This is a genomic window from Lysobacter sp. Soil_N_23 (genome assembly GCF_057656135.1).
Map to the genome: position 1 here is coordinate 1 of NZ_JBDGKY010000005.1, position 113358 is coordinate 113358.

The window sequence follows — 113358 nt, forward strand, 5'->3', positions numbered from 1 at the left end:
AAGCGCCTGTACGCGCCGTTCAACCGCAACCACGAACGCATCGTGGTGATGGACGTGCGTTCGGCGGAGCTGACCAAATACGCGGCCAACGCGATGCTGGCGACCAAGATCAGCTTCATGAACGAGATCGCCAACATCGCCGAGAAGGTCGGTGCCGACGTGGAGATGGTGCGCCAGGGCATCGGTTCGGACCCGCGCATCGGCTGGCACTTCATCTATCCCGGTGCCGGCTACGGCGGCTCGTGCTTTCCCAAGGACGTGCAGGCGCTGGCGAAGACGGCGCAGCAGCACGGCTACGACGCGCAGCTGCTGGGCGCGGTCGAGTCGGTCAACGACCGTCAGAAGGAGCACCTGTTCGAGCTGATCGGTCGCCACTACGAGGGTGCGATCGCCGGCAAGACGTTCGCGGTGTGGGGCCTGGCATTCAAGCCCAACACCGACGACATGCGCGAGGCCTCGAGCCAGCGCCTGTTGCAGTTGCTGTGGGATGCCGGCGCCAGGGTGCGTGCCTACGATCCGGAGGCGACCGAGGAGGCGCAGCGGATCTTCGGTGAGCGCGATGATCTGGTGCTGTGCGACTCGGCCTTCAGCGCGCTTAACGGCGCAAACGCACTTGTCATTGTCACCGAATGGAAGCAGTTCCACAGTCCCGACGTGCAGAGACTGAGGCAGTCCCTGGCCGATCGGGTGATATTTGATGGCCGCAATCTCTTCAGTCCGAGCGAAATGGAGTCAGCTGATCTAGCGCACTACGGAATTGGCCGCGGAAGGAGCGTTACGAGGTACGCGTTCGAGGTGGCTTCTCGTGAATAGCCAATTCCTCAACAACGCCAGCCGCGAAACTCTTGTCGACAATGGTCGTTTTGACGGAGTCCAGTTTCTCCGGTTCTTAGCATCCATCCTGGTCGTAATCACGCACGTAACGTTTTACACCCACGAGAGACTGGACAGCACATTCCCTGTCTGGAGTCCTGGCGCCGTTGGTGTCGATATATTCTTCGTGATCAGCGGGTTCGTCATGACGATCTCGTCGAAAGCTCTATTCGCCCGTGCCGACGGCTGGAAGTCCTTCGCGGTGAGGCGCTTGGTCCGCATCGTGCCCATGTACTGGGTTGCTACGACGATCAAGCTGGCAACGCTTATTCTGATTCCGGCGTTCGTCCTTCATGCAGAAGTTGATCCGCTGAGGATCTTGCTTTCGTACCTCTTCATGCCGACCACGAACGTCGACGGAAGGTTTGAGCCGCTGCTCGGTGTAGGCTGGACGTTGATCTTCGAGATGTTCTTCTACGCCGCGTTCGCCATTGCCCTGTATCTGAGGCGCAGTGCTCTGCTTTTTGTCAGTGGAATTATGGTTGCATGTTCCGTCATTTCGGCGTTCCGACAGCCTTGGTGGCCAGCCGCCACAATGTACTTCAATCCGATTGTTCTCTATTTCATGGTCGGAATGTTGTTCGCGACCCTGCTTCAGGCGAAGAAGGCCGGCGCTCTGCGGGCCCTTGCGGTAGTTCTCCTTTCTGTTTCATTGTATGGATTGATCTGGCATGCAGAGAGCATTGAATTCAAGGCGAGAAGCTTCTTTGGTTTTGTTATGGTCTGTGCGGGGGTTCTGGTTGTCATCCTCTTGGAGCCTTTCCTGCAGCGTCGAATCCCAAAAGCCATTTTGTACCTCGGAGAATTATCTTACGTGCTTTATCTCTTCCATCCGCTCATTGCTCCGATCGTTCCAGAGGTGTTGACGAGGGTCGGGTGGAACAGTGGAGGTGTGTCCGTTCTGGGTGGAGTGGCAGCAGCCGTCGCAGCATCCGCCATGGTGCACAGATATGCCGATGCTCCGATCACCACTTGGTTGAAGCTCAAGCTTTCTTTGGCGGGGGATCGGCGATCCATGCCCGCTTGTCCGAAGTGCGAGAGGTCCGATGGCGCGGTTGAGTTGCAGTCCAATTGTGCCGGCGAGCCGCGGTAGGTCCGCGGGCATCTGTGAGTAAGGTTTCTTTCGGAGCGCTTCTGGTTCCCTTGGCAGTGATCGTTGCCAATGGTGCCGGCCTGGTCATTCAACTGGTGCTGCCGCACCTTCTGCCACCAGGTGAGTACTCAGAGTTCTCTCTCTACTGGGCATGGGGCCAGGTCGCGGCGATCCTGCTCTTTGAATGGCTTAGGCAATCCGTTCTGCGATTGGGAATGAATGGGCGGCCTGAGCGTCCGACTCTCTTGTGGCTCTATCGCGTCATGAGTGTTGTAACGCTGGCGCTTGTGCTAATTGCTGCACTGGCCGCCATGTGGTCGAGAGAAGCGCTTGTGATTGCAGTAGTTGGACTCTTCGCACTCTGCCAAGGATCGTTCGAAGGAAGGCAGGCATTTGCTCGCGTAGATGGGGATCATCGTGGCTTCTCCGTCGCATGGCTTTGGAGGTCAAGTGCCAGTCTATTGTTGTGCACTCTAGGTGCCCTTTTAGGCAACGGTCCACTTGTGCTTCTTGCGATCACCGTCTCGTATGTGATTCGCCTTCGCTCTCGGAGCAACTCGGTCGACAGGCTCGCTGTTGATCTCGGCGCTGCGCGGCCGGGGATGGGCGAGGTAGTTATGCTCCTGAGGTTTGGGATGTTTGCAGGGCTTGTCGCCGCAACCTCCAGCCTCTTCCCAGCGTTGGTCAAGATGTTGGCTGTCAAGCTTGCTGGGCCGATTGCTGCTGCCGGCCTCATCTACTCATTCGATCTTGCCTTGAAGATTGCGCTCATCGCCGGCATGGCCGTGAACATTGTTGTAAGTCAGCGCACATTCAATGTTGAGGAGGCCGGGTCGGAAGAGGGCAAGATCGCGCAAAGGAAGGTTCAGTTCTCTCTTCCTCTGCTGCTTATTTCTCCCTGCATGCTGGGGTTATTCTTGCTGAATCCCGCGGTGATCGCGACGTTGGTTCCGGTTGAATATCGCGAGGCGTTCGACGATTCAATAGGTCCAGCCTGCGTGGTGGCGTTCTTGATCGCATTCAGAAGCTTCGCGATCGATCCGCTTTTCATGATGGTCAGGAGACCAGCGCTGGCGCTGATAGGTCCCCTGGTTTCCTTGCTGAGTATTCCGGCACTTCTAACTCTTGGTGAGCGCTTCCTCGAAGGGGTAGATCTCGTGGTGGTCAGCCTCTGTGGAGCGGGGGCAATAGGCGCAGCTGTGTCGCTACTGGTTCTGCGTTGGATCGGGTACCTAAACATCTCCGCAAAAGACCTCATCTCGATCTGTGCGGCAACTGTCGTCATGGGGGGGGTTGTGCGCTTGATTCCGGTCAGTGACGGCCTCTGGTTTGTGGGGATGGCGATGACAATCGGAGGCTGCGCATATGGGGCGATGGTGGTTGCCTTTGATGCCTGTGGTCTTCGCGCGATGCTGGCCCTGAGGCTTGGCCGTTGAGACACTGACACTGAAGAAGAAGGATTTATCAATCCAATGAAGGTTGCAACCCAAAGCTATGATTAAGGTGCTGCACGTAACGAATGCATTCCCGTGCGACGGTACTCCGGAGTACGGCGTCTTTGTGAAAGAGCAGATTGAGTCGCTGCCGCAGGATCATGTTGACAGTCGAGTCCTATTCATAAACGGGCGAGAAAAAGGCCTTCGCGCCTACTTGCATGCGATCAGCGAAGTGCGTCGCCTCGCAAGCGACTGTGATGTGATTCATTGCCATCACTTGTACTCGGCGCTGTGCGTGGCTCTGTCAGGTGTTCTTTCTCGACCAGTACTGTTGTCGTTCCTAAACGATTGGTTGCATGAGGTGAAGGGAAAGAGGCTCCGGCCGTTTCGACGGATACTTTGCGCTTTTGGATTCTGGTTCTCGACAAGGGTCATCTTTAAGAGTCCTATCCCGTCCCATCTGCTCAACAAGGGAAAGGCTTTGAACCTGCCGAATGGCGTCGATGATGATTTCTTCTGTATCGGTGATGTCAAAGAATCAAAATTAAGGCTTGGGCTCGATCAGTCGACTAACTATCTTCTCTTCGTAAGCTCAAAGAATCAGCATCGAGCGCAAAAGCGCTATGACCTATTCAAGAAAGTCGTCACGCGGGTCGCGACACTTAGACCGGATCTCCGCGTCGCTGAGTTCGTCATGGTGGGGCAGGCCCGTGAGATGGTTCCAGTAATCTTCAACGCAATGGCAGCGCACGTTCTGACATCTGACTATGAAGGTTCGCCAAACTCGGTTAAAGAGGCTCTCGCCTGCGGCATTCCGGTGGTCGCCAGAAATGCTGGCAACGTTGCTGAAATGCTCGAAGGCGTGCCCTTCAGTCGGCTAGTTGCGGGCGACGATGTGGATGAGATCGCAAGCTCGGTGATTGGACTGCTCGAGCATAAGGTCGACAGACAAGAGATCCGACGTGCGTTCTTAGCTAAGGGGTTGACGCGCGATGCGGTTGCCGGTCGACTCATATCGCTCTACGGAGAGGTTCTACGTCGTGCGTAGCCTAAGAATTCTGGGAATCCGAGGTGTGCCCGCCGCGCACGGTGGATTCGAAACGTTTGCTGAGAAGCTCTCAGAGCACCTCGTTTCGGTTGGTTGGGATGTAACTGTCTATTGCCAACACGTTGGCAAGGGCACTACTTACGTTGACAAATGGCGCGGTGTAACCAGGGTTCACTTGTTCAGCAATCTCAGTGGTCCGCTTGGAACCGTGCTTTTCGATCTGCGGTCGGTACTTCATGCGCTCCATCAGCGCGATCTTTGCCTGACTTTGGGCTACAACACCGCCTGCTTCTCAGTACTCTTTCGGCTTTTTGGAATTCGGAACCTGATCAATATGGACGGGATCGAGTGGGCCCGTTCCAAGTGGGGGAAGGTGGCTAGGTTGTGGTTTTGGTTGAACGACTGGGCAGGATGCTGGCTAGGTCACCACTTGATCGCCGATCATCCAGAGATCATGAGGCACCTCTCCTCTCGGGTTTCCCCGAAGAAGATTACGACAATTGCCTACGGGGCTGATCTCGTATCGGCGTGCTCCGACGAGGCAGTTAGGCAACTCGGGCTTGAGCCTGGTCAGTATTTGACTCTTGTCGGCCGAGCGGAGCCGGAGAACTCCATTCTTGAAGTGGTGCAAGGGTTCTCCATGGCGCATCGGAATGTGAAGCTAGTTGTCCTTGGTGCCTACGACCGTGAGCGCCCATATCATCGAAAGGTCCTCGATGTGGCAAGCAATGAAGTCGTATTTGTCGGCGCGATCTACGATAAAGCGACGGTCCAGGCGTTGAGATTTCACTGCCTCGGATACGTCCACGGGCACCAAGTGGGTGGAACTAACCCGTCGTTAGTTGAGGCACTTGGTGCCGGTAACGCCGTGCTCGCGCATGACAATCGCTTCAATCGCTGGGTGGCGGGAGATGGTGCGCGCTATTTTGTCGACGCGGCGTCGTTCTCGCGCCTGCTAGACGAATTTCTCGCGGATCCAGTTGGGCGTGATCTCATGTGTCGCGCGGGCATGAGTCGATTCATTGATGAGTTCAGTTGGCCTCATATCCTTGAGCAGTATGAAGCGCTCCTCAGTCACTCAACCATTTTGCCGTCGGACTCAGGTTGCGAAACTGTGGCGGGTGGTACGAGGTGATCAGGCGAGGTGGGGTGTTTCGGTTAAGGATGCAATCCGTCGCCAAGCTGTATCTGTTTATCGGCCTGATGGTGGTATCGGGGTCGCTTCAACGTGTTGTTGGCGGGTACTCTATCGAGGGGCAATTTCTTGATTTCGAGGCGGTTGATAACCGCAATATGATGTGGATTGGTGCTGGGTTCTACGGAGTTACCTTGCTCCTTTTCCTGGTCAGGCTGAGGCGCTTGATTGTTCCTCCCGCGGTCCTTCTGCCTTTAGCCGTCTGCGGATTGGCTTGTCTCTCGGCGCTGTGGAGTGCTTATCCCGATATTGTGGTTAATCGGGTATCAGGGCTATTGGGTTGCACATTGTTCGCGATTCTCGCGGGAAGCACCCTGTCTGTCCGTGACATCTGCGGTGTCGTGTATTGGTTCTTCGCGTTGTTTGTGATTGTGAATATGGCGCTGGTAGTGATTGCGCCTGAGTACGTGTTTCATTCGAGCACGGAGTTTTATGCGATTCATGCTGGACTCCTAAAGGGCACGTACTTCCATAAGAACGCGATGGCGTTGATTCTCGGCGTTGCGTTGATTGTGTTCGTTACTATCGGACCGAGACTGGTCAGGCGAAGGTGGTGGGTGCTCTTGTCGCTAGCTACCCTGTTGCTTCTCGGATTGGCTGGCTCTGCGAAGTCATTTGTTTCGATTCCGTTTGCAGTTGTGTTTGCCGGCCTGATGGGAGAGCTCCGTCCTCGTGGACGATTCCTGTTGCTTCTGCTTGCTGTGGTCGGGGGATCGGTCGTCGCCGCATCGGGTGTTATAGAAGTTATCAGTGAAGTGCTATTGAATAGCCTGGGGAGGGATCCAACGCTGTCCGCTCGCACACTGATATGGTCTGCTGCAATTGACGCGGCGGCGAAGCACCATCTGGTGTTAGGTGGTGGTTACGGTGGTGCTGCGTGGGAAGGTGGAGTTGGCGCCGTGGTGACGGCGTCAATCGGAAGTAATCCAGGGCACTCGCACAGCGGCTTCATTCAGGCGTTCGTTGAGATCGGACTTCTGGGGCTGGCCCTGTTCGTCAGCTACCTAGTGGTGTTGGTGAAGAATCTGGTTACGGTACCGCTAGCAAAGAGCGAAGGGTACGCGTTCAAATTCGCGGTCGCTTATTTCATCTTCTATGTCATTAGTAACACTGTCGCCACCGCAGCGATGGAGACGAGCAGCATCTATTGGTTCCTGATTGTGCTGCTGCCTTACTGTTGGCGTGGCATGAATTTGCCGAAACAGAAGGTTCCCTCTAGGGGTGGGGCTGCATTGTTGTAACGGCTTTCGCGAGGGGTGTTTCTTTTTCGTTTTACTCACCTCGGCGCCAGCTTTCGCGCCAGTAGGGTTTCTCTAGGCCGCTTAGGGAAGCACCCAATCGTTCTAGCCATTTCTCAGGTGCCGGGGCTGCAACAAGGGCGCCGCTAGCCAGGGGCAGGATGATCATTAGCAGCGCGGCATTCATTCGAGATGGAAAAGGAATGCGTTGATTGTCAATTGAGCGCAGTGTTACTGCGAAAGACGCGCACCCCAGCAGTGCGCCGGCGATGACCTCAGACGTTGAATGGGCTCCGATGAGAACACGGGAAGCACCAACTAGACAGCCAATCAACACGCCGATGGCTACAGCTATTCGGCGATGCATCTGAAGATGAGAGGGGGTCAGGAGAAGTAGCGCAACAGGCCAAAATGTCATCGCGAGCGTGGTGTGCCCACTGAAGCACGTTAGGTTCCACTCGGGCATCCCGAGGCCCCACCCATAGAAGGCAACTTTGCTGAGTGCAACCAGCATCGAGGCCGAGGCGGTTGCGACGAGCCAAGTAGAAATAGCGCGGCCATCAGATTTCGTTTGTGCCACTGATGCAAGTAGCGCGGCAAGACAAATCGTCAATGGCCAGATCAGCGCCAGATGCCCTAAGCCCGTCAACCATGTCCAGAGCCAGTTCATCGCTAGACAGTGCGACAGTCGAGCATGAAGTTGTCAACCCAACTGGCGGCCGTCACTCAAACTCCGAAAACGGCTGCCGGATCAATGCATGCACGCGCAACCCCGGATGCATGTCGGCCAGCTTCATCGATCCGCTCAACGCCACTACGCGGTCGAAGATGTTCGTCAGTCCATGATTCGACCGCATGCCGTCCGCGCCACCAATCCCGTCGTCGCGGACGTGAATGAACAGCCACAGCGCATCGTTGCGCAGGTTGATGCGCAGGCGCACTTCGCAGCGGCTGGCGCGGGCGTGGCGCACGACGTTGGTCACCGCTTCCTGCACCACGCGGTAGGCGGCGTGGCGGTGCACCGGGGCCAGCATCGACAGCAGGCGGGCGTCGCCCTCCAGGTGGGCGTCGAACTCCAGGCCGGCTTCTTCGACGAGGCGGCGGATCTGGCCGCGCTCGATCGATGCGTACAGGCCCAGTTCGTCCAGCGCCGCCGGGCGCAGTGATTCGAGCACCGAGGCGATGTTGCGGCGCATGTTGCGGGTCAGTTCGAGCAGGTTGTCGACCACGGCGGTGCGGCCGCTCTCGATGAAGTCGCGCTGGGCCAGCTTCAGATGCGTCTGCAATGCCGTCAGGTTCTGGCCGAACTCGTCGTGCAGGTCGGCGGCCAGGCGCCGGCGTTCGCGTTCTTCTGCCTGCAGGTTGCGCAGTGCCGAGGCATGCAGCTTTGCGGTCAGGGCCGCGGCCTCGGCATTGGCCTGGCGGAGCAGGGCGACACCGCGGCGCATGTCGTCCACGGTGACGCCGAACAGCAGCGCCATGGCGCCGGTGATGGCGATGAACATCTGCAATCGGATCGGCGTGTAGACGGGCAGGCCGACGTGCTCTTCCACCGCGATCGCGATGCTGGCCACCAGCACCGAGATGGCCGCGCCGCGCCAGCCGTGGCGCATGGCGAACACGACCACGGCCACCATCAGCAGCAGCCGCAACAGTTCGCCCAGGTTGCTGCCGGGTCGGCTGAGGCTGAGCACCAGGTACAGCGCCATGGTCGGCAGCAGGTAGCGGATGGCGCTCTTGAGGATGGGCTTTGACGGCGAGTAGTGCACCGGCGCGGAGATCCACGCGCCCAGTGGCGCGATCAGGATGCAGCCGATGAAGTTGCCCAGGAAGTTCTTGAGCATGAAGGCCGCCAGCAACGCCCACACGCTGGGCCCGACCAGCGGTGCCATGTCGACGATGCGGTCCAGGCGCACATCGCCGACTTGGCCGTCCACCAGCACGTAGGCGAGGTCCTTGCTCACCACCGCCAGTGCGGAAACGGCGGTGGCCAGGTGGATCCGGGCCATGGAATCCAGGCTCATCGGGTCCTTGGGGAACACCCGCCAGTGCTGCAGCAGGAGGACGCCGGTGGCGATCAGGAACGGCTCCAGTAGATTGCCGAGGACGAACTGCAGCGGGCCGGGCCAGTACTGCAGGAAGGCGCCGGGGGCGCCGGAGGTGGCGCTGACGAATGCGCCGTTGATCATGCGCGCCAGGATCGCGCCTGCGAACAGCCAGGGCCACCAGCGTCGGGGCATGCACCACAGAGCGGTGAACAGGACGCCGCTGGCGACCATCCAGTGGAAGAAGCCGAACAACCCCAGCGGCACGTAGATCGCCGCCGTTGCGACCATCACGATCACGCCCAGGCCGATCTCGCGCATTGCGCCGCTCAGGCGGGGCGAAGCGGGCGACGATCGGGGGGGCGTGCGTGGCGGGTTGGACGTGAGCAGTTTCTGATCCATCGGCAGGCAGGGTACCCGGGGTCTCCATACGCTGGGATGGAGACTTTTTCTAACCCGCCCGAGGCAAGGGCTGTCAGACTAGTGTCATGGTCAGGGTATTGCTAGTCGACGATCACGCGATCGTCCGAGAGGGCTTCAAACGCCTCTTTGAAAACACGGAAGGGTATGAAGTCCTGGCGGAGGCGTCGACGGTCGCCGATGCAGTTGCGGCTGCGCGTGCCCATTCCCCGGACATCGCCGTTCTCGATCTGAGCCTGAGCGCTGGCAACAGTGGCCTGACCCTGCTTGGGCAACTGGCCGCCGTCGTGCCGAACGTGCGACGGGTGGTGCTGAGCATGCATGACGATCCCGGGCTGGTGCTGCGGGCGCTGGACCTGGGCGCCCATGGCTATGTGACCAAGGCTGCCGCCGTGGATGAGCTGGTCGGGGTGCTCGACCGGGTCATGCAGGGGGAAGTGGTGCTCAGCAGCGACCTCAATGCCACGGTTCACCGGCCGGTCGCCTCGCGGCTGACGCCGCGTGAAGTGGAGACGCTGCGCGGGTTGCTGTCGGACCTGCCGCCCAAGGCGATTGCCAGCGAGCTGGGCATCAGTGTGAAGACGCTGTACCGCCACCGCGCCAACCTGATGGAAAAGCTTGGTGCGCGCACCGTTGGCGAGCTGGCGCGGATCGCGCGCGAGCGCGGGTTGCTGGCGATGTGGGGGCACTAGAGCTTTTGCTTGGCTCCCTCTCCCGCTTGCGGGAGAGGGCTGGGGTGAGGGCAAAGCGCAGCAGCGCAAGAGCGCCCTCATCCGCCCTTCGGGCACCTTCTCCCGCTAGCGGGAGAAGGGATCTGCCGACTCTTCCGGTGGCGGGAGAAGGGAGCGACGGTGCTACTCCAGTTGCGACGCGGCAAACGCCGCATCCAGTGCTTCCATCGCATCGACCGGCTTGAGCTTGGCGGCCTTCTCATAGGCGGCCGCTGCGGCGTCTTCCTGCTTGTCGCCGTGCAGCAGCATCAGCACGTTGCCGTGCTCGATATGGGCGATGGGTGAATCGGGTGTCAGCTTCAGCGCGGTCTTGATGTGTTTCTCGGCCTCGGCGGACTTGGCGCCATAGGTCAGGCCGCCAATCATGCTGCCGACCTTGCCGATGATCTCGGCGTGGTACAGCGCCATCGCCGTATGCGCCTCGGCGTGCTTGGGTGACAGTTCCAGGGTCTTGTCGAGGGCGCCGCGGACCTTGCCGGCGATGCCGGCCTTGAGCGCCTTGGCGATGCTCAGCCCCTGGCTGTAGCGACCCAGTGCGAAGGCGTGGCGATAGTGGCTGTTGGCTTCGTCGGGCAGGGTCTTCACTGCGCCTTCGGCGATCTTTGCCGCCTGCTCGAAGCGCTTGAGTTTCTCGGCGTCGTCATCGACCAGGTACGTGGCATGGATGCCGATGGCCTTCACCGCGACCGACGCGCCCACCGGGCCGAGTGCTTCGCCCGCGTCGAAGGCGGCCTTGAAGTCTCCATGGTGGAATTTCCGCCAGGCATCCTGCAGCGCGTCGGCCAGTGCATCGGCGTCGAGTCCCTTCGGCGCGGCCTTGCCGGCGGCGGCGATCAGCGCGGCGGCGCGCTTGCTGTCCGGGTAGGGCTCGGTGTCGCCGGCGTGCAGCTTCGGCCAGGCCTTCTTGAGCGCGTCACCGGCGTAGGTGAAGCCCTTGGCGTCGTGCGGAAACGCTGCCCAGCTGGATTTGGCGGCCATCTGCGGTCCTTGTCGGCGGGTCGGGAAGGGGAGCATCTCGCCTGGGGCTGGAATCTGGCAAGCCCCCACGCCCCTAGTGTGTTTGCTCGATCAGTCGCCACGACAGTGAGCGCGAAAGCCGGACGCCCCGTCCGGATGTGGAGTTACCCGATGGCAGCTGCGAAGCGCAAATCCAATGCAGCGAGCAAGACCACGCTGCGTCACGTCTGGCTGGCCGGTCTGGGCCTGGTGGCGGTCTCCCGACGCGAAGCGCTGGCGGCGCCTGCGCGGGCGTCGGCGCAGTTCGATGCGCTGCAGCGTCGCGTGCAGGCGCTTGCAAGTAGCGCCGGAGCGCGCGTGCGCCAGGTCGAGCCGTGTGTGGTGCAGTTCAGCAGTGAGGTCGAGGCGCGATTGGCGCCGGTGCTCGACAAGCTGGGGTTGAAGCAGAAGGCGAAGCGCGCTGTCCGCCAGGGCGCCCGAAAATCGCCGGGGCGTGGTGGCGTGCGCAAGTCGGTGAAGCGGGCGGCACGGGCGGCCTGAAAGTCGCTGGGTCCCCGCCTTCGCGGGGATGACGGCATGAAGTCAATGTCGTCCCGAGCGCAGCGAGGGACCTGTTGTTTCGCCGTGGAAAACAGATCCCTCGCTGCGCTCGGGATGACAGGCTCTATATCGCGGGTCTCCGCCTTCGTGGGGATGACGGATTTCAGTCCAGGTAGGCCCGCGTCAGCGTGTTGAGGTGCACCCGCTCGGCGTCGCGCAGGAACGGCGCCAGCAGCATCATCACCTGCACGATGCCGTCGCGGATCGCCGCGTGTTCGTCCTTGTCGCCACGTGCGGCGGCGTAGTTCAGCCAGAACGTGGCGATCACCAGCACGTTGGTCGCGGTGGCGGCCACTTCGTCCTTCGAGGCTCGCATGATCCCGGCCTGCACCAGGCCGCGCATGACCGTGTGCGCCTGCTCGTCGGCACGGCGCAGGATGCGGGCGAAGCGCAGGCGCAGGCGGCGGTTGCGGCTGAGGATCTCGACCAGGTCGCGGTGCAGGAAGCGGTAGTCCCAGATGCACTCGAACACCAGGTGCAGCTGCAACCAGATGTCCTCCAGCCCGGGCAGCCGTCCTTCCGGCGCGGCCAGCGCGGCGTCCATGCGCTCCTCGAAGCGCGCGAACAACTGCTCGATGATGTCGTCCTTGTTGCGGAAGTGGTAGTACAGATTGCCCGGGCTGATCTCCAGCTCGTCGGCGATATGGTTGGTGGTGACATTGGGCTCGCCCAGCGCGTTGAACATGGTCAACGCGCTCTCGAGGATGCGCTGGCGGGTCTGTTTCGCCATCAGTCGACTCGGGGAGCTGGCGCGGAAGCGAAGGGCGCGCGACGGGACGCGCGTGAGTGCCGGGTGAAGATCAGGACCGCAGCCTCTTCACCAGGTCGATGTATTTCTTCTTGGCGTCATCGCCCGAGGTGCCCTTGAGCTTGGCCCAGGCTTCGTACTTGGCGGTGCCGACAAAGTCGAAGAAGCCCGGCTTGGCGCCGCTGACGTCGCCTTCCGAACCCTGCTTGTAGAGCGCGTACAGGCGCAGCAGCGTCTCGTTGTCGGGACGCTCGGACAGCGACTGGACATCCTTGGCGGCTTGCTCGAAGTCGGTCTGCAGATCGGACATGGGTCGCCCCCCGGCGGCCAAGATGGTGCCGGCATTACCTCACGCACTGCAGGGGTGGTCAATACGCCCGGGAATTGTCGCGCGCGACCGGCTCTGGCAACGTAGGCCCATTACGCCGCCGTGGCGGCATGCTCAAGGTCAGGGAGAGGGACATGAGTTATTTCGTCACCGGCGCGACGGGCTTCATCGGACGCTTCCTCGTCAGCAAGCTGCTCAAGCGCAAGGGCACCGTGTACGTGCTGGTGCGCAAGGACTCGCACAAGAAGCTCGAAGCCATCGCCAAGAAGATGGGCTGGGACAGCAAGCGCGTGGTCCTAGTCGACGGCGACATGACCCAGCCCAAGTGCGGCGTCAGCGCCGCGCAGTTGCGCACGTTGAGCGGCAAGGTCAAGCACTTCTTCCATCTGGCCGCGATCTACGACCTCACCGCCAACGCCGAATCGCAACGCGCGGCCAACATCGACGGCACGCAGAATGCGCTCGACCTGTCGGTCGCGCTCAAGACCGAGGTGTTCCACCACACCAGTTCGATCGCGGCGGCGGGCCTGTACCAGGGTGTGTTCCGCGAGGACATGTTCGACGAGGCCGAGGGGCTGGATGATCCCTACCTGCGCACCAAGCACGAGTCGGAAGGACTGGTGCGCAGGGAAACCCGGATCAAGTGGCGCATCTACCGCCCGGGCATGGTCGTGGGCCACTCGCAGACCGGCGAGATGGACAAGATCGACGGGCCTTACTACTTCTTCACCTTCCTCAAGAAGCTGCGCGAGATGCTGCCGCCATGGATGCCGATGCTCGGCCTGGAAGGCGGTCGCATCAACGTCGTGCCGGTGGATTTCGTCGTCGATGCGATGGACCACATCGCCCACAAGCCGCGCCTGGACGGCCACTGCTTCCACCTGACCGATCCGGAGCCGATGCGCGTGGGCGAGGTACTCAACACCTTCGCCCGCGCCGGCCATTCGCCGGAGATGACCATGCGCATCGACGCGCGCATGTTCGCCTTCATCCCCGGCAGTGTGCGCGGCATGGTCGGCAACCTGCCGCCGGTACGGCGCTTCGTCGGCATGCTGCTGCGCGACTTCAAGATTCCGAAGGCGACGCTGAAGTTCCTGACCTATCCGACCCGCTTCGACAACCGCGAGGCCGAGCGTGCGCTCAAGGGCAGCGGCATCCAGGTGCCCCCGCTGGAAGGTTATGCGTGGCGCCTGTGGGACTACTGGGAGCGCCACCTCGATCCGGACCTGTTCGTCGACCGCACGCTCAAGGGCAAGGTGCGAAACAAGGTCGTGGTGATCACCGGTGGTTCGTCAGGCATCGGCCTGGCGACCGCGCAGCGCGTGGCCGAGGCCGGCGCGATCACGGTGATCGTGGCGCGCGGCGAGGACGAACTGTTCAAGGCGCGCGACGCCATGCGGGCTGCGGGCGGCAAGGTCTTCGCCTACACCGCGGACCTGGCCGACATGGACGATTGCGACCGGCTGGTGAAGACCGTGCTCGAGGAGCACGGCAAGGTCGATGTGCTGGTCAACAACGCCGGGCGCTCGATCCGGCGCTCGATCGAGCTCAGCTACGACCGCTTCCATGACTTCGAGCGGACCATGCAGCTGAACTACTTCGGCAGCCTGCGCCTGATCATGGGCGTCATGCCGGGGATGGTCCAGCGCCGCAAGGGCCACATCATCAACATCAGTTCGATCGGCGTGCTGGCCAATTCACCGCGGTTCTCGGCCTATGTCGCCTCCAAGGCGGCGCTGGATGCGTGGAGCCGTTGCGCCCAGGGCGAGTTGTCGGGCAAGGGCATCAGCTTCACCACGATCAACATGCCGCTGGTGAAGACGCCGATGATCGCCCCGACCAAGATGTACGACTCGGTGCCGACGCTGACGCCGGAAGAGGCGGCTGATCTGGTGGTGAAGGGGATCATCGAACGCCCGAGCCGGATCGCGACGCGCCTGGGTATCACGGCCTCGGTGCTCAATGCGCTGGCGCCGAAGGCCTACGAGGTGATCATGAGCACCGCGTTCGAGCTGTTCCCGGATTCGGCGGCGGCACGCGGCGACAAGCAGGCGCTACGGGGTGAGGTCAAGCCGAGCAATGAGCAGATCGCGTTTGCGTCGTTGATGCGGGGGGTGCATTGGTAGCTGGTTGCGCTCGCCGCAACCTGCTTGCCCTCACCCCAACCCCTCTCCCGCAAGCGGGAGAGGGGCTTTGATTCCCTTTTGCCCTCACCCCAACCCCTCTCCCGCAAGCGGGAGAGGGGCTCCAAATCCCTTCTCCCGCCTGCGGGAGAAGGTGCCCGAAGGGCGGATGAGGGCAGCAGCCCTCAGTAACTACGACACTGCAAAAACCGCACCGTCCTCTCGCTCCCCGCCGGCGGCTGCAACTGCAGTCGCGAAGCGCGCAGCGAGTCATAGCGATTGAGCACCGCGCAGACCTCCTGCACATGCGCCTGCTCGACATCCTCGATCTGCTGGATGACCAGCGTCGACGAGGTCGACCACAGCACGCGCTCGACCCACGGCAGAGCGGAGATGGCATGGATGACTTCGCCGCGTTCGAACTGCTCGCGGTTGGGATCGGCCGGCGCGGCGGCGGTCAAGGCCGGGTCCACTGCAGGGGCGGAGGGGGCAGGCGTCGTGGTGGCGGGGCGCTGCACGGGCACGGGCGCGACGACCGCTTCGGATTCGGGCTTGTCCTTGGTCATGGCAGGGACGAAGCCGGCGAGCAGGCCGAGCAACACCGCGCCGCCCCAGGCCATGGCGATCTCGCGGACGCTGCGCTTGCGCGCGTTGGCGGTCAGGTCCTCGCGCAGGGACGACGGCAGCATCTGGCTGACCAGTGCCCACAGGGCCGGGCCGTCGTACAGATCAAGGTCGCCGGCCAGCTTGCGTGCGCCGGCATCGATGCTCGCGGGTGTGGCGAGGATGCCGCCCGCGGCGCCGGTCAGGCGCACGGCCTCGGCCAGTTCGCGCACGCTTGCCGCGGCAAGGCGCGAGCGGGCGCCGGCCTGCTTGCAGGCCAGCAGCCAGGTACGGCCTTCGCGGGTCAGTCGGATCTCGGCCTGGGGGCCGCTTTCCAGGGTCTTCTCGACCGATTCGGCGACGAAGCCACGGGCGTGCAGGGCCTCGATCACCAGGCGTGAGAACTCGCGCCAGCGCATCGCGGCCAGGGCATCGATGCCGGCATTGGTTTCGGCCTGGCGCTGCCGGACCAGCCATAGGTATGCCGTCGCCAGGGCGCCGGAAAGGACAACGACGACGGTCGCAATCAACGGGGAAAAGCCGGCCACCATGCGCAACTCTGTTGGGTCAGGGCCCGCGAATATACGCCAGCTTCACGCCAACTCGTGTGGCGGTGATCACGCCGGCAAGGGGGGAGGCAAGAGAAAGCCCGCCAGTCCGAAACCGTAAGGGGAGGGGAGCATACGGAAGCGCGGACTGGCGGGCTTAGGTTGTCCGCGCGGCGGTCGGCCGCGCGGTAATGCAATGAAGCCTGGTTTCAGAGAAGCTTGATTTCAGGAGGCGGCGACCTTGCGCGGCTTGCGCTTGGCCGGTGCCTTGGCGGCCTTCTTCGCGGCCGGTGCCTTGCGTGCCGCGGCCGGCTTGCCGCCCTGGCGGCGCAGCTCGGCGGTCAGCGCGTCGACCTTGCGGCTGAGCTCGGTGAGGTCGTCGCGGCCCGGTACTCCGAGCTTGATCAGGGCGCGGTTGACGCGCTCCTCGAACACTTTCTCGAGCCGGTCCCAGGTGTCGGCGGCACGGTCGCGGGCTTGGCCGACCCTGGATTCGACGACGTCGCGCACCGCATCGGCCTGGCCGCCGGCGAACTTGCGCGCGGTCTGCTCCAGGGTCATGCCTTCCTTGATCAGCGCGTCGAACAACTTGGTGCCTTCGGCCTGTGCGCGCGAGAACGCACCCACGCCGGCCAGCCAGATCTGCTGCGCCGATTCGCTCAGGCTGCGCGAGAGCTGCTCGGCTTCCTTCTGCGCATCGGCCTTGCTGGTCTTGCCGCGACCGGTGCTGGCCTTCTTGGCCGCCTTCTTGAACTTCGCCATGCGGGTTCCCTCGGTGGGAGTGGCTGATGTGCCCCCACCATCGCCCCGCGCTCTAGAGCTTTCACACCAGCGCCGGCAACGGCCAGCGCCGGCGGCGGAAACGACGTCAGCGCCGGCGGCGCGCGGCGACCAGGCGGCCGACATCGTCCAGGGCGCGATCGAGCCGGGCGGTGGTTTCGGTGTGCCTTGTCGGTACGTCCAGGCCGTCCAGGATCGAGCGCTCGCTGTCGGCGATCAGGTCGGTGCGCAGGCTTATGCCGTGCGCGGCCAGCTGCGGTCCGAGGGTGTCGGCGCGGCGGTGCAGGTCGGCCAGGGTGTTGCGATAGGCGATCTCGCAGATGCGCCGGCGTGCCGAGAAACTGAAGGCGTTGGTGAAGAACAGCTCACCGTCCTGCGCATTGGGTTCGAAGATGAGCTGGTCGATGTCCGGATATTGCTGGGCGTAGCGGGACAGGCCGACCTGCATGCGCGACTGCAGCAGCGTGCGGAAGGTTTGCGACAGCACGGCCGGCAATCCGCCGGCAGCCAGGCTGCGCTCGCGGCTGACGGCGACACCGGCATCGCCCTTGTTGAAGGGCACCAGCGGATTGATGCCGATGAGCAGGTCGATGCCGCGCTCGAGCAGGACGGAGGCGTTCATGGTCCGGCGCAGCGCGCCATCGACGAAGTGGCGACCGCGGACCTCGACCGGGGGGTACAGGCCGGGCAGGGCGGCACTGGCCTGGACCGCGGTGGAGATCGGCACGTCGTTCCAGCCTTCGCCGCCGAAGCGCACGACTTCGCCGCTGTCGAGGTCGACCGAAATCACGTAGAGGGTGGCGTCGAGGTCGCGGAAGTCGTTGCTGCGTCCGCGCCGGGTGAAGACATCGCGCAGGAATTCCTCGACCCGGGCATTGTCGAACAGCCCGGTCGGCACCAGCCCGCCGAAGCGCATCAGCAGGTCCGACCAGCGCGCTTCCTTGCCCGAGAACAGCATGTCCTGGCCCCACTGCGCGGCCAGGCGCGGCAGGCCGGCGGCGCGGCGCAGGTACTCGAAGATCGCCGGGCGCAGGAAAGTCTCCGGGCGGAACTGCACGTCGTCGCTGTCGCCGGTGATGAAGATCCGGCACATCTGCGCGGTGTCCATGCGGTTGGCCAGACCGGCCGCGAGGAATGCGCCGCTGCTGACCCCGACATAGCTGTCCAGACGGGTCAGGTCGAGGCCGTCGAGCGCTTCGTCGAGCGCGCGCAGCGCGCCCAGTTCGTACATGCCGCCGATCGGGCCGCCGCCGGCGACCGCCAGCCCTATCCGGCTGGGGCTGCCATCGGTATGGTTGCGCGGCCGGTGCCGGGCGGAGTGGACTGACAGCATGGAGGCACGCGTCGCGGGAATGACCCGAGTGTAGCCGGCTTCGGCGTTCCCCTGCCGTCCCCTGGGTAGGAGCGAGCTTGCTCGCGACCCGGTGGGCCAAAGGTGTAGGAGCGAGCTTGCTCGCGATCCGGGCGCACATTTCGCGAGCAAGCTCGCTCCTACGGTCCGAGGCGCCGGGTATCATCGCCCCCGATGTCCCCGCACACGCCCCAAGGCAGCCATCGTCGTCGCCCGCTGGCACAACGGCTGCAGTGGCTGCTGCGCGAGCACCACGCGTTGCACGACCCGGCACAGGAGCCCCGCAACCGCCTGCGCTGGCTGCCGGAAGTCCGGCGCTGGCAGGCGCAACGGCTGGAGGCCAGCTTCGATCGCTTCCTCAGCGATCCCAGGCGCCGACCGGCCGCCCAGTTCTTCCTGAGCGACGTCTACAACGACCACGATTTCAGCCGCCGCGATGCCGACATCGCCAAGGTCCTGCCGATGATGCAGCGCCTGCTGCCGACCGGTCTGCTGGAGACGGTGGCCGATGCGATCGAACTGGGGCTGCTCACCCATGCCTTCGACCTGCGCATGGCCGGGGTCCTGCAGGAGATCGGCGGACAGCGGCGCAAGCTCGATGCCGAACTCTACGCACAGGCTTACCGGGAATCAGGCTTGCCGCGACTGCGCTCGCACCAGATCGACCTGATCGCCCGTGTCGGCCTGGGCCTGGGCAATGCATTGCGACTGCCGGGTATTTCGATGCTGCTCAGGCTTTCGCACGGCCCGGCGAAGGCGGCCGGCGTGTCGGAGCTGCAGGGATTCCTGGAGCGCGGCTTTGAGGCTTTCTCGAAGCTGGGCGATGTGCGCAGCTTCATCGCCGAGATCGAGGAGGACGAGCGCGCGGTGTCCAGGCGCCTGTTCGAAGGCGAGCCGGACCCGTTCCGCGGCCAGATCGCCTGACCGCACTTGCACTTGTAGGAGCGAGCTTGCTCGCGAAAGGGGCGCCCGGTTCGCGAGCAAGCTCGCTCCTACACCGCAGGCCTCACCGGTTCGCGAGCAAGCTCGCTCCTGCATCTCAGGGCTCACCGGTCGCGAGCAAGCTCGCTCCTACGCACCGGGCTTCAGGCGAAGCGCTCGTCGAGCACGCGCTTGATCTCGGCCTCGATCGGGCCCTTCATCGTGCTCAGCAGGAAGCCCAGCTTCGCCGTCACGTGCAGTTGCTCCGGCTCCAGCGCGATGTGGCCGTCGACGCCGCTGCGGTTGAAGTTGAGGACGTCGCCGGCCCAGGCGTAATCCATGCCGAAACGCTCAGACAGTTTCTCGGCCACTTCCTGCACGGCCTGGCGGGCCTGGTCGGGCGAGAGCGAATGGGCGTGGTGGATATCGATGTGCGACATGTCTGGTCCTCCGAAGTGCCGGGTATTGTGCGGGCACGCCCCCCTGCTTCCAAGTGTGTGACGCATGCTAGATTGCGCGGGCGTGAATTCCCTAAGACTGCGATTCCAGAACCGAGAACATGCCGACCTGGCGCTGAGCCCGGGCGTGCATGCCATTGGCTACGACAGCCAGGGCGCGCTGCGTCCGGGTTCCATCGATGCTGCCCTGGTGCAGTTCTGCGTGGACCGCCGCGGCGTCTGGCTGCAGGTGCGCGAAGGCGCGCGCGGCCTCCACGTCAACGGGCGCCCGGTGCGGCGGATGGCGATGCTCCGGGTCGGCGACGCGATCTTTGTCGACGGTATCGAACTGTTGCTGCTGGCGGCCGACCCGCTGCCGGCGCCGGTCGACTACGGATTCTCCGGCGGCGCCGACACGCGCATGCTGCTGCGCGGCGTGGGCGGCCCGCACCACGGCCGCAGCTTCACCCTCGACCGGCCGCGCACCGTCGGCCGCGCCGGCGAGAGCGACATCCGCATCAACGAAGCCTCCTTCGTCGATCGCCATGCCCGCCTGGAGGCGCATGCCGACGGCGTGGTGCTGCGCGACCTGGGCTCGGTGGAAGGCAGCATCGTCAACGGCCGGCCGGTGCGCCATGCGCTGCTGCAGCCGGGCGACCAGGTGGTGTTCGGCAACCAGCACCGGTTTGTCGTCGAGGCCCCGGTGCAGCGCATCGCCGGCGTCGATGCGTCCGCGCCGGCACTGACGCGGCCGGCACCGGTCGAGGAGCCGCGGGCGCCGTCGACGTTGCCGCAGTCGGTGCGGCGCATGCCGTGGCTGCTGCTGGCGGCGCTGCTGATCGCGGCCGCGCTCAGCCTGCTGTTGCTGTACGGCGCGCGTTGATCGACCGCAGCTTCTTCCACGCACGCCAGCCCAGCAACACCGCCAGGATGCCGGCGTACAGCGCCGGTTCGCGGATGTCGGATTTCACCAGCCACCAGAAGTGCAGCACCGCCAGCACGGCGATGACGTAGACCAGCTGGTGCAGGCGGGCCCAGTTGCGGCCAAGCCTGCGGATCGCCGCCTGGGTCGAGGTGATCGCCAATGGCAGCAGCAACAGCCACGCGGCGAAGCCGACGGTGATGTAGGGGCGCTTGACGATCTCCTCGAAGATCTGCGTCCAGTAGCCGCGCAGGTCGAGTACCAGGTAGGCGGTCAGGTGCAGCGTCGCGTAGGCGAAGACATACAGCCCCAGCATGCGGCGGTAGCGCAGCAGCGCCGGCTGGTTGGTGAGTTGCCGCAGCGGCGTGATCGCCAGGGTGATCATGAGAAATCGCAGCGCCCACAGGCCGAGCCGGTGCTCGATCGCCGCCACCGGGTCGGCGCCCAGGCCCCCGCTGCCGGTGAGGAACTCGTCGCGGATCTGCCAGGCCAGGATCGCCGCCGGCGTCAACGCCAGCAGGTGCACCACGGTCTTGCTGGCGAACAGGGCCCGCGGGCCGGGTCGCCACACCTTCATGCCAGCCACGTCGTCAGAACCACTTCTTCAGGTCGAGGCCGGTGTACATGCCGGCCACCTGGTCGGCATAGCCGTTGAACAGGCGCGTCGGGATGCGCTCGGCGAAGAGCTTGCTGGTGGTGCCGGCGATGCGACGCTCGCTCTTCTGGCTCCAGCGCGGATGGTCGACGTTCGGATTGACGTTGGAGAAGAAGCCGTACTCGTTGGGTTGCAGCTCGTGCCAGGCGGTTTCCGGCATCTTCTCGACGAAGTCGATGGCGACGATCGACTTGATCGACTTGAAGCCGTATTTCCACGGCGTCACCAGTCGCAGCGGCGCGCCGTTCTGCTGCAACAGCGGTTTGCCGTAGATGCCGGTGGCCAACAGGGACAGCGGGTTCATGGCTTCGTCGATGCGCAGCCCTTCCCGGTACGGCCAGTCGATCGAGCGGTAGGCGACGCCCGGCATCTGCTTGGGGTCGGCCAGGGTGGTGAAGGCGACGAACTTGGCCTGTGAGGTCGGTTCGAATCGCTTGAGCACCGCCGCCAGCGGCACGCCCAGCCACGGGATCACCATCGACCAGCCCTCGACGCAGCGCAGGCGGTAGACGCGCTCTTCGGGAGTGAGGCCCTTGATCAGGTCGTCGAGCGAGACTGTGCCGGGTTTGGCGCAATGGCCGCCGACGGCGACCGACCACGGACGCGTGCGCAGCGTTCGCGCCGCCTGCGAGGGGTCCGCTTTGCCGGTGCCGAACTCGTAGAAGTTGTTGTAGGTGGTGATGTCTTCGAACCGCGTCAGCGGCTCGTCGGTGCGAAAACCCGAGCGCGCCTGCGCCGGCGTGACCGCCGTTTTCGGCGGCGGCGGAGGCTCGGCCCCGGAGCAGCCGGGCAGGGCCAGCGCCGGCGCCGCGGCGAACGCCGCGAGGAACTGCCGTCGCCCGCGATAAACCGATTCGTCGGTGATTTGCGATGAGGGGATCTTCAGTGCGTCACGCAGCGACATGTCCAGCTCCGGATGTTGCGTCGGTGCGCCAGGGGGAGCGCGCCGTCCACTGACTATAGAGGGCGCGATCGAGGGAAAAGTTGCGCGGGTAACCATGAATCCGTTGGCTGTTGCAGTGCGGCATACTTGCCTGCCCAGCCCCACCATCCCTTTCCTGACTGGAGCGTTCATGTCCCGCGCCTTCAATTTCGCCGCCGGCCCCGCAACCCTGCCCGAGCCGGTGCTGCGACAGGCCCAGGAGGAACTGATGGATTGGCACGGGGTAGGGGCTTCGATCGTCGAGCTCAGCCACCGCGGCCCCGAGTTCATGAGGGTCGCGGCCCAGGCCGAAGCCGACCTGCGCCGCCTGGTCTCGATTCCGGACGACTACGCGGTGTTGTTCCTGCAGGGCGGGGCGACGGTGCAGCAGGCGCTGATGGCGCTCAACTTCACCGCGCCGGGCCAGCGCGTCGACTACGTGGTCACCGGCCACTGGGGCAAGACCGCGCTGAAGCAGGTGCGGCCGTACTGCGACGTCAACGTGGCCGCCGACGGCGAGCCGGGCGGGTTCCGCGACATTCCTGCCCGCGAGACGTGGAACCTTTCCCCCGACGCGGCCTACGTCCACTACACCGCCAACGAAACCATCCACGGCGTCGAGTTCCACGACATTCCCGACGTCGGCGAGGTCCCGCTGTTTGCCGACTTCAGCTCCTCGATCGCGTCCGAGCCGCTGGATGTGTCCCGCTTCGGGCTGATCTACGGCGGCGCGCAGAAGAACCTGGGCCCGGTCGGAGTCGCGGTGGTGATCGTCCGTCGCGACCTGATGGAGCGTGCCGGCCAGCCGCGCGCCGAAATCCTCGACTACCGCGCCCACCTCAAGGGCGACTCGATGCTCAACACGCCGCCGACCTGGAACTGGTACCTGGCCGGGCTGGTGTTCAAGTGGATGCTGGCCGAAGGCGGCGTGGAAGAGTTCGCCCGCCGCAACGCCCGCAAGGCTGGGTGGTTGTATGACGTGATTGACCACTCCGGTGGCTTCTATCGCAATGAAGTGGCGGTGGCGGCGCGCTCGCGCATGAACGTTCCGTTCTTCCTGCACGATCCCTCGCTGGACGCTGCCTTCCTCGAGCAGGCCGCGCAGAACGGAATGATTTCGCTCAAGGGCCATCGCGTGCTCGGCGGCATGCGTGCGTCGATCTACAACGCGATGCCGGAAGCGGGCGTGCAGGCGCTGGCATCGTTCATGCGCGATTTCCAGCAGCGCAACGGCTGACGAATGAGCCCCTCTCCCGCTTGCGGGAGAGGGGTAGGGGTGAGGGCCCGTTCGCCCTCATCCGGCCCTTCGGGCCACCTTCTCCCGCAAGCGGGAGAAGGGATCAATTGGCAATTGAGGCACACATCGAAATGAGCAGCGGCAAGAAGACCCCGGCGAAGGCCGCGGCAAAGAAGGCGCCGGTCAAGGCCAAGTCCGCGACCGGCAAGACCACGAAGGCCGCGGGCACGGAGGGGCAGGCAGCGCCGATACCGCCCGATCTGCTCGCCCTGCGCGAGCGCATCGACGGCATCGACCGCCACATCCAGCAGCTGATTGCCGAGCGTGCGCAGTTCGCCAACCAGGTCGGCAAGGCCAAGGGCAAGCTGGCCGCGGCCGTCGATTACTACCGCCCCGAGCGCGAAGCGCAGGTGCTGCGCCGCGTGGTCGATCGCAACGATGGCCCGCTCAACGATGAAGTGCTGGTGCGTCTGTTCCGCGAGATCATGTCGGCCTGCCTGGCGCAGCAGGAGCCATTGAAGATCGGTTACCTCGGCCCGGAAGGCACGCATTCGCAGCAGGCGGTGTACAAGCACTTCGGCCATTCGATCCATGGCCTGCCATTGGGCAGCATCGAAGAGGTGTTCCAGGAAGTGGAGGCCGGCCATGCCGACTTTGGCGTGGTGCCGGTGGAGAATTCCACCCAGGGCACGATCCAGTCGACGCTCGACATGTTCCTGACCTCGAAGCTGAAGATCTGCGGCGAAGTCGAGCTGCGGGTGCACCAGCACCTGCTGTCGCGCAGCGGCCGCATCGAGGACATCGAGCGCGTCTACTCGCACCCGCAGTCGTTCGCCCAGTGCAAGGCCTGGCTGCGCCAGTACCTGCCCAAGGCGGAGAAGATCGCGGTGGGCAGCAACGCCGAGGCCGCGCGCCGCGCGCGAAGCGCCGACGACGCTGCCGCCATCGCCGGCATCAGTGCGGCCAACGTCTATGGCCTCAAGTCCATCGCCGGGCCGATCGAGGACCGGCCAGACAACACCACGCGCTTCCTCGTGCTCGGTCGCGAGCTGTTCCCGACCTCGGGCAACGACCGCACGTCGCTGCTGGTGTTCATCAAGGACCAGCCCGGTGCCCTGCATCACGTGCTGGCGCCGTTCGCCAGGCACGGCCTGAGCATGAACCGCATCGAGTCCCGTCCCGGTCACACCGGTCTGTGGCAGTACGCGTTCTTCATCGATGTCGGTGGTCACGTCGACGACGAGGCGATGCGCCGCGCGCTGGGCGAGCTGGATGAGTACGCGCAGGAAGTGAAGGTGCTGGGTTCCTACCCGGTGGCGATCGCATGAGCCAGGCGGTCGGCCGCGAAGAGCGCGTATTCGATGAGGCCTGGTTTGCATCGCGCGCCAGCGTGGGCGTGCAGCGGCTGCGCGCCTACGATCCAGGCCATGACCTGGTGGCGATGCGCAAGCGCTTTGGCGAAGCCAACCTGGTCGAGCTGGGCTCCAACGAGAATCCGTACGGCCCATCGCCGGCCGCGCGCGAAGCCATCGTCGACCAGCTCCAGGCGCTGCACCGTTATCCCGACCCGTTGGGCGCCGATCTCAAGCGCGCACTTGCGGCCAGGCATGGTGTCGACACCGCCCGGATCCTGTTGGGCAACGGCTCGCATGAGCTGCTGATGCAACTGGGCCAGGTGTTCGCCGGCCCTGGCGATGAAGTCGTCTGCTCGCGGTATGGCTTTGCCGTGTTCGCACTGGCCACGCAGGCGGCTGGCGCCACCTTGCGGATGGTCGATGCGCTGCCCGGCGACGACGCCACGATGCCACTGGGGCATGACCTCGACGCGATCGCCAAGTCCATTTCGGCCAGGACCAGACTGGTTTTCCTGGCCAATCCGAACAACCCGACCGGCACGTGGTTCGGCCGGCAGGCACTGGCCGCATTCCTGGCGCAGGTGCCCGATGAAGTCATCGTGGTCATGGACGAGGCGTACGCCGAGATGGCCGATGCCGAAGCCGATGCCGCCAGCGCATTGCCGCTGCTCGGCGCGCATCCGAACCTGGTTCTGACGCGCACCTTCAGCAAGGCCTATGGGCTGGCCGGCCTGCGCGTGGGTTACCTGATCGGCGCGCCGGGGCTGGTCGCGGTGATGGAACGCCTGCGCGAGAGCTTCAACGTCAACGGACCGGCGCTGGCGGCCTGCGAAGCGGCGCTGGGCGATGAAGCGCACCTGCAGTGGGCCTGCGCGCGCAATGCCGAGCAGCGCGCGGCGCTGGCGGCGCAACTGGGCCAGCGTGGCCTGCGCGTGTATCCCTCGCAGACGAATTTCCTGCTGGTCGAGTTCGGTCCGCGCACCGCGCAGATCGAGGCCGACCTGGTGGCGCGCGGCGTAGTCCTGCGGCCGATGGGCGGCTACGGATTGCCGCAGTGCCTGCGGATCACCGTCGGCACGGCCGACGAGAACCGTCGCCTGCTGGCGGCACTGGACGAGGTGCTGGCATGAGCGCCGGATCCGATGCGACGCGACAGGACTGGATCGCCCATGCCGGGCAGCCACTGCGCGGCAGCATCCGCGTTCCCGGCGACAAGTCGGTCTCGCACCGGGCGATCATGCTCGCCGCGCTGGCCGAAGGCACGACCCGCATCAGCGGCTTCCTCGAAGGCGAGGACACGCGGGCCACGGCGCGCGTGTTCGAGCAGCTCGGCGTGCGAATCGAGACCCCCAGCGCCAGCGAGCGCATCGTCCACGGCGTCGGCCTGCATGGCCTGCGCGGCAGCGATGCCGTACTCGACTGCGGCAACGCAGGCACCGGCATGCGCCTGCTGGCCGGCGTGCTGGCGGGACAGGCATTCGACAGCGTCCTGGTCGGCGATGCCTCCCTGTCGAAACGGCCGATGCGCCGCGTGATCGACCCGCTGGCGAAGATGGGCGCGGTGATCGGATCGGACGCCGGCGGTTTGCCACCGCTGCGGATCCGTGGCGCCGCGCCGCTGCACGGCATCGACTACACGCTGCCGGTCGCCAGCGCCCAGGTGAAGTCGGCGCTACTGCTGGCCGGCCTGTACGCGGACGGCGAAACGATCGTGCACGAGCCACACCCGACGCGCGACTACACCGAGCGCATGCTGGCCGCGTTCGGTTGGCCGATCGAGTTCTCGCCGGGATATGCACGCCTGCAGGGCGGTCACCGCCTGCAGGCTGCGGATGTCGCGGTGCCCGCCGATTTTTCCTCGGCGGCATTCTTCCTGGTGGCCGCCAGCATCATTCCCGGCTCGGAGCTTCGCCTGGAGGCCGTCGGCATGAACCCGCGCCGTACCGGCCTGCTGACCGCGCTGCGCCGCATGGGCGCGGACATCCGCGCGGAGAACGCCCGCCAGCAGGGCGGCGAACCGGTCGCCGACCTGGTCGTCCGGCACGCGCCGCTGCATGGCATCGAGGTGGCCGGCGACCTGGCACCGGACATGATCGACGAGTTTCCGGCGCTGTTCGTGGCGGCCGCGTGCGCGCAGGGCACTACCACGATCCGCGATGCCGCCGAACTGCGGGTCAAGGAGTCCGATCGCATCGCCACCATGGCGCAGGGCCTGCGCGCGCTGGGCATCGAGGTGGAGGAACACCCCGACGGTGCGACCATCGTGCCCGGGCCGATCGGGCCGGGCACGGTCGACAGCCACGGTGACCACCGGATCGCCATGAGCTTTGCCGTGGCCGCGCAGCGGGCCCTGGGCGAGGTCCGGATCCTCGACGTGGCCAACGTGGCGACCTCGTTTCCGGGCTTCGACACCCTCGCCGCCGATGCGGGCATCTGGCTGGCCGGGGCGCACTGAATTAGACTCGGGCATGTCTCGTCCGTGCCCCCCGAATCGACGCTAGTGTCCCACCAGACTTTTGACACGGACATGCCTGGCCGCCATGGCGGCAGGTCGCAACCCATGCCCCCGCTGACCGAGGTCGATGTGACCGCGCGCCTGTTGCGGGTCGCCTTGTGCAGCCTGGGATTCCTGGCGTTCTTCGCCATGACCGATTTCGACCTGTACATGCGGCCGGAATTCGGCGCGGGGATGGCGCTGGTGGCGATGTTCTTCGCCGGACGCACACCGTGGCGCGAGCTGGTGGCGCTGCCGGTAGTGCGCTTGCTTGGGGTGTTCATCGCCTTCCTGATCGTGCACTCGCTCTATGCGACCTGGATCGTTCCGCAGATCGATTACTCCGACCAGTTGTCCACCGCCGCCAAGCTGGTGCGCCTGGGTGTGTTCGCCTGCGTGGTCGGCTGGTGGCTTTCGGTGTGCCCGCGAGCGATCCCGGGGTTGCTGGGGTTGATGGTCCTGGGTCTGCTCGTGGCCGTGCTGTACCACATGCCGTGGCATGCGCTGCCGGCGATCTGGGAAGGCGAGGTGCGGCCCCGTTTCGGCATTCCCGAGAACCTGAGCGGACAACTTGCCGCCGTTGGCGGCTGGCTGGCGCTGTGCCTGCTGATCGGCATCTGGCGCGACCACCCCCGCGGTCGCCGCCGCAACTGGCTGCTTGCCGTGGGGTTTGCCGCCTACGCCGGAAGTTTCTGCGTGCTGCTGTTTTCGCAGTCCCGCGGGGCCTGGCTGGCCTTCCTGTCGGCCACGCCGCTGGCAATCATTGGCTACTGGCTGACCCGACGCCCGCGCGGGATCCGGACGCTGCCCTGGCAGCCGATCTTGCTGGGGGCGCTGATATCGGTTCTGCTCGCCCTGGGTGCCCGCGACATCTTCGCGATCCGTTTTGCCGGGGCCGAGCGGATGTTGCCCGCAGCCGAGGAGGCGGCGGGGGTGGTTGCGCCTGCCAATCCTGCGAAGGCCGTCGATCCGCGGCCTGTCAGCCACGCCCCGTCCAAGGTATCGAGCCATGCGTCGCCGCCAGCCGTCGCGGAGTCACGCGGGCCAACCGGCCCGGCGGCAGAGGCCGATGTCACTTCGACCATCGACACGACCATCCCCGGCAACAAGGCGATCGGCATTCGCGTACGCCTTTACGAACTGGGCATGGAAAAGTTCAAGGAGCGCCCGTTGCTTGGCTGGGGCCTGGACTCCACGCCGGCGCTGATCGAATCGGCGCACCTGGATCTCGCCGGCGAGCGCCATGTCCACCTGCACAACTCGTACCTCGATGCGCTGGTCGGCATGGGCCTGGTCGGCTCGCTGCTGCTGCTGACCCTGTTCGTGCTGGTGATGCGCGAACTGGTCCTGGCCTGGCGCAGCGGCATCATCTCCACCGCCAGCTTCTGGGCGCTGGCCGGGTGCGTGGGCATCGTGCTGGTGGCCAATTCCTTCGATTCGCTGCTGTGGCGATTCGAGTACGCACGTGCGCCGCAGGAGCTCCTGTTCGGCTGCTGCATCGCCTACGCGTTGATCCGCCGTCGCAACGCCAACGCCTGAGGCGAGCGTTGACCGGCGCTTGAGGCAAGCGTTGACCGGGTCAACGCTGGGCGTCGAACCTGATCGGAACGATGACTGATCCGCCGACCGGCTGGCCATTGCTCATGGCAGGACGGAAGCGCCAGCGGCGCACCGCATCGACGGCAGCGCGATCGAGATAGCGCGAGCCGCTGCTGCCATCGACGCTGACCTGTGCCGGCACGCCGTCGGGACCGATCTCGACCCGCACGTTGACCGTGCCGCTTTCGCCCCGGCGCAGTGCCTGTGCCGGATAGCGGGGTGATGGCGTCTGTCCGGGAACGGGTTCCGGGCGGCTGGTCGCCACTGCAGTGGGCGCCGGGACCGGTCGCGGCAGGGCCGGAGGCGGTGCCGGTGGGTGGGTCTCCACCAGTCGGGGTTGTTCGTCGCCTTCGGCAATATCTCCGCTCGACGGCTTGGCCAAGCGGCTGGCGCCGTCGGTTCCGGCAGCGGGCAAGGGAGCGGGCAGGGGAGCGTATTGCGGTGATGTGGCCGTCGGCAGTGTCGCCCCACCACGTTCGGTCCCACCGTCGCGACCCAGCCCGAGCACCAGGGCGAACAGCAGCAGACCCGCGACGAATGCCATCAGCACCCACAACAGCGAGCGCCGGGCAGGCAACCAGTCGGACAGGGAGGTCAGCAGGGAGCGTGGCGTGGAAGGGTGTGGTGTCGCAGGAGCGGATAGGGACATGGGCCGTCCGTCTGGGTTTCTCTGCCGATTCTGACGAGCCTGGCGTTAATGATTCGGCAACCGGTCGCGGTGGGAGGCGGTTACACGCGATAATCGCGACCTCGATCACCCCACGCCCCTGACAATGCTCGATCCGAACCTGTTGCGCCAAAACCCCGCCGAACTCGCGCAGCGCTTGCGCCAGAGCCGGGGCTACGACCTCGACGCCAGTGCGGTGGAAGCGCTGGAAGCCGAGCGCAAGCAGATCCAGATCCGCACCCAGGAGCTGCAGAACCTGCGCAATACCCGCTCCAAGGCGATCGGAATGGCCAAGGCCAAGGGCGAAGACGTCGCGCCGCTGATGGCCGAGGTCGCCGGATTCGGCGACGAGCTCAAGGCCAGCGAGGCGCGCCTGGAAACCATCCGCGGCGAGATCGAGGCCATCGCCCTGACGATCCCCAACCTGCCGCACGAGTCGGTGCCCGCCGGCCAGGACGAAAGCCACAACGTCGAGCAGCACCGCTGGGGCACGCCGCGCTCGTTCGATTTCGCGGTAAAGGACCACGTCGAACTGGGCGCGCGCAATGGCTGGCTCGACGGCGACACCGCCGCCAAGCTCAGCGGCGCGCGCTTCACCGTGCTGCGTGGCCAGCTTGCGCGACTGCACCGGGCCCTGGCGCAGTTCATGCTCGACCTGCACACCAACGAGCACGGTTACCAGGAAACGAGCGTGCCGTTGCTGGTCAACGCCGACAGCATGCGCGGCACCGGCCAGCTGCCGAAGTTCGAAGACGACCTGTTCGCCACGTCGGTCGGCGACGGCGAGACCGCACACAAGCGCTACCTGATCCCGACCTCGGAAGTGCCGCTGACCAACATCGTGCGCGACGAGATCGTCGAGGCCGATGCCATGCCGCTGCGCATGACCGCGCACTCGATGTGCTTCCGCGCCGAAGCCGGCAGCCACGGTCGTGACACCCGCGGCATGATCCGCCAGCACCAGTTCGAGAAGGTCGAGCTGGTCACCATCACGCAGCCGGAAGAGAGCTACGCCGAGCACGACCGCATGACGCGCTGCGCCGAGGTGGTGCTGGAGAAGCTCGGCCTGCCGTACCGCCGCGTGCTGCTGTGCACGGGCGACATGGGGTTTGCCGCGACCAAGACCTATGACCTCGAAGTCTGGCTGCCTTCGCAGGACACCTACCGCGAGATTTCTTCCTGCTCCAACTGCGAGTCCTTCCAGGCGCGGCGCATGCAGGCGCGCTGGCGCAACCCGGCGACGGGCAAACCGGAGCTGGTGCATACCCTCAACGGTTCGGGCGTGGCCGTCGGCCGCGCGCTGATCGCGGTGATGGAGAACTACCAGAACGAGGACGGTTCGATCACCGTGCCCGAAGTCCTGCGCCCGTACATGGGCGGCCAGGACCGCATCGCTTAGAAAATCACGGCCGGCAATGGCGGGCCGCAGCCAAAAAAGGTTCTTCTCCCCTTTGCGTGGTGCTTGTCGTCCCCGGCGGCCCTCACCCCAACCCCTCTCCCGCAAGCGGGAGAGGGGCTTTATGTCGTCATCCCCGCGAAGGCGGGGACCCAGCGTCGTTGCTCCAATGCCCGTCATTCCCGCGAAGGCGGGAACCCATGGACGTTGCTCCACCGAATCTCGCCAACACGCGTCAGGAACGCGGAGCTCCGCACCCAAGCGGGTTTGAAACCACCTCCTCCCCGCGGCCCGCACGCCCTCACCCCAACCCCTCTCCGCAAGCGGGAGAGGGGCTCTACAAGCCATCTCCCTCATTTGGGAGAAGAACCAAAAAAAAACGGGCCCGCAATGCGGGCCCGTCGCGTTCCCGCGGCCCAAGCGGGGAGGGATGGGCCGGGAACGCCTGGTCAGACAGCCTGAATCAGGGAAGGGGAGTCCCCGGGGTTATCAGGCGGCCTGTGCCTGAGGCGAACGGATGGACGCATGGGCAGCGGCCAGCGCGTCGGTGCGGTGCTGGTCCGAGTAGGCGACGCCTTCGGCACGGACGATCTCCAGCTCGGTCACGCCGAGGAAGCCGAACACATGGCGCAGGTACGATTCCTGGAAGTCGGCCGGGCTGACATCGCCATAGATGCCGCCGCGACCGCTGGCAATGATCACGCGCTTGCCACCCGCCAGGCCCTCGGGGCCGGCCTCGGTGTAGCGGAAGGTGCGGCCGGCGACGGCGACCCGGTCGATCCACGCCTTCAGCGTCGAGGGGATGCTGAAGTTGTAAAACGGGGTGCCAATCACCACTACATCGGCATCGAGGAACTGCTGGATCACGGCTTCGCCGGCATCGGCTTCAGCCTGGTCGACCTTGGCCAGGGCGCGGCCGGTCAGGTGCGGGATCGGGTCGGCGTCCAGATCGCGGTACTCGACCGTCAGGTCGGCGTGCGATTCCTGCCAGCGCTTGACGATCGCCGCGCTGATCTCGCGGGTGATGGAATTGGCGCCGAGGGCGCTGGAGTCGAGATGGAGCAGTTTCATGACGGGCCTCTGCAGCAGATTCGGCGGGGGTGCCGGGTTGGACGCCAATCTAGGCCGTTGCTTATTTGGGATAAAGCTGGTCAACTACCACTAACTGTTCTGGAATTGGAATTATCGCCATGCAGGACCTGAACGACCTCTACTACTTCGCCATGGTGGTCGAGCACGGCGGCTTTGCCGCCGCCGAGCGCGCGCTGGGGATTCCCAAATCGCGCCTGAGCCGACGCATCAGCCAGCTCGAGACGGACCTGGGTGTCCGCCTGCTGCAGCGTTCCACCCGCCGATTCGCCGTCACCGATGTCGGCAACAGCGTTTACCGCCATGCGCAGTCGATGCTGGCCGAAGCCCAGGCCGCACACGAAGTGGTCGATCGCCTGAGCGCCGAGCCGCGCGGCGTCATCCGCGTCAGCGTGCCCGTTGGAATGGCCCAGCAGCAGATGCCCAAGCTGCTGCCGGAATTCCTCGCACGCTTCCCGCAGGTGCGGGTGCAGTTGTTGGTCAGCAACCGCCGCGTCGACATCATCAATGAGGGCATCGACGTCGCCCTGCGCGTTCGCGCCAAGCTAGACGACGACGGCAGCCTGGTGATGCGCAGCTTCGGCCAGATCCAGGAACTGCTGGTCGCCAGCCCCGACTACCTGCGGCGCATGGGCCGGCCGAAGAATCCGGACGAACTGGGCGACCACGTCACCCTCAGCATGAGCGAGGACGACGCGCGCCAGCGCTGGGAACTGCACGGACCCGATGGCGACGTGCGCCGGGTCGAATTGAAGCCGCGCGTGATGGGCTTCGACTTCCCGATGCTGATGTCGCTGGCCCAGCAGGGCGTGGGCATCACGTTGCTGCCTGAAACCGTCTGCGCCGAAGCGGTCCGCCGCGGTGAGCTGGAAGTGGTGCTGCCGAACTGGCGTTTGCCGCAGGGCATCTTCCACGCTGTGTTCGCCTCGCGCCGCGGCCTGCTGCCGGCGGTGCGGGTGTTCATCGATTTCATCGCCGAGAAGGCCCCGGGCCTGGTGGAATCCGCACGTCTCCAGTGCAAGGAGATCAAGGGCATGTCATGCCCGGAGGACGCCAGCCACCCGGTGCCGGCGCCGGAGATCCGGGTTCCCACGCAGGCCTAGTCGCGCAGGCTCACGCATGCAGGCTTGAGAGCCTGCCCGGGTGCTATGCGACAATGCGCGGCCCGCCAGGCGGGTCGGCAGCGTCATGCAATCGGAGAGATGGCCGAGTGGTTTAAGGCAGCGGTCTTGAAAACCGCCGTGGTAGCAATACCACCGTGGGTTCGAATCCCACTCTCTCCGCCATGTTTCCTTGTAATTCAATAACTTGCGTGTATTCTCCAAGTGAACCGAACAGATTACGCATGCCCAGTGTGCAGCCGAACGTGGCATTGCCAACAGGCGCGTAGCTGACCCGGAAGTCCAGCAGCTCGCGCCGGAAAATCTTCGTCACTGGCAGGGTGTCTGGCATGTGCAGCGCGCCGGTGTGCATCGACGCCTGCAGACGGCTCACGAGGTCCAGCTTAGGGACGCTGTTGCCGCTGCCGCCTCGGAAGGTGATTGTGATCGGCAGAAGAGGCGGCCGCTGTGCTCGAGATCTTACGTACGTACGTGAAGTAGCCCTACAAACGCCTCCGGGCACCCGACTGCATGCTTGACCGGCTCTGCAAACCACTAATCGTGTTACGCACCGGCTGGTTCGTGCTGCTCGTGCTGGGCGTGATGGTTCGTCCAGTGCTCAACCTGGTCGGCGAGATGCATGCAACCGAGCACGCATTACTGGCGAGCGTTGGGGATCACGCCCACGAGCACGAAGACAAGGACGAGGCCGAGGCCGGGCACCATCACCATGACGGTGACGAAGGCGATAACCACGGCCCCGATTCCGACTCGAACCACACAAGTGGCCCACACGGCTTGATGCACCAGACCGACGCGAACACCACAGCCGCGTTTTGGGAGGCGTGGAGCGCTCCTGTGACGCTGCCGCATGATTCAATGCAGCCCGCGGCAGTTGCCCCTCCGATAGCGGCCCAGCGCCTCACATCCCCATTCCGACCTCCGATCGCCTGATGCGACCGGCCGCCTCATGGCGGCTCCAATCGCTTCGCTAGTCGATCATCCGGAGGTTCTTCCGTGAACTTGCGCTTTCTGCTGGTCCCTGGCCTTGGCCGGGACCTGTGGTGCCGTGCCGAGCGGCGCGCATTGCGGCTGCCTCGAACGAAAATATGAGGGGAACACCATGGAGAACGAGTTTACCTCGACAGCCAACAAGCTGCGTCGAATCGCGCGGGAGAGTGCAGAGCTGCCTGGGCTGCGCATACTGGCCAAGCCACTCTACAAGTGGATGTACAGCCGCCCTGACCACAACGGCAACGCCTACTACGGAGTCTTCGACTCACGCGCCCAGGCGCTGGCTGCGGCACCTGCAATGCCGACGACATACGACCAGCCTTCTGCCGGCAACATGTACCTGGACCGACACCGGCGCATCAACTGTAGTGATTACCCAATGGTGTACTGGCTGTCGAGGCTGCTCAGCGAGGACCTGCATCGCTTGTTCGACCTGGGCGGCCATATCGGAGTCAGCTACTACGGCTTCCGCAATTACATACACTATCCGCAGTCGCTGCAATGGCGCGTGCACGACGTGCCCGCGGTAGTGGATGCGGGTCGTGCCTGGGCGTCACAGCACGACCCCGATGGCATGCTGAACTTCGCCGACAACCCCGAGGCAGCAAGCGGCCACGATGTGCTGATTTCCTGCGGTGCGCTGCAGTATCTCGATTACACCTTGCCCGAACTACTGGCGCTTCTGCCCAACCCGCCGCCTCACGTGCTGGTAAACCGCACACCTATTCACCCCAAGCGCGGTTACATCACCCTGCAGAAGATCGGCATAGCCGTACTTCCCTACCGGGTCATGGCTAAGCCGGAATTCCTGGATGCGATGGAAGCACTCGGTTACGAGGTGATGGATCATTGGAGGTCGAGTGAGCGGAACCTGGAGGTTCCATTCGAGCCGGACAGCACGATCGACCATTACTCCGGGTTCTATTTCAAGCGCGCCTGAGCCGCCATCGGCCCTCGATTGCGCGACCTTATGGGAGCGGCCTGCTGACCATCATGGCCAGCAGCCGCCCCCTCGTTCGTCGCAACAGGCAAGGCATCCTCAAATGAACCGTCTAGACCGCTGAGGTTTTGACCCGACGTGGTTGGGAATCGCTTGACCGAAAGAGTACGCGACGAGCCAGGTTTTCAGAAGAGCCGGCAAATTGCGGGATTTTTTGTTTTTTCGGCAAGCAAGCCGGCACCTTCACACAAGGCAGACGCCATCTGACAACAATCCATGGACCGCTCTCCTCAGCCCGACTTGAGCGGCTGCCCCACCCGGAGATCGTCATGGCCCCCAAGAAAGCCCCCGCGAAGAGCGGACGAAGCTCGTCCAAAGCCGCATCCTCCAGCAAGCCCAACATCCTGGTCATCTTCGGCGATGACATCGGCATTCCGCAGATCAGCGCCTACACGCGCGGTCTGATGGGCTACCAGACGCCCAACATCGACCGCATCGCCAACGAAGGTGCGCTGTTCACCGACTCCTACGGGCAGCAGAGCTGCACCGCCGGACGCGCCTCCTTCATCCTCGGCCAGGAGCCGTTCCGGACCGGCCTTCTCACCATCGGCATGCCTGGCGATCCGCACGGAATCACCGACTGGATGCCCACCATTGCCGATGTGATGAAGAGCCAGGGCTATGCGACCGGCCAGTTCGGCAAGAATCATCTCGGCGATCAGGACCAGCACCTGCCGACAAACCATGGCTTCGATGAGTTCTTCGGCAACCTCTACCACCTGAATGCCGAAGAAGAGCCCGAAGGCTACTTCTATCCCAAGGATCCGGCGTTCAAGAAGAAGTTCGGGCCGCGCGGCGTGATCCACTCACACGCTGGCGGGAAGATCGAGGACACCGGCCCGCTGAACATCAAGCGGATGCCGACGGTCGACGAGGAGTTCCTCGGTGCCGCGCAGAAATTCATCAAGAGGAGCGTCAAGGACGAAAAGCCCTTCTTCGTGTGGTTCAACACCACCCGCATGCATGTCTTCACCCACCTGAAGAAGGAATCACTGGGCAAGACGGGCAAGGGCATGCACGCCGACGGTATGGTCGAACACGACGGCCACGTCGGCGAGCTGCTGAACCTGCTGGATGAGCTGGGCATCGACGACAACACCATCGTCGTCTACACGACCGATAACGGCGCAGAGATCGCGTTGTGGCCGGACGGCGCGATGACGATGTTCCGCGGCGAGAAGGGGTCAACCTGGGAAGGCGGCTTCCGCATCCCGATGGCGATCCGCTGGCCGGGCGTGATCCAGCCGGGCACTGTCATCAATGACCCGATCTCATTGCTCGACATGTTCCCCACGCTGTGCGCGGCGGCGGGTGTGCCGGACATCAAGGAGCAACTGGCCAAGGGCACGACGCTCGGCAAGAAGAAGTTCAAGGTGAAGCTGGATGGATTCAACTTCATGCCTTTCTTCCAGGGCAAGGAGAAGAAAGGACCGCGCGACGCGATCTTCTATTTCGACCAGGGCGGCAACCTCAATGCCTTGCGTTTCCAGGACTGGAAGCTGAGTTTCGCCGTGCAGGCGCATGGAAACATCGCCACCGGTTCGCGCACCGTGACCAACTGGGCGACGATCTGCAACCTGCGCATGGATCCGTACGAGCGCGGCTTGGAAGACGGCGGAGGCGCGCTGGATTTCCTGGCCAGGCAGATGTGGCTGATCGTCCCGGTAATGGGTGCGATCAAGGCGTTCTTCTCCGACTTCATGGACTACCCATACCAGGCCGGCAGCGGGCTTAACGCGGGCGCGATCAACTATGGGCTGTTGAAGCAGGAGGATGCGGTGAAGCGTTTGAAGAAGCTCGAGTCCCTGCATCCCAACTGAGGTGGGTCGACGGTCCCGGGCGCACATGGCGTCCGGGACAGGCTGAGGGCATCAACGACCCTTTGGCAGCTCGCTGCGCGAGCGCAGATCCTTGCGCCATGCCCGCGGCGCCATGCCGAACTCGGCAGAGAACCAGCGCGTGAACGAGCTGGGTGCGGAGAATCCCAATAGCCGCCCGACCACCTGCAGCGAGTAATTCCGGTTCTCCATGTAGCGAACCGCCAGGTCGGTGCGGACCGAATTGAGGATGTCGGAGAAGGTCGCGTTGGCTTCCTCCAGCCGGCGCTGCAACGTGCGCACGTTCATGCCGCGGCCGTGCGCAACCTGCTCGATGGTGGCCTGGCCCATCGGCATCAGGATGTAGAGATCCTTGCGTACGTCGGTGGTGATGGAGTTCTTGTCGGGGGTCGGCAGCGACTCCACCAGGCGTTTGACGTAGACGGCCATGGCCGGGTCGGCCGACGGGTTGCGATAGGTCAGGTCGGCGGCGTCGCAGACGATGCCGTTGAACTCGCGGTCGAACTCGGTGGCACAGCGGAAGACGCGACGGTGGACCAGCAGGTTCTCCGGCGGGCCGTGGGTGAAGTGCACGCTGTGTGGCTTCCAGTGCGGACCAAGCAGGAATCCGCACAGGCGGTATAGCGCACCGAGCGCCAGTTCGATGGCCTGGCGCGAGGTCGGGCCCGGACCGGGCACGAACTCCTCGCGGATCACCACCGTGCGGCCTCGTTCCTCGACATGGATTGCCAGCAGCTCGTTGAGCAGGTGGCGGTACTTCATGGTCGTCATGAGGGCATCGCGCAGGGTCGGCTGGTGGATCAGCAACAGGCTGACCACGCCGAAGTCCGACAGCTGCCGCGACTCGGCCATGCGCAGGCCAAACGTGTCGCAGCCGGTCTGGCGGGCGGAATCCTCCAGCAGCTTGACTGCAGCGGCGGCGGGGATGCGCCGTTCGGGGTCGGACAGCATGGTCCGGCTCAGCCCGGCCGTGCGCAGCAGCGGCTGCGGATTGAGGCCGAGTTGCTGCGCCACTTCGAAATAGTTCTTCAGCGTGGCGGCACGGATGAGGCTGCTCATGAACCGGTTCCAGGGCGCGGGCGCATTGTCATGATATGAGAAATCGGTGTCGCCGTTTGGAAAGAATTGCGCCCCTCCGCCTGCCTATAGTCGAAGCCGTCTACCCCCTTGTGGGGTGCCCCGATTCATAGTTGAGAGGTTGCAGAAAACTGCCATGGCCCATGCTGTTCGATTCCACCAGGCCGGCGGCCCCGAGGTCCTGCGCTACGAGTCCGTCGCCGTCGGCGAGCCGGGCCCTGGCCAGGTGCGGCTGCGCCACATCGCGGTCGGACTGAACTACGCCGATACCTATTTCCGTAACGGCACCTATGTAATCCCGCTTCCGGCAGGCATCGGTGTCGAGGCTGCGGGCGTGGTCGAGGCGGTGGGCCCCGATGTCGACCAGGTCGGCGTCGGCGACCGCGTCACCTATACCGGCTTCATCAACACGCTGGGTGCCTACAGTACCGAGCGCCTGGTCCCGGCGGCGCCGCTGATCAAGTTGCCCGAGGCCATCGCCTGCGAGACGGCCGCTGCCATGACCATGCGCGGCCTGACTGCGGCCTACCTGATGCGCCGCATCCATCCGTTCCAGGCCGGCGACTGGATCCTGCTGCATGCCGCTGCCGGCGGTGTCGGTCTGATCGTCGCGCAATGGGCGCGACTGCTGGGGCTGAACGTGATCGGCACGGTATCGACGGAAGCCAAGGCCGAGATCGCGCGTGCGCACGGTTGTGATCACGTCATCAACTACAGCCATGAGGACGTCGCCAGGCGCGTGCGCGAGCTGACCGGCGGCGCAGGCGTGTCGGTGGTGTTCGACAGCGTCGGCAAGACCACGTTCGAGGCCTCGATCGATTCGCTCAAGCGCCGTGGCCTGTTGGTCTGCGTCGGCACCGCGTCGGGACCGATCCCGCCGTTCAACCCGCAAATGCTGGCGATCAAGGGTTCGCTCTACATGACCCGCCCGGCGCTCGCCGACTACATCGCCGATCCTGTCGAGAAGGCTGAGCTGGCCGCCGAGCTGTTCGACCATGTCGCGGCAGGTCGAATCCGCATCGGCATCAACCAGCGCTATGCCCTGCACGACGCGGTGCAGGCCCATCGCGACCTGGAGTCGCGCAAGACCACCGGCTCGTCGATCTTCGTGATCTGAGGAAGGCCGACATGCGCGCCGAACTGCTGACCTGCGCCATCGGTGCCGAACTGGTCGGCGTCGACCTGGCCGATGCCATCCACGACGATGGCCTGTTCCAGGAACTGCACCGCTTGCTGGTCCGGCACAAGGTGTTGTTCCTGCGTGACCAGGACATCACCCGTGCCGAGCACGTCGCCTTCGCGCGGCGCTTCGGCGAGCTGGAGGATCACCCGGTCGCCGGCAGCGATCCCGAGCACCCGGGCCTGGTGCGCATCTACAAATCGCCCGAACAGCCCAACGAGCGCTACGAGAATGCCTGGCACAGTGACGCGACGTGGCGCGTGGCGCCGCCGTTCGGCTGCGTGCTGCGCTGCGTGGAATGCCCGCCGGCGGGCGGCGACACGATGTGGGCGAACATGGTGCTGGCCTACGAGAAGCTGCCCGCGCACATCAAGCAGCAGATCGACGGCCTGCGGGCCCGGCACAGCATCGAAGCGACCTTCGGCGCGGCCATGCCGATCGAAAAGCGCCTCGCCCTGAAGCAGCAGTTTCCCGACGCCGAGCATCCGGTGGTGAGGATCCATCCGGACACCGGCGAGAAGATCCTGTTCGTCAACGCCTTCACCACGCACTTCACCAACTTCCACACGCCCGACAACGTGCGCTATGGGCAGGATTACACGGCCGGCTCGCAGCAACTGCTGCAGTACCTGATCAGCCAGGCCCATGTTCCCGAGTACCAGGTGCGCTGGCGCTGGACGCCCGACAGCATCGCCATCTGGGACAACCGCAGCACCCAGCATTACGCAGTGATGGATTACCCGCCGTGCCATCGAAAGATGGAGCGCGCGGGAATCATCGGCGACGTTCCCTGCTGACCCGGCAATTCCATCCGGCACTGCCAATCCGATTGCATCACCGCCGCGCCTTTCACGGAGATACCCATGAACTTCCTCGATGGATCGTTGTTCCCCGAGAACCAGCCCAAGCTGGTGATCACCGCCGCGCCGTACGGACCGGAGTGGTTGCCGTCGGACTTCCCGGAAGACATCCCGGTGACGATGGAGGAGCACATCCAGAAGGCAGTCGATTGCTACAACGCCGGCGCGACCGTGCTGCACCTGCACGTGCGTGAGCTCGACGGCAAGGGCTCCAAGCGCCTGTCGATGTTCAACGAGTTGCTGGCCGGGATCCGATCGCGCGTGCCCGACATGATCCTGCAGGTCGGCGGTTCGATTTCGTTCGCACCGGAAGGCGAGGGCAACGTAGCCAAGTGGCTGTCCGACGATACCCGGCACATGCTCGCCGAGCTGACGCCGGCGCCGGACCAGGTGACGATCGCCATCAACACCAACCAGATGAACGTGGTCGAACAGATGTGCGAGGCCGACCTGGCCGGCACCAGCCTGGGCACGCCGGAGGGTTACCGCGCCTATCGCGAGATGACCATCCCGGCCGGTCCGGAGTGGGTCGAGGAGCATATCCGCCGACTGTCGGCCAATGGCATCCAGACCCATTTCCAGCTTGCCAACATCACCCAGCTGGAGACGGTCGAGCGCATGATGCGCAAGGGCACCTGCAACGTGCCGTTGATCCTGACCTGGGTGGCGATCGGTGGCGGTTTCGATGCGCCGAACATCTACAACCTGGCCAACTTCGTCCGCGGTTGCCCGGATGGATCGGTGTTGACGCTGGAGTCGTCGATGCTCAACGTGCTGCCGCTCAACATGATGGCGATCGCCATGGGCCTGCATGTGCGCTGCGGCAACGAGGACAACATCTGGACCCAGCGCCGCGACCGCAAGATGGGCAGCGTCGAGCAGATCGAGCAACTGGTGCGGATCTCGCGCGAGTTCGGCCGCGACATCGCCACCCCGGCGCAGGCGCGCGGAATCTACAGGATCGGGACCTTCTACAAGGATGCCGAGGAGACGCTGGCGGAAAATGGCTTCGCGCCGAACCGCCGGCCTGTCTGGAAGGGCGTGCCTCAGCCGGTCTGAGGCAGCCCGACTCCCGCCTACTGAATTGCAGGTTCGACCCATGGCTTACCACTCCCTTCCGGATCACGGCAACGACGACCCCGGCGCACGGATTCCGAGGCGGTATGCCTGGGTCGTGTTCGGCCTGAGCTTTGGCCTGCTGCTGTCGGACTACATGTCGCGACAGGTGCTCAATGCCGTGTTCCCGCTGCTCAAGCAGGAGTGGGCGCTGACCGATGCCCGCCTCGGGCTGTTGAGCGGCATCGTCGCGCTGATGGTGGGCTTGCTGACGTTCCCGCTGTCGCTGCTCGCCGACCGGTTCGGGCGCGTGAAGAGCCTGGCGCTGATGGCGGGCATCTGGAGCCTGGCCACGCTTGGCTGCGCGCTGGCGCAGCAGTACCCGCAGATGCTGGTCGCGCGCTTCTTCGTGGGCGTGGGTGAAGCGGCATACGGCAGCGTCGGCATTGCCGTGGTGCTGTCGGTGTTTCCGAAAGACATGCGGGCAACGCTGACGGGCGCCTTCATGGCCGGCGGCATGTTCGGCTCGGTGCTGGGCATGGCGCTGGGCGGGGCCGTGGCCGCACACCTTGGCTGGCGCTGGGCATTCGCCGTGATGGCCCTGTTCGGGCTGGCGCTGGCCTTGTTGTATCCGATCATCGTCAGGGAAAAGCGCATCGCGCCGCCCGCACTGGCTGCGCAGCCGCGCATCGACACGCCACCGGCCGCACGGATTCCACTGCGCAGCCTGGTCAACAGTCGTTCGGTGGTCGGAGCCTACATCGGCAGTGGGCTGCAGCTGTTCGTCGGGGGCACGGTCATCGTCTGGATTCCCAGCTACCTCAATCGTTACTACGCGATGGCGACCGACGTCGCCGGGGGCGTATCGGCCATCATCGTGCTGGTCAGCGGCATCGGCATGATCGCCTGCGGCATGCTCAGCGATCGCATGTGCCGCAATGCGCCGGAACACAAATTCAACCTTGCCATTGCCTACAGCCTCGGCAGCTGCGCGTTGTTGTCGCTAGCATTCGCGCTGCCGCACGGCACGCCGCAACTGGTCATGATCGCGCTGGGCATGGTCCTGGCGGCCGGTACCAGCGGTCCTGCCGGCGCGATGGTCGCCAATCTCACGCCGCTGCCGATCCATGGCACCGCATTCGCGACGCTGACGCTGGCCAACAACCTGCTCGGCCTCGCCGCAGGGCCGCTGGTGACCGGGCTGCTCGCCGATGCACTGGGCCTGGCGAAGGCGTTCCAGCTGGTTCCGCTGATCAGTGTGGCGGCCGCCGCGGTGTTCTATTTCGCCAAGCGCCACTACCTGACCGACGTCGAGCACGTGGGGACGCAAGCGCGCTGCGCGGCTGGCATGCAGGCGCAGACGTGAGCACCAGCAAGCTCACGATCGGCATCCACTTCGACCTGATCTGCCCCTGGTGCTTCATCGGCAAGCACCAGTTCACGATGGCGCGGGGCAAGTTCATGCAGATGTTCCCGGCGGTCGGCGTGGAGACGCTGTGGCACCCGGTGCAACTGCTGCCCGACGTGCCAGCGCCGGGGCTGCCATTCGCCGCGTTCTACGAACGGCGGCTGGGCTCGGCCGAAGCGGTTCGGCGACGGCAGAAGCAGGTCGCGCAGGCGGCCAGCAGTGTGGGTCTCGAGCTCGACTTTTCTGTCATCGAACGCATGCCCAACACCGCGCGTGCACACCATCTGCTGCGACGTGCCGCGACCCTGGGCGAGCCGGGGGTATACGAGGCGCTGCTCGATCGCCTGTTCGCTGCGTACTTCCAGCATGGCGAGGACATTGGTGATGCGGCGACGTTGCGGTCGCTGGCGGCGGCCGTCGCCGTGCCTTGCCATATCGTCGACGCGGCGCAGGCAGATGCAGGGAACGTTCCGGTCACCGCCGCCGTCGAGGGCGTGCCGCACTTCGAGTTCAACGGGCGCTTGTCCCTTTCCGGCGCCCGAGATGCCGCAATCCTGCTGATGGCCATGAGCAAGGCCGTGCAGGTACTCCCTGAAAGCGAAGGCGCGGAATCGTAAGACAAGGCGTACGAGGACACAGCCATGACCACCCAATCGACCGTGCTCATCGTTCCTGGTCTGCGTGAGCACGTGCCGGAACACTGGCAGACGCTGCTCGCCGCCGGGTTGCCCAAGGTGCATACGGTGCCGCCGCCGGAGCTGGACAAGCTCAGTTGCACAGCGCGCGTGGAGGCGCTGGATCGTGCGATGGCCGCCATCGATGGCCCGGTAATCCTGGTCGCCCACAGTGCGGGCGTGATGATGGTCGCGCACTGGGCGCTGTCGTCACGGTCACATCGCCCGATCAAGGGCGCATTGCTGACCACGCCGGCTGACGTGGAGGTCCCGTTCCCGGTCGGCTATCCGACACTGGACACGTTGCGCGAACACGCCTGGCTGCCGATTCCGCGCGGTCGACTCGGGTTCCCAAGCCTGCTTGCGGCCAGCCGCAACGATCCGCTGTGCGCGTACTCGCGTGCGCAGTCGCTGGCGCACGACTGGGGCAGCGAGCTGGTTGACCTGGGCCAGGTCGGCCATCTCAACCCCGCCGCGGGTTTCGGCAAGTGGCCGCAGGCACTGGAACTCGTCGCCCGACTGGACGGCGCGTAGCCGCCCAAGTCACTCAGGCCTCTTCCGGAAACCGGTAATCGCGGAACTGCTCGCGCAGCGCCGCCTTGTGCAGTTTCCCGGTCGCGGTATGCGGCAGCTGCGGCACGAACAGCACGTCGTCGGGGAGCCACCATTTGGCGACGCGGTCCTGGAGGTAGCGCAGCACGGTCTCGCGCTCCATCGTCTGGCCGGGCTTGACGACCACCAGCATCAGCGGTCGCTCCTGCCACTTCGGGTGGGCGATGCCGATGACGGCCGCTTCGGCGATGGTCAGGTGGCCCATCGCGGCGTTCTCCAGCGCGATGGAGGAGATCCACTCGCCGCCGGACTTGATCACGTCCTTGGCGCGGTCGGTGATCTGCATGTAGCCATCGCGGTCGATGGTCGCAACGTCACCGGTGTCGAAATACCCCTCGTCGTCCAGGATCGATCCGCTGTCGTCACGGTAGTAGGCACCAGCGACCCATGGACCGCGAATCTTCAGGTGGCCCGCTGCCTGGCCGTCGTGGGGCAGGCGACGCCCGTCCTCGTCGGTCAGCTTCAGGCTGACGCCGAACACCGGGCGACCTTGCTTGGCCTGCACTCGCAGTCGCTCTTCGAGCGGCAGCGAAGCGTGCTCGGGCAACAGGTTGCACACGGTGCCGACCGGTGAGGTTTCGGTCATGCCCCAGGCATGGACGACGAACGCACCGAAGTCGCGTTCGAACACTTCAGCCATCGCCCGCGGCGCCGCGGCGCCGCCGATCACGACACGGCGCAGCGCCAGTTCGGCGGACGGCTGCAGGCCTTCGCTTGCCACATGCTGCAGCAGCATCATCCAGACCGTGGGCACGCCCAGGGCGAGGGTTACCCGCTCATCGCGCAGCAATTGATAGACGCTTGCGCCGTCGAGGGCGGGGCCGGGCAGGACCAGCTTGGCCCCGCTCATGGCGCCGGCGTAAGGCATGCTCCAGGCATTGACATGGAACATCGGGACCACCAGCAACGCTGTTTCGCCCCTCGAAACTGCGAGGCTGTCGACGGTGCAGGCGCCGTAGGCGTGCAGCACGGTGGACCGGTGGGAGTACAGAACGCCCTTGGGCATGCCGGTCGTGCCCGAGGTGTAGCACAGTGAGGCGGCGGCACGCTCATCCAGATCCGGCCAGTCGTAGCCGGCGGTCTGCGCCGCGAGCAGTTCCTCGTAGCACAGCAGGCCGGGGATGGCGCATTCGGGCATGTGCGCGCGGTCGGTCATCACCACGAAGTGGCGAACGCTCGCCAGCTTCGGCAGCAGCTTCTCCACCAATGGCACGAAGCTCAGGTCGAAGAACAGGACCGTGTCTTCGGCGTGGTTGATGATGTACTCGAGCTGCTCAGGAAACAGGCGCGGGTTGGCGGTATGCAGCACCGCACCCATGCCGGACACACCGAAGTACAGCTCCATGTGGCGATAGCCGTTCCACGCCAGCGTGCCGACGCGGTCGCCGCGCTGCACGCCCAGGGCGGTCAGGGCGCTGGCCGCCTGGCGTGCGCGTCGATGGATGTCGCGGTAGGTGCACCGGTGCACCGGGCCTTCGACCGTGCGCGAGACCACTTCCGCATCCGGGTGGCAAGCCACCGCATGCTCGATCAGGGACGAAACCAGCAGCTTGTGGTCCTGCATCAAACCCAACATGTCATGCCTCCACTTTGCGCAGCAGGAAGTGCGAGAGCGCGGGAATGAGGACCAGTGCGCCGATCATGTTCCACAGGAACATGAAGGTCAGCAGGATACCCATGTCGGCCTGGAACTTGATCGGAGAGAACGCCCAGGTGATGACACCCGCGGCCAGGGTGATGCCCACCAGGGCGACGACCTTGCCGGTGAACATCACCGCATGCCGGTAGGCCGCGGCGAGCGGCACGCCCGCACGCTGCTGGCCCAACTGCACGCTCAGCAGGTACAACGCGTAGTCGACGCCGATGCCGGCACCCAGCGCGATCACCGGCAGCGTGGCGACCTTGACGCCGATGCCCAGTCCGACCATCAGCGCCTCGCACAGGATCGAGGTCAGGATCAACGGCAGGACCGCCACGACCACCGCGCGCCAGCTGCGGAACGCCACGAAGCACAGCAATGCGACCGCGCCATAGACGTACAGCAGCATCGAGCGGCTGGCACTGCTGACCACTTCGTTGGTGGCCGCTTCAATGCCCGCCGAACCGGCGGCCAGCTTGAAGGTCACGTCGCGATCGTTGTGGCGCGCGGCAAAGTCCTCGGCGATGGCGGCCACGCGCTTGAGCGAGTCGGCCTTGTGATCGGCCAGGTAGGCGATCACCGGCAGTACCGTGCACTGCGTGTTGAACAGATCCGGGTTGAGCACCGTGGCCTGCTGACCGGAGTAATTGATCACGTCCTGGTTGCGGTTGATGGTCAACCACTTGGGGTTGCCCTCGAACGAACCAGCGGTGATGTTGCGCACCGCATCGACCAGCGACACGGTGGTCTGCACCGACGGATCCTGTTGCAGTGCCCAGCCCAGGCGATCGGCCTGGATCAGGGTCTTGTAGTTCAGGCAGGCGTCCTTGGGCGTCTTCACGATCACCGCGAACAGATCGCTCGACAGCGCGTAGTTGGCGGTGATGAAGGCGTTGTCGAGGTTATAGCGCGAGTCCTTGCGCAGCTCTGGCGCGCCGGGGTCGAGGTCGCCGACCTGCAGGCCGCGACTGATCCACAGGCCGCCTGCCGCGAGCAATACGGCGCAGCTGATCGCTGCTACTGCCCAGCGCCGTTCGGTGAACCGGTCCAGGATGTTCCAGAAGGCGCCGAAGCCGCGCCCGCGTGCTTCTTCGTCTTCCTCGCGCAGGCTGCGCCTGGCCGCTGCCGGACTGACGCCGACATAGGACAGCAGCACCGGCAGCAGGATCAGGTTGGTGAACACCAGCACGCCGACACCGATGCTGGCGGTCAGTGCCAGCTCCTTGATCACAGGGATATCGATGGTCATGAGCACGGCGAAACCGACCACGTCGGCCAGCAGCGCGGTCAGGCCGGCAAGGAACAGGCGACGGAAGGTGTAGCGAGCGGCGATCAGCCGATGGGTGCCACGGCCGACGTCCTGCATGATGCCGTTCATCTTCTGCGCACCATGGCTGACGCCGATGGCGAAGATCAGGAAGGGCACGAGCACGGAGAACGGGTCCAGCTCGAAGCCGAGCAGGCGAACCAGGCCCAGCTGCCAGATTACCGCGACCACCGAACAGGCGACCACCAGCACGGTGCTGCGCACGCAGCGGGTATACAGGAAGATGATCAGCGCGGCGATGAGGGCGGCGCCGAGGAAGAAGCTGGCGACCTTGACCAGGCCTTCGATCAGGTCACCGGCCAGCTTGGCGAAGCCGATCACGTGGATCTTGACCTTGCCGTGCCCGACGGCCTCGTACTTGGCGCGGACGCGCTCCTCGAGCTGCTGCGAGAACGCGTGGTAGTCCAGGCGCTGGCCTGTCTGCGAATTGCGCTCGAGCAGCGGCACGAACACCATCGTCGAACGGAAATCGTTGGCGACCAGGTTGCCGACGATATTGGCGCGGCGGATGTTGAGCTTTAGCGCATCCACCGACGCCGGCGTGCCGTCATAGTTGTCCGGCATCACCGGCCCGCCGACGAACCCCTCCTCGTTGACCTCGCTCCAGCGCACGGCCGGGGTCCAGATCGACTTCATCCAGGCGCGGTCGACGTCCTGCATCAGGAACACTTCGTCGTTTACCTGCTTGAGGACTTCCAGGTAGTCCGGATCGAAGATGTCGCCCTGGGTGTTCTCGACCACCACGCGCACCGAGTTGCCCAGGCCGCGCAGACTGCCGCGACTTTCCAGGTAGTTCCTGATGTAGGCGTGGCCGTGCGGAATCATCTTCTCGAAGCCGGCATTGATCGCCAGCTTCGTCGCCTGGAATCCGAGCAGCACGGTCAGCAGCGCGCAGGCGACGACGATCAGCAGCCGGTGATTGAAGATGGCGCGCTCGAAGAACTGGCCCGAGCGATGGTCGAAGCCCTCGATCGAGTGGACGACCGGCATGTCGTCGAGCGGCGTGTCTAGCTTGTTCAAGCGCATATCCTCTCGGACAGTCGGTTTACAGTTCAGGGCGTACGACGCGCACGCCACGAAGTCCGGTCAGGACCACGGCATCGCCGGACACGGCCAGTCCGGTGCAGGGCATTGCGCCCTTCAGGTCGAGGCGACGGAAATGCACACCGTCGTCGCCGCTCACCAGTAGGTCACCCGCCATCGAGCACAGCAGCAGTCGTCCGTCGGGCATGACCTGGCCGGCGGTGATCGAGGCGGTGGTGCCGGTGTCCACCGATTGCCAGTGCTTGCCGCCATCGCGTGAGCGATAGGCCGTGCCCTTCAATCCGTAGGCGAGCACGAGCCCGGGCCTGGTGAGCAGGCCGAAATAGCTGCCTTCGTACGGGGTTTGCAGTGCGTCGAAGCGGGACGTCGCCGGATCGAAGCGCAGCGCCAGTCCCAGTTCACCGACGATATACAGACCGTCGCTACTGCCACGAATGCCATACAGGTGGTAGAAGCGATCGTTCTGGGTGTGGTCGATCCACGGTTCCCAGGTCTTGCCACCGTCGCTGGTGTGGAAGATCAGGTTGTAGGCGCCGACGACAAAGCCTTCGTTTGCATTGGCGAACCAGACATCGAGGAACGGCCGGCTCGGGCCTTCCGTCGCTGCGCGCTCGGCCTCGGCCTTCAGTGCGTCGAGCAGGGAGATATCGGTGGTCGCGGGCAGTTGCCGGACGTACTCGAGCATCAGCGTATTGGCGCGACGGCCATCGAGCTGGACGTTCCAGGAAGCGCCGCCATCGGCGGTGTGCAGAACCACGCCATCGTGGCCGACCGCCCAGCCCTGACTTGCGTCGGCGAAATGCAGTGCGGTCAGGTCGGCGCTGACGGGGACCTTTGCCTGGTGCCAGGACGTGCCGAGGTTGTCGGAGTAGACGATATGACCGCGCGCACCGGCGACGACCAGGCGGTTGCCGGCCACGGCGCTGGCTTGCAGCGCGCGTTGCGTGGCCAGTGCACTGATCGTGGCGGGCTGGTCGAGCACATCCGTGAACGTGGTTCGGCCGGGGGCCGACGAAGCGACGGATGCGACCAGCAGCGTCGCCAGTCCGGCCATGGCGGCGTGTCCAAAGCGAAGGTGATTCATGTGTGATTTCGTTCAGCGACAGGACTTGGAAGTGCAGACCCCCGGCGGCGGCAGACCGCCGCCGGAGGTCGTGTCCGTCAGGACTCAGCGGACACCGGCACCGGCCAGTGCATCGGGCGACCACTGGTTGACCGGGAGCGGGTTGGTGTAACGGATGCCGTCGTACGGCCCCATCAGGAAGCTGATGTTGTAGACGCCCGAGGTCAGGTCGTAGAACACCTGGGTTTCGGCATTGGGCGTGCGCGTGTCGTAGCTGGGCGACATGTGCGCGAACGATGCGCGGTAGAGGCGGCCGTTGGCGTCGTACTGGTCGGCGGCCAGTGCGGTCCAGCTGTCCTCGTCGAGGTAGAACGTGCGCTTGGCGTAGATGTGGCGCTTGCCCGGCTTGAGCGTGGCCTCCACGACCCAGACGCGGTGCAGTTCCCAGCGCACCAGGTCGGGATTGACGAACTGCGGCGTGGTCACCTCCGCGGCCTTCTTGGCGTAGGTAAGCCGGTAGGTGTTGTACGGAACCAGCATCTCCTTCTTGCCCACCAGCTTGAAGTCGTAGCGGTCCATCGAGCCGTTGAAGAGCCAGGCATCGTCGTAGGTGGCCGAGCCGGCGGTACCCGGATTGGGCGTGTCATAGGAGATGTCCGGCGCGAGCTTCACGCGGCGCTGGCCGGGCAGGTACAGCCATGCGCGGCGCGGGCGCTTGAACGGATTGACCACGTCGATCGCCATCAGCGCTTCGCCGGCGCGGCGTGCCGGTGCGTTGTAGAAGATCTTGGTGCGGAAGTAGACGTCGGTTTCTTCCGCCGGCTTGGTCGCCGCCGGATCGTAGTAGGGATACTCGACGAACAGCTTGCCGCTGGTGGCCAGCGCCGGCGTGCCGGACGCGTCGACGTTCCAGTTGTCGTACTTGAAGTTGCTGGCAACGCCGACATAGCGCAGCAGGTGGTTCCACATCGCCTCGTAGCCGCTCTTGGGAATCGGGAACGGATAGCCGCCGATGGCGCCGGAGATGCCCAGGCCGCCGTCCTTGGTGCTGGCGCGGGTCGCGTTGGCGGCGGTGTTGTCGAGCACGCGGTCGGGCAGGGCCACGGTGCGGTGGCTCGGGTACACGTCGATGCGGTAGTTCGGGTATTTCTTCAGCAGCGCACGCGCGCCGACGGTCAGTTGGCCTTCGTACTGGGCCATGTTCTTGGCGGTGATCGTCAGGCGCGGCTTTTCAGTGGCGAAAGGATCGGTGCGAATGGAGCTGCCCGCCTTGAAGCTGGCCGGTGGCGTGGCCAGGCCGCCGGTGTAGGCCGGGATGGTGCCGTCGGTGTTGCCGCCGGTCTCGGCGCCGACGCGGGTCAGGCGCGTGCCGAGCTGCTTGGCCTCGTCGGCGCTGACGGCTGCCTGGGCGTTGCCGAGGACGGCCAGCAGGGCGCCGGCAAGGAGTGTCTTGGCGAAATTCATGATGTGTTCCTCTACAGATGTCTGGAGTGCTTCAGAGCGTGGTCTTGAAGGTGAAGACCACGAAGCCGCGATCCGTCAGCAGCGAGTTGGCGCCACCGTATGAAGTGATGGCGTTGGTGGGACCGGTGGTGGCGTTGCCGAGGAAGTCGACGTACTTCAGATCGAAGCGGTACTTCGAGTGGAGGTCGACGGCGACGCCGACCGAATAGCTGCCGGCGCCCTCGTTGCCGCCCAGCAGCACGGCGGAGTTGCCGCTGATGCCCTGCGAGTAGCTGATCGGCACGGACAGGTCGGCACCCGGGAACACCTGGTACCTGGTCGGCGTGAAGTTGACGGCCAGGCCGTAAAAGTCCTTGGTGACCTTGTCTTCCGGCGTTACCGGCGTGCCGTCGGGACCGATGACGGTGTAGTTGCTGCGGCCCTTGAAGACCGCGGCGCCTTCCTTCACGTCGCTCCAGTGGTTCCAGGTCAGTTCGACGATCAGGTTGGCGGCATCCCAGATCGGTGTGTCGGAGAAGCTGGCGAAGCCGTTGAGCACGCCATGCCAGGTCGAACCGCGTGCGCCGCCGGATTCGCCTTCCGTGGGTGCTGCAAACAGGCTGCCCGGCGGCAACGACGCGGCCAGCGGTGCCAGCGACGCCGGCAGCACGCTCACCGTGTCGCTCAGCAGCGGCATGTTCTCGCGGTAGTTCAGCTCGGCACCGACGCTGACGCCCCACAGGTTCTTCGACAGGCTCAGGCCATAGATCTTGATGTCGTCGGCGTAGGCGGCGGCATAACGGCCGATGGTGCCGCCGAGCACTTCCGGCACGGTTGCTGCCGAGGGGTTGATGTAGCAGGTGGTTGCATTCAAGGGCACCAGGCCCAGCGCGGTGCACAGGGCAGCAGGCGTGCCCGGGCGGACGGCCGGGGTTGCGTTGCCCTGCGGCAATACGTCGGCGGTGACGCGGTAGTAGGCGCCGAGCGTGCCGTCGAGCCACTGCGGGCTCCAGCGCGTCGACAGGCCAAAGTCGCCGTGCTTGTCCGGGTCGCTATCCTCGCCGCGCACCAGGCGGTTGATGCCCAGCGGATTGGCTGCGGTCACCGGCGCGGCACTGAAGATGAAGGACTCGCCACCGCGGAGCAGGTGATCGTTGAAGCCGAGGAACGAGCCGGCTTCGGGGATGCGCGCCTGTTCCCAGTCGAAGAAGTACTGGCCGGCGAAAGACAGCTCCGGGGTGAACTGGATCTGCGCGGAGATGGCTTCGCGCGGCAGGAACAGCTCCTTGGCTTCGGTGCCCGGGACGGAGAACAGCTTGCCCAGGTCCAGTGCCGACTGGCCGTAGCTCAGGCTGTGCACCGGGTTGAGCATGGCCTCGCCCCAGAACACGGTGTGGCGGCCAAGCTTGACGTTGACCGGCACCGCGCCGACGTCGAACTTGCCGAACACGAAGGCGTCGAGGATCTCGCCCGACGGGCCGTGGAAGAAGCGGTCGGTTTCGTCGCTCAGGCCGATCGCTGCGCGGCCGTCACGCAGGTGGTTGGACGTGCCGACGTTGACGTTGTCGAGGTTCTCGTAGGCCAGGTCATACCAGCCTGCGGCGCTGACGCGGAACCCCAGGCGGTCCTGGTAGACGAAGTCGAACTCGCTCAGCAGGTCCAGGCGCTCGGACACCATGCCGGTGTCGAAATTGCGGTCGCCGTCGTCGTAGTTCGGGCTGTTGAGGATCGAGGTGTCCTGGTTCTCGACACGATTGGCCAGGTTGACGCGGATCGTGTTGTCCCAGCGCAGGACGATGTCCGGATTACCGGTGTCGATCTCCACTGCACCGGCGCTGCCGGTGGCCGCCAGCGCGGCCGTGATCATGGCGCTGAGCAGGCGCCTGGGCGCCTTTGGTACTGCCTGGTTTGCGTTCAATGACTTCACTGCACCCCGCCCCCGTGGTTGTGTTCGAAAGTCCTCCGGGCCGACCGTTCTTTCGCGGCGGCAACCGAATGGAGCGATCGACTATAGGGAGGCAGGGGGGTGCAAATTTTTACAAACAGCGTCATTGACTTGTCATTTCATGACAAGCCTTCTGGAGCGTTTTCATGAACAGCGATGTGTTTTCCGCCTGGCACTGTTGAGGACGGGGCAGTGCTTCGCGGACCTTCACTTGGCTGCGTCAGGGCGGCCAGTCGACTGTCGTCCGGAACGCGGTGAGGGATCTGCTGTTGCTGTTGCGGCTTCGGCATTTCGTTGCCCGGTCTTCGGCGGCCCTCACCCCAACCCCTCTCCCGCAAGCGGGAGAGGGGCTTCTCACCCTCATTGCTGCCCGTCATTCCCGCGAAGGCGGGAACCCAGCGACGTTGCTCTTATGCCCGCCATTCCCGCGAAGGCGGGAATCCAAGCGACGACGTTGCTTTCACATCGGTCATTCCCGCGAAGGCGGGAACCCATGGACGTGTCGCAGTACAAAAGCAAATGGATCCCGGCGTTCGCCGGGATGACGGTGACAAGGCGAACGGGCCACGGGCCCGCCGCTCTTCTGGCGTCAGCCGGCAAACAGTGCGTTGATCGCCCCATACCCCATGACATCGGCAGAGGCCGTGCCGCGGCCGCTGCGCAGGAATTCCATGGCTCCGGCTCGGGTATGGGCGAAGGCTTCTTCCGAGAGGCTGGAACCGGCGCTCAGTCGACGCACGCCGAGTGTCTCCAGCGTCGCCGTGTCGGGCAGGGTGGGGCGCAGCATCACGTTGAGCGGCAGGCCGGCGCGCGAGGCGACGGCGGCGATCTCGTCGCCTTCCGTCAGGCCCGGCACGAACAGACCATCGGCGCCGGCTTCGCGATAAAGCGCGGCGCGTGCAAGCGTCGGTTCGACGCGTTGACCCGCAGGCGCAAGGCCACGCAGGTACACGTCGGTGCGCGCATTGATGAAGACCTCCAGACCACGCTGTGCGCATTCGCGCTTGATGCGGCCGATCTTCGCGCACAGCAGGTCCGGCGTGCCGGCGCCGTCCTCGAGGTTGATGCCGACTACGCCGATGCCGGCCAGCCGCACGACGTTGTCGGCAACGGTCGCCGGATCCTCGGAGTAGCCGCCCTCGATGTCGATGCTGAGTGGAACCGCGATCACGCGTGCGATCGCGGCAGCCGTGGCGGCCAGCTGCGCGATGGGCAACTGGTCGCCGTCGGCGTAGCCATTGGCCCAGGCCACGCCGGCGCTGGTGGTGGCGATCGCCTTTGCGCCGAGGCTCTCGATCAGGCGCGCACTGCCGGCGTCCCACGCGTTGGGGAGCAACAGCAGGCCACTGGCATGGAGCTGGCGGAACTGCGATGCGTGCTGGGCGTTGTTCGACATGACGTCCTCGGGGGGCGGTTATGTGGGATGTCCGAAGCGTGGCACAGGCGCCGGGCGCTTACTGGCCGCTTTCGGACACGTTCGCTGCAGCCGCGGGCGAAGCGGCATCCCAGCCGCGCAATGCCTTCTCGACGGCATCGACGCCGCGCACGGCAGCGCTCGCATCGACCTGGTCGATCGTGTCCTTGTCGCTGTGGATGACCGACATGACTTTCGCCGGCGCGGCGGGCTTCTTGCCGGCATAGGCTTCAAGTACCAGCTTGATTTCGTCGGCACCTACCAGCGAGTACGAAACGGCTGGCCAACCGGCACGAATGAAGGGCAGGTGGTCGGTGGGCGGGTATTGCTCGCCCGGCGAGAAGCCGATGCCGACCGACTGCGTTGCGGTCCTGCTGGTGTCGACCAGTGCCTGCTGGCCCTGCGCAGGCGCCATCATCCATAGCGTGTCGCCCCAGCCGAACACGTCGAAGTTCACGTACAGCGCAGGCTTGACCTTGCCTGCTGCGACGTAAGCCTTTGAGCCGAGCAGACCGGCTTCTTCCAGGTCCCAGAACGCGATCGCGACGCGATGATGCTGCAGCGGCTGCGCGCGTAGCCGCTGCGCGAGCGCCAGCACGGTGGCGCTGCCGGAGGCGTTGTCGGTGGCGCCCTTGCCGAGTTCCACGCGGTCGGAGTGGGCGCCGATCAGCAGCAGCGGTGCGCCGTCCGGACCGCCGAGATCGGCGATCAGGTTCTCACCCTCGCGCTTGCCGTCCACGAATGCTTCCTTGCGCCAGGTGATGCCCATCGCATCCATTCGCTGCGTGATCGCGGCGCGTCGCTGTGCATTGGCGCCGGCGTCGGAAATCGCGCGCACATCGCCAAGCCACTGCGTTGCCGGGCTATCGACGGCGGGCGCAACCACCGCGGCGACGGTGGGGCGCGTTGCCTGCGTGGTCGGAGCGCATGCGGCAACCAGGAGCACGGCAAGAGCGGGGGCGAGCTGACGCATCTGATCGAATCCTTGTCGGGAAAGTCCGCAGTGTGCCCAAGCTTGCGCCCAGTGCAATGGGCCATTGGGCCTGCCGGGTTGCGCCCCCGTAAGGTGGCGCGTAGCCTCGGAACCGGCGAAAAACTGCCCGGGGAAAAGGATGAGCATCCGAGTTTTCATCGTAGACGACCATGCGCTGGTCAGGACGGGCATGCGCATGATCCTGTCGGCCGAGACCGACATCGAAGTGGTGGGGGACGTGGAGAGCGGCGAGCTGGCATTGCCGATGATCCGCAAGCTGCAACCCGACGTCGTGCTGTGCGACCTGCACCTGCCCGGACTGAGCGGGTTGGAGGTCACCGAACGCGTGGTGCGTGGCGATCACGGCACGCGCGTGATCATCGTCTCCGTGCTCGAGGACGGGCCCATGCCCAAGCGCCTGCTCGAGGCCGGTGCGTCGGGGTACGTGGGCAAGGGCGGCGATGCCAGTGAGCTGGTGCGGGCCGTGCGCGACGTCTCACGCGGCAAGCGTTATCTGGCCAGCAGCATTGCCCAGAACCTGGCGCTGTCAGGGATCGCCGGCGATTCGTCGCCGTTCGACGAACTGTCCCCGCGCGAGCTGGAAGTGGCGCTGTTGCTGGTGCAGGGCCTGCGCCAGGACGATATCGCCAAGCGCCTGAGCCTGAGCGCCAAGACCGTCAACACGCACAAGGCGCGGCTGTTCGAGAAGCTCGACATCCACGACAACATCGCGTTGGCGCGCATGGCCAGTCGTTACGGCCTGGTGGATCCGGTCAACGCGCTCTAGCGTGTCGCGCCTGCGAACCAGGCGCTGATCCATACCCCGGAAACAGGACTGGCCGCCGATGGCGGCCAGTCCTGCTGGTGCGCAACGCGGAAAGGCTGACGCCGATCAGGCGTGGCCTTCCTCGTGCTTCGGCTCGCTGCCGCGCTTGTCGAGTTCGTGCGCGGCCAGGTCGGCTTGCTCGTCAACAGCCGGCTCGTCAACAGCCGGCTCGACTGCGGCCGTTTCTGCGCTGGCATCGGCGCCAGCGACGGCGGCATCGGCCGCTGCGGCAACCGGCTCGACTTCGACCGGTGCAATGCCTTCCTGCGGAAGTGCGTCGAACAGGCCCGCCGTGCGCGGAATGTCCGCCACCGACGCGGCCGGTGCGACCGGGCGCGAGTCGGTGATCTGCACTTCGTCGATGCGTGCCGACTTCGCCGGCTCGTCCTGCACGTCATCCTGTACGGACGGCGCTTCCGGCAGGCTCTCCGCGACGGGCGCTTCGACCGCCGTAGGCGCTTCGATCGCGACCTGTTCCGGCACGGTTTCGACCACCGGTTCGGCGACAGCGTCAGCGACTACAACCTTCGCTTCGACGACCGCTACCGGGGTGACCGGGGCAACGGCCACTTCGTCGTGCTTCGGTGCAGCCGTTTCGATCGTCGCAACCGGCGCCTCAGGCTCGACGGCCGGGGTAGGGGCGGTGACGGGTTCGGCCTTCACGGCCTCGACCACCACCGGTGCAACCGCTGCCACTGCAGCCACGGCGACCGCGGCCGGAGCGACGGCAGCAGGCTTGGCCACTTGCGTGCCCGAATCGGCCTCGTCATCGAAGTCGAACTCGGGCTGCGAACGGTTCGCCCCGACAGCCGGTGCCGGAGCGTGCTCGCTGCCGGTGTCGTCTTCGTCATCGAGCAGGTGGTCATCCTGCATGCCGGCTTCTTCGCCACCGGCCGTGCCTTCACCACCACCGCCACGACGACGACGACGACCACCACGACGACCGCGGCGACGACGACCGCTGCCTTCGCCGGCGGCTTCGCCAGCGACGGCTGCGTTCTCGCCGGGGTTGGTCGCGGCGACAACGCCCTCGACCTTGGCGGCTTCGACGGCTTCACCAGCCACTGCGGCGGCGACGGTCGCCGGCGCGGCGGCTGCGATGATCGCGGCCTCCGTCACCGGTGCTGCTTCCGGCTTGGCTGCGACAGGCCTGGGCTCGCGCGGCGGACGCGGCGCGGCTTCGCCCTGCGCCTGCTGCTGGGCCTGCGCCTGCTGGCGCTCTTCGGCCTGCGGTTTGGGCGGCCTGGGCTGCTGCTGTTGCTTGGGCTGCTGCTGCTGTTGCTGCTGCTTGGCCTGCTGCGGCTGCTTGGGCTGGTTGCCCTGGGCCTGTTGCTTGTCGCGGCGCTGCTCGTCACGACGCGGCTCGTCACGACGTGCCTCGTCACGACGCGGCTGCTCGTCACGGCGGCCATCGCGGCCACCTTGCTTGCCGCCGCGGCCATCGCGGCGCTGTGCGTTGCGGTCATTGCGACCGCGGCCATCCTGCGGACGCGCGGCCGGGGCGGGCTGCGCGGCAACCGGCTGGCTGCCTCGGAAGAAACGCAGGATGCGCTCGACCACGCCGATCGAATGGGTCGGCGTGGCGACCACGGGGGCCGGTGCCGGCATCTGATCGACCGGCTGCTCACGCGGCTCGCGCAGCGGGGCAGGCTGGGCCGGCTTGACGTTGGTCACCGCCGGGGTCGGCGGGATGTTCAAGTGGGCCTTGGTCAGCGCATGCGTCGGCAGCTTGCGCGGGGTGCCACGCTGGTAGCTCGGCTTGCTCGATTCCTCGCCCAGCTCGTTCTCGCGGATGCGCGTGACTTCGTAGTGCGGGGTGTGCAGCTGCTCGTCGGCGACGATCAGGATCGGCGCATCGTGGCGCTTCTCGATCTCGCTCAGGGCGCGGCGCTTTTCGTTGAGCAGGTAGTTGGCAATCTCGGTCGGAGCCTGCACCAGCACCTGGCCGGTGTTCTCCTTCATCGCGTGCTCTTCGGCCAGGCGCAGGATCGACAGCGACAGCGACTCGACGCTGCGCATACGGCCATGGCCTTCGCAACGCGGGCAAACAATCTGGCTCGATTCGCCCAGCGACGGACGCAGGCGCTGGCGGCTCAGCTCGAGCAGGCCGAAGCGCGAGATGCGGCCGATCTGCACGCGCGCACGGTCCTGCTTGAGGGCGTGGGCGAGGCGGTTCTCGACGTCGCGCTGGTGCTTGTTCGACGCCATGTCGATGAAGTCGATCACCACCAGTCCGCCGAGGTCGCGCAGGCGCATCTGGCGGGCGACTTCCTCGGCCGCTTCCAGGTTGGTGTTGAACGCGGTCTCCTCGATGTCGCCGCCCTTGGTGGCGCGCGCCGAGTTGACGTCGACCGCGGTCAGCGCTTCGGTCTGGTCGATCACCAGCGCGCCGCCCGACGGCAGGCGCACTTCGCGCTCGTAGGCGTTCTCGATCTGCGACTCGATCTGGAAGCGGTTGAACAGCGGGGTGTCGTCGGTGTAGTGCTTGAGCTTGCGCAGGTTGTGCGGCATCACCTGCTCGACGAAGTCGCGCGCCTCGGCGTACATCTCCGGCGTGTCGACCAGGATCTCGCCGATGTCCGGGCGCATGTAGTCGCGCAGGGCGCGGATGATCAGACGCGATTCCTGGTACAGCAGGAACGGGGCCGGCTTGGTCAGCGCAGCCTCGGCAATGGCCTTCCATACCTGCAGCAGGTAGTCGAGGTCCCACTGCAGCTCTTCGGCATCGCGGCCGACGCCGGCGGTGCGAATAATGACGCCCATGTCGTCGGGGATGTCCAGGCTGTCCATCGCCTGCTTGAGCGCGGCGCGGTCGTCACCCTCGATCCGGCGCGAGACGCCGCCGGCGGTGGGCGAGTTGGGCATCAGCACCATGTAGCGGCCGGCCAGCGAGATGAACGTAGTCAGGGCGGCGCCCTTGTTGCCACGCTCTTCCTTGTCGACCTGGACCACGACTTCCTGGCCTTCGCGCAGCAGTTCACGCAGGCCGGCCTTGTTGTGGTCGACGCCGGCCTGGAAGTAATCGCGGGAAATCTCCTTCAGCGGCAGGAAGCCGTGGCGCTCGCCGCCGTATTCGACGAAGGCGGCCTCGAGGGAGGGTTCGAGCCGGGTGATGCGGCCCTTGTAGATGTTGGACTTCTTCTGTTCTTTCGCCGGTTGCTCGATGTCGATGTCGTACAGGGTCTGGCCATCGACGGTGGCGACGCGCAGTTCTTCTGCCTGCGTCGCATTGATCAGCATTCGCTTCATTGTTGCGTTCCTCGCGCGCTCCTGCGCGTGGTCGGCGCAGGACGCATGCGTCCTGCAGCCGCGGAACGCCGTGGGCGTTTCGCCTCTGGATACCGCAAGCCTGCCTCTGCCAGGGAATGATCCGGGCGCGGCGGCTTCAAGTTTTCCAGCGCTACGACACCACGGCACGCCGCGGGAGCGCTTGTCTCTATTTTCCTGGTACTAGGGCCGGCGGCGCGAACGCCGCACGGGACGTGTTCATCACAGGTGGTTTGACCCACCGGGCGGGAACCGGTTCCGCCGGACCATCGCTGCTAACATGGCTACCCCGGGGGCAGTGGTTAGACGCGGACCGGAATCGCAGGACAGGGGCTTTCGGCCTTTGAGTGCAAGTTCCTGCGAAATCAAAACCTTATCTCGCGTCGCGAGTGTATCAGATAACCTCCCCCGGATGACCCATTCAGCCTCCCCCAACCCCGGCCCGGCGCCTCGCCAGGACGCCAGCCAGGTCCGCACCGTCCGTGTCCCCGACGATCGGGCCGGGCAGCGCCTGGACAATTTCCTGCTCGGCCAGCTCAAGGGCGCGCCCAGATCCCTGGTCTACAAGCTGGTCCGCTCCGGCCAGGTCCGGGTCAACGGCGGCCGCGCCAAGGCCGAGCGCAAGCTCGAGGCCGGCGACGAAGTGCGGATCCCGCCGGTTCGTCTCAGCGAGGTAGGCGACAAGCCGACGCCGCCGAAGGGACTGCTCGATGCCCTCGAGGCGGCGATCGTGTTCGAGGACGCGCGCCTGCTGGCCCTGAACAAACCGGCCGGCCTGGCCAGCCACGGCGGCAGCGGCATCAGCCACGGCGCCATCGAATCGCTGCGGGCGCTGCGGCCGAACCAGAGCCTGGAGCTGGTCCATCGCCTGGACCGCGACACCTCGGGGCTGCTGGTCGTGGCCAAGAAGCGCTCGGCCCTGACCGAACTGCAGGCGCTGATGCGCGAGGACCGCGACTACGACGGCATCGGCATTCGCAAGCGTTACCTGGCGCTGCTGACCGGGCGCATGCCCGACGGCGTGATGACCGTCGATGCACCGCTGCACGTGGGTCTGCGCCAAGGCGGCGAGCGCCATGTCCAGGTCAATCCGGCGGGCAAGGCCTCACTGAGCCACTTCAAGGTGCTCGAACGCCGTGGCGGGCAGTCCTATTGCGAGGTGCGGATCGAGACCGGCCGTACCCACCAGATCCGCGTCCACGCCCAGCACATCGGCCACGCGATTGCCGGCGACGACAAGTACGGCGACGCCGAGGTCAACAAGCGGCTGCGCGATCAGGTAGGCCTGAAGCGGATGTTCCTGCACGCCTCGACGCTGGAGTTCTCGCTCGACAACGGCAAGACACCTTACCTGCTCAATGCGCCGCTGGCGCCGGAGCTGATCGACGTGCTCGACCGGTTGACATAGCCGCACCCCGCTGCGTCACGTCATCCCGGCGAAAGCCGGGACCCAGGCCCGTAGCCCATCCGCCTCGTCACCGTCATCCCGGCAAAACCGGGATCCCTCTGCCGTTGCGGAGGACTACTTGCCGCCAGCGCGACGCCGCTGCTCGTCGAGCGCGAAGCACGACTGCGGCCGCACCGCCGGCGGCCGGAAGTTCACCGGCACCTGCAACTTGCTCGACTGCGCCACGCCACCGCGCGTGGCCGGCTTGAAGGTCCAGTTGCGCACGCCTTCCAGCGCGGCCTTGTCCAGCGGTGCGATGCCGCTGCTGCGCAATACATCGGCCGAAGCAACCTTGCCGTCCGCACCCACCGACAGCGCCAGCAACACCTGGCCGCCGATGTTGTCGCAGGCCAGTTCCTCGGGATACCCCGGGGGAGGCGTGTCGACCGCCATCAACTCGGTCGGTGCGACCGCCGCCGGTGCCGGCTGATCGGGCGCCTTGTGGCAGGCGCCCAGCAGCAGGGGCAGCGTGACCGAGGCCAGCGCGACAAAGCGGTGGCGGCGAAGCGTACTCATCGTGTCCATGCTGACTGCCTCGGGGAATGTGGAATGTGCGGGCGCGGTCAACCAGCCAGGGCGTCGGCCTTGGCCGCGCAGATGAAGTCGTTCTCGCTCAGGCCTCCGACGTCGTGGGTCGAATAGCGCACCATGCAGCGGTTGTAGTGCACGCCGAGATCGGGGTGGTGGTCCTCGCGGTGGGCCATGAATGCCAGCGCGTTCACGAACGCCATGGTTTCGTAGTAGTTGCCGAACGAGTACGTCCTGGTGAGCGCATGCCCGTCCTCGACCAGCTCCCAGCCCGGAACCTGCGGCAGCAGTTCGCGGATGCGAGCTTCACTGAGCCGGTGTTCGCTGCCACGGCGGGCGAGGCAGTGGGCCTGGGCGAGGGGGACGAGGTCGTTCATCGGCAAGGATTCCTTCACGCGGCCCGCCGACTGAACAGATGCCATCGTCGGCGGTCATTCCAAGGGGGCGCACCATCGTGCTGCGCGGACCCCGGTAGAATAGCCCCCATGATCAACATTTCCGAATCCGCCCAGCGCCACTTCCTCAAGCTGATCGAGCGCGAGGCCCTGCCGGGCCTGGGCGTGCGCCTGTCGGCGGTCCACGCCGGCACGCCGCGCGCGGACGTGCGCCTGGAGTTCGCCGAGCCCGGCGACCTGCAAGGTGACGAGTGGGCGGTGGACTGCGAAGGCTTCACGGTGTGGCTGGATGCCGCCAGCGTGAAGTTCCTCGACGGCGCCCAGATCGATTACGAAACCCAGGCCACCGGTGGCCAGCTGCAGATCCGCGCACCCAAGATCAAGGGCGAGGAGCCGGCCGAATCGGCCTCGCTGGTCGAGCGCGTGCACTGGATTGTCGAGCACGAGATCAACCCGCAGCTCGCGTCCCATCGCGGCAGTGTCGCCGTGCAGGAAGTCACCGCCCAGGGCGTGGTCGTGCTGCGCTTCGGTGGCGGCTGCCACGGTTGCGGCATGGCCGACGTGACCCTGAAGCAGGGCATCGAGAAGACGCTGATGACCAAAGTGCCCGGAGTGACCGCCGTGCGTGACGCCACCGATCACGAGACCGGCGACGCACCCTACATCCGCCGCGATTCGGCGGCCTGAGCAGGGCGCGGCGACGTAGATGTTCTCCGCCGCCGAACTGATCCACGCCCTGCAGCGAAGGCTGCAGTTGATTTCGCCGCACTTGCGGCGCCCACCGGGTGAGTTTCCGCCGGGCTGGCAAGCCTGGTTCGCGAGCATGCACGAGCGCCTCGGTGCGGTTCGCGGCGCGACTGCGGATGCGTTCATCGAGGTATTCCTTGCCCGCCCGCTGTCCGTTCCGCCGCCAAAGCGCATTGGCGACCTGACCCGCTGGCAGTCCTTCGCCACGCTGTGGCGGCAGGACTGGCACGGCGATGTGAAGCAGGACCGCATCGATCGGCGCGTGCACTGGTTTGCCGCCGTGTTCACGGTGCTCTGGCACGTGTTCTTCGCGGCGATGCTGCTCTATCTGATGTACCTGCGCTTCATGGCCGTCAGCGCACTGCAACCGCAGGGCGAAGAAGTGGTCATGGTCGAGTACGTCGGCAAGGGCACGCCGAAGGAACCGGGCGGCGGTCCGGGCGAGCCGGGCCAACAGCCACAGCAGCAGGTCCAGCAGCAACCGCAGCAGGCCGCCGCTGCCACGCCTACCCGGGAGACCGCGGCGACCACGCCGAGCGCACCGCTCACCCCGCCCGAGGTCGCGACGGCGGCACCGACCGTGGACGCGCCGATCCCCGAGGTCGCCCAGCGCGAGGTTCCCGAGCCGCAGTTGCCGCCACCGGCTCCGACAGTCGAGCAGCCGGTCGCAGTCAGCGAACCGACGCCGAGCGAACCGACCGTGTTCGTCCTGCCGCCGACGCGGCGGCGCCCGCCGGAAGCGGTCGTGGTGGCTCCGGAGCTGAGCACGGCGACGCCAACCGTGCGCACGGCGGAGGTGGCCGAACCGGTGCAGCCGATCCGCCCAAACATCACCCCGCGCGACGTCGCCGCACCTTCCATCGAGCAGCGCCAGCGCGATGTCGCCGTTCGCGAAGTGCCCGTGCCCGTGCAACTGCCGCCGGCACTCGTGCGCGCGCTGCCGGCGCCGGCAGTACCGGTGCCGGAAGTGCGATCGACCACCCCCACGATCCGCACGGCCGAGATTCCGACCCCGCCGACGCCTGCACCTTCGTCGCCGGCGCCCGCCGTACCGGCGCAATCGCCTGCACCCGCAGCCAGCGCGCCTGCTGCCAGCGCCGCAACGGCAGCACCGGCGACCAGCCCGGCGACGACGGCTGCCGCCGCCAGCACTTCGTCTGCGCCTGCCGCAGGCACGCCCGGTTCCACGCAGCCGAGTCCGGCAGCGCCGGCCGGGAGCGGCACGCAGCCCGTGGCCGGCGCCGGTGCCGGACCGAAGCCGGCGCCCGCCGCCGGAACCTGGTCGACGCCGACGCATGGCGACGATTGGGGCGAATCGATCCGCAATCGTCCCGGCGGCCAGCGTGGCGAGCAGCCCGGGCTCTACAGCAGCGACGGCAGCGTGCGGATCGCCGATGCGCCCGGTTCGGCTTCGCCGGGGCAGCCGCCGGGCACGATCACCGAGGAGATCAAGGACCTCGACCGGGCCGGCACGTGGCTGCGTCGTAAGCCGAACGATTTCGAGCCGACGAGCTTCGACAAGTACTGGGTTCCCAACGAGTCCCTGCTCGCCGAATGGGTGCGCCGGGGCGTGAGGAAGGTGGCGATTCCGATCCCGGGTACCGGCAAGAGCATCGAGTGCGTGATCTCGATGTTGAGCCTGGGCGGCGGTTGCGGCATCAGTGATCCCAACCTCAACGACCAGCCTGCCGGCGCGCGACCGCCACCGGCGATACCGTTCAAGCCGGCGTTGCAGGAAGACAATGGCTCGGTGAAGCCGGCAGGCGGCTGAGGCGGTTTCGCGACCCTCACCGTCATCCCGGCGAACGCCGGGACCCATTTGCTCCTCGCCTGAAAGCGGAAAGACAACGTCCCTGGATCCCCGCCTTCGCGGGGATGACGGTGTGTGGAGTGCAGGATGTGGTTGGGATGGCGTGACGACGCGCACGAACGAAAAAGCCCGCCGAAGCGGGCTTTTCCGTTATATCGCGCGTCGAGGCGATCAGTGTGCGTTGTGCAGGTCGCGCAGGTTGCTCTGGCGCGAACCGAAGTACGCGGCCAGGTCGGCGATCTGCTGGTCGGTCAGGTCCTTGGCCTGACTCGACATCAGAGCGTGCTCGCGGTCGCCGTCGCGGTAAGCCTGCAGGGCGTGGGCGATGTAGTCGTAGTACTGGCCGGCGAGCTTCGGGTAGGTCCCGTCGATCGGGGCATTGCCTTCGGCGCCGTGGCAGTCGACGCAGGACTGGCCGGTGGCCTTGCCCTTGGTGCTGGCCAGCTGTTCGCCGGCAGCGATGTGACCGGCCGGCAGGCCGGCGGACGAGGAGGTGTGGCCTTCGCCGCGGTCGGCGGCGGAGTGCTCGGCCGGGGTGTCGGAACTGGAGCAGCCGACCACTGCAAGCGAGGCGAGCAGGGCAATGGCGAGGATCTTGTTCGTCATGGTCTGCTCACTCACTTCAGGGACGAAAGGAAGGCGGCGATATCGGCGATGTCCTGGTCGGAGAAGCTCTGCGACTGGGCCTGCATCGTCGGGTGCTTGCGCGCGCCCTTCTTGTATTCGTTCAACGCGTTGACCAGGTACTCCGCCGACTGCCCGCCGATCTTGGGCACGTGGAAGTTCGGGTAGGCGTTCTTGTAGCCGGTGATGCCGTGGCAACCCTGGCAGGTGTAGGTCAGCTGGTGTCCCTTGGCGGCATCACCCTTCACAACGGCGGGCGCCGTGGTTGCGGTGGCAGCGGCCGGGGCAGCGGCGGGGGCCTGGGTTTCCTGGGCCGATGCGACGGACGCAGCGGTGGTCAGCAGGAAGCAGGCGGCGATCATCAGCGGTCGCATCATGTCGTAGTCCGCAATCTCGAATGGCTAGCGAAAGGTTCTGAAGCTGGCTGCGCGTGGCCGTCCGTCGGGAGGGCCGCGCATAAGTGCGCAAGTATAGCCTGCGATATCGATGCAACGAAGCGGTGCCATTTTGCATCGATGGTTGTTGCGGTCGTCGAGAACTGTCCCTACGGTTCCGCCCGCGACATGGCTCCAGTCACCATGACCTTCGGCGGATGTTGGTGAACGGGGCAGGTGATATACCTATCTACAACACCGGCATACGGTCCGGTAAACAGCCACCTTGGGGTTCAATTCATGCGTCATCTCTCCCGAAATCGCAGCCGTGGTTTTGCCCGCGCCGCTGGCCTCCTGCTGCCCTGCCTGGCCCTGTCGAGCGCCCTGCTGCTGGCTTCCTGCAAGGGCGGTGGCGGCCCTGGGGAAGCCCAGGCCAAAGAGGGCGAGAAGGGTCCGGAGGCCGTTCCGGTCGAGGTCGCCAAGGCCTCGCGCCGTGCGGTCGCGGCCAGCTATACCGGTACCGCGGCCCTGGAGCCGGTGGCCGAATCCCAGGTGGTGGCCAAGACTTCGGGTGTGGCACTGAATGTGCTTGTCGAGGAAGGCCAGCAGATCCGCGCCGGCCAGACCCTGGTGCGCCTGGATGCCGCCCGCTCGCAGCAGCAGGTCGCCCAGACCGACGCCCGCATGCGCAAGCTCGAGGCCAACTACTCGCGCGCCAAGCAGATGGCCGAGCAGAAGCTGCTCAGCGCCAACGACAACGACCAGCTGCGCTTCGACCTCGAAGAGGCCCGCGCGGCCAACCGCATGGCCAACCTGGAGCTGTCCTACGCGAACGTGGAAGCGCCGATCTCCGGCGTGATCGCCTCGCGCTCGATCAAGACCGGCAACTTTGTCCAGATCAATACCCCGATCTTCCGCATCGTCGATACCTCGCGCCTGGAAGCCACCCTCAACGTGCCCGAGCGCGAACTCGTCACGCTCAAGGCCGGCCTGCCGGTGCAGATGCAGGTCGATGCGCTGCCGGGCAAGGTCTTCACCGGCACCGTCGATCGCGTAGCGCCGGTGGTGGACTCCGGCAGCGGAACGTTCCGCGTCGTGTGTGCGTTCGCCGGCGGCGGCGTGCTGCAGCCGGGCATGTTCGGCCGCATCAAGATCGACTACGACCAGCGCGCCGATGCCCTGGTGGTCCCGCGCGTGGCCCTGCTCGAGGACGACGGCGACCCGGCGGTGTTCGTCGTCAAGGGCGACAAGACCACCCGGGTGCCGGTCAAGCTGGGCTACATGGACGGTTCCTGGGCGGAAATCCGCACCGGCGTGAAGGTGGGTGACCAGGTCGTGGTCGCCGGCAAGACCGCGCTGCGCGACGGCACCGTCGTGCAGGTGCTGGGCCAGCCGGCGAAGAAGGTCGCGGCCGCCAAAACCGAAGCCAAGAAGCAGTAATCATCGCGGAGAGCGAACGTGACGCAACCTGCGAACGAATCATCCGGCTTCAATCTGGTCGAGTTCTCCACGCGTCGCCGGGTCACGGTGATGATGGTGACCCTCACCTTCGTGATGTTCGGATTCATCGCGCTGAGCGACCTCAAGGTCAATCTGCTACCCGACCTGAGTTACCCGACCCTGACGGTGCGCACCGAGTACACCGGTGCGGCGCCGTCGGAAATCGAAACCCTGATCAGCGAGCCGGTCGAAGAGGCCGTCGGCGTGGTCAAGGGCCTGCGCAAGCTCAAGTCGGTCTCGCGCACCGGTCAGAGTGACGTCGTGCTCGAGTTCGCCTGGGGCACCGACATGGACCAGGCCAGCCTCGAAGTGCGCGACAAGATGGAAGTCCTGCAATTGCCGCTGGAGGCCAAGGCTCCGGTGCTGCTGCGCTTCAATCCGTCGACCGAACCGATTCTGCGCATCGCGCTGTCGGCCAAGACCGCCGCGAGCAACGACACCGAAGCCATGCGCCAGCTCACCGGGCTGCGCCGCTACGCCGATGACGATCTGAAGAAGAAGCTCGAGCCGGTCGATGGCGTCGCCGCGGTCAAGGTCGGCGGTGGTCTCGAGGACGAGATCCAGGTCGACATCGACCAGCAGAAGCTGGCGCAGCTGAACCTGCCGATCGACAACGTCATCCAGCGCCTGCAGCAGGAGAACATCAACATCTCCGGCGGTCGCCTGGAGGAAGGTTCGCAGCGCTACCTGGTTCGTACGGTGAACCAGTTCGCCAGCGTGCCGGAGATCCGCGAGATGCTGGTCACCACCCGCAGTGGTGGCGACAACGCGGCCGCCAGCGCGGCTGCGCAGATGGCGGCAATCGCGGCGCAGACCGGTTCGGCCGAAGCCATGGCGGCGGCAGCGTCCGTGCAAAGTGCCAATTCCGCTGGCGGTGGCGCCGTGGCCGGCGGCATGCCGGTGCGCCTGAAGGACATCGCCGAAGTCCGCCAGGGCTACAAGGAACGCGAGGCGATCATCCGCCTGGCCGGCAAGGAAGCCGTCGAGCTGGCGATCTACAAGGAAGGCGACGCCAATACCGTCGCCACCGCCGACGCAATCAGCAAGCGCCTGCAGGAGATCAAGGACCAGATCCCGCCGGAGGTGGAACTGACCACGATCGACGACCAGTCGTTGTTCATCCGTCACGCCATCAGCGACGTCAAGAAAGACGCGGTGATCGGCGGCATGCTGGCCGTGCTGATCATCTTCCTGTTCCTGCGCGATGGCTGGAGCACGTTCGTCATCGGCCTGTCGCTGCCGGTGTCGATCATCGCGACGTTCTTCTTCATGGGCCAGTTGGGCCTGAGCCTCAACGTGATGTCGCTCGGCGGCCTGGCGCTGGCCACCGGCCTGGTCGTGGACGACTCGATCGTCGTGCTCGAAAGCATCGCCAAGGCGCGAGAACGAGGGCTGGGCATCCTCGATGCCGCCATCGCCGGCACCCGCGAAGTGAGCATGGCCGTGGTTGCGTCGACATTGACCACCATCGCCGTGTTCCTGCCGCTGGTGTTCGTGCAGGGCATCGCCGGCCAGCTGTTCCGCGACCAGGCATTGACCGTGGCGCTGGCGATCGGCATCTCGCTGATCGTGTCGATGACGCTGATCCCGATGCTCAGCGCGCTCAAGGGCCGGCCGCCGATGGCGTTCCCGGAAGAGGCGCCGCATCCGCGCTGGCAGCCGACGTCGAAGCTGCAGAAGCCGATCGCTGCCGTCGAACACGGCATCGGTGCCGGCACCCGCGGCGCTTTCTTCGGTCTGGCCTGGCTGATCGTCCGCGCCTGGCGTGGTCTGGTCGCGGTCGTCGGGCCGGTGATGCGCAAGGCAAGCGACATCGCCATGGCGCCGTACGGTCGTGCCGAGCGCGGTTACATGAAGCTGCTGCCGACCGCGCTGCGCAAGCCGTGGCTGGTGCTGGGCTTTGCCGCAGCGGCATTCGCGCTGACCTTGCTTGCGGTCCCGCTGCTGGGTGCCGATCTGATCCCGCAGCTGGCCCAGGACCGCTTCGAGATGACCGTGAAGCTGCCGCCGGGTACGCCGCTGCGCGAAACCGACGCACTGGTGCGCGAACTGCAGGGCAAGCACGCCAAGGACGATGGCATCCGCACGCTGTACGGCGTCAGCGGCAGTGGTACCCGACTGGACGCCAATCCGACTGAAAGCGGCGAGAACATCGGCAAGCTGACCGTGGTCATGGCCGATGGGGGCAGCAAGGACGTGGAAGCGCGCGAGACCGAGCGCCTGCGCACGACCATGCAGTCGCACCCGGGTGCGCAGGTGGACTTCAGCCGACCGGAGCTCTTCAGCTTCTCCACACCGCTTGAAATCGAACTGCGCGGGCAGGACCTGGAGAGCATCCAGGTCGCCGGCCAGCGCATGGCGGCGATGCTGCGTGCCAATCCTCACTATGCCGACGTCAAGTCGACCGTCGAGGAAGGCTTCCCGGAGATCCAGATCCGCTTCGACCAGGACCGCGCCGGTGCGCTCGGCCTGACCACACGCCAGATCGCCGACGTGGTCGTGAAGAAAGTGCGCGGCGACGTCGCCACGCGCTACAGCTTCCGCGACCGCAAGATCGACGTGCTGGTGCGTGCCCGCGAAACCGATCGCGCCTCGGTCGACAACATCCGTCGCCTGATCGTCAATCCCGGCAGTTCCCGCCCGGTGACGCTGGATGCGGTGGCCGACGTCGTCTCGACGACCGGCCCGAGCGAGATCCACCGCGCCGACCAGGTGCGTGTGGCGATCGTCTCGGCCAACCTGCGCGATATCGACCTGGGCGCCGCCGTGCAGGAAGTGCGCGACATGATCGCCGAGCAGCCGCTCGGTGCCGGTGTCGGCATGCACATCGGTGGCCAGGGCGAAGAGCTGGCCGAGTCGGTGCGTTCGCTGCTGTTCGCGTTCGGCCTGGCGATCTTCCTGGTCTACCTGGTGATGGCGTCGCAGTTCGAATCGCTGCTGCACCCCTTCGTGATCCTGTTCACCATCCCGCTGGCCCTGGTCGGCGCGGTGCTGGCGCTGCTGCTCACCAATTCACCGGTCTCCGTGGTGGTGTTCATCGGCCTGATCCTGCTGGTGGGCCTGGTGGTGAAGAACGCGATCATCCTGGTCGACAAGGTCAACCAGCTGCGCGAGGCCGGCGTGGCCAAGCGCGAGGCCCTGGTCGAAGGTGCCCGTTCGCGACTGCGCCCGATCATCATGACCACGATGTGCACGCTGTTCGGCTTCCTGCCACTGGCGCTGGCGATGGGCGAGGGCGCGGAAGTGCGCTCGCCGATGGCCATCACGGTGATCGGCGGCCTGCTGGTGTCGACGCTGCTGACGCTGCTGGTGATCCCGGTCGTGTACGACCTGCTGGACCGCCGCGCCGACGACTACTACGTCGAGCGAGCCCGACGCACGCGCGGCAGTGTCGAGCATGGCAAGGTCTCGTCGAACGACGACGGCCAGGTCGAGCCGGTCTGAGCGGGGCGCTGACATGACGATTGCAGAGCTCAGCATCAGGCGGCCGGTCACGGCGATCATGTTCTTCGTGTCGCTGTTCGTGATCGGCCTGATCGCGGCGATCCGGCTGCCGCTGGAGGCCTTCCCGGAAGTCTCGCCACCGTTCATCTTCGTCCAGATCCCTTACGAGGGGTCGACGCCGGAAGAGGTGGAACGCACGCTGCTGCGGCCGGTGGAAGAAGCGCTGTCGACGATGACCGACGTCAAGCGCATGGATGCCACCGCCCGTTCCAACGGAGCCGAGATCTTCATGCAGTTCTCGGACTGGGACCGCGATGTCGCCATCGCGGCCTCGGAGGCGCGCGAGCGCATCGACGCCATTCGCGACGACCTGCCGGACGACCTGCAGCGCTACAGCGTGTTCAAGTTCTCCACCACCGACGAACCGGTGTTGCGGGTGCGCCTGGCCAGTACGACCGACCTGACCGGCTCGTACGACATGATCGAGCGCGAGTTCAAGCGGCGCATCGAGCGCATCCCCGGCGTGGCACGGGTGGAAGTGACCGGTGCGGCGCCTAACGAGGTCGAGATCGCCATCGATCCCGACCGGCTCACCGCGCACAACCTGAGCATCAACGACCTCAACACCCGACTGCAGGCGGTCAACTTCTCGGTATCCGCCGGGCAGATCGACGATGGCGGGCGGCGCCTGCGTGTGCAGCCGGTTGGTGAGATCACCGACCTGCAGCAACTGCGTGACCTGATCATCGACACCAAGGGCACGCGCCTTGGCGACATCGCCGAAATCCGCCTGAAGCCGGCGCGGATGAACTACGGCCGCAGGCTCGACGGCAAGCCCGCGATCGGCCTGGACATCTTCAAGGAGCGCCAGGCCAACCTGGTGGAGGTCTCGAGCAATGCGCTCAAGGAGGTCGAGGCGATCCGCGACCAGCCGGAAATGGCCGGGATCCAGATCAAGATCATCGACAACCAGGGCGACAACGTCACCAGTTCTCTGCTCGAGCTGGCCGAGGCCGGTGGTATCGGTTTGCTTCTGTCGATCGCGGTGTTGTTCTTCTTCCTGCGCCACTGGCCGTCGACGCTGATGGTGACCCTGGCCATCCCGATCTGCTTCGTGATGACCCTTGGCTTCATGTACTTCACCGGTGTCACGCTCAACATCCTGACGATGATGGGCCTGCTGCTGGCGGTGGGCATGCTGGTCGACAACGCCGTGGTCGTGGTGGAGAGCATCTACCAGGAACGCGAGCGCATGCCGGACCAGCCGACGATGGCCTCGATCATCGGCACCAGGCACGTCGCCATCGCCTTGTCGGCCGGCACGCTGTGCCACTGCATCGTGTTCCTGCCGAACCTGTTCGGCGACCGCAACTTCCTGAGCATCTACCTGTCGCAGATCGCGATCACGATCTCGGTATCGCTGCTGGCCTCGTGGCTGGTGGCTGTCAGCCTGATCCCGATGATCTCGGCGCGGCTGAAGACGCCGCCGGCGGTGCGCTCGGACCGCGGCCTGATCCCGCGCCTGCAGAGCGGCTACGCCCGCTTCCTGCGCTGGACGCTGGAGCACCGCGGCAAGAGCGTGCTCGGCATCCTGATGATCATCGCCATCAGCGTCGTGCCGATGGTCCTGACCAAGAAGAACATGTTCGGTGGCGACGACGGCACCGAGACCAACATCTTCTACCAGTGGAAGGGCGCCTACACCAAGGAGCAGATGTCGGCGGAAATCCTCAAGATCGAGAAGTTCCTCGAGGCCAACCGCAAGCGCTACAACATCACCCAGATCTATTCGTTCTTCAGCGAACAGGGCTGGGGCGGCACGCGCATCACCTTCGACACCGCCAAGATCGACCAGACCAAGGCGACGATCGAGAAACTGCGCAACGATCTGCCAAAGTCTGCGCGCGCCAACATCGGCATCGGCAACCAGGGCGGCGGTGGCGGTGGCGGTGGACCGGGCCAGAACGTCCAGGTCCAGCTGGTCGGCGACTCGACCGAGACCCTGGTCGAACTGGCGAACGACATCGTGCCGATCCTGTCCAAGCGCAAGGAACTGCGTGACGTCCGCGTCGACATCGGCGACCAGAACAGCGAGCTGTCGGTGCACGTCGACCGGGATCGCGCTGCGGCATTCGGCTTCAGTGCGCAGGAGGTGGCCAGCTTCGTCGGCCTGGCACTGCGTGGCGCTCCGCTGCGCGAGTTCCGTCGCGGCGAAACCGAAGTCCCGGTGTGGGTGCGTTTCGCCGGCGCCGAAGAGTACGGCGTCGAAGACATCGACAGCTTCACCGTACGTGCCCCGGACGGTCGCACCGTGCCGTTGCTGGCAATGGTCGACGTGGCAGTGAAGCCGTCGGCGACGCAGATCCAGCGCGCCAACCGCCAGACCACGGTGGCGATCCAGGCCAACCTGGCCGAAAAAGCCACCGTGCCCGAAGCACGCAAGGCGATGGAGGAGACGCTCAAGTCGGTGGCGTTCCCGGCCGGCTACAGCTTCACCTTCGACAGCGGCGCTTTCGAGGACGAGGCCGAAGCCAACAATCAGATGATGTTCAACCTGCTGATCGCCCTGGTCATGATCTACGTGGTGATGGCGGCGGTGTTCGAATCGCTGCTGTTCCCGTCGGCGATCATGAGCGGCGTGCTGTTCTCGGTGTTCGGTGTGTTCTGGTTGTTCTGGCTCACCGGTACCGAGTTCAACATCATGGCCTTCATCGGCATCCTGGTGCTGATGGGCGTGGTGGTGAACAACGGCATCGTGATGATCGAGCACATCAACAATCTGCGCCGGCGCGGTCTGTCGCGTACCGACGCCCTGGTCGAGGGCAGTCGCGAACGACTGCGTCCGATCCTGATGACGATGGGCACGGCGATCCTGGCGATGGTTCCGATCTCGCTGACCAGCACGCAGATGGGCGGCGACGGTCCTCCGTACTACCCGATGGCGCGTGCCATCGCCGGCGGCCTGGCGTTCTCGACGGTGGTCAGCCTGCTGTTCCTGCCGACGATCTACGCGATGCTGGACGACCTGCGCAATGGCACCTCGCGCATGGTGCGACGTGCGCGTGGCAAGGGAGAGGGCAGCGTCCCGGCAGCGGCGGTGGTGGCGCTGAAGGCGGAATAACCCTACGATTGTGTCGAGGAAACGGGAAGGCTTGCCTTCCCGTTTTCTTATGGGCGTCCTTCCCATTGCGGCCTAACGTGACAGCTTCAGTCACGCATCAGGCACAGGGAACGTCACGATGCTCGTCCTCCTGGCGACCTCGCAGAGGTCGGAGTCCGTCTGCGCGGGGCGTCGTCCTGAGTGCGGCTTCACGTTGCTCGAGCTGATGGTTGCCGTCGCGGTGGTGGCGATCGTGGCCGCCATCGGCTATCCGAGCATGACCGCCATCATCAGCAGCAACCGCCTCGGCGGCGCGACCAATGAAATGGTGGCAACGCTGCAATTGGCCCGGCTGGAGGCGGTTCGCCTCAACCGGACCGTCACGGTCTGCCGCAGCACCGATGGCGCCAGCTGCGCGGCAGGAGCCGTCTGGGATCGCTGGATCACCATTGCCGATGTGGACGGTGATGGTGTCGTCGACGACGTTCTGCACGTAGGCAATGCCCTCACAGGCGTCCAGCTCAGGGCCAGCACGGCCATCCAGGACAGCCGCATCGCATTCCGCTCCGATGGCCTGGCGCACGCCAGTGGCGGTTCGTTGCTGAACGCATCGGTCGCGGTCTGTGTCCCGGTCGATCGCCTCGCCGAGAACCAGCGGCGGATCAGCATCGGCGCGGGCAGCCGCATTTCCACCCTGCCGGAGAATGGAGGAGGGCGGTGTGGCGTGCCAGATGATCTGTAGTCCTGGCCGGCCCTGGCGCGTCGTTGCTGGTCCGCGCTGCACTGGTGCCGGCCGACAGCGTGGCGTGGGCCTGATCGAGGTGCTTGTCGCCGTGCTGGTGATGGCGATCGGCCTGCTGGGAATTGCCGCCATGCAGGCGGCGGCGCTGCGCAACAGCCAGAGCTCCCTGGAGCGCAGTCAGGCCGTGATGCTCAGCTACACGATCCTGGACGCGATGCGCGCGAACGTAATCGAAGCAAGGGCAGGGGGGTACGACATGGAGATGACCTGCAAGATCCCGACGCGGCAGCAGACTGACCCTGCAGCGACGCTGGGGTTCAGTGACCGTTTCGTCTGGGTTGCCCGGATCAAGTCCCTGCTGGGCGAGAATGGTTGCGGCGGCATCGCATGCAGCACAGTGGCAGGAAGCGAGGCCAGGGACTGCAGCGTGACGGTTCGCTGGGACGACTCCCGCGGCACGGGTGGCAACGAACAGCACGAGATGACAACCGTGGTGAGGATATGAGCTTCCTGTGCGGGCGGTCCATCCGGACCAAGGCCGACAATGGTGGCTTCAGCCTTGTCGAGTTGATGATCTCGCTGGTACTTGGCTTGCTGGTGTCGGCGGCCGCCGTCGGAATCTTCCTTTCCAACCAGCGCACCTGGCGGGCGACGGAGAGCCTGGCACGCATCCAGGAGGATGGCAGGGTGGCGTTCGAACTGATGGCGAGCGACCTTCGCCAGGCTGCCGGGAACGCGTGCGGACGGAACCTTCCCGTGGCCAATGTCCTCAACGGTGCATCTGCGGCGGCGGCTCCGTGGTGGATGGACTGGGGCAGGGGGATAATCGGCTACGACAATGGCGCGCTTGAGCACACCGCGGCCGGAACCGATGCGGTCGAGTTCGTGTCGTCGGGCAGCCAGGTTGTCACGGTGATCCAGCACGACAAACAGCCCCAAAGTGCTGGAGGCGTCGCCAGTTTCAGGATCGACACGACCCGCCACGACTTCCGCGATCGCGACATCGTCCTGGTCTGCGACTACAGCCAGGTCAGCATTCTCCAGGTCAGCAGCGCCAGCAAAGGTAGCGATAGGATCGAGTACGTTCATGGAACCGGCAGCCCGGGCAACTGCACCACCGACCTCGCGGTGCCAGTCCTCTGCGCCGCCTGCGGAAGCAGCAAGACCTACGGTCCGCACTCGCTGATGGCCCGCCTGCAAGTGACGCGTTGGTTCGTTGACGACAACGGCCGCGGCGGTCGGTCGCTCTATCGTGTCCAGATGGACCGGGGTGCCTTCAAGTCGCGTGAGGAAGTCGCAGAACACATACAGGACATGCAGATCACCTACCTTGTTGCTGGCGCGATCCCATACGTGGCTGCCAGAGCCAGCCTCGACTGGAAGAATGTCGTCGCCGCGCGGATCAGATTGTCCCTACGTGGATCGGCGAACGTGGGCGTGGATCGCGCTCCACTCAAGCGCACGCTGGTCCACACGGTTACGTTGCGGAATCGCACCACGTGACCCTGCGCACCTCTTATCCGCCTGGGCGACGCCAGCGCGGCGCGACGCTGATGGTGGTCCTGATCCTTTTGATCGTGGTGACGTTGCTTGGCTTGGTCGCGTTGCGCGGGACCCTTATGGAAGAGCGAATGAGCGCCCACATGTTCGATCGCAGCCTGGCCTTCCAGGCAGCGGAATCCGCACTTCGTGTCGCGGAGCAGGAAGTGCAGGAGGCGGCAGTGGCGGGACGTTCGATAGGTGTGGACTGCTCTTCGGCCCGCGTGACCTGTCCGGGAACGCCGACAGGCGTCGATAGTGCCAGCCACGGGCAATGTGCAGCCAACACGCCGGGTTGCTGGATCAGCGTCGAGCCAAAGTCGTCCTACTCCGATGAAGCTGCCGGTGCACCGCAGTACTACATCGAGTACATGGGCGACGTCCAGCTGAGTGTCGATGATCCGGATCCCGACCTGAGCGCATCAGGTTTCCAGTACGGTGCCACGCAACCGACTTACAGCAGATCCATCTATCGCATCTCGGCACGAAGCCATCCTGGTGGAAGTCGTGCCGTAGTGGCGCTGCAAGCAACCATCGAGTTGCGTTGAACCCGGCACAGTGCCGGCCATTGGACTGTTTAGTTGGAGTGCGAGCAATGGAAGCTCGATCGGGTAGTCGCAAGGACGCCAGGGCATATGCCTCGTCCATCCTCATTGTCTTGTTAACCATGACAGTGAGCACGATGGCCGGACCTGTCAGCGCGCAGGTGGATATCGCGCAGACGCCGCTGAACTTGAGACCAAGGATTCCGGGCAATCTCGCCCTGGTCCTGTCGGTGGAATTTCCGACCATCATCAGCCAGGCCAATATCGGCTCCTACGATGTGGATCGCAGCTACATCGGCTACTTCGATCCGGACAAGTGCTACCACTATCATTATTCTGAGGTCGAGTCCGAGCGGCACTTCTACCCGGTCCGTTTCACCACCCGACATCTATGCAGCCATTCCAGCAAGGAATGGAGTGGCAACTTCATGAACTGGGCGGTGACCCAGACGATCGATCCCTTCCGGCTGGCGCTGACCGGTGGCTACCGCGTTCGAGATACTCCGGTAGAAACCTGGCTCGAGAAGGCAAGGCACGACCGGTCCCGTCAACATCTGTATGACGATCGTCGTCTGCCGGCAGGAGGGGCCGACATTAAGCAGGTTCGCGGCGCGACGCCGGCGTCCTGGAACCAGATACTGGTACAAGTGCGCGGTCTGGGGAACCAGATTCTCATATCGCCGGGTGCGACAAGGGGATCGCCGGTCGCATACGACCCGGAGGTGCACGACCTGATGACGAACGCTCGGGGACAAGCGTTCCCTGTCAACGATCTGCTGCTGAGTGCCCGGGTCAAGGTTTGCGTGCCGGACCTGGTCGAAGCCAACTGCAAGCAATATCGCCAGGGTTGGAAGCCGGAGGGTTTGATCCAGGAGTATTCGGACCGGGTTCGCTACAGCATCTTTGGCTATTTGAATGATTCGAGTCTGGCGCGTGACGGCGGCGTACTGCGCGCGAACCAGAAGTTCGTTGGGCCATACTCGTACGACCCGACCCAGGGATCGGCCGTCAACAGTGCCGGGGAGTGGGACCCCGACACCGGCGTGATCCTTCGCAACCCCGATCCACTAGCCGCGGCGGCGACACCAGGTGCGGAGATCAGGGACAGCGGAGTCATCAACTATCTGAATAAAGCAGGACAGCTGACCACGGCCGAACACAAGAGGATCGACCCGGTCAGCGAGCTCTTCTACGCTGTCGTTCGCTATTTCAAACGCCAGGGAAACGTTGCCTCGTACTCCTATCTGGGCGGACGCAATGCGTATGTCGTGGCCGACGGATTTCCGGTCATTACCGACTGGAAAGATCCCATCCAGTACCGGTGCCAGGCCAACGTGATCCTCGGTATCGGAGACACCGACACCAATGTCGACAAGAATCTGCCCGGCAACACGGTCAAGAGCGGTGAGCCTGCGACTCCGCCGGAAGTTCTGGCCGACAAAACGGTCAATGTGGTTACTGCCACGAACAAGGTCGGTGAACTGGAAGGGTTGCGAATCCGCACCCCGTTTTTTGCAGGAGGCACCAACTCGGCCTATATGGCCGGTCTCGCCTACGATTCGCACACCAGGGACATTCGGGCCGATCTGGACGGCGCGCAAACCATTGCCACGCACTGGGTCGACGTCCTTGAGGGCCGAAACCTGCGGGGCAAGGACCAGAACCTTTACTGGTTGGCAGCCAAGTACGGTGGCTTTCGCGTTCCCGATGGTTACAGTACATCTGAACGGACTGCGTCGCTGCCCGATGGGTGGTGGAACGCCTCGGGCGACATTCTTGCGAAAGATTTCAAGCGGCCCGACACCTTTTATGTGGCAAGCGAAGCCGACAAGATGGTCGAGAGCCTGAAAAAGGCATTCACGCAGATTGCGTCTGAGACCAGCGGTTCGGCAGTCCCTCTAGCAGCGAACACCACACGCCTGGAAACCGGCGCAATGATCTATCAGGCGCGCTTCTATAGCCCGTCCTGGCGTGGCGAGCTGAGTGCGTATCCATGGGACGCAACGACCGGTCAGTTCTCGAATACGCCGACGTGGAATGCAGGCGACAGACTCGCAGCGATGAAGTGGGATCGGCGTCGGATCTACGTGCACAATCCGAAGGCGGCGGGCCGGAGGTATCAGCGGCTGAGCTGGGGGGCACTGGAGCAGGCGCAGTCGGTGCTTGCCGACGAAGCCAGCGTGAACTACCTGCGCGGCGATCGCAGCAATGAAGGCCGGCTGCGCGTACGTCAGGGCATTCTTGGCGATATCGTCAATTCCCAGCCGCTCTTCGTGGGCGCGCCGAATCCGCGTATGTACCGCGGCGCGAAGTTCAGTGGTGCATCGTCCTACCCGGCGTTCGCCGAGCGCCAGTCCGCCCGGCGCGGTGTCGTCTACGTCGGCGCGAACGACGGCATGCTGCATGGCTTCGACGCGACCACCGGCGACGAGGTCTATGCCTTCATGCCGGCGGCGGCCATCAACGCGCAGTTGAAGAGTCTGACGTCCCCGGACTACGAGCATCGATACTTCGTCGACGGTGAACTTACGGTGGCCGACGTTTACTCCAGCCGCGACGGCCGCTGGAAATCGATTCTGGTAGGAAGCATGGGGCGGGGTGGGAAGTCGGTCTTTGCGTTGGACGTCACCGACCCGGAAAAGGTCGCGTTTTTGTGGGAGATGGGGGCTACGGACATAGCGGCGATGGGCAATGTCATCGGCAAACCCATCATCGCTCAGGTTGCCAATGGCGATTGGCGCGTGTTGATGGGCAACGGTCCCAACAGTGCCGCCGGGGCTGCGCAACTGGTCACCATTGGCATCGAGTCCGGTTCGATACAGGTCCGCAACACGGGGGCGGCGGGCAGCAACGGGTTGTCAGGGGTGGACGCGTGGGACGGCGACGGCGATGGCTTCTACGAGACCGTCTATGGCGGCGATTTCGCCGGCAACCTGTGGCGTTTCGACGGTGTGGGCAGCGCCACGATCGCCGTGGGCAAACTGTTCGCGGCCAAGGATAGCGGCGGCAACCCGCAACCCATCACGGTGGCGCCGTTCCTGCTGAGGAACCCGCAGACGCGACAGCTTTGGGTGTACTTCGGTACTGGTCGCTACCTGGCAGGTCGGGACATCGCCGACCGCAGCGAACAGACTTGGTACGGCGTGATTGACGACGGCGACGAGGTGGCCGGCCGCAGCGCGCTGGTCAGGCGACGAATCCAGGCAGAGGTCACCCGCGGTGATCGTGGCTTTCGGGCGACCAGTGCAGCGGTTGCGGGCGACCTGTCAGGCAGGGACGGCTGGTTCCTTGATCTGGTTTCACCGGTCAACGGGAGAGAAGGTGAGCGGATGGTGGTGCCCAACAGCCTCGTGGGCGGTGCGTTGTATGGCACCACGCGCATTCCCGACGCCAGCGACATCTGCAGCCCCGGAGGCAGGGGGTTTGTCATGGGGGTGGAGCCGTTCACCGGTGGGCGACGCACTTCCGCCACCTTTGACGCCAATGGCGATGGACGGATTGACCACCAGGACGTGGTCACGGTCGGGGGGCAGAGCTTTACGGCAAATGGCATTGGTTACGCCAGCGGTCTGAACGATCCGCGCTTCCTGGACGGCACCGCTGTGCTGATTCGGGACGACGGCAAGCGAGAAGAAGCGTCTGTGCCCCACAGTAATGGAAACCAGGCCAGCCGCACCTCGTGGCGCGAACTCCTGCTGGATTAATGGCGGACAACCACATGCATGAGCACGTTGATCGGCCGACCTGTCAAACCTGCAGGCAGCCTTCGGGTTTCACACTGATCGAGCTGATGATCGTCGTGGCGATCGTCGCGATCCTGGCGGCGATCGCATATCCCAGCTATCAGGGCCACGTCATCAAGACCCGCCGCGCAGCAGCGGCGGTGTGCATGTTGGAAGTGGCGCAGTTCATGGAGCGCTACTACACGACGCACTTGCGATACGTCGATAGCGCGGGTGCAGCGCCGACCATTCCGGCGACGCAGTGCCGAACCGAGCTGCAAAGTCACTACACGATCGGCTTGGCCGACGGCACTGTCGCCGGGGCCTACTCGGTCCAGGCCGTACCCAAGGGCGTACAAGCCATCCGCGACAAGAAGTGCGCAACGTTGGCGATCAACCAGCAGGGCGCGAAGCGTGAATCCGGGACCGCCGCCACTGCGACGGAATGCTTCTAGCGCTCCGCTGCAGGGCGGGAGGCGAGCCTCAGCCGACGAGCTTGCCCACCATCCGCAAACCCCCCGTCCACACGCCGATCGCGGTGCCCAGGCTGGTCAGGAAGAAGTTGAGCAGCACGCGCGCGACGCGATTGCGCCACCAGCCGCGCCAGCTCTGTACGTCGTCGCGCAGGGCCATGAAGTCGGCATAGGTCGGTTTGCGGATCCACGCCTCGGTGAGCGCACTGAGCGTGCCCGAAGCAAGCGCCGGGTGCAGCGGGGTGATCGGCGATGCCACGAACGCAACCAGGATGCTCAGCGGGTGTCCGCCGGCGATGGCGCAGCCGATCGCGCCGAGCACGCCGGTGGCCAGCACCCACTGCAGCAGCAGATCGGAGCCGACGTCGATGCCCCCGCGCCAGAAGCCCCAGGCGAAACCACCCAGCACGAACACCGCCAGGAAGATGGTGAACCACGGCACGTCGCTCTTCTTCGGCAGCGCCTCCAGTTCCTCCCGGATGGTGTCCGGTGAGCGGACTTCATCCTTGAGGTGGCGTGCCAGGCCCTGCAGATGGCCGGCACCGACCACGGCCAGCACTTCGCGCGCATCGCCGTGGGTCTCGCGCAGGCGCGCGGCCATGTAGCGATCGCGCTCGGCGATCACGGTTTCGTAGAGCTCGGGACTGTCGCTGGCGAATTCGCCGAAGCTCGACTCGAGCATGTCGCCCTGCTTGAGCTTTTCGATCTCGTCGGCACCGACTTCCTCGTCGATGAACAGCGCCGCCATCAGACCGCCGCCGAGCTTGGCCCGCGACCACCAGCCGAGCCGGTTGTTGGCGCGCTTGAAGGTCAGGCCGACATCGCGGTCGATCAGATGTACCGGCAGCTCCCGCTGACGGGCCTCGAGCACGGCGCGCTTGAGCTCGGCGCCGGGTTCGATGCCAAGCTGCTCGGCCAGGCGCCGCTGGTATGCGGCCAGTGCCAGGTTGGCCGCGAACAATGCCGTCTTGCCCGTGCGGATGACCTGGACCAGGTCCAGGCGCGCCAGCGCGTCCGGGTCGGTCAGGGCCTGCAGGCGCTGAGGATCGAGTTCGACCGCAACGGCGTCGAATGCGCCACTGTCGATGGCGTCGCGGACGGCTTCGACGCTGGCCTGCGAAACATGTGCGGTGCCCAGCAGCGTGTAGCGCACGCCGTCGCGCTCGACGATCGCATGCGGCTGGCCGGCCAGGACGGCATCGAGTGCCACCTGTGCAGTGGATTCGATCATGGCTGCACCCGGCGGTCGGACAGGGTGGAACGCGAAACGGTTTGCGGTGCTGCGGGCATGCGGCGTTGCCTTTCGGGGTTTGCGCAGCAAGACGGCGCCAGTCCGGCGCCGTCTTGCTGATGTATGGAGTGGCTGCAGCGCAGCTTAGGGCCAGACCACCATCGGGGCAACGCGAGTCGTCCCAGGCCACATGCGCGGGCCCTGCGCTCAGGCGACGCCGAAGGGCAGGTTGGTGCTGGACACGATGCGATCGCCGACGGCTTCCCCGTGCAGGAAGCGCAGGCTGGCGGCGATCACCTCGCCATCGTCGAGGACGCGGCGATGGCCCAGGCCACGCGTGGTCAGCAGCCGCGAGTCCGGCCAGTAGCGTGCGTAGCGCTCGCCTTCCTCCCAGGGTACGTCGCGGTCTTCCAGGTCGTGCACGATCAGCGCAGGGCGACCGATGACCGGAGCATTCAGGTGTGCCTGCTGCTCGGCGAAGGTGATGCCGATCCGGCTTTCGAAGTAGGCGAACAGCCGCAGGAACAGCCTGTGTCCGATCCACATCACGTTGGCAAACCGTTCGGCCGCGGCGACCGGGTCGGCAGCCGGGGCGATCAGGACCGCGCGCGCCGCCTTCAATCCCCGGGCCATGGCGAGCAGCGTCGCCGCGCCGCCGAGGGAGTGCCCAATCACCGCCGCCGCCGGACCGTAGTGGTCGCCAACGGCCAGCAGATGCCGGGTGAAGTCGGGCAGCGTCGCCTGCGTGCCCGGGCTGCGGCCGTGCGCAGGCTGATCGAATGCGACCACCGCGTAACCTGCGGCGATCAGCCCGGGCAGCCACGCGGCGATGCGCGTGCCATGGCTGGACCATCCGTGCGCAAACAACACATAGGGCTGTCTGTCCGGGTTCCCCCAGACGTAGGCGGCAATGGCATGCCCATCGACATCGACCTGCTCTTCGCGGGCGCCCTGGGTGGATGCAGCGAGGGCGCGGCTGCGGGTCGAGGACATCGGCGTCGAGAACAGGCGCGCGGCTCGTTGCACCGCCGCCTGCGGGGAGAGCGGGGCGCCAAGCGCAAAGCCCAGGCGCAGGCCGTACAACCGCATGATGTTACGAACGGTCGTGCTAATTGTGGCGATGAGCGGATACATGGGAGCCTCCGGTAGGGGTCAGAGGGGGGAGGAGTACGAGCGGAAGAGCCGCTCGAGTGCGCGGCGGCCGCGGGTCACGGCCAGTTCGAAGCCGAACAGGCCGGCATCGTGGTGGACGATCAGCGCCAGGCTGTAGATCTCGAAAGCCATCTGCTCGGCATCCGTATCGGCGGCGAAGTGGCCGGTTTCGACGGCGAGAGCGATGGCGCGGGTCAGCTCCAGCCGCCAGCGCAGGTCATGGGCGACGACGCGGTCGCGGATCTCACCCGGTCGATCGTCGTACTCGCTGGCGGCACTGAGCAGCAGGCAACTGCCTTCGGACGATTGCCGGGCCCAGTCGAACCAGGCTTCGACGATGGCGCGAAGCCTGGGCAGGCCGCGTGGGAGTTTCAGTGCCGGCAGCAGGACATGGGCGACGAAGCGTTGGCCTGCCGCATCCAGGACCGCCAACTGCAGGTCCTCGCGCGAGCCGAAATGGGCGAACACGCCGCTCTTCGACATTCCCACCGCCTGCGCCAGTGGCCCGATCGACAGGCCTTCCAAGCCGGCGGAGCAGGCGATGTCGTAGGCGCGATCGATGATCGCTTCGCGGGTGGCGGCGCCTTTACTGGTGGCGGCAAGTGCGGACATGCGAGGAAAATAGCACGTCCGTTCGTTTTAATTTTGACCGCTCGTCGGGACTGCCGTCTCCCGCTTCGGTGAGATGGGTCGCGAGCGCAGAAGGCTGGGTTCTAGGCCGTCTCTGGCGCGGTCGTCATCCCCGCGCCAAGGTCCAGTTGCATCTGCACGGTATCCAGCCAGCGCCCGTGCTTGCGCCCGAGACCGGCAAACACACCGACCGTGCGGAATCCAAGCCGCTCGTGCAGGGCGATCGAGGCTGTGTTGCTGACGTCGCCGACCACGGCGACCATCTGCCGGAATCCCAGTTTCGTGCACTCGTCTATCAGCCGTTGCAGCAGCGCCCGGCCGACGCCGCGGCCCTGCAGTTCGGGAACGATGTAGACCGTGTCCTCGACTGTCCAGCGGTACCCCTCGCGGCTGCGGTAGCTGCTGGCGTAGGCGTAACCGGCGAATCGCCCGTCGAGTTCGGCGACGATGTAGGGATAGCCTTGCGCGACGATGGCCTGCCAGCGTCGGGTCATCTCGGCCTGGTCGGGCGTGTCGTATTCGTAGGTGGCGACGTGGTCGTCGACTTCGCGCGCGTACAGCGCGGTGATCGCCGGCAGATCGCCGGCGACGGCAGTGCGGATCGAAAGCGGTGTGACCAAGCGGCTCAGTCGCGGTAGCGCTTGAGCAGATCGCCGTAAGCGTCGATGCGGCGATCGCGCAGGAACGGCCAGATCCGGCGCACGTGCTCGCTGCGCTGCATGTCGACCTCGGCCATCAGGATCTCGGGCTCGGCGACGGTCGACTGCGCAAGGAACTCGCCCTGCGGCCCCAGGACGTGGCTGGTGCCCCAGAAGTCGATGCCAGCCGCGTCCAGCGGCGACTGCTCGTGGCCGACGCGGTTGCAGCTGAGCACCGGCAAGCCGTTGGCCACGGCATGGCCGCGGTGGCTGAGCACCCAGGCATCGCGCTGGCGGTCCTTCTCGGCTTGTTCATCGGTGGGATCCCAGCCGATCGCGGTCGGGTACAGCAGCAGCTCGGCACCTGCCAGCGCCATCAGGCGTGCGCCTTCCGGATACCACTGGTCCCAGCACACCAGCACGCCCAGGCGACCGACCGAAGTCTGGATCGGCTCGAAGCCGATATCGCCCGGAGTGAAGTAGAACTTCTCGTAGAAACCCGGGTCGTCCGGGATGTGCATCTTGCGGTACTTGCCGGCGGTGGAACCGTCGGCATCGAAGACGACTGCGGTGTTGTGGTACAGGCCCGCAGCACGCTTCTCGAACAGCGAGCTGACCAGCACCACGCCGTGCTGCTTCGCCAACGCACCCAGGCGCTCCGTGCTCGGGCCAGGAATGGTCTCGGCGAGGTCGAACTCGTTGACCGATTCGTGCTGGCAGAAGTAGGGGCCGTTATGCAGTTCCTGCAGCAGCACCAGCCTCGCACCGCGCTTGGCCGCCTCGGCCACGCGCGCCTCGATGTTGGCCAGGTTGGCCTCGCGGCTGCCGTGGTCGCGGTCCTGGATCAGGGCGACGGGGAGGGTGGTCTTCTTCATGGCAACTGGGAATCCGGGGCGCAGGGGACGGCGGATATTGTAGGCGCGGCCGATGATGCCGATTCGCGGGTACGGTAACGGTAGGAGCGAGCTTGCTCGCGATCAGGCAACGAAGGGTGAGGCTGGCCTGATCGCGAGCAAGCTCGCTCCTACGGGTGTGGGTCTTTTACGCCACGACGCCTTGGGGGAGCTGCATCGTGATGCAGTGCAGGCTGCCGTTCTGCCAGATCAGGGGGCGGCACGGCACCGGCACGATCTCGCGGTCGGGGAAGGCTTCGGCCAGCACGGCCTGGGCACGACTGTCGGCTTCGTCGCCGTAGGCCGGCATCAGCACGGCGCCGTTGACGATGAGGAAATTGGCGTAGCTCGCGGCCAGGCGACGACCTTCGTCGACGATGGGCTTGGCCCACGGCAGCGGGAACAGGCGGTACGGCTTGCCGTCGCGGGTACGCAGCGCGGCCAGTTCCGCGCCCATCGCCTGCAGTTCGGCGAAGTGCGAGTCGGACGGGTCGTCGCAATCCTGGTAGACGATCGCGTCGCGAGCGGCGAAGCGGGCGAGGGTGTCGACGTGGGCGTCGGTGTCGTCGCCTTCCAGGTAGCCGTGATCGAGCCACAGCACGCGTTCCTGCTGCAGCCACTGCGAGAGCTTCTCAGTCAGGTCCTCGCGGGAGGTCTGCGGATGGCGCTCGTGGAGGCACTGCCAGGTGGTCAGCAGCGTGCCTTCGCCGTCGCTGTCGATGGCGCCACCTTCCAGTGCAAAATCAACTGGATAGCGCGAACTATTAACGAAGGTTCCAACATCGTGCAGGCGCTCGACCAGCAGGTCGTCCTGGTTGGCGTCGAATTTGCCGCCCCAGCCGGTGAAGCGGAAATCGAGCAACCGGAAACCGCCTTCCCGGCGAAGCGTGATCGGACCGGAGTCGCGCAGCCAGGTGTCGTCGTACGGAACTTCAACGAAGCGAACCTGCGTCATGTCGACGCGCGCCGAGGACAGTCGCGCACGCGCGTATGCCTCCACATCCTCGTCGGCCACGCAGATGATGGCCGGCTCGAAGCGGGTGATGGCCGCGACCAGCGCGATGTAGGTCTCTTCGACCTCGCCCAGGCGATCAGCCCAGTCGGTATCGGCATTGGGCCAGGCAATCAGCACCGCGGACTGGGGTTCCCACTCCGCGGGAAAAGACAAAACGGGTTCGTTCATGGCCTCAGCGAATGGGGGGCTTCGGGCCGACTTCCTCGGCACTGGCCTTGTTGGCAACCACGTCGATCACCTTGCTCTTCTCGAAGTACACGGTGAAGGAGGGGTAGACCCAACGGTTGATGGTCGGCCATTGACGCTTCTGGCCTCCCTGGGATTCAAGCTTCTCGGTCGGCGCGCCATAGCTGGCTTCGACCTGGGCCATGGTCTGGCCACGGGCCGGCATGGCGGCGCGGTTTTCTTCCTGCACGCGCTCGACCAGCAGGGTGTCGGCGGCAGCCGTGCCGGCCAGGGCCAGCAGTGCGAACAGCGGTACAGCAACGAAGCGCTTGTTGACGTTCACGGCGAGCCCCCTCGGTGGATGAACACGGTCTGGTAAGGACGCGATTGTACGCACAAGGCGTGAAGTGGCGGCAGCGCGCCGCCGTCACGCTTTCGCGAATCGGGCAGGGCGGCCAGCGCACGAAACAGGCAATCGACCACAGAAAAGGCCGCCTTGCGGCGGCCTTTCGACTTGCACGGCGTTGCCGGGCTTCTTAGCGCTGACGCGCCTTGAAACGCGGGTTCGACTTGCAGATCACGAAGACCTTGCCACGGCGGCGGACGACCTTGCAGTCGCGGTGACGGGCCTTCGCCGACTTCAGAGAGGACAGGACCTTCATGACAGACTCCGGCAAACGGGGATAAAGAACGAAGCCGGCGATTCTAACGGCTATTTCCCTCCCCGATCAAGCGCTTGCAGCAAAAAAGTTCAAATTCGTGCAAATCGGGGTGGCAAAAGCCAGCTGCGGCTGGCTCACCGCATAATGATGGCATGAATAGCGCAGACCCCCACAGCAGCATTCCCGTCCTGACCATCGACGGCCCTTCGGGCTCCGGAAAGGGCACCATCAGCCGCCTCGTCTCCCAGCAACTGGGTTGGCATTACCTCGATTCAGGTGCCCTGTACCGGGCCGTGGGCGTCGCCGCCGGTTGGGCCGATCTCGACCTGGCCGACCCTGCGGCCCTGGTCCGCTGCGCCTTCGATACCCGGGTTGGCTTCCGTGACGACCCCTCCGGAGAGTTGCGGGTGCTGGTCAACGACGTCGACGCCACCGACGAGCTCCGTACCGAGACCGCCGGGGCGGCCGCTTCGGCCATCGCCGCGATCCCGGAGGTGCGCTCGGCCCTGAAGGACCGCCAGCGCGCCTTCCGCCAGGCCCCGGGCCTGGTCGCGGACGGCCGCGACATGGGCACGGTCATCTTCCCGGACGCCCCCTTCAAGGTGTTTCTGACCGCCAGCGCCGAAGAAAGAGCGGAAAGGCGCTATAAGCAGTTGAAAGACAAGGGGGTTTCGGTTAATTTAGATGGTCTGCTGCGGGAGATCCTTGCCCGCGACGCCCGCGATGCCAGTCGCGCGGTGGCTCCGTTGCGACCGGCCGACGACGCCGTTCGCATCGACACCACCGGCCTTGGCATCGATGCGGTCGTCGAGCGTGTACTGCAACTGGTGACGCCGTAAAGCGCCATCGATTGCAGTCGCGTTGAACGAACGTAGCAGGACAATGTTGCAAACCAAACGCCATCGCAATCCCGCGATGGTCAATCAACCAACACATGGCGTGGCTCCATCGCGCCACATAACGGGTGGGTCGACCACGCGCTGCTTGAAGTCATCCGACGTGGATGACCATGACAGCCGGTGCGGCCCGTGTGTTCAACAGAGTATTTTTCAATGACCGAATCATTTGCCGAGCTGTTCGAACAAAGCCAGACCAATCTGGCCAAGCTGAAGCCGGGCGCAATCGTCACCGGTGTTGTCGTGGAAGTCCGCGGCGACGTCGTTGTGATCAACGCCGGCCTGAAGTCCGAAGGCATCGTGCCGATCGAACAGTTCCGTAACGACGCGGGCGAGATCGACGTGGCCGTGGGCGACGAAGTCAAGGTCGCACTCGACTCGATCGAGAACGGCTTCGGCGAGACCGTCCTGTCGCGCGAGAAGGCCAAGCGCGCCATGGTGTGGGACGAACTCGAGCAGGCGCTCGAGAAGAACGAGACCATCACCGGCCGCATCTCTGGCAAGGTCAAGGGCGGCTTCACCGTCGACATCAAGGACGTGCGCGGCTTCCTGCCGGGCTCCCTGGTCGACGTGCGCCCGGTCCGCGACTCCGCGTATCTGGAAGGCAAGGAGCTCGAGTTCAAGCTCATCAAGCTTGACCGCAAGCGCAACAACATCGTCGTCTCCCGCCGTGCGGTGGTTGAGAGCGAGTACAGCGTCGAGCGCGAGCAGCTGCTCGAGAAGCTGCAGGAAGGCGCGATCCTCAAGGGCGTCGTCAAGAACCTCACCGATTACGGTGCGTTCGTCGACCTGGGCGGCATCGATGGCCTGCTGCACATCACCGACATGGCGTGGAAGCGCGTGCGTCACCCGTCGGAAGTCGTGGAAGTCGGCCAGGAGCTGGACGTCCGCGTGCTCAAGTACGACCGCGAGCGCAACCGCGTCAGCCTCGGCCTCAAGCAGCTGGGCGAGGATCCGTGGGACAACATCGCCCGTCGCTACCCGGCCAACACCCGCGTGTTCGGCAAGGTCTCCAACGTCACCGATTACGGCGCGTTCGTCGAGATCGAGCCGGGCGTGGAAGGCCTGGTGCACGTGTCCGAGATGGACTGGACCAACAAGAACGTCAACCCGTCCAAGATCGTGCAGGTCGGTGACGAGGTTCAGGTCATGGTCCTGGACGTCGACGAGGAGCGTCGCCGCATCTCGCTGGGCATGAAGCAGGTCACCAGCAACCCGTGGGAAACCTTCGCCGCCATCCACAAGAAGGGCGACAAGGTTTCGGGCCAGATCAAGTCGATCACCGACTTCGGCATCTTCATCGGCCTGGACGGCGGTATCGATGGCCTGGTCCACCTGTCCGACCTGAGCTGGGCAACCACCGGCGAAGACGTGGTCCGCAACTTCAAGAAGGGCGACAACCTGGAAGCCGTCGTGCTCGCCGTCGATCCGGAGCGCGAGCGCATCAGCCTGGGCGTCAAGCAGCTTGAGCAGGACCCGATGGGCCAGTACGTGGCGACCAACGCCAAGGGCTCGATCGTCAAGGGCAAGGTCAAGGAAGTCGACGCCAAGGGCGCGACCATCGAGCTCGACAATGGCGTGGAAGGCTACGTGGCCGCCCGCGACATCGCCAAGGAGCGCGTCGAGGATGCTTCGCAGTACCTCAAGGTCGGCCAGGAAGTCGAAGCCAAGATCATCGGCACGGACCGCAAGGGCCGTTCGATGCAGCTGTCGATCAAGGCCAAGGACGAAGCCGAGCAGCAGGAGGCGCTGGCGGACTACAACCGCTCCTCGTCCGATGCTTCCAGCGGCACGACCAAGCTGGGCGCGCTGCTGCGCGAGCAGCTGGGCAACAAGTCCGAGTAATCGTGCTGTATAGAGCCTGCAAAGCGCTCTAAGTGGTAACCGCGAAGGCGGTCCGGCTCGTTCGGACCGCCTTCCTTCTAAGTCCGAGCCGTCGCGAGCAACCGTTCCAGCCATGACCAAATCCGAGCTCATCGAGATCCTTTCGCAACGTCAGGCCCACCTGAAGGGCGAAGACGTGGATCTGGCGGTGAAGGCGCTGCTCGAGATGATGGGCGGATCGCTGTCGGGCGGAGAGCGGATCGAGATCCGCGGGTTCGGGAGCTTCTCGCTGCATTACCGTCCGCCGCGCCTGGGTCGCAATCCCAAGACCGGCGAATCGGTCGCGCTGCCTGGCAAGCATGTGCCGCACTTCAAGCCTGGCAAGGAACTGCGCGAACGCGTCAGCGGCGTGGTGCCGCTCGACGAAGCCGACTGAGTCCGTCTCGGATCGGTCATCGGTTGATCCACCCGGGCCTCACGCGGCCTACTCAATAGCGTTGACAGGCCCTAAGCTAACGCTGCTCATCGCGGTCTTCGCGATCGTCTGGAGGGCTACATGCGCCTGCTTCGTTTGTTCATCGCCATCGCCTGCCTGGCCGTCGGTGCCGTCATCGGCGCGCTCAACCGCGCCCCCGTGCTGATCGATCTCGGCTTTGCCCGGCTGCCCAGCAACCTGGGCGTGGCACTGATCGTCGCGGTGCTGCTGGGCGTCCTGATCGGCGGACTGGCCATCAGCGCCAGCGTGGTGCTGCCTCTGCGTCGCCGCCTTGCGCGTGCGCAACGCCAGATCCCTTCTACCGCTTCACCGACCGCTTCCTCCGGGGCATGACGCATGGCGTTCATCAGTGAGTGGTTCTGGTTTTTCCTGCTGCTGCCGATCGCGGCAGTCAGCGGCTGGATCATTGGTCGTCGCGGCGGCGAGCGCCACAGCGACACCCAGGTCAGTCGCCTCTCGACGACCTATTTCCGTGGCCTGAACTACCTGCTCAACGAGCAGCCGGACAAGGCCATCGAACTGTTCCTGCACATTGCGGAGCTCGACAAGGACACTTTCGAAACCCAGGTCGCGCTCGGTCACCTGTTCCGTCGCCGCGGCGAAGTCGACCGTGCCATCCGCCTGCACCAGGCGCTGGTGCAGCGTCCAGGCTTGAGCGACCAGCAGCGCGTGCAGGCACTGCTCGCCCTGGGCGAGGACTACATGCGCTCGGGCCTGCTCGATCGCGCCGAGACGGTGTTCAGTGACCTGGTCGCTCTGGACATGCGCGCCCCGCTGGCCCTGCGCCACCTGATCGGCATCTACCAGTCCGAACGCGACTGGGACAAGGCGATCGAGAATGCCCGCCGCTACGAAGAGGCGACCGGTGAGCCGATGGGCAAGCTGATCGCGCAGTTCGAGTGCGAGCTGGCCGAGCGCCACCGCGCCGCCAGCGAACTCGATGCCGCGCAGGCGGCGGTCAAACGCGCCTACGAGGCCGATGCCAATTCGGTGCGCGCCGGCATGATCGAGGGCCGGCTCGAAGTCGAGGGCGGCAATGACGCCGGTGCGATCCGCGCCTTCGAGCGCGTGGCCCGCGTCGATCCCGATTACCTCCCCGAGATCCTGCCGCCGCTGCTGGCCAGCTACGAGCGCGTCGGCGATGCGCCGGGCGCGCGCGCGTTCCTGGCGGAGATGACCGAGCACTATCGCGGCATCTCGCCGGTACTGGCGTTGACGCGCATGGTCGAGCACGAGGAGGGCGTGCCGGCGGCGCGTGCCTACCTTGCCCGGCAGCTCAAGGATCGTCCGTCGGTCCGCGGCGAAGCGGCATTGATCGACCTGACCCTGGCCGAAGGCGCCGACCCGGCGGCGACGCTGCACGACCTCAAGCACATCACCGACCAGCTGCTGGTCCGCAACCCCAGCTATCGCTGCAACCGCTGCGGCTTCGGCGCTCGCAGCCATCACTGGCAATGCCCGAGCTGCAAGGAATGGGGAACGATCAAGCCGCTGCTGAACTACGCGGTGGTCTGACGCATGTCCCAGTGGTTGTTGGTGTATTTCCTCATCGGCGTGGCTGGCACCTGGCTGGCACGGCGCTATGCAATCAGGCAATCGCTGATCGACCAACCCGGCGAGCGCCGCAGCCACGAAGTCGCCACCCCGCGTGGCGGTGGCATCGCCATCGCGATCGCAGCACTGGTGGCAGCGTGCGCCCTGGCGCTGCACCGCCCCGTTGATGCGCCGCTGCTGGCTGCCTTCGCTGTCGGCCTGGTGCTGGTCGCCGGGATCGGCTGGCTCGATGACCATCGTCCACTTTCGCCGTGGTGGCGGTTGCTGGTGCACGCTGTTGCGGCCGCATTGCTCGCGCTGGCCGTGGGCGACGTTTACCACTCGCTCTGGCTCGGCCTGGTTGCCTTCATTGCCGCGGTGGCGCTGACCAACGTGTGGAACTTCATGGACGGCATCAACGGCCTGGCCGCCAGCCAGGCGGCGATGGTGGCGGCAGGGCTGGCGGCGATCGCGGGCGGCAGCTGGGGCCTGCTGGGGGTCGCCGTTGCCGCGGCATGCGTCGGTTTCCTGCCCTTCAATTTCCCCAGGGCGCGAATTTTTCTTGGTGACGTCGGTAGCGGGGCTCTGGGATTCTGCCTGGCGGCGCTGGTGGCGGCGGCGGGCGCCCGGATCGGAGGCCGTTCCTGGATCGTGCTGCTCCCCTTGTCGGTGTTCCTGGTCGACGCCGGCCTGACCCTCCTGCGGCGCCTGCTGCGGGGAGAGCGCTGGTGGACCCCGCACACCCAGCATGCCTATCAGGTCTGGGCTCGTCGGGTCGGGCACAACCGGGTCACGCTTGCTTATGCGGGTGCGACGGCCGCGGCCCTGGTGCTGGCTTTTTGGCTTGCGTCACAGCCTGAAATGGCCTTCATCACCGGTATCACAGTCGCGTGGTATATCTGCTGCGCTTTTTTGTGGGTCGGGCTGCAAAAGGCCGGGAGTTCCCGGGCTCCGACTTCAATTTGATTCAGGTTTGCACTCAGAAGAGGGGCACGGAATGAGCTCATGGCGTGATCGGTGGAAAAGTGCGCTGCCGCGAATGGCGGTGGTCGCCCACGATCTCGCGATGGTATGGGTCGTCTGGCAGGCCCTGCATCGCCTGCGCTGGGGCATCGAAGCCAATGCGCCTGTCATTCCGCTCTGGTCGGCCGAGGTCGCGCTCGTCCTGGCCGCGCAAGGGCTGGTGTTCTGGCAGGTCGGCCTGTACCGGGGCCTGTGGCGGTTCGCCGGCGTCCCCGATCTGTGGAACATCCTCAAGGCTTCGATCCTGGGGCTGTTCGCGATCGTGCTCGGCCTGTTCCTGTACAACCGCCTCGACAGCGTGCCGCGTACGGTCCTGGTCCTCTATCCGCTGGTGTTGATGGGCATGCTCGGCGCTCCGCGCCTGATGTACCGCGCATGGAAGGACAGCCGCGTCGATGGCTTCGGTGGCTCCTCGGTGCGCATCCTCATCCTCGGTTCCGGCCACGCGGGCGAAGCGCTCGTGCGCGACCTGCGTCGTTCGGGCACGTATCAACCGGTGGGATTCCTCGACGACGCCGCGCGTCTGCGTGGCAGCAAGGTGCAGGGCGTGCCGGTCTTGGGGCGCGTCCAGGACGTCGCGGAAATCGCCCGCGAGACCGCGGCCAAGCTGCTGGTCATCGCCATGCCGTCGGCCGATGCCAATGCGCTGCAGCGCGTGGTGGTGGCGTGCGAACGCACCGGACTGCCGTTCCGCATGGTGCCCAAGCTGCAGGACGTGCTGGAAGGTCGTTCGCTGCCGGGCGAACTCAAGGAGGTCGCGATCGAGGACCTGCTGGGACGCAAGCCGGTCATGCCCGACTGGAAGGCGATCCGCGCCTGGCTCGGTGCACGCTCGGTGCTGGTCACCGGTGCCGGCGGTTCGATCGGTTCGGAGCTCTGCAGGCAGTGCGCCCGCCACGGCGCCCGTCGCATCGCGCTGATCGAAATCGACGAACTCGCGCTGACCACGACCGAAGCTGCGTTGCGTCGTGACTTCCCGGATCTCGAGTACATCGCCATCCTCGGCGATTGCGGCGACCCCGCCGTGATCGCGCATGCGCTGTCGCGCGCCGAGCCCGATGCGGTGTTCCACGCTGCCGCCTACAAGCAGGTGCCGTTGCTCGAGCTGCAGTTGCGTGAAGCGGTGCGCAACAACGTGCTGTCGACCGAAACGGTCGCACGTGCGTGCCGCGGCGCCGGCGTCGGCACGTTCGTGCTGATCTCCACCGACAAGGCAGTCGATCCGGTCAACGTGCTGGGCGCGACCAAGCGCCTGGCCGAGATGTCCTGCCAGGCATTGGCCGACCAGCGCTCCACGCGCTTCGTCACAGTGCGCTTCGGCAACGTGCTCGATTCGGCCGGCAGCGTGGTGCCGCTGTTCCGCGAACAGATTCGCGCCGGCGGTCCGGTCACGGTCACCGATCCTGAAGTCACTCGCTTCTTCATGACCATTCCCGAGGCCTGCCAGCTGATCCTGCAGGCGTCGGCGATCGGCACTCACGAGGCGATCTACACCCTCGACATGGGCGAGCCGGTGCCGATCCGGTTGCTTGCCGAGCAGATGATCCGCCTGGCCGGCAAGCATCCCGGTCGCGACATTGCCGTGGTCTATACCGGCCTTCGTCCTGGCGAGAAGTTGCACGAGACGCTGTTCCATGCCGACGAGCGCTATCGCCAGACCGCGCACCCGAAGATCCTGCAGGCCGAGCCGCGCGACGTCTCGTCCACGCACATCGAGAACGCGGTGGCGCAACTGCGCGAAGCCTCGATTCGTTATGATCTCGACGCGCTCAGCCACCTGTTGCGCAGTGCGGTTCCCGAGTTCCAGCCGGTTGGCGCGCATCCGGACTACCAGGAATCGGCGACGGTGGTGGCGTTTCCCGCCCGTAATGCAAGGAAGATTTGATGTCGGTTCGGATTCGCAAGGCTGTTTTCCCGGTGGCCGGTCTGGGCACCCGCTTCCTCCCCGCGACCAAGACAGTCCCCAAGGAAATGTTGCCGATCATCGATCGGCCGTTGATCCAGTACGCCGTTGACGAGGCCGTGGAAGCCGGCTGCGACACGCTGGTGTTCGTCACCAACCGCTACAAGCACGCCGTGGCCGATTATTTCGACAAGGCCTACGAGCTCGAACAGAAACTCGAGCAGAGCGGCAAGACCGAACAGCTGGAACTGATCCGCAACGTGCTGCCCAAGGGCGTGCGCGCCGTGTTCGTGACCCAGGCCGAAGCGCTGGGCCTGGGGCATGCCGTGCTGTGCGCCAAGCCGGTGATCGGCGACGAACCCTTTGCCGTGCTGCTGCCGGACGATCTGATCTGGAACCGCGGCCCGGGCGCGCTCACGCAGATGGCCGATGCCGCGCAGGCATCGGGTGCCAGCATGATCGCCGTGCAGGATGTGCCGCGTGACCAGACCGGCAGCTACGGCATCGTGGCGACCGACTCGTTCCAGAACCGGCAGGGTCGCATCAATGCGATCGTCGAGAAGCCCCAGCCTGACGTCGCGCCGAGCACGCTGGCCGTCGTCGGCCGCTACGTACTCAATCCGCGCATCTTCTCGCTGCTGGAGACGACAACGCCGGGTGCCGGCGGCGAGATCCAGCTGACCGACGCGATCGCCGCGCTGCTGAAGGAAGAGGCGGTCAATGCCTACCGCTTCCAGGGCACGCGTTTCGACTGCGGTACGCACATCGGCCTGGTCGAGGCGACGATCCGCTACGCGCTCGATCACGAGAAGCTCAGCGATTCGGCTCGCCAGCTGATGCAGAACGCCCTGGCCGAACTGGGCGTGGAAGAGCTCGGCTGAGCGTTTGCGGCGGTAGGAGCGAGCTTGCTCGCGAACAGGCGGCTTCGAGGCGGTCAGGTGTGTTCGCGAGCAAGCTCGCTCCTACATTCAGGCACGTGTGCGGGGATGAGCGATGAGCGAGCAGGGCACCATCACCTGGGGTGACTTCGAGAAGGTGCTGATCTGCGCCGGCACGGTGCTGCGGGTGGAGGAATTCCCCGAAGCACGCAAGCCCGCCTGGAAGTTGTGGGTGGACTTCGGGCCGCACGGTATCCGCAAGACCAGCGCACAGGTCAGGCAGCTCTATACGGCCGAGGAACTGGTCGGTCGGCAGATCGTCGGCGTCATCAATTTCCCGCCGAAGCAGGTCGGGCCGTTCGTGTCGGAGTTCCTGCTTACCGGATTCCCCACCGAGGATGGAGTGGTGGTGACAGCGATCGAACGGCCGGTTCCGGACGGGACACGCCTGGCCTGAGCAGGCCGTCACGCACAAACAAAAACGGGCAGCCCTTGGGCTGCCCGTTCTGCTTTGCGGCCTTTCAGTTTCAGAGCGCTTCGAAAATGCCCGCCGCGCCCATACCGGTGCCGATGCACATGGTGACCATGCCGTACTTGAGCTGGCGACGGCGCAGGCCATGCACGATGGTCGCGGTACGGATCGCACCGGTGGCGCCGAGCGGGTGGCCGAGCGCGATCGCGCCGCCGAGCGGGTTGACCTTGGACGGGTCCAGGCCAGAGTCGCGAATCACCGCCAACGCCTGCGCGGCGAAGGCTTCGTTGAGCTCGATCCAGTCCAGCTGGTCCTTGCTCAGCCCGGCCTGCTTGAGGGCCTTCGGGATCGCCGCGATCGGGCCGATGCCCATCACTTCCGGGCGCACACCGGCGACGGAGAAACTGACGAAGCGGGCGAGCGGGGTCAGGCCGTAATCCTTGATCGCCTGCTCGGAAGCCAGCAGCACCGCGCCGGCGCCATCGCTCATCTGCGAGCTGTTGCCGGCGGTCACGCTGCCGCCGAACTGGGCGTTGCGGAACACCGGGCGCAGCTTGGCGAGGCCTTCGATCGACGAATCCGGACGCGGACCCTCGTCGATCTCGATGATCGACTTCCTGACGCGGATGGCATTGCCGCCGAGATCGGGGATGCGCGAGATCACTTCGTACGGGCTGATCTCGGACTTGAACTCGCCCGCCTGGATCGCGGCGATCGCCTTCTGGTGCGAGGCCAGGGCGAATGCGTCCTGGTCCTCACGCGAGACCTTCCATTCCTCGGCGACCTTCTCGGCGGTGATGCCCATGCCGTAGGCGATGGCGACATTCTCGTCCTTGGCGAACACCTGCGGGCTCAGGGCGACCTTGTTGCCCATCATCGGCACCATCGACATCGACTCGGTGCCGCCGGCCAGCATCAGGTCCGAATTGCCCAGGCGGATCTGGTCGGCCGCCATCGCCACGGCCTGCAGGCCCGACGAGCAGAAGCGGTTGACGGTCTGCGCGGCGATGGTGTTGGGCAGGCCGGCGAGCAGCGCGCCGATGCGCGCCACGTTCATGCCTTGCTCGCCTTCGGGCATGGCGCAGCCGATGATCGCGTCATCGATGCGGCCCAGGTCGATGCCCGGTGCCTGGGCGACCACGGAACGCAGCACGTGGGCGAGCATTTCGTCGGGACGGGTGTTGCGGAAGACGCCGCGCGGTGCCTTGCCGACCGGGGTGCGGGTGGCGGCGACGATGTAGGCGTCCTGGATCTGCTTGGTCATTTCTCTAGCCTCTCGCTAGCAAAAAACAAATGGGGCCGGTTAGTGGGGCCGGTGACCCGTCATCCCCGCGAAGGCGGGGACCCAGCGACTTTGCGGCGCATCAGCGACGTCGAGTCATGAAGCGCGAACGTCGCTGGGTTCCCGCCTGAGCGGGAATGACGGTTCAATGGGGTCAGTTCCGCAGCGGCTTGCCGGTCTTGAGCATGTGCGCGATGCGCTCCTGCGTCTTGGGCATCTGTGCCAGCGCAACGAAGTGTTCGCGCTCAAGCTTGAGCAGCCACTCCTCGTCGACCAGGGCACCGCGATCGACTTCGCCGCCGCACAGGACGGTGGCGATGCGCGTCGCGATCTCGTAGTCGTGCGGCGAGATAAAGCGGCCTTCGAGCATGTTCACCAGCATCATCTTGAAGGTGGCGATGCCGACGTCGCCGGCGACCTGGATGCGACGGGCGGGCAGGGGCGGGCGGTAGCCGGAGTCGGCCAGTGCGCGTGCCTGCTGGCGTGCCACGTGCAGCAGCTCAAAGGCGTTGAAGACGACGCTGTCGCTGTCGCGGGCGAGCTTGAGTTCGCGTGCTTCGAAGGCCGAGGTCGAGACCTTGCCCATGGCGACGCTCTCGAATGCGGTCTTGAGCTGGGCGAACACGTCGCCGCCCGGGCCCGCCGCTTCGGAAGCGCGCACGGCGAACTCCTTCAGGCCGCCACCGGCCGGCAGCAGGCCGACGCCGGCCTCGACCAGGCCGATATAGCTCTCGAGTGCGAACACACTGCGCGCCGCATGCATCTGGAATTCGCAGCCACCGCCCAGCGCCAGACCACGCACCGCGGCAACCACCGGCACCAGCGAATACTTGATGCGCTGGCTGGTGGCCTGGAAGTTGGCCACCATCGCCTCGAAGCCCTTGACGTCGCCGGCCTGCAGCAGGCCCAGCGCACCGGCGAGGTCGGCACCGGCGGAGAAGGGTTCCTTCGGCTGCCAGATCACCAGGCCGGCGAAGTCGCGCTCGGCGATGGCGACGGCTTCCTGCAGTCCGTTGAGGACATGGTCGTTGACCGTGTGCATCTTGGTCTTGAAGCTGACCACAGCGATGTCGTCGCCCTCGTCGACCCACATGCGGATGCCTTCGTTCTCGAAGACCGTGCGGCCCTGCGAGAACGTCTCGCCCAGCAGCGGATCCGGGAAGCGCTGGCGCGCATAGACCGGGTTGGACGAACGCGGCACCTTGGCGTTGCGGGCCGGGCTGAAGCTGCCCTCGGCGGTATGCACGCCATCGCGGCCGTCAAACACCCAGTTCGGCAGCGGCGCGCTGCTCATCGCCTTGCCGGCGACGATGTCCTCGGCGATCCAGTCGGCGACCTGCTTCCAGCCGGCGGCCTGCCAACTCTCGAACGGTCCCAGCGACCAGCCGTAGCCCCAGCGCATGGCGAAGTCGATGTCACGCGCGGTGTCGGCGATCGACTCGAGGTGGAACGCGCTGTAGTGGAAGGTGTCGCGGAAGATCGCCCACAGGAACTGCGCCTGCGGGTGCGCGCTGGCGCGCAGCGCGGCGAACTTCTTCGCCGGGTCCTTTTCCTTCAGCAGGCCGGCCACTTCCGGATCGAGTTCGCCGGCCGAGGCGCGGTAATCCTGCGCCTTCAGGTCCAGCACCAGGATGTCCTTGCCGCGCTTGGTGTAGACGCCGGCGCCGCTCTTCTGGCCCAGCGCACCCTTCTCGATCAGCGCCGACAGCCACTTGGGTGCCTTGAAGTAGCTGTGCCACGGGTCCTCCGGCAGCGTGTCGGCCATGGTCTTGATGACGTGCGCCATCGTGTCCAGGCCGACCACGTCGGCGGTGCGGAACGTCGCCGACTTCGGCCGGCCGATCGCCGGGCCGGTCAGCGCGTCGACGGTGTCGAAGCCCAGGCCGAACTGCTCGGTGTGGTGCATGCCGGCCAGCATCGAGAACACGCCGATGCGATTGCCGATGAAGTTCGGCGTGTCCTTGGCGATCACCACGCCCTTGCCCAGGGTGGTGGTCAGGAAGGTTTCCAGTGACTCGAGCACGTCGTCGTCGGTGGTCCTGGCCGGAATGAGTTCGGCCAGGTGCATGTAGCGCGGCGGGTTGAAGAAGTGCACGCCGCAGAAGCGGTGGCGCAACTGCTCGGGCAGCACCTCGGCCAGCTTGTTGATGCCCAGGCCCGAAGTGTTGCTGGCCAGCACGGTGTGCTCGGCCACGAACGGGGCGATCTTCTTGTACAGGTCCTGCTTCCAGTCCATCCGCTCGGCGATGGCCTCGATGATCAGGTCGCAGCCGCGCAGCTGTTCCAGGCCGGTCTCGTAGTTGGCCGCGGTGATGCGCTCGGCCAGGGTCTTGCTGGCGAGCGGGGCAGGGCTGAGCTTGCCGAGGTTGGCGATGGCCTTGGCGACGACGCCATTGGGGTCGCCTTCCTTCGCGGGCAGATCGAACAGCACCGTGTCGACACCGGCATTGGTCAGGTGCGCAGCGATCTGCGCGCCCATCACACCGGCGCCCAGAACGGCGACGCGGCGTACAAGTAGCTTCTTAGACATGTGTTGTAAATCCTTGTTTTTGTACATATTTTACGCTATAACTTGACGCTTCGAAATTAACGCTTGGGTTCGACCTTGAAGCCGGCCGCGGCGAAGTGGATCAGTTCGCGTGCCGCGCGCTCACGATGCGCCGCCTCGGTGACACCGGCGGGTCGCTTGATCAGACCGAAATCCGCCATGGCATAGGTCAGGGCGCCGGCGAGGAAGTCCAAGCGCCAGTACAGCTCTTCCTTGCTCAGATCCGGTACGCAGGCGCCGATGGCCTTGCCGAACTCGCGCAGGACATGGCCGTAATGGTCGGACAGGAACTTGCGCAGGCGGTCGTTCTTTTCCGCATAGGCGCGGGCCACGACGCGGACGAAGGCGCCGCCGCCGTGGCGGTCCTGGGCCATCGCCAGGGCCGGCTGCACGAAGGCGGCCAGGATCGGTTCGAGTTCGCCCGGATGCTGTTCCATGGCGGTTTTCAGGGCGCCCAGTCGCTGTGCACTCATCTCGTCCATGCGCCGGCGGAAGACCTCGTTGACGAGGTTCTCCTTGCTGCCGAAGTGGTAGTTGACCGCGGCGATGTTCACGTCGGCGCGGCTGGTGACCTGGCGCAGCGAGGTGCCGGTAAAGCCGAACTGGGCGAACAGTTCCTCGGCGGCGCCGAGGATGCGGTCCTTGGTGGAAAAATGGGCGGTGGCGGCCATGTACGGTCCTGGGCTGAAGCGGGTTGAAGCTGGAGCGGGCTGAATCAAACGCTTGTTTGATGCTAGTCCGGGGCGCCTGAACCGTCAACGGTGGCCTCGCGTGGCAGCTCTGCCGAGCGTGCAAAAGGAGTCGCTTTTCCGTTAGAATTACCGCAGCCTTGTGGGCTAAACCCGCGTTCCGACGCGGGTTTTTCTGTTATCCTCGGGCGCGAACCCACTGGTTCGGCGGCCCGCCTACCCGGAGAAATTCCATGGCGCTGGAGCGCACCCTTTCCATCATCAAGCCCGACGCCGTCGCCAAGAACGTCATCGGTGAGATCTACACCCGCTTCGAGAAGGCCGGCCTGAAGGTCGCTGCCGCGAAGATGACGCATCTGTCGAAGCAGGAAGCCGAAGGCTTCTACGCCGTGCACCGCGAGCGCCCGTTCTTCAGCGCGCTGGTCGAGTTCATGATCTCCGGTCCGGTGATGATCCAGGTGCTCGAGGGTGAGGGCGCCATGCTCAAGAACCGCGAGCTGATGGGTGCCACCAATCCGAAGGATGCCGCGCCGGGCACGATCCGCGCCGACTTCGCCGACAGCATCGACGCCAACGCCGTGCACGGTTCGGACAGCGTCGAGAACGCCGCCGTCGAAATCGCGTACTTCTTCCCGGCCACCAGCGTCTACGCACGCTGAAACCGGCACCGGAAAGGCCATGACCACGCAACGCGACACCATCGAACTCCACCTCGCTGACGCAGGCACCGCGGCGGCGACGGAGTCGGCTGTCGCGACTGCGCCGGTCGTGGCCGGCAAGCGCGCGGTCGAGCCGGGCAGGACCAACCCGGACCCGGTCTCGACCGGTTCCCGGACCAATCCCGGCTCCAGAACCAATCTGTTCGATCTCGACCGCGTTTCGCTCGAGCGTTTCTTCGAAGATACGCTCGGCGAGAAGAAGTTCCGTGCGCATCAGGTGATGAAGTGGATCCATCACCGCTACGTCACCGACTTCAACGACATGACCGACCTGGGCAAGGCGCTGCGCGCCAAGCTCGAACAGCACGCAGTCGTGCAGGTTCCGCAGGTCGTGTTCGACAAGGCGTCCACCGACGGCACCCACAAGTGGCTGCTGGGCATGGACCCGAAGAACGCCATCGAGACGGTGTTCATCCCCGACAAGGGCCGCGGCACGCTGTGCGTTTCCTCGCAGGTGGGCTGCGCGCTCAACTGCACGTTCTGCTCGACCGCGACCCAGGGCTTCAACCGCAACCTGTCGACCGCCGAGATCATCGGCCAGGTCTGGGTGGCGGCGCGTCACCTCGGCAACGTCCCGCACCAGCAGCGCAAGCTGACCAACGTGGTGATGATGGGCATGGGCGAGCCGCTGGCGAACTTCGACAACGTCGTGCGCGCGATGAGCATCATGCGCGACGACCTGGGCTACGGCCTTGCCAACAAGCGTGTGACGCTGTCGACCGCCGGCATGGTGCCGATGATCGATCGCCTCGGCGAGGAGAGCGACGTCTCGCTCGCCGTCTCGCTGCATGCGCCCAACGACGAGCTGCGCAACGAACTGGTGCCGCTCAACAAGAAATACCCGATCGAGCAACTGATGGAAGCCTGCGTGCGCTACGCGCTGCGCAAGCGCGGCAGTTCGGTCACCTTCGAGTACACCCTGATGAAGGGCGTCAACGACCAGCCACAGCACGCGCGCCAGTTGCTGCGCCTGTTGCGCCAGTTCGACAACGCGGTGCAGATGAAGGACGCGGCCAAGGTCAACCTGATCCCGTTCAATCCGTTCCCGGGCACGCGCTTCGAGCGCCCGGACGAAGTCGCGATCCGCACCTTCCAGAAGCTGCTCAACGATGCCGGCATGATCGCGCCGGTGCGCCGCACCCGTGGCGACGACATCGATGCCGCCTGCGGCCAGCTCAAGGGCCAGGTCATGGACCGGACGCGTCGCCAGGCCGAATTCCGCAAGCAACTGCAGGCGCAGGGGCTGGGCGATGAAGCAGCCTGACGTCCGCCTCGAAGGCATGACCCGAGGCGACAATGGCCGCCGGACGCTTCGTCTTTCCCTGTTCGTCGTGATGGTGCTGGTCGCCTCCAGCGCCTGCAGCAAGCTGACCTTCGTGCGGCAGGACTTCAGTCGCGGCGACTATGACCAGATCGCACGCAAGGTCGATGTCAGCGACGACAAGCGGGACAAGTCCTCCAGTGCCCGCGTGTACCTGCAGCGTGCGCAGGAGAAGGTGCTTACCGGCGATTACCCGGGTGCCGAACGCGAGGCACGCCAGGCCCTGAAGATCGATCCGCGTTCGGTCGACGCCTACACGCTGATGGGTGCTGCCGCCGAGCGTAGCGGTGCGACCGCGCAGGCCGGCGAGCATTACCGTCGTGCGGCCGAGCTGGCGCCGACGAGCGGTGGCGTTCTCAACAATTACGGTGTGTGGCTGTGCGGGCAGGGGCAGGCGGCGGAGTCGCTGGCCTGGTTCGACCGCGCGCTCGCCGACAGCAGTTATCAGACGCCGGCGATGGCTTTGGCCAATGCGGGCAGCTGTGCACTTCGTGCAGGGCAGGACGCGCGCGCCGCCCGCAACCTGCGCGATGCCATCGCACTGGACCCGACCAACCCGGTTGCGCTTGGGGCGCTGGCGGAGCTGGAATTCCGCCAGGGCAGGGCGTTCGAGGCCCGGGCTTTCTCCGAGCGCCGCCTGGCAGCAGCCCCCGCGGATCGCAGCGCGTTGTTGCTTGCGTCACAAATCGAGCAGAAACTCGGCGACACGGCAGCCGCCGCAAGATACGTTCAGCGAATGAGGGCGGAGTTCCCTGAAACGCAGGGCTCCGGCATGGGGGATGACGGAAGGCGATGATGGGCTCTTCTAATGACACTGCGCCCGAGATGGGCGCCAGCTGCGGCGTGCGCCTGATGCAGGCCCGCGAACAGGCGGGGCTGTCCCAGGAAGAAGTGGCCGCGAGCCTGAAGATTCCGCTGCGCGTGATCCGCCAGCTCGAATCCGGGGATCCGAGCCAGCTCGGGGCGCCGGTGTTCGTGCGTGGTCAGCTGCGCAGCTATGCGCGCCTGCTGGGTGTCGACCTGGAAGACCAACTGCGCCAGAGCACCGTCACTGCTGTCGCCCCGTCCGAACTTGTCAGCCATACCTATACGCCGCGCTATCGCCATGTGCTCGAGCAGGTGACGCGCCGGGCCATCTATATCGTCCTGACCGCGGCGATCGCCGTGCCGGTCTGGCTGGCCACCCGCTCGCCCCACCAGTCCACGGTGCAGTCGCTGGAGGTTCCGGTGACCCCAGCCGCGCAGGGCGAAACGCCGGCCACCAAGCCGGCTCCGACAGGTGTACAACGCACCCCGCTGATCGCGTCGATGGCGCCGATCCCGTCGGCGTCGGCACAGGCGGCGCTGTCGTTGAGCTTCACCGACGAAAGCTGGGTCCAGGTGATCGGCAGCAACGGCACCACGCTGGAGCAGGGCCTGCTGGGGGCGGGACAGCAGCGAAGCTACGGCGCTGGCGAGGTTTCCCGCGTCGTTCTGGGCAACTCCACTGCCGTGGAAGTGCGGCAGGCGGGCAAGACGGTTGATCTGACGCCGTTCAGCCGCGCGAACGTGGCGCGCTTTACGCTATCCTCTGACGGTTCCCTGACGCCGGTCGCAGACTGACCCGCGCGCGGGTCATCCCTCGTCACCGGTCCACGCGGGCCGGTGTTCCTCATTGGGTTCCCGCCGCAGGGCGGGGGCGACACAGCAGCTTTGGAATGGCAGCTCCCGAATGGCAATAGACGACCTTCTCGACGAACACGAACAAAGCGAGCGCGTCCTTCAGTGGCTGCGCAACAACGGAGCTGGCCTGATCGGCGGCATCGTGCTCGGGCTGGCGGCCATCGGCGGCTGGAAGTGGTGGGAACATCGCGGCGAGCAGGCCCAGCTGGATCTTTCGAACCAGTACCAGGCGACGCTCGACGCCATCCAGGCCAAGGACAAGACGGCACAGGCCAAGGTCAACGCGCTGGCTGACAGCGCCTACCACGACCTGGCCGCGCTGGAGCTGGCACGCTCGCAGGTCGACGCGCGCCAGAACGATGCCGCCATCGCCACCCTGCGCGCCATCAAGAGCAATGACCCGGCGATCGCCGAAGTCGTCAACCAGCGCCTGGCGCGCTTGCTGATCGAGGCCAAGCAGGCCGATGCAGCGCTCAAGCTGGTCAGCAGTGGCACTTCTGCCACGGCGCTGGAAGTGCGCGGCGACGCGCATTTCGCGCTCGGCCAACTCGACCAGGCCCGTACCTCCTACTCGCAGGCACTGGCGAAGCTCGACGTCGCCTCGCCGCAGCGGCGCCTGATCGAACTCAAACTCAACCAGGTCGGCGGCGCGCCGGCCACGCCCGAGGCCAAGTCCTGATGAAGCACCGCACGATGCTGCTGCGTACCTCCCTCGTGCTGCTGTGCGCGGCCTCGCTCGTGGGCTGCTCGACGGTCAAGGGCTGGTTCGGCGGCGACAAGAAGAAGGACGACGGTAAGCCCAACGAACCGGTCGAGCTGACCGACATCACTCCGTCGGTGACCGTCTCCAAGCTGTGGTCGGCCAACGCCGGCAAGGGCGAGGGTCGCATGGGCGTGCGCCAGGGGCCGGTCGTGGCCGATGGCCGCGTCTACGCTGCCGCCATCGAGGGCGGCGTGCATGCCTTCGACCTGCAGAACGGCAAGTCGGTCTGGGAATACCGCCCGGAGAAGAAGGTCGAGCTGGGCGTTTCCGGTGGTCCCGGCGTCGGCGAAGGCCTGGTGGTGGTCGGTGGCCTCAATGGCGAAGTGATCGCCCTTGACGCCGCGACCGGCGAGAAGAAGTGGCAGGCGCAGGTCCCCAATGAGGTGATCGCAGCGCCTGCGGTCGGCATGGGCACGGTGTTCGTGCGCTCCAACGACGGCCGTATCACCGCCTTCGATGCCGCCAATGGCGAGCGTCGCTGGTTCTGGGTGCAGGAAGTGCCGATGCTGTCGGTGCGCGGCAACGATGCCCCGCAGCTTGGCCCGGGTTATGTCTTCGTCGGCAACGACGATGGCTCTGTTACGGCGCTGTCGGCGACCGATGGTCGTCCGCTGTGGGAGCAGTCGGTGGGCCAGGGTGAAGGCCGTACCGAGCTCGACCGCATGGCCGACGTCGACGGCACGCCGGTGCTGGATGGCACGACGCTGTATGCCACCAGTTTCAAGAACCAGACCATGGCCATCGATGCACCGAGCGGCCGGCCGATGTGGCAGAGCGAGCACGGTGGCGCCGGCCGGATCGGCATGGGTAGCGACCGTCTCGTCGTGGCCGATGCCGGTGGCATCGTGTTCGGCCTGGACAAGTCCGGTGGCAGCGCCCTGTGGCAGCAACCGGGCCTGGCACGCCGCAACGTGACGGGTGCGGCGGTGCAGGGCGATTACGCCGTGGTTGCCGACTTCGACGGCTATGTCCACTGGCTCAAGCTCGACAACGGCGAGTTCGCCGCGCGCGAACGCGTCGGCGGCAAGGCCGTTCGGGCGGCGCCTGTGGTCGTGGACGGCATCGCGATCGTCCAGAACGTGAGCGGTGAGCTGACCGCGTTCCGCCTGCAGTAAGGTCGGCAACGCGCCAACTTGATGGCAGATCGGCCCAGCGCCCGACGGCGCTGGGCCGTTTCCCTTTTTGCGACCGGGCGGTCATCATGCGCTGCGGACCGACCTGCCACCGGCAGGCCCAGCAGTGGCGCACCGGCCCGGTATCGCCGCGCCCGCCAGCCTCGCAGGCCTGGACACCCGGTCCATGCCGGGTCCATTACGGCCTGATCCACCCGCACTACCATTCCATTCCCCATTCGGCTTTCGCCCATGCTTCCGCTAGTTGCCCTCGTTGGTCGCCCCAACGTCGGAAAATCCACGCTCTTCAATGCGCTCACGCGCAGTCGCGACGCCCTGGTCCATGACGAGCCGGGTGTGACCCGCGATCGCCATTACGGCGTGTGCCGACCGGAGGGCAAGCCGTCGTTCGCGGTCGTCGATACCGGCGGTATTGCCGGCGAAGACGAGGGCCTGGCCGGCGCGACCGCGCGCCAGGCCCGGTCCGCGGCCGAAGAAGCCGACCTGGTGTTGTTCATCGTCGACGGCCGCGAAGGCGCCTCGGCCCTGGACGACGAGATCCTGGCCTGGCTGCGCAAGTCGGCGCGGCCGACCACGCTGGTGATCAACAAGATCGACGGCATCGATGCCCAGGCCGCCCGCAACGATTTCGCCCGCTACGGTTTCAGCGACGTCATCACCGTGTCGTCGGCGCACCGCCAGGGCATTGACGAGTTGATCGACTCCAGCCTGGAAAGGCTGCCGGAAGCCGGCGCCGCGACCGAGCTCGACTCCGATCCTTCGCGCATCCGCATCGCCTTCATCGGCCGCCCCAACGTCGGCAAGTCGACGCTGGTCAATCGCTTGCTGGGCGAGGAGCGGATGATCGCTTCCGAAGTGCCGGGCACCACCCGCGATTCGGTCGCCATCGACATGGAGCGCGACGGTCGCCTGTATCGCCTGATCGACACCGCCGGCCTGCGCCGCAAGTCGCGCGTCGATGAAGCCGTCGAGAAGTTCTCGATCATCAAGACCCTGCAGGCCATCGAGCAATGCCAGGTCGCGGTGATCATGCTCGACGCCGGCGAAGGCGTGACCGACCAGGACGCCAGTGTGCTCGGCTACGCGCTCGATGCCGGCCGTGCCTTGGTGGTGGCAGTCAACAAGTGGGACAACCAGACCGACTACCAGCGCCAGCAGGCGGAGCAGTTGCTCGCCCGCAAGCTTGGATTCGTGGACTGGGCCGAAGCGGTGCGGATCAGCGCCAAGCACGGCTCCGGGCTGCGCGAGCTGTTCAAGGCGATCCATCGCGCGCATGCCTCGGCCACGCACGAGTTCAGCACCAGCGAAGTCAACAAGGCGCTGGAAGTGGCCTACGAGACCAACCCGCCGCCGGTCGTGCGCGGTCACGTCCCCAAGCTGCGTTACGCACACCCGGCCGCCAACAACCCGCCGACGTTCGTCGTCCATGGCACCCGCCTGCGCACGCTCAGCGATTCCTACAAGCGCTATCTGGAGAACTTCTTCCGCAAGCGCTTCAAGCTGGTCGGCACGCCGGTGCGGTTCGTGTTCAAGGAAGGCACGAACCCGTACGAAGGCAAGAAGAACGTGCTCAGCGAGCGCCAGGTCGTCAAGAAGCGTCGCATGATCCGGCATGTGAAGCGCGGGAAGTGAGGTTGCGGCGCCAGAACGTCACCCCCAATTCCCGTCATTCCCGCGCAGGCGGGAACCCAGTGACTTGGCTTGGGCACTGGAGCAACGTCCATGGATTTCCGCCTTCGCGGGAATGACGAGCGGGAAGTCGCTGGGTTCCCGCCTTCGCGGGAATGACGGGTGTTCCGCGTGACTGACGAGTGGGTGTTCCGGGCTGGTGCGCGCGACAATGCCGCCAGACCCGCCCCGCAGGTGGCCAATGACGAATACGCTTCCAGCTTCCCAGGTGACGCTCGGCATTCTTGCCGGAGGTCGCGCCTCACGACTGGGTGGCGCCGACAAGGCCTGGCTCGAGCGCGACGGCGTTGCCCAGGTGGTCCGCTGGCAGCGACGCTTTGCCGGCGAGACATCCGCCGTGCTGGTCAGCGCCAATCGCCACGACGGACGCTATGCCGACGCGGGGTTGCGCGCCGTCGCCGATCGGGCAGGTGGCGACCTGGGCCCGCTGGCCGGCATCGACGCGATGGCCGCCGTCTGCACGACCCCCTGGCTGCTCACGATTCCCGTCGACCTGATCGGCGTCAACGAGTGCCTGCTGCCGACACTGGCATCAGCGGCAGGCACCGCCGGGGCGTTTGCCGTGGACGACGACGGCCCGCAGCCGCTGGTCGCCCTGTGGTCGCTGGTGATGCTGCAACCGGCTGCGAGCGCCGCACTGGCACGCGGCGAAGTGGCGGTGCACGCACTGCAGGCCGCACTTGGCATGGCGGCGGTGCGACTGGACGGCGTACGCTTCGGCAATCTCAACACGCCCGATGACCTGGCCGCGGCCGGATTCACACCGATCTGATCACACCCCCGACATGAACCGCGCCCCTGCCATGACCACGCCTCCGACTGGATTGCTGTTCGACGATGCGCTTGCGATCGTCCGCGAGGTGGCGGCCTCGCATCGCCTCGAAACCGAAACCCTGGCCTTGTCGCGCACGCACGGCCGCATCCTTGCCGCCGACGTGCACGCGGCGCTGTCGTTGCCACCCTTCGACAACAGCGCGATGGATGGATTTGCCGTCCGGCACGCCGATCTGCGCGCTGGCGAGACGACGTTGTGCCTGGCAGGCGAGCAGTTTGCCGGGCGCTCATTGGGGCTGGAGATCGGTGCCGGCGAGTGCGTGCGCATTACCACCGGCGCACCGATGCCGGCCGGTGCCGACACCGTCGTGATCAAGGAGAACAGCCGGGTCGATGGCGACCGGGTGACGGTTGCCGGCGGGGTCATCTCCATGGGATCCAACGTGCGCCGCGCAGGCGAGGACGTGGCCGCTGGCGAGCTGGTGCTGCGCTCAGGTTCGCTGTTGACGCCGGCGCGCGTCTCGCTGGCGGCCTCGATGGGCTTGGCCTCGCTGCCCGTGGTGCGACGACCCACCGTGGCGGTGTTCAGCAGTGGCGACGAACTGGTCGAGCCGGGCATGGCATTGGCGCCGGGCGAGATCTACGACAGCAACCGCGAACTGCTGATGGGCCTGTTGCGTGCCGACGGGCTGGAGCCGACTGCCTGGCCGCGCCTGCCCGACGACCCCAGGCGGGTCGAGATCGCCTTGCGCGATGCCGCCTGCGCGTTCGACATCGTGATCACCTGCGGCGCGGTTTCGGCCGGCGAGAAGGACCATATTCCGGCGGTGCTGGCGCAGTTCGGCCAGACCCATTTCTGGAAGGTGCGGATGAAACCGGGCATGCCGCTGTTGTTCGGCAGCCTGGACCAGGCGCGCGTGCTGGGCCTGCCGGGCAATCCGGTATCGGTGTTCGCCACCTACCTTTCCTTCGGGCGTGCTCTCGTCGACGCGCTGCAGGGACGCAGCGAACCGCGACTGGCAGAGCGCGCGCAACTGGTCGCGCCGATCGACAAGGAGCACGCGCGTCGCGAATTCATCCGTGCCCGGGTGTTCTGCGATGACCACGGCGTGCTGCGCGCCGACCCGAACCCGGCGACCGGTTCGCACCGCTTGCGCGCGGTGGCCGAGTCCAATGCATTGATCGTGATTCCCGACGGGCCGCAGCGGCTGGCCGCAGGCGAGGTGGTCGAGGTGCTGCGCTACGCGTAGTGGAGCTGCCGTTGTGGAGCGATAATGCCGGCATGAACATCGAAGAGATCTCCCCGGCGGAGGCATTGCGTCGCCAGCGGTCCGGAGCGGTGCTGATCGACGTGCGCGAGTCGCACGAGCGCGCCACCGGTTTCGCCGAAGGTGCCCGCGGCGTAGCGAAGGCGGAGCTGGAGGCGCAACCGCTGGTCGAGCTTCCCGCCCTCGACGCGGAAGTGATGCTGATCTGCCAGTCCGGCCGGCGCTCGCTGGAAGCCGCGCAGGTACTGCACGGGGCGGGTTATGTCCGCGTTGCATCGGTGCAAGGCGGCACTACCCGCTGGATCGCAGAAGGCCTGCCGCTGACGCGTCCGGAAGGCGATTTCGACTTCTACGACCGCTACTCGCGTCACTTGCGGCTGCCGGAAGTGGGCGAGGGCGGTCAGCGTCGACTGCAGGCCGCGCGCATCGCCATGGTCGGTGCCGGCGGGCTGGGCTCGCCGGCGGCCTACTACCTGGCCGCCGCGGGGGTCGGCACGCTGGTGCTGGCCGACGACGACGTGGTCGATCGCAGCAACCTGCAACGGCAGATACTGCATACCGAAGACCGCATCGGCGTGGCCAAGGTCGAGTCGGCCCGCATCGCGCTGTCGGCGCTCAATCCCACCGTCACCATCGAAGCGTTCCCGGAACGCATCACGGCCGAGAACGTCGAGCGACTGATCGCCGATGCCGACGTGGTGATCGACGGCGCCGACAACTTCCCGGTGCGGTACCTGCTCAACGATGCCTGCGTGAAGCTCGGCAAGCCGCTGGTGTACGGCGCGGTGCATCGCTTCGAAGGGCAGGTCAGCGTGTTCGATGCCGGGCGCCACCGTGGCCAAGCGCCGTGCTACCGCTGCCTGTTCCCCGAGCCGCCGCCGCCGGAAGCGGCGCCGAACTGCTCCGAGGCCGGCGTGCTGGGCGTCCTGCCCGGCGTGATCGGCATGCTGCAGGCGACCGAAGCGATCAAGCTGATCCTGGGACTGGGCGATTCGCTGGCCGGGCGGCTGCTGAATTTCGATGCGCTGGCGATGAAGTTCCGCGAGACGCGGTTGTCGGCCGATCCGGAGTGCCCGGTATGTGCGGCAGGGCGCGAGTTTCCGGGCTATATCGACTACGTGCAGTTCTGCGCGGGGTAGCGATCGTCCCCGGCACAACACCTGTCGTCCCGAGCGCAGCGAGGGACCTGCTTCCAAGGCGGCTACAGCAGGTCCCTCGCTGCGCTCGGGACGACAGGCGGTTACAGCATGAACTGCGCCAGCGCCTGCTCGAAGCCGGGGTCGGTGCCGATCGTGTTGTGGTCGGCCTTTGGCAGGTCGACCACCTTCGGCGGCCGGCCCAGCGCCGAGATCAGGCGACCGGTGCTGGCGGCCGGAATCACCTGGTCGCGGCCGGCGCGGATCACCAGCACCGGTCCCTGGTACCCACTCAGGTAGCCGGCCGATTCGAAGCGGTCCTTGACGATCCAGCGCACCGGGAAGATCCGGTAGTGGGATTGCGCGACGGCTGCCAGGCTGTCGAACGGCGCAATCAGCACCAGTCGCGCCACCGGCCGTTTCGACGCGACATAGCTGGCCACGCCGCTGCCAAGGCTGGAGCCGATCACCGAGATCGCTTCGCCGGGATGGCGGGCCTGCACTTCGTCGTACACCGCCAGCGCATCGGCGAACAACGCCGCTTCGCTGGGAGCGCCGTCGCTGGCGCCATAGCCGCGATAGGCGATCAGGTAGATGCTGCGCCCGGGCAACACGCGCCCGAGTTGCTCGCGCCGGTTCTCGACGCGTTCGGCGTTGCCGCCGAAGTAGATCACCGGTTCGTGCCGCGAGGCGTTGACCACCCAGCCGTGCAGGCGCACACCTTCTCGTTCGAGGGCGAAGTCGGTCTGCGCCGCATCGACCCGGGTGTCCTGGGGCAGGTAGATCAACTCGCGCTGCTTGGCGAACAGCCACGCACAGATGCCGGCGTAACCAAGCACCGGCAGGGCGGCCCATCCGAGCAGTTGCTTGCGCATGCTCAACCGCCGTGCCTGAGCCGCGCTGCTTCGAAGGCGGCCAGCTGTTCGGCGGTGGCTTCCTTCTGGTGCTCGGCCTTCCATTGCGCGAAGGGCATGCCGTAGATCGCCTCGCGCGCCTCGTCCTTGGTCATGGTGATGCCGCGGTGCTCGGCGGCTTCGCGGTACCAGTCGGACAGGCAGTTGCGGCAGAAGCCGGCGTTGATCATCAGGTCGATGTTCTGCACGTCGGTGCGTTCGACCATCAGGTGCTGGAGCAGGCGCCGGAAGGCGGCAGCCTCGATCTGGGTGGTTTCGAAATCGGTATCGGTCATGGGGCCTCCGTCGGGGGCGGAGTGGGGTGGCGGGGTGCCGTCGAATGGGCGGCGGTCAAATGGGACGGGTCTTAATAAGCGATAATGCGCGGCCTCGACTGTAACGCAGCGACCGCATGACCGCCTCCACCCCCACCGCCCGCATCCTCGACGGCAAGCGCATTGCCGACGACCTGCTCGACAACCTCAAGGCCCGGGTCGCCGCGCGGGTCGCGGCCGGCAAGTCGCGCCCCGGCCTGGCGGTGGTGCTGGTCGGCAACGACCCGGCGTCCAGCGTCTATGTCCGCAACAAACGTCGCGCCGCGGAAAAAGTGGGCATCCGCGCCATCGACTACGACCTGCCGGCCGACACCGGCAACGACGAGCTGCTGGCCCTGATCGACCGGCTCAACGCCGATCCCGAGGTCCACGGCATCCTGGTCCAGCTGCCGCTGCCGGACCGCCGCGATGCCACCGGCCTGATCCACCGCATCGACCCGCGCAAGGACGTCGACGGCTTCCACCCCGAGAACGTCGGTCACCTGGCCCTGCGCCAGTTCGGCCTGCGCCCGTGCACGCCGCGCGGCATCACCACGCTGCTGGCCTACACCGACAAGGCCGTGCGCGGGCAGAGCGCGACGATCGTGGGCGTGTCCAACCACGTCGGCCGGCCGATGGCGCTGGAGCTGCTGATCGCCGGCTGCACCGTCACCAGTTGCCACAAGTTCACCCCGCCGGAAGTGCTCGAGACCTCGATCCGCAACGCCGACATCCTGGTCGTCGCGGTCGGCCGCCCGGGCCTGATTCCAGGCGAATGGGTCAAGCCGGGCGCGGTGGTGATCGACGTCGGCATCAATCGCCTCGACGACGGCCGCCTGGTCGGCGACGTCGGCTTTGCCGCCGCGGCTGAACGCGCCAGCTGGATCACCCCGGTCCCCGGCGGCGTCGGCCCGATGACCGTGGCGACGCTGATGCAGAACACGCTGGAGGCCGCCGAGGCCGCCGATTCGGGCCGCGGCTGGTCGCCGGTGTCCTGACTCCGGCGGGCGGTAGGAGCGAGCTTGCTCGCGATCAGGCCGAAACGATCCCTTCCCGCGAGAGGGCTTGCGGACAGGGTGATCGCGAGCAAGCTCGCTCCTACACGCCGGCCCACAGCGTTCCAGGCGCGATATGCGCATCAGGGGTGCCTTCCGGGTTACAATGGCTCGCTTCATCCTCACGGCCCCTGCCCATGCTGCGCATCCAGGCTGAAGCACTGACCTACGACGACGTTTCGCTCGTCCCGGCCCACTCGGTCGTCCTGCCCAAGGACGTCTCGCTCACGACGCGACTCACCCGCGACCTCAACATCCGTCTGCCGATCCTGTCGGCGGCGATGGACACGGTCAGCGAGGCACGCCTGGCCATTGCGATGGCCCAGCTGGGTGGCATCAGCATCATCCACAAGAACATGAGCGTGCAGGCGCAGGCGGCGCAGATCGCCTCGGTCAAGAAGTTCGAGGCGGGCGTGATCAAGGAGCCGTTTACCGTCGGCCCCGAGACCACGATCGCCGAAGTGCTCAAGCTGACCCGTGCCCGCAACATCTCCGGCGTGCCGGTGGTTGACGGCGGCCAGCTGCTCGGCATCGTCACCAGCCGCGACATGCGCTTCGAGAAGAAGCTCGACGATCCGGTCCGTCACATCATGACCAAGAAGGACCGCCTCATCACGGTGCGCGAAGGCGCGACCGACGAGGAGGTCCTGAACCTGCTGCACAAGCACCGCATCGAGAAGGTGCTGGTGGTCAACGACGGCTTCGAGCTGCGCGGGCTGATCACCGTCAAGGACATCCAGAAGAAGTCCGACAACCCCAACGCCGCCTACGACAGCAGCGAACGCCTGCTGGTCGGCGCCGCGGTCGGCGTCGGTGGCGACACCGAGGCGCGTGTGGAAGCGCTGGCGGCGGCCGGCGTGGACGTGGTCGTGGTCGATACCGCGCACGGCCACTCGCAGGGCGTGCTCGACCGCGTGAAGTGGGTGAAGAAGAACTTCCCGCAGTTGCAGGTCATCGGCGGTAACATCGTCACCGGCGATGCCGCACTGGCGCTGATGGACAACGGCGCGGACGCGGTCAAGGTCGGCGTCGGCCCGGGCTCGATCTGCACCACGCGAATCGTGGCCGGCGTCGGCGTGCCGCAGGTCACCGCCGTGGCGATGGTGGCCGAGGCGCTGCAGGACCGCATCCCGCTGATCG

The 113358-nt window shown here is 65.7% G+C and carries 100 protein-coding genes and 1 tRNA gene (1 of these 101 only partly in view); 62 read left to right on the forward strand and 39 right to left on the reverse strand.

What is annotated here, in order from left to right; genetic code table 11:
• The 6 genes from AC3A3X_RS05350 to AC3A3X_RS05375 all read left to right on the forward strand — a co-directional run.
• On the forward strand, nt 1–813 hold an 813-nt coding region (locus AC3A3X_RS05350), incomplete at its 5' end, for a UDP-glucose dehydrogenase family protein (RefSeq protein ID WP_487582008.1).
• Complete coding sequence (locus tag AC3A3X_RS05355; protein WP_487582009.1) at nt 806–1966, forward strand: acyltransferase family protein; 1161 nt, start codon at nt 806–808, stop codon at nt 1964–1966. The genes AC3A3X_RS05350 and AC3A3X_RS05355, both read left to right, overlap by 8 nt.
• 50 nt (nt 1967–2016) lie before the next feature.
• Nucleotides 2017–3402 carry a polysaccharide biosynthesis protein gene (locus AC3A3X_RS05360; RefSeq protein WP_487582010.1) on the forward strand — a complete coding sequence of 462 codons (1386 nt, stop codon included), beginning with the start codon at nt 2017–2019 and terminating at the stop codon, nt 3400–3402.
• 58 nt (nt 3403–3460) lie between these two features.
• Entirely contained in the window at nt 3461–4450 is a 990-nt protein-coding gene (locus AC3A3X_RS05365) for a glycosyltransferase family 4 protein (protein ID WP_487582011.1), read from the forward strand.
• Entirely contained in the window at nt 4395–5585 is a 1191-nt protein-coding gene (locus AC3A3X_RS05370; protein ID WP_487582012.1) for a DUF1972 domain-containing protein, read from the forward strand. Before AC3A3X_RS05365 ends, AC3A3X_RS05370 begins: the two co-directional genes overlap by 56 nt.
• A gap of 29 nt (nt 5586–5614) precedes the next feature.
• Complete coding sequence (locus AC3A3X_RS05375; protein WP_487582013.1) at nt 5615–6886, forward strand: O-antigen ligase family protein; 1272 nt, start codon at nt 5615–5617, stop codon at nt 6884–6886.
• A gap of 31 nt (nt 6887–6917) precedes the next feature.
• On the opposite strand, the gene AC3A3X_RS05380 is transcribed toward AC3A3X_RS05375, so the two are convergent.
• Both AC3A3X_RS05380 and AC3A3X_RS05385 read right to left on the reverse strand, forming a co-directional pair.
• Complete coding sequence (locus AC3A3X_RS05380) at nt 6918–7553, reverse strand: phosphatase PAP2 family protein (protein ID WP_487582014.1); 636 nt, start codon at nt 7551–7553, stop codon at nt 6918–6920.
• A 52-nt stretch (nt 7554–7605) separates the two neighbouring features.
• Nucleotides 7606–9249: a histidine kinase gene (locus tag AC3A3X_RS05385; RefSeq protein ID WP_487582015.1), complete on the reverse strand. Its 1644-nt coding sequence runs from the start codon at nt 9247–9249 to the stop codon at nt 7606–7608.
• A 167-nt stretch (nt 9250–9416) separates the two neighbouring features.
• Here AC3A3X_RS05385 and AC3A3X_RS05390 point away from each other — a divergent pair, with 167 nt between their 5' ends.
• Nucleotides 9417–10040: a response regulator gene (locus AC3A3X_RS05390; protein WP_487582016.1), complete on the forward strand. Its 624-nt coding sequence runs from the start codon at nt 9417–9419 to the stop codon at nt 10038–10040.
• A 162-nt stretch (nt 10041–10202) separates the two neighbouring features.
• Here the strand turns inward: AC3A3X_RS05390 and AC3A3X_RS05395 are convergent, their stop codons facing one another.
• On the reverse strand, nt 10203–11057 hold the full coding sequence (locus AC3A3X_RS05395) for a hypothetical protein (RefSeq protein WP_487582017.1): 855 nt from the start codon (nt 11055–11057) through the stop codon (nt 10203–10205).
• A gap of 150 nt (nt 11058–11207) precedes the next feature.
• Here AC3A3X_RS05395 and AC3A3X_RS05400 point away from each other — a divergent pair, with 150 nt between their 5' ends.
• Nucleotides 11208–11576, forward strand: coding sequence for a hypothetical protein (locus tag AC3A3X_RS05400; protein ID WP_487582018.1), 369 nt, complete (start codon nt 11208–11210; stop codon nt 11574–11576).
• Between the two features lie 163 nt (nt 11577–11739).
• On the opposite strand, the gene AC3A3X_RS05405 is transcribed toward AC3A3X_RS05400, so the two are convergent.
• Both AC3A3X_RS05405 and AC3A3X_RS05410 read right to left on the reverse strand, forming a co-directional pair.
• Complete coding sequence (locus AC3A3X_RS05405; protein ID WP_200605398.1) at nt 11740–12366, reverse strand: TetR/AcrR family transcriptional regulator; 627 nt, start codon at nt 12364–12366, stop codon at nt 11740–11742.
• A 70-nt stretch (nt 12367–12436) separates the two neighbouring features.
• Nucleotides 12437–12694 (reverse strand): acyl-CoA-binding protein, encoded by a 258-nt coding sequence (locus AC3A3X_RS05410; RefSeq protein WP_487582019.1) that lies wholly within the window; start codon nt 12692–12694, stop codon nt 12437–12439.
• Nucleotides 12695–12846: 152 nt separating this feature from the next.
• Between AC3A3X_RS05410 and AC3A3X_RS05415 the strand changes: the two genes are divergently transcribed.
• A complete protein-coding gene (locus tag AC3A3X_RS05415; RefSeq protein WP_487582020.1) occupies nt 12847–14838 on the forward strand; it encodes an SDR family oxidoreductase in 1992 nt (663 codons plus the stop codon).
• Between the two features lie 182 nt (nt 14839–15020).
• On the opposite strand, the gene AC3A3X_RS05420 is transcribed toward AC3A3X_RS05415, so the two are convergent.
• The 3 genes from AC3A3X_RS05420 to AC3A3X_RS05430 form a co-directional block, all read right to left on the reverse strand.
• Complete coding sequence (locus AC3A3X_RS05420; protein WP_487582021.1) at nt 15021–15986, reverse strand: restriction endonuclease; 966 nt, start codon at nt 15984–15986, stop codon at nt 15021–15023.
• 225 nt (nt 15987–16211) lie between these two features.
• Nucleotides 16212–16748 (reverse strand): phasin family protein, encoded by a 537-nt coding sequence (locus AC3A3X_RS05425; RefSeq protein WP_487582022.1) that lies wholly within the window; start codon nt 16746–16748, stop codon nt 16212–16214.
• Between the two features lie 106 nt (nt 16749–16854).
• Entirely contained in the window at nt 16855–18099 is a 1245-nt protein-coding gene (locus tag AC3A3X_RS05430) for a patatin-like phospholipase family protein (RefSeq protein WP_487582023.1), read from the reverse strand.
• 192 nt (nt 18100–18291) lie between these two features.
• Between AC3A3X_RS05430 and AC3A3X_RS05435 the strand changes: the two genes are divergently transcribed.
• Nucleotides 18292–19041, forward strand: coding sequence for a DUF8198 family protein (locus AC3A3X_RS05435; protein WP_487582024.1), 750 nt, complete (start codon nt 18292–18294; stop codon nt 19039–19041).
• Between the two features lie 161 nt (nt 19042–19202).
• On the opposite strand, the gene AC3A3X_RS05440 is transcribed toward AC3A3X_RS05435, so the two are convergent.
• Complete coding sequence (locus tag AC3A3X_RS05440; protein ID WP_487582025.1) at nt 19203–19478, reverse strand: polyhydroxyalkanoic acid system family protein; 276 nt, start codon at nt 19476–19478, stop codon at nt 19203–19205.
• An 82-nt stretch (nt 19479–19560) separates the two neighbouring features.
• On the opposite strand from AC3A3X_RS05440, the gene AC3A3X_RS05445 reads away from it, so the two are divergent.
• The gene (locus AC3A3X_RS05445; RefSeq protein WP_487582026.1) at nt 19561–20358 is read left to right on the forward strand and encodes an FHA domain-containing protein; all 798 of its coding nucleotides are present in this window, start codon (nt 19561–19563) and stop codon (nt 20356–20358) included.
• Here the strand turns inward: AC3A3X_RS05445 and msrQ are convergent.
• Together msrQ and msrP are read right to left on the reverse strand one after the other, a co-directional pair.
• On the reverse strand, nt 20327–20974 hold the full coding sequence (msrQ, locus tag AC3A3X_RS05450; protein WP_487582027.1) for a protein-methionine-sulfoxide reductase heme-binding subunit MsrQ: 648 nt from the start codon (nt 20972–20974) through the stop codon (nt 20327–20329). The two genes, AC3A3X_RS05445 and msrQ, sit on opposite strands and share 32 nt — an antisense overlap.
• A 13-nt stretch (nt 20975–20987) precedes the next feature.
• Nucleotides 20988–21956 (reverse strand): protein-methionine-sulfoxide reductase catalytic subunit MsrP, encoded by a 969-nt coding sequence (gene msrP, locus AC3A3X_RS05455; protein ID WP_487582028.1) that lies wholly within the window; start codon nt 21954–21956, stop codon nt 20988–20990.
• A gap of 169 nt (nt 21957–22125) precedes the next feature.
• On the opposite strand from msrP, the gene serC reads away from it, so the two are divergent.
• The 5 genes from serC (at nt 22126) to AC3A3X_RS05480 (ending at nt 28599) form a co-directional block, all read left to right on the forward strand.
• A complete protein-coding gene (serC, locus tag AC3A3X_RS05460; protein WP_487582029.1) occupies nt 22126–23211 on the forward strand; it encodes a 3-phosphoserine/phosphohydroxythreonine transaminase in 1086 nt (361 codons plus the stop codon).
• 131 nt (nt 23212–23342) lie between these two features.
• Nucleotides 23343–24539, forward strand: a complete 1197-nt coding sequence (pheA, locus tag AC3A3X_RS05465) for a prephenate dehydratase (protein ID WP_487582030.1) — start codon at nt 23343–23345, stop codon at nt 24537–24539.
• Nucleotides 24536–25696, forward strand: a complete 1161-nt coding sequence (gene hisC / locus AC3A3X_RS05470) for a histidinol-phosphate transaminase (RefSeq protein ID WP_487582031.1) — start codon at nt 24536–24538, stop codon at nt 25694–25696. Before pheA ends, hisC begins: the two co-directional genes overlap by 4 nt.
• Entirely contained in the window at nt 25693–27021 is a 1329-nt protein-coding gene (gene aroA / locus AC3A3X_RS05475) for a 3-phosphoshikimate 1-carboxyvinyltransferase (protein WP_487582032.1), read from the forward strand. Before hisC ends, aroA begins: the two co-directional genes overlap by 4 nt.
• Before the next feature lie 105 nt (nt 27022–27126).
• Nucleotides 27127–28599: an O-antigen ligase family protein gene (locus tag AC3A3X_RS05480; protein ID WP_487582033.1), complete on the forward strand. Its 1473-nt coding sequence runs from the start codon at nt 27127–27129 to the stop codon at nt 28597–28599.
• 40 nt (nt 28600–28639) lie between these two features.
• Here AC3A3X_RS05480 and AC3A3X_RS05485 read toward each other — a convergent pair whose 3' ends face one another.
• Nucleotides 28640–29308: an energy transducer TonB gene (locus tag AC3A3X_RS05485; RefSeq protein WP_487582034.1), complete on the reverse strand. Its 669-nt coding sequence runs from the start codon at nt 29306–29308 to the stop codon at nt 28640–28642.
• Nucleotides 29309–29432: 124 nt separating this feature from the next.
• On the opposite strand from AC3A3X_RS05485, the gene serS reads away from it, so the two are divergent.
• A complete protein-coding gene (gene serS, locus AC3A3X_RS05490; RefSeq protein WP_487582035.1) occupies nt 29433–30725 on the forward strand; it encodes a serine--tRNA ligase in 1293 nt (430 codons plus the stop codon).
• A 486-nt stretch (nt 30726–31211) separates the two neighbouring features.
• Here the strand turns inward: serS and AC3A3X_RS05495 are convergent, their stop codons facing one another.
• Nucleotides 31212–31793: an FMN-dependent NADH-azoreductase gene (locus AC3A3X_RS05495; RefSeq protein ID WP_487582036.1), complete on the reverse strand. Its 582-nt coding sequence runs from the start codon at nt 31791–31793 to the stop codon at nt 31212–31214.
• A 104-nt stretch (nt 31794–31897) separates the two neighbouring features.
• Here AC3A3X_RS05495 and AC3A3X_RS05500 point away from each other — a divergent pair, with 104 nt between their 5' ends.
• From AC3A3X_RS05500 to AC3A3X_RS05520, 5 genes are all read left to right on the forward strand, one after another.
• Nucleotides 31898–32914 (forward strand): LysR family transcriptional regulator, encoded by a 1017-nt coding sequence (locus AC3A3X_RS05500; protein ID WP_487582195.1) that lies wholly within the window; start codon nt 31898–31900, stop codon nt 32912–32914.
• Nucleotides 32915–33007: 93 nt separating this feature from the next.
• Nucleotides 33008–33097: transfer RNA gene (locus AC3A3X_RS05505), tRNA-Ser, on the forward strand.
• A 345-nt stretch (nt 33098–33442) separates the two neighbouring features.
• Complete coding sequence (locus tag AC3A3X_RS05510; RefSeq protein ID WP_487582037.1) at nt 33443–33865, forward strand: hypothetical protein; 423 nt, start codon at nt 33443–33445, stop codon at nt 33863–33865.
• 169 nt (nt 33866–34034) lie between these two features.
• The gene (locus tag AC3A3X_RS05515) at nt 34035–34865 is read left to right on the forward strand and encodes a methyltransferase, TIGR04325 family (RefSeq protein ID WP_487582038.1); all 831 of its coding nucleotides are present in this window, start codon (nt 34035–34037) and stop codon (nt 34863–34865) included.
• Nucleotides 34866–34993: 128 nt separating this feature from the next.
• Nucleotides 34994–36745, forward strand: coding sequence for an arylsulfatase (locus tag AC3A3X_RS05520; protein WP_487582039.1), 1752 nt, complete (start codon nt 34994–34996; stop codon nt 36743–36745).
• Between the two features lie 51 nt (nt 36746–36796).
• Here the strand turns inward: AC3A3X_RS05520 and AC3A3X_RS05525 are convergent, their stop codons facing one another.
• Nucleotides 36797–37822, reverse strand: a complete 1026-nt coding sequence (locus AC3A3X_RS05525) for an AraC family transcriptional regulator (protein ID WP_487582040.1) — start codon at nt 37820–37822, stop codon at nt 36797–36799.
• A 154-nt stretch (nt 37823–37976) separates the two neighbouring features.
• Between AC3A3X_RS05525 and AC3A3X_RS05530 the strand changes: the two genes are divergently transcribed.
• The 6 genes from AC3A3X_RS05530 (at nt 37977) to AC3A3X_RS05555 (ending at nt 43552) form a co-directional block, all read left to right on the forward strand.
• Entirely contained in the window at nt 37977–38957 is a 981-nt protein-coding gene (locus AC3A3X_RS05530) for a quinone oxidoreductase family protein (RefSeq protein ID WP_487582041.1), read from the forward strand.
• A gap of 11 nt (nt 38958–38968) precedes the next feature.
• Nucleotides 38969–39817 carry a TauD/TfdA dioxygenase family protein gene (locus tag AC3A3X_RS05535; RefSeq protein WP_487582042.1) on the forward strand — a complete coding sequence of 283 codons (849 nt, stop codon included), beginning with the start codon at nt 38969–38971 and terminating at the stop codon, nt 39815–39817.
• 66 nt (nt 39818–39883) lie between these two features.
• On the forward strand, nt 39884–40939 hold the full coding sequence (locus AC3A3X_RS05540) for a beta-keto acid cleavage family enzyme (RefSeq protein WP_487582043.1): 1056 nt from the start codon (nt 39884–39886) through the stop codon (nt 40937–40939).
• A 40-nt stretch (nt 40940–40979) separates the two neighbouring features.
• Nucleotides 40980–42302, forward strand: coding sequence for an MFS transporter (locus AC3A3X_RS05545; protein ID WP_487582044.1), 1323 nt, complete (start codon nt 40980–40982; stop codon nt 42300–42302).
• Complete coding sequence (locus tag AC3A3X_RS05550) at nt 42299–42961, forward strand: DsbA family oxidoreductase (protein WP_487582045.1); 663 nt, start codon at nt 42299–42301, stop codon at nt 42959–42961. Before AC3A3X_RS05545 ends, AC3A3X_RS05550 begins: the two co-directional genes overlap by 4 nt.
• Nucleotides 42962–42985: 24 nt before the next feature.
• A complete protein-coding gene (locus AC3A3X_RS05555; protein ID WP_487582046.1) occupies nt 42986–43552 on the forward strand; it encodes an RBBP9/YdeN family alpha/beta hydrolase in 567 nt (188 codons plus the stop codon).
• A 13-nt stretch (nt 43553–43565) separates the two neighbouring features.
• Here AC3A3X_RS05555 and AC3A3X_RS05560 read toward each other — a convergent pair whose 3' ends face one another.
• The 7 genes from AC3A3X_RS05560 to AC3A3X_RS05590 form a co-directional block, all read right to left on the reverse strand.
• On the reverse strand, nt 43566–45206 hold the full coding sequence (locus AC3A3X_RS05560) for a 3-(methylthio)propionyl-CoA ligase (protein ID WP_487582047.1): 1641 nt from the start codon (nt 45204–45206) through the stop codon (nt 43566–43568).
• 1 nt (nt 45207) lies between these two features.
• Nucleotides 45208–47616, reverse strand: a complete 2409-nt coding sequence (locus tag AC3A3X_RS05565) for an efflux RND transporter permease subunit (RefSeq protein WP_487582048.1) — start codon at nt 47614–47616, stop codon at nt 45208–45210.
• A 25-nt stretch (nt 47617–47641) separates the two neighbouring features.
• On the reverse strand, nt 47642–48724 hold the full coding sequence (locus tag AC3A3X_RS05570) for a WD40/YVTN/BNR-like repeat-containing protein (protein WP_487582049.1): 1083 nt from the start codon (nt 48722–48724) through the stop codon (nt 47642–47644).
• 84 nt (nt 48725–48808) lie between these two features.
• Nucleotides 48809–50167, reverse strand: coding sequence for a DUF1329 domain-containing protein (locus tag AC3A3X_RS05575; protein WP_487582050.1), 1359 nt, complete (start codon nt 50165–50167; stop codon nt 48809–48811).
• A 31-nt stretch (nt 50168–50198) separates the two neighbouring features.
• The gene (locus tag AC3A3X_RS05580; RefSeq protein ID WP_487582051.1) at nt 50199–52064 is read right to left on the reverse strand and encodes a DUF1302 domain-containing protein; all 1866 of its coding nucleotides are present in this window, start codon (nt 52062–52064) and stop codon (nt 50199–50201) included.
• Nucleotides 52065–52680: 616 nt separating this feature from the next.
• A complete protein-coding gene (locus AC3A3X_RS05585; protein ID WP_487582052.1) occupies nt 52681–53487 on the reverse strand; it encodes an isocitrate lyase/PEP mutase family protein in 807 nt (268 codons plus the stop codon).
• Between the two features lie 58 nt (nt 53488–53545).
• Nucleotides 53546–54478: a M28 family metallopeptidase gene (locus AC3A3X_RS05590; protein ID WP_487582053.1), complete on the reverse strand. Its 933-nt coding sequence runs from the start codon at nt 54476–54478 to the stop codon at nt 53546–53548.
• 139 nt (nt 54479–54617) lie between these two features.
• Between AC3A3X_RS05590 and AC3A3X_RS05595 the strand changes: the two genes are divergently transcribed.
• A complete protein-coding gene (locus AC3A3X_RS05595) occupies nt 54618–55265 on the forward strand; it encodes a response regulator (protein ID WP_487582054.1) in 648 nt (215 codons plus the stop codon).
• 105 nt (nt 55266–55370) lie between these two features.
• Here AC3A3X_RS05595 and rne read toward each other — a convergent pair whose 3' ends face one another.
• Complete coding sequence (gene rne, locus AC3A3X_RS05600; protein WP_487582055.1) at nt 55371–58553, reverse strand: ribonuclease E; 3183 nt, start codon at nt 58551–58553, stop codon at nt 55371–55373.
• A 430-nt stretch (nt 58554–58983) separates the two neighbouring features.
• Here rne and AC3A3X_RS05605 point away from each other — a divergent pair, with 430 nt between their 5' ends.
• On the forward strand, nt 58984–59979 hold the full coding sequence (locus tag AC3A3X_RS05605; RefSeq protein WP_487582056.1) for an RluA family pseudouridine synthase: 996 nt from the start codon (nt 58984–58986) through the stop codon (nt 59977–59979).
• 114 nt (nt 59980–60093) lie between these two features.
• Here the strand turns inward: AC3A3X_RS05605 and AC3A3X_RS05610 are convergent, their stop codons facing one another.
• Together AC3A3X_RS05610 and AC3A3X_RS05615 are read right to left on the reverse strand one after the other, a co-directional pair.
• Nucleotides 60094–60534, reverse strand: coding sequence for an energy transducer TonB (locus AC3A3X_RS05610; RefSeq protein ID WP_487582057.1), 441 nt, complete (start codon nt 60532–60534; stop codon nt 60094–60096).
• 47 nt (nt 60535–60581) lie between these two features.
• Complete coding sequence (locus AC3A3X_RS05615) at nt 60582–60923, reverse strand: 4a-hydroxytetrahydrobiopterin dehydratase (protein WP_487582058.1); 342 nt, start codon at nt 60921–60923, stop codon at nt 60582–60584.
• 108 nt (nt 60924–61031) lie between these two features.
• Between AC3A3X_RS05615 and AC3A3X_RS05620 the strand changes: the two genes are divergently transcribed.
• The gene (locus AC3A3X_RS05620; RefSeq protein ID WP_487582059.1) at nt 61032–61628 is read left to right on the forward strand and encodes an NfuA family Fe-S biogenesis protein; all 597 of its coding nucleotides are present in this window, start codon (nt 61032–61034) and stop codon (nt 61626–61628) included.
• A gap of 19 nt (nt 61629–61647) precedes the next feature.
• Nucleotides 61648–63459: a hypothetical protein gene (locus AC3A3X_RS05625; RefSeq protein ID WP_487582060.1), complete on the forward strand. Its 1812-nt coding sequence runs from the start codon at nt 61648–61650 to the stop codon at nt 63457–63459.
• 210 nt (nt 63460–63669) lie between these two features.
• Here AC3A3X_RS05625 and AC3A3X_RS05630 read toward each other — a convergent pair whose 3' ends face one another.
• On the reverse strand, nt 63670–64104 hold the full coding sequence (locus AC3A3X_RS05630) for a c-type cytochrome (RefSeq protein WP_487582061.1): 435 nt from the start codon (nt 64102–64104) through the stop codon (nt 63670–63672).
• Between the two features lie 11 nt (nt 64105–64115).
• Nucleotides 64116–64496, reverse strand: coding sequence for a c-type cytochrome (locus AC3A3X_RS05635; protein WP_487582196.1), 381 nt, complete (start codon nt 64494–64496; stop codon nt 64116–64118).
• A 300-nt stretch (nt 64497–64796) separates the two neighbouring features.
• On the opposite strand from AC3A3X_RS05635, the gene AC3A3X_RS05640 reads away from it, so the two are divergent.
• From AC3A3X_RS05640 to AC3A3X_RS05680, 9 genes are all read left to right on the forward strand, one after another.
• Nucleotides 64797–65936 carry an efflux RND transporter periplasmic adaptor subunit gene (locus AC3A3X_RS05640; RefSeq protein WP_487582062.1) on the forward strand — a complete coding sequence of 380 codons (1140 nt, stop codon included), beginning with the start codon at nt 64797–64799 and terminating at the stop codon, nt 65934–65936.
• 18 nt (nt 65937–65954) lie between these two features.
• A complete protein-coding gene (locus tag AC3A3X_RS05645; RefSeq protein ID WP_487582063.1) occupies nt 65955–69440 on the forward strand; it encodes an efflux RND transporter permease subunit in 3486 nt (1161 codons plus the stop codon).
• 13 nt (nt 69441–69453) lie between these two features.
• A complete protein-coding gene (locus AC3A3X_RS05650; RefSeq protein WP_487582064.1) occupies nt 69454–72561 on the forward strand; it encodes an efflux RND transporter permease subunit in 3108 nt (1035 codons plus the stop codon).
• 118 nt (nt 72562–72679) lie between these two features.
• Complete coding sequence (locus tag AC3A3X_RS05655; RefSeq protein ID WP_487582065.1) at nt 72680–73282, forward strand: GspH/FimT family pseudopilin; 603 nt, start codon at nt 72680–72682, stop codon at nt 73280–73282.
• Nucleotides 73272–73787 (forward strand): type IV pilus modification protein PilV, encoded by a 516-nt coding sequence (gene pilV / locus AC3A3X_RS05660; RefSeq protein ID WP_487582197.1) that lies wholly within the window; start codon nt 73272–73274, stop codon nt 73785–73787. Before AC3A3X_RS05655 ends, pilV begins: the two co-directional genes overlap by 11 nt.
• Complete coding sequence (locus tag AC3A3X_RS05665; protein WP_487582066.1) at nt 73784–74785, forward strand: PilW family protein; 1002 nt, start codon at nt 73784–73786, stop codon at nt 74783–74785. Before pilV ends, AC3A3X_RS05665 begins: the two co-directional genes overlap by 4 nt.
• Complete coding sequence (locus AC3A3X_RS05670; RefSeq protein ID WP_487582067.1) at nt 74782–75369, forward strand: pilus assembly PilX family protein; 588 nt, start codon at nt 74782–74784, stop codon at nt 75367–75369. The genes AC3A3X_RS05665 and AC3A3X_RS05670 overlap by 4 nt, the downstream gene beginning before the upstream one ends.
• A gap of 47 nt (nt 75370–75416) precedes the next feature.
• On the forward strand, nt 75417–79070 hold the full coding sequence (locus tag AC3A3X_RS05675) for a pilus assembly protein (protein ID WP_487582068.1): 3654 nt from the start codon (nt 75417–75419) through the stop codon (nt 79068–79070).
• Nucleotides 79071–79084: 14 nt separating this feature from the next.
• The gene (locus AC3A3X_RS05680) at nt 79085–79543 is read left to right on the forward strand and encodes a type IV pilin protein (RefSeq protein ID WP_487582069.1); all 459 of its coding nucleotides are present in this window, start codon (nt 79085–79087) and stop codon (nt 79541–79543) included.
• Between the two features lie 28 nt (nt 79544–79571).
• On the opposite strand, the gene AC3A3X_RS05685 is transcribed toward AC3A3X_RS05680, so the two are convergent.
• The 8 genes from AC3A3X_RS05685 to ykgO form a co-directional block, all read right to left on the reverse strand.
• A complete protein-coding gene (locus tag AC3A3X_RS05685) occupies nt 79572–80792 on the reverse strand; it encodes a TraB/GumN family protein (RefSeq protein ID WP_487582070.1) in 1221 nt (406 codons plus the stop codon).
• A 207-nt stretch (nt 80793–80999) separates the two neighbouring features.
• Nucleotides 81000–81926 (reverse strand): alpha/beta fold hydrolase, encoded by a 927-nt coding sequence (locus AC3A3X_RS05690; protein WP_487582071.1) that lies wholly within the window; start codon nt 81924–81926, stop codon nt 81000–81002.
• An 18-nt stretch (nt 81927–81944) separates the two neighbouring features.
• Nucleotides 81945–82556 carry a TetR/AcrR family transcriptional regulator gene (locus AC3A3X_RS05695; RefSeq protein ID WP_487582072.1) on the reverse strand — a complete coding sequence of 204 codons (612 nt, stop codon included), beginning with the start codon at nt 82554–82556 and terminating at the stop codon, nt 81945–81947.
• Between the two features lie 101 nt (nt 82557–82657).
• On the reverse strand, nt 82658–83194 hold the full coding sequence (locus tag AC3A3X_RS05700; protein ID WP_487582073.1) for an N-acetyltransferase family protein: 537 nt from the start codon (nt 83192–83194) through the stop codon (nt 82658–82660).
• Between the two features lie 5 nt (nt 83195–83199).
• A complete protein-coding gene (locus AC3A3X_RS05705; protein WP_200605344.1) occupies nt 83200–84087 on the reverse strand; it encodes a carbon-nitrogen hydrolase in 888 nt (295 codons plus the stop codon).
• A 166-nt stretch (nt 84088–84253) separates the two neighbouring features.
• On the reverse strand, nt 84254–85288 hold the full coding sequence (locus AC3A3X_RS05710) for an agmatine deiminase family protein (RefSeq protein ID WP_487582074.1): 1035 nt from the start codon (nt 85286–85288) through the stop codon (nt 84254–84256).
• Nucleotides 85289–85292: 4 nt separating this feature from the next.
• Entirely contained in the window at nt 85293–85628 is a 336-nt protein-coding gene (locus AC3A3X_RS05715; protein WP_487582075.1) for a hypothetical protein, read from the reverse strand.
• Between the two features lie 193 nt (nt 85629–85821).
• Nucleotides 85822–85947 (reverse strand): type B 50S ribosomal protein L36, encoded by a 126-nt coding sequence (gene ykgO / locus AC3A3X_RS05720; RefSeq protein WP_010342887.1) that lies wholly within the window; start codon nt 85945–85947, stop codon nt 85822–85824.
• Between the two features lie 152 nt (nt 85948–86099).
• On the opposite strand from ykgO, the gene cmk reads away from it, so the two are divergent.
• The 9 genes from cmk (at nt 86100) to AC3A3X_RS05765 (ending at nt 94957) form a co-directional block, all read left to right on the forward strand.
• Nucleotides 86100–86786: a (d)CMP kinase gene (gene cmk, locus AC3A3X_RS05725; protein WP_487582076.1), complete on the forward strand. Its 687-nt coding sequence runs from the start codon at nt 86100–86102 to the stop codon at nt 86784–86786.
• Between the two features lie 213 nt (nt 86787–86999).
• Complete coding sequence (gene rpsA, locus AC3A3X_RS05730; RefSeq protein ID WP_241919223.1) at nt 87000–88688, forward strand: 30S ribosomal protein S1; 1689 nt, start codon at nt 87000–87002, stop codon at nt 88686–88688.
• A gap of 112 nt (nt 88689–88800) precedes the next feature.
• Nucleotides 88801–89103, forward strand: a complete 303-nt coding sequence (locus AC3A3X_RS05735) for an integration host factor subunit beta (RefSeq protein WP_158731172.1) — start codon at nt 88801–88803, stop codon at nt 89101–89103.
• Between the two features lie 120 nt (nt 89104–89223).
• Nucleotides 89224–89496, forward strand: a complete 273-nt coding sequence (locus AC3A3X_RS05740; RefSeq protein WP_487582077.1) for a LapA family protein — start codon at nt 89224–89226, stop codon at nt 89494–89496.
• Nucleotides 89497–89499: 3 nt separating this feature from the next.
• Nucleotides 89500–90678, forward strand: a complete 1179-nt coding sequence (gene lapB, locus AC3A3X_RS05745) for a lipopolysaccharide assembly protein LapB (protein ID WP_487582078.1) — start codon at nt 89500–89502, stop codon at nt 90676–90678.
• A 3-nt stretch (nt 90679–90681) separates the two neighbouring features.
• Nucleotides 90682–91662 (forward strand): MraY family glycosyltransferase, encoded by a 981-nt coding sequence (locus tag AC3A3X_RS05750; RefSeq protein ID WP_487582079.1) that lies wholly within the window; start codon nt 90682–90684, stop codon nt 91660–91662.
• 31 nt (nt 91663–91693) lie between these two features.
• On the forward strand, nt 91694–93604 hold the full coding sequence (locus AC3A3X_RS05755; protein WP_487582080.1) for a polysaccharide biosynthesis protein: 1911 nt from the start codon (nt 91694–91696) through the stop codon (nt 93602–93604).
• Nucleotides 93604–94503: a UTP--glucose-1-phosphate uridylyltransferase GalU gene (galU, locus tag AC3A3X_RS05760; RefSeq protein WP_487582081.1), complete on the forward strand. Its 900-nt coding sequence runs from the start codon at nt 93604–93606 to the stop codon at nt 94501–94503. Before AC3A3X_RS05755 ends, galU begins: the two co-directional genes overlap by 1 nt.
• A gap of 112 nt (nt 94504–94615) precedes the next feature.
• Nucleotides 94616–94957 carry a tRNA-binding protein gene (locus AC3A3X_RS05765; RefSeq protein ID WP_487582082.1) on the forward strand — a complete coding sequence of 114 codons (342 nt, stop codon included), beginning with the start codon at nt 94616–94618 and terminating at the stop codon, nt 94955–94957.
• A gap of 70 nt (nt 94958–95027) precedes the next feature.
• Here the strand turns inward: AC3A3X_RS05765 and AC3A3X_RS05770 are convergent, their stop codons facing one another.
• The 3 genes from AC3A3X_RS05770 to AC3A3X_RS05780 form a co-directional block, all read right to left on the reverse strand.
• Nucleotides 95028–96236, reverse strand: coding sequence for an acetyl-CoA C-acyltransferase (locus tag AC3A3X_RS05770; RefSeq protein ID WP_487582083.1), 1209 nt, complete (start codon nt 96234–96236; stop codon nt 95028–95030).
• Between the two features lie 172 nt (nt 96237–96408).
• Nucleotides 96409–98784, reverse strand: a complete 2376-nt coding sequence (locus AC3A3X_RS05775) for a 3-hydroxyacyl-CoA dehydrogenase/enoyl-CoA hydratase family protein (RefSeq protein ID WP_487582084.1) — start codon at nt 98782–98784, stop codon at nt 96409–96411.
• A 56-nt stretch (nt 98785–98840) separates the two neighbouring features.
• Nucleotides 98841–99473, reverse strand: a complete 633-nt coding sequence (locus AC3A3X_RS05780) for a TetR/AcrR family transcriptional regulator (protein ID WP_487582085.1) — start codon at nt 99471–99473, stop codon at nt 98841–98843.
• A gap of 251 nt (nt 99474–99724) precedes the next feature.
• Here AC3A3X_RS05780 and ndk point away from each other — a divergent pair, with 251 nt between their 5' ends.
• From ndk to moeB, 10 genes are all read left to right on the forward strand, one after another.
• Nucleotides 99725–100150: a nucleoside-diphosphate kinase gene (gene ndk / locus AC3A3X_RS05785; protein ID WP_158731162.1), complete on the forward strand. Its 426-nt coding sequence runs from the start codon at nt 99725–99727 to the stop codon at nt 100148–100150.
• 19 nt (nt 100151–100169) lie between these two features.
• A complete protein-coding gene (gene rlmN, locus AC3A3X_RS05790; protein WP_487582086.1) occupies nt 100170–101474 on the forward strand; it encodes a dual-specificity RNA methyltransferase RlmN in 1305 nt (434 codons plus the stop codon).
• Complete coding sequence (pilW, locus tag AC3A3X_RS05795) at nt 101461–102327, forward strand: type IV pilus biogenesis/stability protein PilW (RefSeq protein ID WP_487582087.1); 867 nt, start codon at nt 101461–101463, stop codon at nt 102325–102327. The genes rlmN and pilW overlap by 14 nt, the downstream gene beginning before the upstream one ends.
• The gene (locus AC3A3X_RS05800) at nt 102324–103133 is read left to right on the forward strand and encodes a RodZ domain-containing protein (RefSeq protein ID WP_487582088.1); all 810 of its coding nucleotides are present in this window, start codon (nt 102324–102326) and stop codon (nt 103131–103133) included. Before pilW ends, AC3A3X_RS05800 begins: the two co-directional genes overlap by 4 nt.
• A 109-nt stretch (nt 103134–103242) precedes the next feature.
• The gene (locus AC3A3X_RS05805; protein WP_487582089.1) at nt 103243–103872 is read left to right on the forward strand and encodes a YfgM family protein; all 630 of its coding nucleotides are present in this window, start codon (nt 103243–103245) and stop codon (nt 103870–103872) included.
• Nucleotides 103872–105071, forward strand: coding sequence for an outer membrane protein assembly factor BamB (bamB, locus tag AC3A3X_RS05810; protein WP_487582090.1), 1200 nt, complete (start codon nt 103872–103874; stop codon nt 105069–105071). The genes AC3A3X_RS05805 and bamB overlap by 1 nt, the downstream gene beginning before the upstream one ends.
• Before the next feature lie 249 nt (nt 105072–105320).
• On the forward strand, nt 105321–106721 hold the full coding sequence (gene der, locus AC3A3X_RS05815) for a ribosome biogenesis GTPase Der (RefSeq protein WP_487582091.1): 1401 nt from the start codon (nt 105321–105323) through the stop codon (nt 106719–106721).
• Nucleotides 106722–106959: 238 nt separating this feature from the next.
• Entirely contained in the window at nt 106960–107550 is a 591-nt protein-coding gene (mobA, locus tag AC3A3X_RS05820; protein WP_487582092.1) for a molybdenum cofactor guanylyltransferase, read from the forward strand.
• 31 nt (nt 107551–107581) lie between these two features.
• Nucleotides 107582–108802, forward strand: coding sequence for a molybdopterin molybdotransferase MoeA (locus tag AC3A3X_RS05825; protein ID WP_487582198.1), 1221 nt, complete (start codon nt 107582–107584; stop codon nt 108800–108802).
• A gap of 32 nt (nt 108803–108834) precedes the next feature.
• Entirely contained in the window at nt 108835–109959 is a 1125-nt protein-coding gene (moeB, locus tag AC3A3X_RS05830; RefSeq protein ID WP_487582093.1) for a molybdopterin-synthase adenylyltransferase MoeB, read from the forward strand.
• A gap of 101 nt (nt 109960–110060) precedes the next feature.
• Here the strand turns inward: moeB and AC3A3X_RS05835 are convergent, their stop codons facing one another.
• Complete coding sequence (locus AC3A3X_RS05835; RefSeq protein WP_487582094.1) at nt 110061–110831, reverse strand: alpha/beta hydrolase; 771 nt, start codon at nt 110829–110831, stop codon at nt 110061–110063.
• 2 nt (nt 110832–110833) lie between these two features.
• Entirely contained in the window at nt 110834–111145 is a 312-nt protein-coding gene (locus AC3A3X_RS05840) for a DUF1244 domain-containing protein (RefSeq protein ID WP_487582095.1), read from the reverse strand.
• A 116-nt stretch (nt 111146–111261) separates the two neighbouring features.
• On the opposite strand from AC3A3X_RS05840, the gene folD reads away from it, so the two are divergent.
• Both folD and guaB read left to right on the forward strand, forming a co-directional pair.
• Complete coding sequence (gene folD / locus AC3A3X_RS05845) at nt 111262–112161, forward strand: bifunctional methylenetetrahydrofolate dehydrogenase/methenyltetrahydrofolate cyclohydrolase FolD (RefSeq protein WP_200605318.1); 900 nt, start codon at nt 111262–111264, stop codon at nt 112159–112161.
• 194 nt (nt 112162–112355) lie between these two features.
• Nucleotides 112356–113358 carry the 5' portion of an IMP dehydrogenase gene (gene guaB / locus AC3A3X_RS05850; RefSeq protein ID WP_487582096.1) on the forward strand. Its footprint extends 455 nt past the window's final position, so the window shows 1003 of its 1458 coding nt (coding positions 1–1003); its start codon is at nt 112356–112358; its stop codon lies off the right edge, out of view.

Excerpts from the sequence above, each read along its gene's own strand:
- AC3A3X_RS05825 (WP_487582198.1), top strand. The coding sequence starts at position 107,582 with ATGACCACGCCTCCGACTGGATTGCTGTTCGACGATGCGCTTGCGATC.
- moeB (WP_487582093.1), top strand. The coding sequence starts at position 108,835 with ATGAACATCGAAGAGATCTCCCCGGCGGAGGCATTGCGTCGCCAGCGG.
- AC3A3X_RS05770 (WP_487582083.1), bottom strand. The coding sequence starts at position 96,236 with ATGACCAAGCAGATCCAGGACGCCTACATCGTCGCCGCCACCCGCACC.
- AC3A3X_RS05650 (WP_487582064.1), top strand. The coding sequence starts at position 69,454 with ATGACGATTGCAGAGCTCAGCATCAGGCGGCCGGTCACGGCGATCATG.
- AC3A3X_RS05840 (WP_487582095.1), bottom strand. The coding sequence starts at position 111,145 with ATGACCGATACCGATTTCGAAACCACCCAGATCGAGGCTGCCGCCTTC.
- AC3A3X_RS05510 (WP_487582037.1), top strand. The coding sequence starts at position 33,443 with ATGCTTGACCGGCTCTGCAAACCACTAATCGTGTTACGCACCGGCTGG.
- AC3A3X_RS05735 (WP_158731172.1), top strand. The coding sequence starts at position 88,801 with ATGACCAAATCCGAGCTCATCGAGATCCTTTCGCAACGTCAGGCCCAC.
- lapB (WP_487582078.1), top strand. The coding sequence starts at position 89,500 with ATGGCGTTCATCAGTGAGTGGTTCTGGTTTTTCCTGCTGCTGCCGATC.
- pilW (WP_487582087.1), top strand. The coding sequence starts at position 101,461 with ATGAAGCAGCCTGACGTCCGCCTCGAAGGCATGACCCGAGGCGACAAT.
- AC3A3X_RS05405 (WP_200605398.1), bottom strand. The coding sequence starts at position 12,366 with ATGGCGAAACAGACCCGCCAGCGCATCCTCGAGAGCGCGTTGACCATG.
- folD (WP_200605318.1), top strand. The coding sequence starts at position 111,262 with ATGACCGCCTCCACCCCCACCGCCCGCATCCTCGACGGCAAGCGCATT.
- AC3A3X_RS05675 (WP_487582068.1), top strand. The coding sequence starts at position 75,417 with ATGGAAGCTCGATCGGGTAGTCGCAAGGACGCCAGGGCATATGCCTCG.
- AC3A3X_RS05835 (WP_487582094.1), bottom strand. The coding sequence starts at position 110,831 with ATGCGCAAGCAACTGCTCGGATGGGCCGCCCTGCCGGTGCTTGGTTAC.
- AC3A3X_RS05430 (WP_487582023.1), bottom strand. The coding sequence starts at position 18,099 with ATGCTGTCAGTCCACTCCGCCCGGCACCGGCCGCGCAACCATACCGAT.
- AC3A3X_RS05365 (WP_487582011.1), top strand. The coding sequence starts at position 3,461 with ATGATTAAGGTGCTGCACGTAACGAATGCATTCCCGTGCGACGGTACT.
- AC3A3X_RS05695 (WP_487582072.1), bottom strand. The coding sequence starts at position 82,556 with ATGTCCGCACTTGCCGCCACCAGTAAAGGCGCCGCCACCCGCGAAGCG.
- AC3A3X_RS05590 (WP_487582053.1), bottom strand. The coding sequence starts at position 54,478 with ATGCGTCAGCTCGCCCCCGCTCTTGCCGTGCTCCTGGTTGCCGCATGC.
- AC3A3X_RS05690 (WP_487582071.1), bottom strand. The coding sequence starts at position 81,926 with ATGTATCCGCTCATCGCCACAATTAGCACGACCGTTCGTAACATCATG.
- AC3A3X_RS05630 (WP_487582061.1), bottom strand. The coding sequence starts at position 64,104 with ATGACGAACAAGATCCTCGCCATTGCCCTGCTCGCCTCGCTTGCAGTG.
- pilV (WP_487582197.1), top strand. The coding sequence starts at position 73,272 with ATGATCTGTAGTCCTGGCCGGCCCTGGCGCGTCGTTGCTGGTCCGCGC.
- AC3A3X_RS05480 (WP_487582033.1), top strand. The coding sequence starts at position 27,127 with ATGCCCCCGCTGACCGAGGTCGATGTGACCGCGCGCCTGTTGCGGGTC.
- AC3A3X_RS05560 (WP_487582047.1), bottom strand. The coding sequence starts at position 45,206 with ATGTTGGGTTTGATGCAGGACCACAAGCTGCTGGTTTCGTCCCTGATC.
- rne (WP_487582055.1), bottom strand. The coding sequence starts at position 58,553 with ATGAAGCGAATGCTGATCAATGCGACGCAGGCAGAAGAACTGCGCGTC.
- AC3A3X_RS05515 (WP_487582038.1), top strand. The coding sequence starts at position 34,035 with ATGGAGAACGAGTTTACCTCGACAGCCAACAAGCTGCGTCGAATCGCG.
- AC3A3X_RS05375 (WP_487582013.1), top strand. The coding sequence starts at position 5,615 with ATGCAATCCGTCGCCAAGCTGTATCTGTTTATCGGCCTGATGGTGGTA.
- AC3A3X_RS05635 (WP_487582196.1), bottom strand. The coding sequence starts at position 64,496 with ATGCGACCGCTGATGATCGCCGCCTGCTTCCTGCTGACCACCGCTGCG.
- AC3A3X_RS05685 (WP_487582070.1), bottom strand. The coding sequence starts at position 80,792 with ATGATCGAATCCACTGCACAGGTGGCACTCGATGCCGTCCTGGCCGGC.
- AC3A3X_RS05535 (WP_487582042.1), top strand. The coding sequence starts at position 38,969 with ATGCGCGCCGAACTGCTGACCTGCGCCATCGGTGCCGAACTGGTCGGC.
- ykgO (WP_010342887.1), bottom strand. The coding sequence starts at position 85,947 with ATGAAGGTCCTGTCCTCTCTGAAGTCGGCGAAGGCCCGTCACCGCGAC.
- serS (WP_487582035.1), top strand. The coding sequence starts at position 29,433 with ATGCTCGATCCGAACCTGTTGCGCCAAAACCCCGCCGAACTCGCGCAG.
- cmk (WP_487582076.1), top strand. The coding sequence starts at position 86,100 with ATGAATAGCGCAGACCCCCACAGCAGCATTCCCGTCCTGACCATCGAC.
- pheA (WP_487582030.1), top strand. The coding sequence starts at position 23,343 with ATGAGCAGCGGCAAGAAGACCCCGGCGAAGGCCGCGGCAAAGAAGGCG.
- AC3A3X_RS05525 (WP_487582040.1), bottom strand. The coding sequence starts at position 37,822 with ATGAGCAGCCTCATCCGTGCCGCCACGCTGAAGAACTATTTCGAAGTG.
- AC3A3X_RS05380 (WP_487582014.1), bottom strand. The coding sequence starts at position 7,553 with ATGAACTGGCTCTGGACATGGTTGACGGGCTTAGGGCATCTGGCGCTG.
- bamB (WP_487582090.1), top strand. The coding sequence starts at position 103,872 with ATGAAGCACCGCACGATGCTGCTGCGTACCTCCCTCGTGCTGCTGTGC.
- AC3A3X_RS05775 (WP_487582084.1), bottom strand. The coding sequence starts at position 98,784 with ATGTCTAAGAAGCTACTTGTACGCCGCGTCGCCGTTCTGGGCGCCGGT.
- serC (WP_487582029.1), top strand. The coding sequence starts at position 22,126 with ATGTCCCGCGCCTTCAATTTCGCCGCCGGCCCCGCAACCCTGCCCGAG.
- AC3A3X_RS05370 (WP_487582012.1), top strand. The coding sequence starts at position 4,395 with ATGCGGTTGCCGGTCGACTCATATCGCTCTACGGAGAGGTTCTACGTC.
- AC3A3X_RS05655 (WP_487582065.1), top strand. The coding sequence starts at position 72,680 with ATGCTCGTCCTCCTGGCGACCTCGCAGAGGTCGGAGTCCGTCTGCGCG.
- msrP (WP_487582028.1), bottom strand. The coding sequence starts at position 21,956 with ATGTCGCTGCGTGACGCACTGAAGATCCCCTCATCGCAAATCACCGAC.
- AC3A3X_RS05740 (WP_487582077.1), top strand. The coding sequence starts at position 89,224 with ATGCGCCTGCTTCGTTTGTTCATCGCCATCGCCTGCCTGGCCGTCGGT.
- AC3A3X_RS05665 (WP_487582066.1), top strand. The coding sequence starts at position 73,784 with ATGAGCTTCCTGTGCGGGCGGTCCATCCGGACCAAGGCCGACAATGGT.
- rpsA (WP_241919223.1), top strand. The coding sequence starts at position 87,000 with ATGACCGAATCATTTGCCGAGCTGTTCGAACAAAGCCAGACCAATCTG.
- AC3A3X_RS05755 (WP_487582080.1), top strand. The coding sequence starts at position 91,694 with ATGAGCTCATGGCGTGATCGGTGGAAAAGTGCGCTGCCGCGAATGGCG.
- AC3A3X_RS05640 (WP_487582062.1), top strand. The coding sequence starts at position 64,797 with ATGCGTCATCTCTCCCGAAATCGCAGCCGTGGTTTTGCCCGCGCCGCT.
- AC3A3X_RS05620 (WP_487582059.1), top strand. The coding sequence starts at position 61,032 with ATGATCAACATTTCCGAATCCGCCCAGCGCCACTTCCTCAAGCTGATC.
- AC3A3X_RS05570 (WP_487582049.1), bottom strand. The coding sequence starts at position 48,724 with ATGAATCACCTTCGCTTTGGACACGCCGCCATGGCCGGACTGGCGACG.
- AC3A3X_RS05610 (WP_487582057.1), bottom strand. The coding sequence starts at position 60,534 with ATGAGTACGCTTCGCCGCCACCGCTTTGTCGCGCTGGCCTCGGTCACG.
- AC3A3X_RS05425 (WP_487582022.1), bottom strand. The coding sequence starts at position 16,748 with ATGGCGAAGTTCAAGAAGGCGGCCAAGAAGGCCAGCACCGGTCGCGGC.
- AC3A3X_RS05765 (WP_487582082.1), top strand. The coding sequence starts at position 94,616 with ATGAGCGAGCAGGGCACCATCACCTGGGGTGACTTCGAGAAGGTGCTG.
- rlmN (WP_487582086.1), top strand. The coding sequence starts at position 100,170 with ATGACCACGCAACGCGACACCATCGAACTCCACCTCGCTGACGCAGGC.
- AC3A3X_RS05530 (WP_487582041.1), top strand. The coding sequence starts at position 37,977 with ATGGCCCATGCTGTTCGATTCCACCAGGCCGGCGGCCCCGAGGTCCTG.
- AC3A3X_RS05575 (WP_487582050.1), bottom strand. The coding sequence starts at position 50,167 with ATGAATTTCGCCAAGACACTCCTTGCCGGCGCCCTGCTGGCCGTCCTC.
- AC3A3X_RS05440 (WP_487582025.1), bottom strand. The coding sequence starts at position 19,478 with ATGTCGCACATCGATATCCACCACGCCCATTCGCTCTCGCCCGACCAG.
- ndk (WP_158731162.1), top strand. The coding sequence starts at position 99,725 with ATGGCGCTGGAGCGCACCCTTTCCATCATCAAGCCCGACGCCGTCGCC.
- AC3A3X_RS05435 (WP_487582024.1), top strand. The coding sequence starts at position 18,292 with ATGTCCCCGCACACGCCCCAAGGCAGCCATCGTCGTCGCCCGCTGGCA.
- hisC (WP_487582031.1), top strand. The coding sequence starts at position 24,536 with ATGAGCCAGGCGGTCGGCCGCGAAGAGCGCGTATTCGATGAGGCCTGG.
- AC3A3X_RS05595 (WP_487582054.1), top strand. The coding sequence starts at position 54,618 with ATGAGCATCCGAGTTTTCATCGTAGACGACCATGCGCTGGTCAGGACG.
- AC3A3X_RS05415 (WP_487582020.1), top strand. The coding sequence starts at position 12,847 with ATGAGTTATTTCGTCACCGGCGCGACGGGCTTCATCGGACGCTTCCTC.
- AC3A3X_RS05750 (WP_487582079.1), top strand. The coding sequence starts at position 90,682 with ATGTCCCAGTGGTTGTTGGTGTATTTCCTCATCGGCGTGGCTGGCACC.
- AC3A3X_RS05395 (WP_487582017.1), bottom strand. The coding sequence starts at position 11,057 with ATGGCCGCCAAATCCAGCTGGGCAGCGTTTCCGCACGACGCCAAGGGC.
- AC3A3X_RS05385 (WP_487582015.1), bottom strand. The coding sequence starts at position 9,249 with ATGCGCGAGATCGGCCTGGGCGTGATCGTGATGGTCGCAACGGCGGCG.
- AC3A3X_RS05400 (WP_487582018.1), top strand. The coding sequence starts at position 11,208 with ATGGCAGCTGCGAAGCGCAAATCCAATGCAGCGAGCAAGACCACGCTG.
- msrQ (WP_487582027.1), bottom strand. The coding sequence starts at position 20,974 with ATGAAGGTGTGGCGACCCGGCCCGCGGGCCCTGTTCGCCAGCAAGACC.
- mobA (WP_487582092.1), top strand. The coding sequence starts at position 106,960 with ATGACGAATACGCTTCCAGCTTCCCAGGTGACGCTCGGCATTCTTGCC.
- AC3A3X_RS05705 (WP_200605344.1), bottom strand. The coding sequence starts at position 84,087 with ATGAAGAAGACCACCCTCCCCGTCGCCCTGATCCAGGACCGCGACCAC.
- AC3A3X_RS05800 (WP_487582088.1), top strand. The coding sequence starts at position 102,324 with ATGATGGGCTCTTCTAATGACACTGCGCCCGAGATGGGCGCCAGCTGC.
- AC3A3X_RS05615 (WP_487582058.1), bottom strand. The coding sequence starts at position 60,923 with ATGAACGACCTCGTCCCCCTCGCCCAGGCCCACTGCCTCGCCCGCCGT.
- AC3A3X_RS05805 (WP_487582089.1), top strand. The coding sequence starts at position 103,243 with ATGGCAATAGACGACCTTCTCGACGAACACGAACAAAGCGAGCGCGTC.
- AC3A3X_RS05710 (WP_487582074.1), bottom strand. The coding sequence starts at position 85,288 with ATGAACGAACCCGTTTTGTCTTTTCCCGCGGAGTGGGAACCCCAGTCC.
- AC3A3X_RS05540 (WP_487582043.1), top strand. The coding sequence starts at position 39,884 with ATGAACTTCCTCGATGGATCGTTGTTCCCCGAGAACCAGCCCAAGCTG.
- AC3A3X_RS05485 (WP_487582034.1), bottom strand. The coding sequence starts at position 29,308 with ATGTCCCTATCCGCTCCTGCGACACCACACCCTTCCACGCCACGCTCC.
- AC3A3X_RS05605 (WP_487582056.1), top strand. The coding sequence starts at position 58,984 with ATGACCCATTCAGCCTCCCCCAACCCCGGCCCGGCGCCTCGCCAGGAC.
- AC3A3X_RS05390 (WP_487582016.1), top strand. The coding sequence starts at position 9,417 with ATGGTCAGGGTATTGCTAGTCGACGATCACGCGATCGTCCGAGAGGGC.
- AC3A3X_RS05680 (WP_487582069.1), top strand. The coding sequence starts at position 79,085 with ATGCATGAGCACGTTGATCGGCCGACCTGTCAAACCTGCAGGCAGCCT.
- AC3A3X_RS05545 (WP_487582044.1), top strand. The coding sequence starts at position 40,980 with ATGGCTTACCACTCCCTTCCGGATCACGGCAACGACGACCCCGGCGCA.
- AC3A3X_RS05780 (WP_487582085.1), bottom strand. The coding sequence starts at position 99,473 with ATGGCCGCCACCGCCCATTTTTCCACCAAGGACCGCATCCTCGGCGCC.
- AC3A3X_RS05585 (WP_487582052.1), bottom strand. The coding sequence starts at position 53,487 with ATGTCGAACAACGCCCAGCACGCATCGCAGTTCCGCCAGCTCCATGCC.
- der (WP_487582091.1), top strand. The coding sequence starts at position 105,321 with ATGCTTCCGCTAGTTGCCCTCGTTGGTCGCCCCAACGTCGGAAAATCC.
- AC3A3X_RS05410 (WP_487582019.1), bottom strand. The coding sequence starts at position 12,694 with ATGTCCGATCTGCAGACCGACTTCGAGCAAGCCGCCAAGGATGTCCAG.
- AC3A3X_RS05495 (WP_487582036.1), bottom strand. The coding sequence starts at position 31,793 with ATGAAACTGCTCCATCTCGACTCCAGCGCCCTCGGCGCCAATTCCATC.
- AC3A3X_RS05555 (WP_487582046.1), top strand. The coding sequence starts at position 42,986 with ATGACCACCCAATCGACCGTGCTCATCGTTCCTGGTCTGCGTGAGCAC.
- galU (WP_487582081.1), top strand. The coding sequence starts at position 93,604 with ATGTCGGTTCGGATTCGCAAGGCTGTTTTCCCGGTGGCCGGTCTGGGC.
- aroA (WP_487582032.1), top strand. The coding sequence starts at position 25,693 with ATGAGCGCCGGATCCGATGCGACGCGACAGGACTGGATCGCCCATGCC.
- AC3A3X_RS05625 (WP_487582060.1), top strand. The coding sequence starts at position 61,648 with ATGTTCTCCGCCGCCGAACTGATCCACGCCCTGCAGCGAAGGCTGCAG.